Annotated in this window: 108 protein-coding genes, 1 tRNA gene and 1 riboswitch (1 of these 110 running past the window's edge); of the genes, 33 read left to right on the plus strand and 76 right to left on the minus strand. The window is 62.5% G+C overall.

The genetic code is table 11. The features are described 5' to 3' along the window. Positions 1-251, plus strand: a 251-nt coding sequence (locus AC1Q61_RS22520) for a hypothetical protein (protein ID WP_214609024.1), incomplete at its 5' end; no start/stop codon positions are given. Positions 252-373: 122 nt separating this feature from the next. On the opposite strand, the gene tyrS is transcribed toward AC1Q61_RS22520, so the two are convergent. Both tyrS and AC1Q61_RS22530 read right to left on the minus strand, forming a co-directional pair. Next, positions 374-1,651 (minus strand): tyrosine--tRNA ligase, encoded by a 1,278-nt coding sequence (gene tyrS / locus AC1Q61_RS22525; protein WP_007736194.1) that lies wholly within the window; start codon positions 1,649-1,651, stop codon positions 374-376. A 19-nt stretch (positions 1,652-1,670) separates the two neighbouring features. Then, positions 1,671-2,279: a DNA-3-methyladenine glycosylase gene (locus AC1Q61_RS22530; RefSeq protein ID WP_003944023.1), complete on the minus strand. Its 609-nt coding sequence runs from the start codon at positions 2,277-2,279 to the stop codon at positions 1,671-1,673. A gap of 86 nt (positions 2,280-2,365) precedes the next feature. Here AC1Q61_RS22530 and AC1Q61_RS22535 point away from each other — a divergent pair, with 86 nt between their 5' ends. From AC1Q61_RS22535 to AC1Q61_RS22545, 3 genes are read left to right on the plus strand one after another with little or no spacing between them, the layout of a single operon-like run. Continuing rightward, entirely contained in the window at positions 2,366-3,100 is a 735-nt protein-coding gene (locus AC1Q61_RS22535; protein WP_042925860.1) for an ABC transporter ATP-binding protein, read from the plus strand. Next, positions 3,097-3,852 carry an ABC transporter permease gene (locus AC1Q61_RS22540; RefSeq protein ID WP_003944033.1) on the plus strand — a complete coding sequence of 252 codons (756 nt, stop codon included), beginning with the start codon at positions 3,097-3,099 and terminating at the stop codon, positions 3,850-3,852. Before AC1Q61_RS22535 ends, AC1Q61_RS22540 begins: the two co-directional genes overlap by 4 nt. Further along, positions 3,849-4,466, plus strand: a complete 618-nt coding sequence (locus AC1Q61_RS22545; RefSeq protein ID WP_003944108.1) for a TetR/AcrR family transcriptional regulator — start codon at positions 3,849-3,851, stop codon at positions 4,464-4,466. Before AC1Q61_RS22540 ends, AC1Q61_RS22545 begins: the two co-directional genes overlap by 4 nt. Here AC1Q61_RS22545 and AC1Q61_RS22550 read toward each other — a convergent pair. From AC1Q61_RS22550 to AC1Q61_RS22615, 14 genes are all read right to left on the minus strand, one after another. Next, a complete protein-coding gene (locus AC1Q61_RS22550; protein ID WP_003944045.1) occupies positions 4,463-4,669 on the minus strand; it encodes a Trm112 family protein in 207 nt (68 codons plus the stop codon). The two genes, AC1Q61_RS22545 and AC1Q61_RS22550, sit on opposite strands and share 4 nt — an antisense overlap. 39 nt (positions 4,670-4,708) lie before the next feature. Then, entirely contained in the window at positions 4,709-7,690 is a 2,982-nt protein-coding gene (locus tag AC1Q61_RS22555; protein WP_007736206.1) for an acyl-CoA synthetase, read from the minus strand. Positions 7,691-7,860: 170 nt separating this feature from the next. Beyond that, the gene (gene argH, locus AC1Q61_RS22560) at positions 7,861-9,303 is read right to left on the minus strand and encodes an argininosuccinate lyase (protein WP_003944092.1); all 1,443 of its coding nucleotides are present in this window, start codon (positions 9,301-9,303) and stop codon (positions 7,861-7,863) included. A gap of 3 nt (positions 9,304-9,306) precedes the next feature. Continuing rightward, the gene (locus AC1Q61_RS22565) at positions 9,307-10,506 is read right to left on the minus strand and encodes an argininosuccinate synthase (RefSeq protein WP_209447481.1); all 1,200 of its coding nucleotides are present in this window, start codon (positions 10,504-10,506) and stop codon (positions 9,307-9,309) included. 47 nt (positions 10,507-10,553) lie between these two features. After that, positions 10,554-11,033, minus strand: coding sequence for an arginine repressor (locus AC1Q61_RS22570; RefSeq protein WP_007736224.1), 480 nt, complete (start codon positions 11,031-11,033; stop codon positions 10,554-10,556). Beyond that, positions 11,030-11,980: an ornithine carbamoyltransferase gene (argF, locus tag AC1Q61_RS22575; RefSeq protein WP_021334039.1), complete on the minus strand. Its 951-nt coding sequence runs from the start codon at positions 11,978-11,980 to the stop codon at positions 11,030-11,032. The genes AC1Q61_RS22570 and argF overlap by 4 nt, the downstream gene beginning before the upstream one ends. After that, positions 11,977-13,176, minus strand: coding sequence for an acetylornithine transaminase (locus tag AC1Q61_RS22580; RefSeq protein ID WP_007736227.1), 1,200 nt, complete (start codon positions 13,174-13,176; stop codon positions 11,977-11,979). The genes argF and AC1Q61_RS22580 overlap by 4 nt, the downstream gene beginning before the upstream one ends. Then, positions 13,173-14,096: an acetylglutamate kinase gene (gene argB / locus AC1Q61_RS22585; protein WP_007736229.1), complete on the minus strand. Its 924-nt coding sequence runs from the start codon at positions 14,094-14,096 to the stop codon at positions 13,173-13,175. Before argB ends, AC1Q61_RS22580 begins: the two co-directional genes overlap by 4 nt. After that, positions 14,093-15,331, minus strand: coding sequence for a bifunctional glutamate N-acetyltransferase/amino-acid acetyltransferase ArgJ (gene argJ, locus AC1Q61_RS22590; protein WP_050656537.1), 1,239 nt, complete (start codon positions 15,329-15,331; stop codon positions 14,093-14,095). The genes argB and argJ overlap by 4 nt, the downstream gene beginning before the upstream one ends. Before the next feature lie 32 nt (positions 15,332-15,363). Beyond that, positions 15,364-16,434, minus strand: coding sequence for an N-acetyl-gamma-glutamyl-phosphate reductase (gene argC / locus AC1Q61_RS22595; protein WP_019748609.1), 1,071 nt, complete (start codon positions 16,432-16,434; stop codon positions 15,364-15,366). 38 nt (positions 16,435-16,472) lie between these two features. After that, positions 16,473-16,934, minus strand: a complete 462-nt coding sequence (locus tag AC1Q61_RS22600; RefSeq protein WP_042925854.1) for a hypothetical protein — start codon at positions 16,932-16,934, stop codon at positions 16,473-16,475. A 116-nt stretch (positions 16,935-17,050) separates the two neighbouring features. After that, entirely contained in the window at positions 17,051-17,986 is a 936-nt protein-coding gene (locus AC1Q61_RS22605; RefSeq protein ID WP_215515932.1) for an SDR family oxidoreductase, read from the minus strand. Further along, positions 17,983-18,894 carry a bile acid:sodium symporter family protein gene (locus AC1Q61_RS22610; protein WP_042925863.1) on the minus strand — a complete coding sequence of 304 codons (912 nt, stop codon included), beginning with the start codon at positions 18,892-18,894 and terminating at the stop codon, positions 17,983-17,985. The genes AC1Q61_RS22605 and AC1Q61_RS22610 overlap by 4 nt, the downstream gene beginning before the upstream one ends. After that, on the minus strand, positions 18,894-20,213 hold the full coding sequence (locus tag AC1Q61_RS22615; protein WP_007736253.1) for a flavin-containing monooxygenase: 1,320 nt from the start codon (positions 20,211-20,213) through the stop codon (positions 18,894-18,896). Before AC1Q61_RS22615 ends, AC1Q61_RS22610 begins: the two co-directional genes overlap by 1 nt. Before the next feature lie 56 nt (positions 20,214-20,269). Here AC1Q61_RS22615 and AC1Q61_RS22620 point away from each other — a divergent pair, with 56 nt between their 5' ends. Beyond that, positions 20,270-21,331: an Lrp/AsnC family transcriptional regulator gene (locus AC1Q61_RS22620; protein WP_042925852.1), complete on the plus strand. Its 1,062-nt coding sequence runs from the start codon at positions 20,270-20,272 to the stop codon at positions 21,329-21,331. A gap of 58 nt (positions 21,332-21,389) precedes the next feature. Here AC1Q61_RS22620 and pheT read toward each other — a convergent pair whose 3' ends face one another. The 6 genes from pheT to infC all read right to left on the minus strand — a co-directional run bounded on the left by pheT (position 21,390) and on the right by infC (position 27,415). After that, the gene (pheT, locus tag AC1Q61_RS22625) at positions 21,390-23,876 is read right to left on the minus strand and encodes a phenylalanine--tRNA ligase subunit beta (RefSeq protein ID WP_162114717.1); all 2,487 of its coding nucleotides are present in this window, start codon (positions 23,874-23,876) and stop codon (positions 21,390-21,392) included. A 60-nt stretch (positions 23,877-23,936) separates the two neighbouring features. Further along, positions 23,937-25,007 carry a phenylalanine--tRNA ligase subunit alpha gene (pheS, locus tag AC1Q61_RS22630; RefSeq protein ID WP_003944109.1) on the minus strand — a complete coding sequence of 357 codons (1,071 nt, stop codon included), beginning with the start codon at positions 25,005-25,007 and terminating at the stop codon, positions 23,937-23,939. Positions 25,008-25,177: 170 nt separating this feature from the next. After that, the gene (locus AC1Q61_RS22635) at positions 25,178-26,008 is read right to left on the minus strand and encodes a TrmH family RNA methyltransferase (protein ID WP_030536731.1); all 831 of its coding nucleotides are present in this window, start codon (positions 26,006-26,008) and stop codon (positions 25,178-25,180) included. Positions 26,009-26,031: 23 nt separating this feature from the next. Continuing rightward, positions 26,032-26,421, minus strand: a complete 390-nt coding sequence (gene rplT, locus AC1Q61_RS22640; protein WP_003944011.1) for a 50S ribosomal protein L20 — start codon at positions 26,419-26,421, stop codon at positions 26,032-26,034. 63 nt (positions 26,422-26,484) lie between these two features. Beyond that, a complete protein-coding gene (gene rpmI / locus AC1Q61_RS22645; protein WP_003944043.1) occupies positions 26,485-26,679 on the minus strand; it encodes a 50S ribosomal protein L35 in 195 nt (64 codons plus the stop codon). A 43-nt stretch (positions 26,680-26,722) separates the two neighbouring features. Beyond that, entirely contained in the window at positions 26,723-27,415 is a 693-nt protein-coding gene (gene infC, locus AC1Q61_RS22650) for a translation initiation factor IF-3 (protein WP_003944008.1), read from the minus strand. 369 nt (positions 27,416-27,784) lie between these two features. On the opposite strand from infC, the gene AC1Q61_RS22655 reads away from it, so the two are divergent. Together AC1Q61_RS22655 and AC1Q61_RS22660 are read left to right on the plus strand one after the other, a co-directional pair. Next, positions 27,785-28,153: a DUF1844 domain-containing protein gene (locus AC1Q61_RS22655; RefSeq protein ID WP_007736262.1), complete on the plus strand. Its 369-nt coding sequence runs from the start codon at positions 27,785-27,787 to the stop codon at positions 28,151-28,153. 1 nt (position 28,154) lies between these two features. Further along, positions 28,155-28,571 (plus strand): DUF1801 domain-containing protein, encoded by a 417-nt coding sequence (locus AC1Q61_RS22660; protein ID WP_042925847.1) that lies wholly within the window; start codon positions 28,155-28,157, stop codon positions 28,569-28,571. 5 nt (positions 28,572-28,576) lie between these two features. Here AC1Q61_RS22660 and AC1Q61_RS22665 read toward each other — a convergent pair whose 3' ends face one another. Then, a complete protein-coding gene (locus AC1Q61_RS22665; RefSeq protein WP_007736264.1) occupies positions 28,577-29,287 on the minus strand; it encodes a helix-turn-helix transcriptional regulator in 711 nt (236 codons plus the stop codon). Between the two features lie 80 nt (positions 29,288-29,367). Between AC1Q61_RS22665 and AC1Q61_RS22670 the strand changes: the two genes are divergently transcribed. Then, positions 29,368-30,075 (plus strand): alpha/beta fold hydrolase, encoded by a 708-nt coding sequence (locus AC1Q61_RS22670; RefSeq protein WP_007736265.1) that lies wholly within the window; start codon positions 29,368-29,370, stop codon positions 30,073-30,075. 72 nt (positions 30,076-30,147) lie between these two features. Here AC1Q61_RS22670 and uvrA read toward each other — a convergent pair whose 3' ends face one another. Then, positions 30,148-33,108: an excinuclease ABC subunit UvrA gene (gene uvrA, locus AC1Q61_RS22675; protein WP_193595835.1), complete on the minus strand. Its 2,961-nt coding sequence runs from the start codon at positions 33,106-33,108 to the stop codon at positions 30,148-30,150. 174 nt (positions 33,109-33,282) lie between these two features. Here uvrA and AC1Q61_RS22680 point away from each other — a divergent pair, with 174 nt between their 5' ends. Further along, positions 33,283-33,969 carry an MBL fold metallo-hydrolase gene (locus AC1Q61_RS22680; protein WP_007736268.1) on the plus strand — a complete coding sequence of 229 codons (687 nt, stop codon included), beginning with the start codon at positions 33,283-33,285 and terminating at the stop codon, positions 33,967-33,969. A 28-nt stretch (positions 33,970-33,997) separates the two neighbouring features. On the opposite strand, the gene AC1Q61_RS22685 is transcribed toward AC1Q61_RS22680, so the two are convergent. Continuing rightward, entirely contained in the window at positions 33,998-34,564 is a 567-nt protein-coding gene (locus AC1Q61_RS22685) for a DUF2716 domain-containing protein (protein WP_007736270.1), read from the minus strand. A gap of 245 nt (positions 34,565-34,809) precedes the next feature. Here AC1Q61_RS22685 and AC1Q61_RS22690 point away from each other — a divergent pair, with 245 nt between their 5' ends. From AC1Q61_RS22690 to AC1Q61_RS22700, 3 genes are all read left to right on the plus strand, one after another. Beyond that, positions 34,810-35,742: a DoxX family protein gene (locus AC1Q61_RS22690; protein ID WP_003944048.1), complete on the plus strand. Its 933-nt coding sequence runs from the start codon at positions 34,810-34,812 to the stop codon at positions 35,740-35,742. Positions 35,743-35,874: 132 nt separating this feature from the next. Continuing rightward, positions 35,875-38,157, plus strand: coding sequence for a HelD family protein (locus AC1Q61_RS22695; protein WP_050656522.1), 2,283 nt, complete (start codon positions 35,875-35,877; stop codon positions 38,155-38,157). An 83-nt stretch (positions 38,158-38,240) separates the two neighbouring features. Further along, entirely contained in the window at positions 38,241-38,702 is a 462-nt protein-coding gene (locus tag AC1Q61_RS22700; protein ID WP_042923009.1) for a DUF732 domain-containing protein, read from the plus strand. Between the two features lies 1 nt (position 38,703). Here the strand turns inward: AC1Q61_RS22700 and AC1Q61_RS22705 are convergent, their stop codons facing one another. From AC1Q61_RS22705 to uvrB, 3 genes are all read right to left on the minus strand, one after another. Beyond that, complete coding sequence (locus tag AC1Q61_RS22705) at positions 38,704-39,156, minus strand: universal stress protein (protein WP_003944055.1); 453 nt, start codon at positions 39,154-39,156, stop codon at positions 38,704-38,706. A 188-nt stretch (positions 39,157-39,344) separates the two neighbouring features. Continuing rightward, on the minus strand, positions 39,345-40,220 hold the full coding sequence (locus AC1Q61_RS22710) for an SCO6745 family protein (RefSeq protein ID WP_021344388.1): 876 nt from the start codon (positions 40,218-40,220) through the stop codon (positions 39,345-39,347). Positions 40,221-40,265: 45 nt separating this feature from the next. Further along, positions 40,266-42,428: an excinuclease ABC subunit UvrB gene (gene uvrB, locus AC1Q61_RS22715; protein WP_007728743.1), complete on the minus strand. Its 2,163-nt coding sequence runs from the start codon at positions 42,426-42,428 to the stop codon at positions 40,266-40,268. An 86-nt stretch (positions 42,429-42,514) separates the two neighbouring features. Between uvrB and AC1Q61_RS22720 the strand changes: the two genes are divergently transcribed. After that, positions 42,515-43,033, plus strand: a complete 519-nt coding sequence (locus AC1Q61_RS22720; RefSeq protein ID WP_003944071.1) for a ribonuclease FAU-1 family protein — start codon at positions 42,515-42,517, stop codon at positions 43,031-43,033. 4 nt (positions 43,034-43,037) lie between these two features. Here AC1Q61_RS22720 and coaE read toward each other — a convergent pair whose 3' ends face one another. Then, positions 43,038-44,252, minus strand: coding sequence for a dephospho-CoA kinase (gene coaE / locus AC1Q61_RS22725; RefSeq protein WP_047272286.1), 1,215 nt, complete (start codon positions 44,250-44,252; stop codon positions 43,038-43,040). 159 nt (positions 44,253-44,411) lie between these two features. Between coaE and AC1Q61_RS22730 the strand changes: the two genes are divergently transcribed. Next, positions 44,412-44,627, plus strand: a complete 216-nt coding sequence (locus AC1Q61_RS22730; RefSeq protein WP_003944056.1) for a hypothetical protein — start codon at positions 44,412-44,414, stop codon at positions 44,625-44,627. 179 nt (positions 44,628-44,806) lie between these two features. On the opposite strand, the gene rpsA is transcribed toward AC1Q61_RS22730, so the two are convergent. Next, positions 44,807-46,294 carry a 30S ribosomal protein S1 gene (gene rpsA / locus AC1Q61_RS22735; protein ID WP_003944095.1) on the minus strand — a complete coding sequence of 496 codons (1,488 nt, stop codon included), beginning with the start codon at positions 46,292-46,294 and terminating at the stop codon, positions 44,807-44,809. Between the two features lie 337 nt (positions 46,295-46,631). On the opposite strand from rpsA, the gene AC1Q61_RS22740 reads away from it, so the two are divergent. Further along, a complete protein-coding gene (locus AC1Q61_RS22740) occupies positions 46,632-47,477 on the plus strand; it encodes a class I SAM-dependent methyltransferase (RefSeq protein ID WP_007728737.1) in 846 nt (281 codons plus the stop codon). A gap of 3 nt (positions 47,478-47,480) precedes the next feature. Here the strand turns inward: AC1Q61_RS22740 and AC1Q61_RS22745 are convergent, their stop codons facing one another. The 4 genes from AC1Q61_RS22745 to AC1Q61_RS22760 form a co-directional block, all read right to left on the minus strand. After that, positions 47,481-48,242 (minus strand): amino acid ABC transporter ATP-binding protein, encoded by a 762-nt coding sequence (locus tag AC1Q61_RS22745; protein ID WP_003944053.1) that lies wholly within the window; start codon positions 48,240-48,242, stop codon positions 47,481-47,483. Next, on the minus strand, positions 48,239-49,195 hold the full coding sequence (locus tag AC1Q61_RS22750) for an amino acid ABC transporter permease (protein WP_003944035.1): 957 nt from the start codon (positions 49,193-49,195) through the stop codon (positions 48,239-48,241). Before AC1Q61_RS22750 ends, AC1Q61_RS22745 begins: the two co-directional genes overlap by 4 nt. Beyond that, positions 49,195-50,109, minus strand: a complete 915-nt coding sequence (locus AC1Q61_RS22755) for an ABC transporter substrate-binding protein (RefSeq protein WP_371683520.1) — start codon at positions 50,107-50,109, stop codon at positions 49,195-49,197. Before AC1Q61_RS22755 ends, AC1Q61_RS22750 begins: the two co-directional genes overlap by 1 nt. 164 nt (positions 50,110-50,273) lie before the next feature. Next, positions 50,274-51,371, minus strand: coding sequence for an isocitrate/isopropylmalate dehydrogenase family protein (locus AC1Q61_RS22760; RefSeq protein ID WP_042923088.1), 1,098 nt, complete (start codon positions 51,369-51,371; stop codon positions 50,274-50,276). On the opposite strand from AC1Q61_RS22760, the gene AC1Q61_RS22765 reads away from it, so the two are divergent. After that, complete coding sequence (locus tag AC1Q61_RS22765) at positions 51,337-51,912, plus strand: 2'-5' RNA ligase family protein (protein WP_193595251.1); 576 nt, start codon at positions 51,337-51,339, stop codon at positions 51,910-51,912. The two genes, AC1Q61_RS22760 and AC1Q61_RS22765, sit on opposite strands and share 35 nt — an antisense overlap. Here AC1Q61_RS22765 and AC1Q61_RS22770 read toward each other — a convergent pair. Further along, positions 51,857-52,786: a DMT family transporter gene (locus tag AC1Q61_RS22770; protein ID WP_042923016.1), complete on the minus strand. Its 930-nt coding sequence runs from the start codon at positions 52,784-52,786 to the stop codon at positions 51,857-51,859. The two genes, AC1Q61_RS22765 and AC1Q61_RS22770, sit on opposite strands and share 56 nt — an antisense overlap. 213 nt (positions 52,787-52,999) lie before the next feature. Between AC1Q61_RS22770 and AC1Q61_RS22775 the strand changes: the two genes are divergently transcribed. Continuing rightward, a complete protein-coding gene (locus AC1Q61_RS22775) occupies positions 53,000-53,995 on the plus strand; it encodes a helix-turn-helix domain-containing protein (RefSeq protein WP_042923018.1) in 996 nt (331 codons plus the stop codon). 74 nt (positions 53,996-54,069) lie between these two features. Next, on the plus strand, positions 54,070-54,441 hold the full coding sequence (gene trxA, locus AC1Q61_RS22780; RefSeq protein ID WP_003944106.1) for a thioredoxin: 372 nt from the start codon (positions 54,070-54,072) through the stop codon (positions 54,439-54,441). A 58-nt stretch (positions 54,442-54,499) separates the two neighbouring features. On the opposite strand, the gene polA is transcribed toward trxA, so the two are convergent. Then, positions 54,500-57,247: a DNA polymerase I gene (gene polA / locus AC1Q61_RS22785; protein ID WP_042923020.1), complete on the minus strand. Its 2,748-nt coding sequence runs from the start codon at positions 57,245-57,247 to the stop codon at positions 54,500-54,502. A 302-nt stretch (positions 57,248-57,549) separates the two neighbouring features. Here polA and AC1Q61_RS22790 point away from each other — a divergent pair, with 302 nt between their 5' ends. The 4 genes from AC1Q61_RS22790 to AC1Q61_RS22805 are packed head-to-tail and all read left to right on the plus strand — an operon-like array spanning position 57,550 to position 61,679. Beyond that, positions 57,550-58,860 (plus strand): branched-chain amino acid ABC transporter permease, encoded by a 1,311-nt coding sequence (locus AC1Q61_RS22790; RefSeq protein WP_037120375.1) that lies wholly within the window; start codon positions 57,550-57,552, stop codon positions 58,858-58,860. 5 nt (positions 58,861-58,865) lie between these two features. Further along, entirely contained in the window at positions 58,866-59,855 is a 990-nt protein-coding gene (locus AC1Q61_RS22795; protein WP_492651089.1) for a branched-chain amino acid ABC transporter permease, read from the plus strand. After that, positions 59,848-60,876: an ABC transporter ATP-binding protein gene (locus AC1Q61_RS22800; protein ID WP_029255470.1), complete on the plus strand. Its 1,029-nt coding sequence runs from the start codon at positions 59,848-59,850 to the stop codon at positions 60,874-60,876. Before AC1Q61_RS22795 ends, AC1Q61_RS22800 begins: the two co-directional genes overlap by 8 nt. Next, positions 60,873-61,679 carry an ABC transporter ATP-binding protein gene (locus AC1Q61_RS22805; protein WP_007728720.1) on the plus strand — a complete coding sequence of 269 codons (807 nt, stop codon included), beginning with the start codon at positions 60,873-60,875 and terminating at the stop codon, positions 61,677-61,679. The genes AC1Q61_RS22800 and AC1Q61_RS22805 overlap by 4 nt, the downstream gene beginning before the upstream one ends. Before the next feature lie 56 nt (positions 61,680-61,735). Here AC1Q61_RS22805 and AC1Q61_RS22810 read toward each other — a convergent pair whose 3' ends face one another. After that, the gene (locus tag AC1Q61_RS22810) at positions 61,736-63,067 is read right to left on the minus strand and encodes an ABC transporter substrate-binding protein (RefSeq protein WP_003944031.1); all 1,332 of its coding nucleotides are present in this window, start codon (positions 63,065-63,067) and stop codon (positions 61,736-61,738) included. Positions 63,068-63,275: 208 nt separating this feature from the next. Next, the gene (locus tag AC1Q61_RS22815; RefSeq protein ID WP_003944029.1) at positions 63,276-63,893 is read right to left on the minus strand and encodes an ANTAR domain-containing response regulator; all 618 of its coding nucleotides are present in this window, start codon (positions 63,891-63,893) and stop codon (positions 63,276-63,278) included. A gap of 107 nt (positions 63,894-64,000) precedes the next feature. On the opposite strand from AC1Q61_RS22815, the gene AC1Q61_RS22820 reads away from it, so the two are divergent. Both AC1Q61_RS22820 and AC1Q61_RS22825 read left to right on the plus strand, forming a co-directional pair. Next, a tRNA-Leu gene (locus AC1Q61_RS22820) sits at positions 64,001-64,077 on the plus strand. Positions 64,078-64,152: 75 nt separating this feature from the next. Further along, positions 64,153-64,785 carry an AMIN-like domain-containing (lipo)protein gene (locus AC1Q61_RS22825; protein ID WP_042923023.1) on the plus strand — a complete coding sequence of 211 codons (633 nt, stop codon included), beginning with the start codon at positions 64,153-64,155 and terminating at the stop codon, positions 64,783-64,785. 111 nt (positions 64,786-64,896) lie between these two features. Here AC1Q61_RS22825 and AC1Q61_RS22830 read toward each other — a convergent pair whose 3' ends face one another. Then, on the minus strand, positions 64,897-65,853 hold the full coding sequence (locus AC1Q61_RS22830; RefSeq protein WP_492651088.1) for a bifunctional 5,10-methylenetetrahydrofolate dehydrogenase/5,10-methenyltetrahydrofolate cyclohydrolase: 957 nt from the start codon (positions 65,851-65,853) through the stop codon (positions 64,897-64,899). Between the two features lie 23 nt (positions 65,854-65,876). Continuing rightward, positions 65,877-65,957: riboswitch (ZMP/ZTP riboswitch) on the minus strand. 174 nt (positions 65,958-66,131) lie between these two features. On the opposite strand from AC1Q61_RS22830, the gene AC1Q61_RS22835 reads away from it, so the two are divergent. Beyond that, positions 66,132-66,635: an SRPBCC domain-containing protein gene (locus AC1Q61_RS22835; RefSeq protein WP_042923025.1), complete on the plus strand. Its 504-nt coding sequence runs from the start codon at positions 66,132-66,134 to the stop codon at positions 66,633-66,635. 33 nt (positions 66,636-66,668) lie between these two features. Here the strand turns inward: AC1Q61_RS22835 and AC1Q61_RS22840 are convergent, their stop codons facing one another. The 12 genes from AC1Q61_RS22840 to AC1Q61_RS22895 all read right to left on the minus strand — a co-directional run bounded on the left by AC1Q61_RS22840 (position 66,669) and on the right by AC1Q61_RS22895 (position 83,101). Further along, the gene (locus AC1Q61_RS22840; protein WP_019748651.1) at positions 66,669-67,550 is read right to left on the minus strand and encodes an acyl-CoA thioesterase; all 882 of its coding nucleotides are present in this window, start codon (positions 67,548-67,550) and stop codon (positions 66,669-66,671) included. Further along, the gene (gene pyk, locus AC1Q61_RS22845; RefSeq protein ID WP_003944038.1) at positions 67,551-68,969 is read right to left on the minus strand and encodes a pyruvate kinase; all 1,419 of its coding nucleotides are present in this window, start codon (positions 68,967-68,969) and stop codon (positions 67,551-67,553) included. Between the two features lie 82 nt (positions 68,970-69,051). Then, the gene (locus AC1Q61_RS22850) at positions 69,052-70,554 is read right to left on the minus strand and encodes a glutamate synthase subunit beta (RefSeq protein ID WP_492651087.1); all 1,503 of its coding nucleotides are present in this window, start codon (positions 70,552-70,554) and stop codon (positions 69,052-69,054) included. Beyond that, positions 70,547-75,025: a glutamate synthase large subunit gene (gene gltB / locus AC1Q61_RS22855; protein ID WP_492651086.1), complete on the minus strand. Its 4,479-nt coding sequence runs from the start codon at positions 75,023-75,025 to the stop codon at positions 70,547-70,549. The genes AC1Q61_RS22850 and gltB overlap by 8 nt, the downstream gene beginning before the upstream one ends. A 131-nt stretch (positions 75,026-75,156) precedes the next feature. Further along, the gene (locus tag AC1Q61_RS22860) at positions 75,157-76,035 is read right to left on the minus strand and encodes a TM2 domain-containing protein (RefSeq protein ID WP_029538193.1); all 879 of its coding nucleotides are present in this window, start codon (positions 76,033-76,035) and stop codon (positions 75,157-75,159) included. Positions 76,036-76,162: 127 nt separating this feature from the next. Further along, positions 76,163-76,588, minus strand: a complete 426-nt coding sequence (locus tag AC1Q61_RS22865; protein ID WP_020907925.1) for a TM2 domain-containing protein — start codon at positions 76,586-76,588, stop codon at positions 76,163-76,165. Next, entirely contained in the window at positions 76,585-77,658 is a 1,074-nt protein-coding gene (lgt, locus tag AC1Q61_RS22870) for a prolipoprotein diacylglyceryl transferase (RefSeq protein ID WP_019748656.1), read from the minus strand. The genes AC1Q61_RS22865 and lgt overlap by 4 nt, the downstream gene beginning before the upstream one ends. Next, positions 77,655-78,458 carry a tryptophan synthase subunit alpha gene (trpA, locus tag AC1Q61_RS22875; protein WP_003944010.1) on the minus strand — a complete coding sequence of 268 codons (804 nt, stop codon included), beginning with the start codon at positions 78,456-78,458 and terminating at the stop codon, positions 77,655-77,657. The genes lgt and trpA overlap by 4 nt, the downstream gene beginning before the upstream one ends. Beyond that, complete coding sequence (gene trpB, locus AC1Q61_RS22880; protein ID WP_058037527.1) at positions 78,455-79,804, minus strand: tryptophan synthase subunit beta; 1,350 nt, start codon at positions 79,802-79,804, stop codon at positions 78,455-78,457. The genes trpA and trpB overlap by 4 nt, the downstream gene beginning before the upstream one ends. A 74-nt stretch (positions 79,805-79,878) precedes the next feature. Beyond that, positions 79,879-80,688 (minus strand): indole-3-glycerol phosphate synthase TrpC, encoded by an 810-nt coding sequence (gene trpC, locus AC1Q61_RS22885; RefSeq protein ID WP_003944016.1) that lies wholly within the window; start codon positions 80,686-80,688, stop codon positions 79,879-79,881. Between the two features lie 125 nt (positions 80,689-80,813). Beyond that, entirely contained in the window at positions 80,814-81,518 is a 705-nt protein-coding gene (locus AC1Q61_RS22890; protein WP_042923033.1) for a TIGR02234 family membrane protein, read from the minus strand. Beyond that, positions 81,515-83,101: an anthranilate synthase component I gene (locus AC1Q61_RS22895; RefSeq protein ID WP_007728697.1), complete on the minus strand. Its 1,587-nt coding sequence runs from the start codon at positions 83,099-83,101 to the stop codon at positions 81,515-81,517. The genes AC1Q61_RS22890 and AC1Q61_RS22895 overlap by 4 nt, the downstream gene beginning before the upstream one ends. A gap of 57 nt (positions 83,102-83,158) precedes the next feature. Here AC1Q61_RS22895 and AC1Q61_RS22900 point away from each other — a divergent pair, with 57 nt between their 5' ends. Next, positions 83,159-83,617: a peroxiredoxin gene (locus AC1Q61_RS22900; RefSeq protein ID WP_042923036.1), complete on the plus strand. Its 459-nt coding sequence runs from the start codon at positions 83,159-83,161 to the stop codon at positions 83,615-83,617. Positions 83,618-83,657: 40 nt separating this feature from the next. On the opposite strand, the gene AC1Q61_RS22905 is transcribed toward AC1Q61_RS22900, so the two are convergent. Then, positions 83,658-84,440 (minus strand): dioxygenase family protein, encoded by a 783-nt coding sequence (locus AC1Q61_RS22905; RefSeq protein ID WP_003944012.1) that lies wholly within the window; start codon positions 84,438-84,440, stop codon positions 83,658-83,660. A 174-nt stretch (positions 84,441-84,614) separates the two neighbouring features. Between AC1Q61_RS22905 and AC1Q61_RS22910 the strand changes: the two genes are divergently transcribed. Next, complete coding sequence (locus AC1Q61_RS22910; RefSeq protein WP_030536759.1) at positions 84,615-85,124, plus strand: MarR family winged helix-turn-helix transcriptional regulator; 510 nt, start codon at positions 84,615-84,617, stop codon at positions 85,122-85,124. A 28-nt stretch (positions 85,125-85,152) separates the two neighbouring features. Here AC1Q61_RS22910 and AC1Q61_RS22915 read toward each other — a convergent pair whose 3' ends face one another. Further along, on the minus strand, positions 85,153-86,691 hold the full coding sequence (locus AC1Q61_RS22915; RefSeq protein WP_058226999.1) for an FAD-binding protein: 1,539 nt from the start codon (positions 86,689-86,691) through the stop codon (positions 85,153-85,155). Positions 86,692-86,911: 220 nt separating this feature from the next. Between AC1Q61_RS22915 and AC1Q61_RS22920 the strand changes: the two genes are divergently transcribed. Beyond that, complete coding sequence (locus AC1Q61_RS22920; RefSeq protein ID WP_003943994.1) at positions 86,912-87,502, plus strand: TetR/AcrR family transcriptional regulator; 591 nt, start codon at positions 86,912-86,914, stop codon at positions 87,500-87,502. Here the strand turns inward: AC1Q61_RS22920 and AC1Q61_RS22925 are convergent. From AC1Q61_RS22925 to AC1Q61_RS23020, 20 genes are all read right to left on the minus strand, one after another. Further along, the gene (locus tag AC1Q61_RS22925) at positions 87,499-87,966 is read right to left on the minus strand and encodes a hypothetical protein (protein ID WP_042923038.1); all 468 of its coding nucleotides are present in this window, start codon (positions 87,964-87,966) and stop codon (positions 87,499-87,501) included. The two genes, AC1Q61_RS22920 and AC1Q61_RS22925, sit on opposite strands and share 4 nt — an antisense overlap. Further along, complete coding sequence (locus tag AC1Q61_RS22930; protein WP_308251869.1) at positions 87,963-88,499, minus strand: Rv1363c family protein; 537 nt, start codon at positions 88,497-88,499, stop codon at positions 87,963-87,965. Before AC1Q61_RS22930 ends, AC1Q61_RS22925 begins: the two co-directional genes overlap by 4 nt. Beyond that, complete coding sequence (locus AC1Q61_RS22935) at positions 88,466-89,785, minus strand: MCE family protein (protein WP_042923040.1); 1,320 nt, start codon at positions 89,783-89,785, stop codon at positions 88,466-88,468. Before AC1Q61_RS22935 ends, AC1Q61_RS22930 begins: the two co-directional genes overlap by 34 nt. Then, entirely contained in the window at positions 89,782-90,915 is a 1,134-nt protein-coding gene (locus AC1Q61_RS22940; protein ID WP_492651085.1) for an MCE family protein, read from the minus strand. The genes AC1Q61_RS22935 and AC1Q61_RS22940 overlap by 4 nt, the downstream gene beginning before the upstream one ends. Beyond that, on the minus strand, positions 90,912-92,174 hold the full coding sequence (locus AC1Q61_RS22945) for an MCE family protein (protein ID WP_151530881.1): 1,263 nt from the start codon (positions 92,172-92,174) through the stop codon (positions 90,912-90,914). The genes AC1Q61_RS22940 and AC1Q61_RS22945 overlap by 4 nt, the downstream gene beginning before the upstream one ends. Further along, positions 92,174-93,196 (minus strand): MCE family protein, encoded by a 1,023-nt coding sequence (locus AC1Q61_RS22950; protein WP_037134411.1) that lies wholly within the window; start codon positions 93,194-93,196, stop codon positions 92,174-92,176. The genes AC1Q61_RS22945 and AC1Q61_RS22950 overlap by 1 nt, the downstream gene beginning before the upstream one ends. After that, positions 93,193-94,215: an MCE family protein gene (locus AC1Q61_RS22955; protein ID WP_020907939.1), complete on the minus strand. Its 1,023-nt coding sequence runs from the start codon at positions 94,213-94,215 to the stop codon at positions 93,193-93,195. The genes AC1Q61_RS22950 and AC1Q61_RS22955 overlap by 4 nt, the downstream gene beginning before the upstream one ends. Further along, complete coding sequence (locus AC1Q61_RS22960; protein WP_492651084.1) at positions 94,212-95,381, minus strand: MCE family protein; 1,170 nt, start codon at positions 95,379-95,381, stop codon at positions 94,212-94,214. Before AC1Q61_RS22960 ends, AC1Q61_RS22955 begins: the two co-directional genes overlap by 4 nt. Before the next feature lie 9 nt (positions 95,382-95,390). After that, positions 95,391-96,263, minus strand: coding sequence for an MlaE family ABC transporter permease (locus tag AC1Q61_RS22965; RefSeq protein WP_492651083.1), 873 nt, complete (start codon positions 96,261-96,263; stop codon positions 95,391-95,393). Then, complete coding sequence (locus AC1Q61_RS22970; RefSeq protein ID WP_021344419.1) at positions 96,260-97,000, minus strand: MlaE family ABC transporter permease; 741 nt, start codon at positions 96,998-97,000, stop codon at positions 96,260-96,262. The genes AC1Q61_RS22965 and AC1Q61_RS22970 overlap by 4 nt, the downstream gene beginning before the upstream one ends. A gap of 34 nt (positions 97,001-97,034) precedes the next feature. Next, entirely contained in the window at positions 97,035-98,288 is a 1,254-nt protein-coding gene (locus tag AC1Q61_RS22975) for a cytochrome P450 (protein ID WP_042952022.1), read from the minus strand. A gap of 53 nt (positions 98,289-98,341) precedes the next feature. After that, positions 98,342-99,979 carry an acyl-CoA synthetase gene (locus AC1Q61_RS22980; RefSeq protein ID WP_019748676.1) on the minus strand — a complete coding sequence of 546 codons (1,638 nt, stop codon included), beginning with the start codon at positions 99,977-99,979 and terminating at the stop codon, positions 98,342-98,344. A 26-nt stretch (positions 99,980-100,005) separates the two neighbouring features. Beyond that, the gene (locus AC1Q61_RS22985) at positions 100,006-101,253 is read right to left on the minus strand and encodes a hypothetical protein (protein ID WP_069147196.1); all 1,248 of its coding nucleotides are present in this window, start codon (positions 101,251-101,253) and stop codon (positions 100,006-100,008) included. A 5-nt stretch (positions 101,254-101,258) separates the two neighbouring features. Next, positions 101,259-101,810: a Cif family virulence factor gene (locus tag AC1Q61_RS22990; protein ID WP_020907944.1), complete on the minus strand. Its 552-nt coding sequence runs from the start codon at positions 101,808-101,810 to the stop codon at positions 101,259-101,261. A 58-nt stretch (positions 101,811-101,868) separates the two neighbouring features. Next, positions 101,869-102,060 carry a ferredoxin gene (locus tag AC1Q61_RS22995; RefSeq protein WP_029255487.1) on the minus strand — a complete coding sequence of 64 codons (192 nt, stop codon included), beginning with the start codon at positions 102,058-102,060 and terminating at the stop codon, positions 101,869-101,871. A gap of 2 nt (positions 102,061-102,062) precedes the next feature. Continuing rightward, positions 102,063-103,457, minus strand: coding sequence for a cytochrome P450 (locus AC1Q61_RS23000; RefSeq protein WP_492651082.1), 1,395 nt, complete (start codon positions 103,455-103,457; stop codon positions 102,063-102,065). After that, entirely contained in the window at positions 103,454-104,260 is an 807-nt protein-coding gene (locus AC1Q61_RS23005) for an SDR family oxidoreductase (protein WP_019748681.1), read from the minus strand. Before AC1Q61_RS23005 ends, AC1Q61_RS23000 begins: the two co-directional genes overlap by 4 nt. Continuing rightward, positions 104,260-105,465: a cytochrome P450 gene (locus AC1Q61_RS23010; protein ID WP_019748682.1), complete on the minus strand. Its 1,206-nt coding sequence runs from the start codon at positions 105,463-105,465 to the stop codon at positions 104,260-104,262. Before AC1Q61_RS23010 ends, AC1Q61_RS23005 begins: the two co-directional genes overlap by 1 nt. Then, entirely contained in the window at positions 105,462-106,028 is a 567-nt protein-coding gene (locus AC1Q61_RS23015; RefSeq protein ID WP_024487471.1) for a TetR/AcrR family transcriptional regulator, read from the minus strand. Before AC1Q61_RS23015 ends, AC1Q61_RS23010 begins: the two co-directional genes overlap by 4 nt. Positions 106,029-106,164: 136 nt before the next feature. Next, entirely contained in the window at positions 106,165-107,022 is an 858-nt protein-coding gene (locus AC1Q61_RS23020; RefSeq protein ID WP_019748684.1) for a mycofactocin-coupled SDR family oxidoreductase, read from the minus strand. A 243-nt stretch (positions 107,023-107,265) separates the two neighbouring features. Between AC1Q61_RS23020 and AC1Q61_RS23025 the strand changes: the two genes are divergently transcribed. The 5 genes from AC1Q61_RS23025 to AC1Q61_RS23045 all read left to right on the plus strand — a co-directional run bounded on the left by AC1Q61_RS23025 (position 107,266) and on the right by AC1Q61_RS23045 (position 112,495). Then, entirely contained in the window at positions 107,266-108,732 is a 1,467-nt protein-coding gene (locus tag AC1Q61_RS23025) for an aldehyde dehydrogenase (RefSeq protein ID WP_084325648.1), read from the plus strand. A gap of 60 nt (positions 108,733-108,792) precedes the next feature. Beyond that, the gene (locus AC1Q61_RS23030) at positions 108,793-109,542 is read left to right on the plus strand and encodes an SDR family oxidoreductase (protein WP_007728639.1); all 750 of its coding nucleotides are present in this window, start codon (positions 108,793-108,795) and stop codon (positions 109,540-109,542) included. Next, positions 109,539-110,483 (plus strand): NAD(P)-dependent oxidoreductase, encoded by a 945-nt coding sequence (locus AC1Q61_RS23035; RefSeq protein WP_019748686.1) that lies wholly within the window; start codon positions 109,539-109,541, stop codon positions 110,481-110,483. The genes AC1Q61_RS23030 and AC1Q61_RS23035 overlap by 4 nt, the downstream gene beginning before the upstream one ends. Beyond that, positions 110,480-110,941 (plus strand): carboxymuconolactone decarboxylase family protein, encoded by a 462-nt coding sequence (locus AC1Q61_RS23040; RefSeq protein WP_021334001.1) that lies wholly within the window; start codon positions 110,480-110,482, stop codon positions 110,939-110,941. Before AC1Q61_RS23035 ends, AC1Q61_RS23040 begins: the two co-directional genes overlap by 4 nt. A gap of 87 nt (positions 110,942-111,028) precedes the next feature. Beyond that, on the plus strand, positions 111,029-112,495 hold the full coding sequence (locus AC1Q61_RS23045; RefSeq protein WP_092763535.1) for an FAD-dependent oxidoreductase: 1,467 nt from the start codon (positions 111,029-111,031) through the stop codon (positions 112,493-112,495). Positions 112,496-112,505: 10 nt separating this feature from the next. On the opposite strand, the gene AC1Q61_RS23050 is transcribed toward AC1Q61_RS23045, so the two are convergent. From AC1Q61_RS23050 to AC1Q61_RS23060, 3 genes are all read right to left on the minus strand, one after another. After that, positions 112,506-113,342, minus strand: a complete 837-nt coding sequence (locus AC1Q61_RS23050) for a helix-turn-helix domain-containing GNAT family N-acetyltransferase (RefSeq protein WP_021334000.1) — start codon at positions 113,340-113,342, stop codon at positions 112,506-112,508. A gap of 102 nt (positions 113,343-113,444) precedes the next feature. After that, on the minus strand, positions 113,445-114,467 hold the full coding sequence (locus tag AC1Q61_RS23055) for an alpha/beta hydrolase (protein WP_019748690.1): 1,023 nt from the start codon (positions 114,465-114,467) through the stop codon (positions 113,445-113,447). An 86-nt stretch (positions 114,468-114,553) separates the two neighbouring features. Further along, on the minus strand, positions 114,554-115,343 hold part of the coding region annotated (locus AC1Q61_RS23060; protein ID WP_492654904.1) for an amino acid adenylation domain-containing protein (this coding region is incomplete at its 5' end). Its footprint extends 11,511 nt past the window's final position; 790 of 12,301 annotated nt are visible.

Below are 115,343 nucleotides of genomic sequence, written 5' to 3' on the forward strand. Positions count from 1 at the left end.
GAAGTACCAAAAAAATTTTGGCACTGACATTCATCGACACACTGTTGAGTTCTCAAAGAACACGCACACACCATCACTTCAACCAGGTTGAAAGCTCCGGGGCAAGGGTTACAATCTTAGCTTGTTCGCTCCAGGGAAGCAAGTTCCCGCTGAGCGTGATTGTCTCCGACTTCGTCCAACCGCGTTTCCCCGGCCTGTCGGTCGGGGTTGGTGTCCGTGTCGCTCTGACTTGGACAAAGTTACGCGAATGAAAACTGAGCGTCAAACGTGCAGGTCGCAGATGTTCGACAGGTTAAATCCGCTGGTAGCCCGCCCGGAGGCGGGCCACCAGCGGCCACAGGAGCCCCGCTAGACAACTGTGACCCCACACACGTCAGTTTGGAAGGATTCTCACGCCGGCGAAGTTGCGCTTTCCGCGCCGGACGACCAACCAGCTGCCGTGAAGCAGATCGGATGCGGTGGGCTCCCAGTCGTCGGCCGACACCTTCTGGTTGTTCACCGAAGCACCGCCCTCTTTCACGGCGCGTCGAGCAGCTCCCTTGCTCTCACACAAACCGCTCGTCACGAGCAGATCGATGATCGTGCGCGGCTCCCCCGGCGCCAATTCGCTGACCGATGCTTCTTTCAGCGCCGCGGCTAGCGTCGACTCGTCGAGTTCCGCCAGCTCCGCCTTGCCGAACAACGCCTGACTGGCGAGCTCGACAGCACGGGTGTTGTGTTCCCCGTGAACCAAGGTCGTCATCTCCGCGGCAAGTCGCTTCTGCGCTTCTCGCGCATGCGGCCGCTCCGCTGTTGCAGTCTCCAGCTCCGCGAGTTCGTCCGCAGTCAGGAAGGTGAACCAGCGCAGGTACTTGATCACGTCGGCGTCGCCAGTGTTCACGAAGTACTGGTACCAGGCGTACGGGCTGGTCATCTCGGGGTCGAGCCACAAACTTCCGCCACCGGTCGACTTTCCGAACTTTTTGCCATCGGCCGAGGTCACCAGCGGAACCGTCATTGCATGAACGCTCTCACCGTCGACACGACGGTTGAGTTCGACGCCGGCAATGATGTTGCCCCACTGATCGGACCCGCCGACCTGCAGAGTGCAGCCGAGGTCGCGTCGCAGGTGCAGGTAGTCGTTGGCCTGGAGCAGCATGTAGCTGAACTCGGTGTACGACATCCCGTCCGACTCGAGACGACGCTTCACGGTGTCACGCGCAAGCATGACGTTCACGGAGAAGTGTTTGCCGACATCACGCAGGAAGTCGATGGCCGACATCTTGCCGGTCCAGTTCATGTTGTTCTCGATGACCGCGCTCGTCGGCGAATCGTCGAAATCCACGAATCGTTCGAGCTGACCACGGATGCGACCTGCCCAGTCCGCGACGGTATCGGCGGAATTCATCGTCCGTTCCCCGACGTCACGGGGGTCTCCGATCAGGCCCGTTGCACCGCCGGCAAGAACGATCGGGCGGTTGCCGGCGCGCTGAAACCGCTTGAGCGCGAGGAGCGGAACCAGGTGACCTGCGTGCAGGCTCGGTCCGGTCGGGTCGAAGCCCGCATACAACGTGACCGGTCCGGCCTCGAGATCTTTACGCAAAGCGTCGAGATCGGTTGATTGGGCGATCAGCCCGCGCCAGGTCAGTTCGTCGAGAATATTCTCAGTCACGGACTCGATCATCCCATCTTCACGAAATGACCGGCGCTCGCGGGCTTCGGCGATACGCGGACACCGCTCGCGAGTCCGGAATCCACAGGCGCCACGGAACCTCCGCCGCGGTACTGACCCCCACCCGCGGTCCACTGACCCATTCCTTCGACTCCCCCAATTCGAGCCGAATCCGAGAGGCAGGGTTGAACACGTCTGTTCCGTTGTCCGCCAACGTGATTGCGACAGAAGCACCGAGATTACCCGGCCCTCTGGCCCATTGGTGAGATGGTCGATCCGGCGATCTCCGAGCAGACACCACATCGTGACCGGCCTCGATTTCGGCCGCTCGGAGCAGAACACCACCCGCGACACCATCCGGGCCGTACGAGATGTTCATACAAAAGTGCATTCCATAGCTGCGGTAGACGTAGAGACGCCCCGCCCGCCCGAACATCACGCTGTTCCGCGGCGTTCTCCCCCGATACGAATGTGCTGCCGGATCCGGCCATGGCCCGTCCTTCTCCCCTCCGTACGCCTCGACCTCGACGATCCTCAGCGAGATGTCGTCGACGGTCAGGGTCGAGCCGAGAATTGTCAGGCCCGCTTCCAACGGGTTCTCCACATTTTCCAAGGTCTCGATGCTCACCCTTCGATTGTGCCCACGCCGTTGACTCATCGGTCGGCCGAGTCGCATAATTCAACAAGTGATGAATTATTGAAACGAGGCGAACCGTGACCACAACGCCGGCAATAGATATCCGCGGACTACGAGTCATTCGCGGCAAGCACGAAGTTCTTCACTCGCTTGACCTGCAGGTATCAGCAGGATCGATCACCGGACTGCTCGGCCCGTCCGGCTGCGGCAAGACAACCCTGATGCGCGCGATTGTCGGAACACAGATCGTCGAAAGTGGTGAGGTCAGAGTGCTGGGCGACCTCGCCGGTTCCGTTGCTCTTCGCCGCCGGGTCGGATATGTCACCCAATCCCCCAGCGTGTACGGCGACCTGACGGTCACTCGAAACGTCCAGTACTTCGGCGCTCTCTACGGCAAGTCCGGCGCCGACGTCGCAGCGGCGGTCGACGCCGTCGGATTGAGCCGATACGCCGACCAGACCGCCGCCGATCTGTCTGGTGGTCAACGCGGGCGAGTCTCGCTGGCTTGCGCGTTGGTGGCGTCACCTGATGTGTTGATCCTCGACGAACCGACCGTCGGCCTCGATCCGGTGCTTCGCGTCGAATTGTGGGAACGATTCGCTGACCTTGCTCGCAGCGGAACCACCCTGTTGGTCTCGAGCCACGTCATGGATGAGGCCGACCACTGCGCTGAGCTGATCCTGATGCGAGACGGGCACCTCCTCGCTCAACTCACACCCGATGAATTGCGCGCCAAAACCAGATGTGAACGGCTCGAGGACGCCTTTCTCGAGCTGATTCGGACTTCACCCGTCGGAGGTGAAATATCATGAGCATCAGGATCTTCGGCGCTACGACCGTACGCATTCTGCTTCAGCTCCGCCAGGACCATCGCACGGTGGCCATGATCTTGTTGGTCCCGTCGTTGTTGATGATTTTGCTGTATTTCCTCTACCAAGACGTCCCGACGCCACCCGGCCAGGTTTCGCTCTTCCAACGAGTGGCGATCACGATGTTGGGAATCTTGCCGTTTGTCGTCATGTTCCTGGTCACATCCATCGCCATGCAGCGCGAACGCAGTTCAGGAACCCTCGAACGCCTGCTCACCACACCGATGGGCAAACTCGACCTTCTCGCCGGATACGGGGCGGCATTTTCGCTCTCCGCCGCCGCTCAGGCAGCCCTCGCGTGCGCGGTTGCTTTCGGATTCCTCGGACTCACCATCGCCGGCAGTCTTGCCTGGGTCATCGTCATTGCAGTTCTCGGCGCAATACTGGGCGTTGCGCTAGGCCTGTTGGCCAGCGCATTCGCGAAGACCGAGTTCCAAGCGGTGCAGTTCATGCCGGTAGTTGTGGTTCCACAGCTCTTCCTCTGCGGACTCCTGGTACCGCGCGACCAATTGCCGACCTGGCTCGAATGGATCAGCAACGTCCTCCCCTTGAGCTACGCCGTCGACGCACTTCAGCAAGTGTCGATGCATGCCGACGCGACGGGTCAGATGTGGCGTGATCTCGCCGTCATGGCGGGCTTCGCCGCCGCAGCACTCTCGCTGGCCGCGGCAACACTCGATCGCCGCACTCCATGACCGACAAGGACACGAGTCCGGTACCGATTCGTTCGGGGCGACGACCGGGCAAGTCGGAGACTCGCGCGCAGATTCTCGATTCGGCGCGACGAGCGTTCTCCCAGAACGGTTTTCGACGAACAACTGTTCGATCGATAGCTGCGGCCGCTGACGTCGATCCGGCCATGATTCATCATCATTTCGGAAGCAAGGAGCAGTTGTTCACCGCTGCGATCGCGCTACCGATCGATCCAGTCCAGGTATTGGGACCGGTTCACTCCTCTCCGACCGAAAATCTCGGCGAAAATCTACTCAGAGCAGTAATCGGGCTGTGGGAATCAGAACACCAGCCGGCGATTCTGGCGGCTTTTCGATCAGCCATTTCCGGCGACGGATCGCAGTTGATCCAGAGCTTTCTGCTCGATGTCGTATTGCGCGACATCATTCCGCGGGTGGACACACCACCTGGTACCGGCTTGATCAGAGCGGAATTGGTGGCCTCTCAGATGGCCGGACTGCTTGTCACGCGATATGTGCTCGGACTCGAACCACTCGCATCATTGAGCGTTGACGCTTTGGTACCGCTGGTGGCTCCGAACCTCCAGCGGTACCTGACCGGTGAATTACCGATCTAGCCTTCAGCCCGCGCGAGCAACTTCTCGTGCTCGTCGTCCGCCACATCGCGTGCCTCGTCGATCAACAGAACGGGAATGCCGTTCTCGATCGGGTAGGCACGCCGCAGGCGCGGGTTGTAGAGCAACTCGTCCCCGACCAGCAACAGCGGGCCTTTGTCCTGGGGGCAGGCCAAAATGCTGAGCAACGTCGAATCAATAGCCACGTGAGTCCTCTCGAACCGATCAAACAGAATGTCCTCAGGCTACCGTGCTCCGGTGCTCACCCTCGTCGGCATCAACTGCGCGGCAATTGCCTTGGTCAGCCGCTTGTACGACTGCGACTCGGAATCGAGGAACCAGGTCCGTGGCCCCGGCGCCGGCAATCCGGCCGCGGCCAACGCAGTGGAGCTCGGACGGTACGACGAACCCACCGGGATCTCGTCAACCACGTGCACGATATCCGGACGAGCGTCGAAAGCGATGCGCGAGAGGGCCTCTGCAAGCTCGGCAGAACGGAACTGCCGCCCCGGACGCCATGTCACGGCAGCGACCGCGAGCTGATGCGGCGCGTCACCGACTCCGTATGCGACGGCAAGATCCACCCGCGCCACACTCGACAACGCGTCGACGATCGGCTGGGTGAAGACGGGACCGCGGACCGTGGAAATGACCGTGTTCTTGTGGTCGATCAGCCAGTAGTCGCCGTCGGCGTCCCGGCGGAAGAGATTTTCGGTGGGAATCCACGAATCGCCGGCTTGGAAGAGACCTCGCATGGCTCCGCCCGAGAGATCGGCGGTGAATCCCGCGCGCCCGAGCAGCAATCCGACCTCGTCTTCGGCGCACTCACGGACAAATCCGTTTCCGTTCTCGAGGAGCCGACCACTCAGCGGGTCGTATGCCGCCAACCGCACCTGCGCGCTACCCGGCAGCGGGCGCCCCTTGGAACCAACTTTGGAGCCTGCAACATTGGCAAGAATCACGTCGCCTTCGGTCGACGCATAGAACTCGAGTACCTGCGCGGGGTCGAACGCCTCCGTTGTCCGCTTCCACAGACCATGGGGCATGCCCGAACCGATGAACAGGCGGACCGGATGACTACCGTCGATGAGAAGAAGATCCTCGTCGAGTATCTCGCGCATCATCGACCACGTGTAACTCACGACCGTCACGCCGTAGCGGTGGATTTCCTCGACGAACCTCGCGGGGTTCAGTCCACGTGAGAGCGCAATGCGTGAGCCACCGGCCATGGCACCACCGATGGTCGCGAGCAGACTCGACGAATGATGGAGTGGCGCAAGGCAGTACACGGTGTCACCGCGATCGAGATCTGCCGCCGTGGCCGTGCCGAAGGCCGACAATGCCCACCGGTAGTTGGTGATCTGCTTGGCTTCGAGCACACCGCCGGATTCCGCAAAGATGATGAAGGCGAGTTCGCGGGCGACACCGGGATCCGGTCGGTACCACCCGGGCAGATTGACCTTCGTCGGATCGATTTGTTCGAGATCGATCACGTCGTGTGACGGATCCACCTCGAGGCCACGGGCATCGCCGCCGCCGAGCACCAGTACCGGCCGACCGGTAACCACTGCAGCATCGACGTTTTCCGGATCGGTGATGATCCGATCGACCGACCCCAGCTTGACCGCCGCCGTGATGTCGGAGCCTGGCGGAAGCATGACCGCGACGGCACCAAGTCGCGACAGGGCCGCGATGGCCGCGAGTGCGCTGGGGCGGGTCTCCATCAGGACACCGACATGCGCTGCCGGACGCACTCCCACGGAGATCAATCCACGCACGACATTGTCAATACGCGCGTTGACCGCTTCATAGGTGTGCACGCGATTGTCGAAGAGGAAGCACTCGCCGTTCGGCGCCTTTCGACGCTGCTCCGCCAGCAACTGGCTCAGCGAGATTTTGGTGTGCGGCTGAATCTGGTTGAGTCGAGCCAGACGTGGCAACGCTCGTGCCGCTTCTCCCGACAATTCGAAAGTGCCGCGCAACGCACCGGCGGCAAGGTCACTGATTCCCTTGGTGACTCCTGCACCTACTTCAGCGACCGAGGCGACGGTGTGGATGATCCGATTGCTGATCGACACACCGGTCTGGTCTTCGAGGTCGGCGCCGTAGACCATGTTCGCGATACGGTCCGGGAGGGGTCCACCCGTCTCGGTCCACTGTACGAATTCACCGGTGGTCGGCCAGGTGTGATTGGCCGCGGTGGAACCGACAACCAAACCGAAATGGCCTGCACGCAAGGTAGATTCGTAGACCTTCGCCCGCGGAGCGGCTTGACTGATGCCTCGAACCGCTTGCGGCTGGCCGATGTCGTCGACCTCACCGACGAATGCCAGGATGGGGCAGGTGATCTCGGCGAGCGAGACCAATTGATCCTTGATGACGAACCCACCTGTCATCATTCGGTTGTGCACGATGAACTGCTTGAGCAGTTCGGCTACCGCGGGCCCCGACCACGCGACCCAACCCTCGGTCGCGAGGAAGCGGCGTTGCTGCTCCCGCGGAAGCAACGCCTCACGGTCGTGCAGTTGAAGCAGAAAGTCGACGCGCATCTTCAGCGTCTTCACGGGATCGAGCAACTGGAACCCGGTACGGGCCATCCACCCGGTGACCGCCAGGCGATTGAAGACGTGATCGGCGAGGAAATCTGCACCCTTGGTTGCCAATCCCGCCGGGATGCCGAAGGGTAGCGCGGCGAGTGTGTCGACCGGACTGCCGAAGGTGATGACGCTGGCGATGTTTCGACTACGCCGATACGCGGCAGCCTGATAGGCGAACATGCCACCCTGCGAATAACCGGAGATGTGAACATCTTTTCCGGTGTGACGGTGGATGTGATCGACGATGTCGCTGAGAGCGATGATGTGATCGGCGAGGTTACGATCCCAACCGCCCTCTTCGGAGTCGGGCGAACCGAAATCGACGACCCAGGGATCAAGGCCCATCTCGTGCAGAATTCCCACAGCGCCCTGGTCACGGGTCACGTCGTACACGTTCGCCGACATCATCATCGGCGGGATCAGCAAGATCGGTGCGCCGACGGTTTCCGGGTCACTGTCCGGGAAGTAGCGCCGTAGCCGATACATCGCTGCGCGTTCGACGATCTCGAACGGCGACGTGGTCGCATCCGTTTCCAGCCCACCCAACCGGACGACCTCGAGGCCGTTTTGTGCTGTCGCAACCACCCGACGAATCGGGCCCAGCACAGACTTGGAATTCAATCCCACCATTTCACTCCCAAGTTACTCACCATGTGACGTCAGTCTCATTTTTCCCGCGCGCGACAAGCCTACTGACGGCGAATACGCGTACGCGGTCAGGGAGCAAATTCTGCTACCTGACCGCGTACGACCGAAGGACTACTGCCGAAAAGAGAGCGACAACACTCGTGACCGCGAGGTCACAGGGTCCATTCCCGCAGTGACTGCGCCACTGCTTTGACTCCGTCCAGCTGCTCGGCAACCCGCACCCCCGCAGTGCCGCCTCGCGCGTTGCGCGAAGCAATGGAACCCTCGACTGTCAGCACCTCACGAACAGCGGGTGTCAGCGCGCTGTCGACGCCGGCCAGTTCCTCGTCCGTGAGATCTTCGAGTCCGACGCCTCGCGCTTCGGCGACACGCACACACGCTCCAGCAGCCTCGTGTGCAACCCGGAACGGCACGCCCTGGCGCACCATCCACTCCGCGATGTCGGTGGCCAACGTGAACCCTGCCGGAGCAAGTTCCGCCATGCGCTCGGTGTGGAACTCGAGCGTCTGCACCAGACCGGTGATGGCCGGGAGCAGCATCTCGAGCTGCGCAACCGAGTCGAAAACCGGTTCCTTGTCCTCTTGCAGATCGCGGTTGTACGCCAGCGGCTGAGCCTTGAGCGTCGCCAGCAGGCCGGTGAGGTTACCGATCAAACGACCAGACTTACCGCGCGTGAGTTCCGAGACATCCGGATTCTTCTTCTGCGGCATGATCGACGAACCTGTCGACCACGCGTCGGCAAGCGTGATGTAGCCGAATTCCGGTGTGCTCCAGATAATGATCTCTTCCGCCATGCGTGAGAGATCGACACCGATCATCGCAAGCACGAACGCTGCCTCGGCCGCAAAATCACGCGAAGCGGTTGCGTCGATCGAGTTCTCGGCCGAGCTGTCGAACTTCAATTCCGCTGCAATGGCTTCGGGGTCGAGACCGAGCGAGGAACCGGCGAGTGCACCGGAACCGTACGGGGACACCGCAGCTCGCACGTCGAAGTCGCGAAGGCGCTGCACGTCCCGCAACAGTGGATGTGCGTGAGCGAGCAGGTGATGCGCCAACAGGACCGGCTGAGCCGCCTGCAGGTGCGTCTTGCCCGGCATCACGGCATCCGGATGCGCCCCGGCCTGAGTCGCCAATGCGTCGACCACGTCGAGAACTCCGGTGGAGATGCGGCGGACTGCATCGCGAAGCCACATGCGGAACAGCGTGGCCACCTGGTCGTTTCGCGAACGTCCAGCACGCAGGCGCCCACCGACCTCAGGCCCGACACGCTCGATCAGACCGCGCTCGAGTGCGCCGTGTACGTCCTCGTCCGACTCGCTGGGCCCGAAGGCGCCACTGGCAACATCTGCCGCCAGGCGGTCGAGACCGTCGAGCATTGTCACGAGGTCGGCTTCGCTGAGCAGGCCTGCCTTGTTCAGCACACGCGCATGCGCCTGCGACGCCCGCACGTCGTACGGAGCGAGGACCCAGTCGAAGTGAGTCGACTTGCTCAGCGCCGCCATGGCAGCGGCCGGTCCGGACTCGAACCGCCCGCCCCACAGCGCACCTTCGTTGGTGCCGTGTTTTTGAGCGTCTCCGTCACCGTGAGCCGTCATGGCTCAGAGTCCCAGATCGCGCTTCGCGGCGACCTTCGACGACAGACCGTGGATCTCGACGAAGCCCTTCGATGCGGACTGGTCGAAGCTGTCGCCCTCGTCGTACGTCGCGAGGTTGAAGTCGTAGAGCGACTCCGGGCTGCGACGACCGTTGACGGTGATGGCTCCACCGTGCAGGAAGAGACGGATGTCGCCGGTAACGCGTTCCTGCGTCTTGTTGACGAACGTGTCCAGTGCGTCCTTGAGGGGCGAGAACCAGAGGCCGTCGTAGACCAGCTCGGACCAACGCTGCTCCATCTGACGCTTGTAGCGACCGAGTTCGCGTTCGAGGGTGACGTGCTCGAGTTCCTGGTGTGCGGTGATGAGAACCATCGCGCCGGGAGCTTCGTAGATCTCACGGCTCTTGATGCCCACGAGACGGTCCTCGACGACGTCGAGACGGCCGACGCCCTGAGCGCCTGCGCGCTTGTTCAGTTCCTGAATGGCTTCGAGAACCGACACCGGGCGGCCGTCGATGGCGACCGGGCGGCCCTTGTCGAAGCTGATGATGAGCTCGTCGGGTGCGTTCCAGTTGACCGTCGGGTCCTGGGTGTAGTCGTAGACGTCCTTCGTCGGCGCGTTCCACAGATCCTCGAGGAATCCGGTCTCGACGGCGCGGCCCCAGACGTTCTGGTCGATCGAGAACGGCGACTTCTTGGAGACGTTGATCGGGATGTTGTTCTCTTCGGCGAAGGCGATGGCCTTCTCGCGGGTCCAGGCGTAGTCGCGGACCGGTGCGATGACCTGCAGGTCGGGTGCGAGGGTGCCGAATCCGACCTCGAAGCGAACCTGGTCGTTGCCCTTACCGGTGCAACCGTGCGAGACGATGGTGCCGCCGTGCGAGCGTGCAGCTTCGACGATGTGCTTGACGATCAGCGGACGGCTGATGGCCGAGACGAGCGGGTAGCGGTCCATGTACAGGGCGTTGGCCGCGATGGTCGGCAGGCAGTATTCGTCCGCGAACTCGTCGCGGGCGTCGACGACAACGGATTCGACTGCGCCGCAGTCGATCGCGCGCTGACGCACGACCTCCATGTCCTCGCCACCCTGCCCCAGATCGATGGCGACGGCGACAACTTCAGCGCCCGTCTCCTTACCGATCCAACTGATGGCAACAGAAGTGTCCAGCCCGCCCGAGTAGGCGAGTACGACGCGATCGGCCATGGTTTTTGTGCTCCTTCGGTTGAAAATCTCTATCAAAGAATAAGGGGTCAGGCGAGCGATTCGATCATGGCCGCGAGTTCCGCTCCGGAAAGCGGTTCCCGGGCCACTACGAAGATGGTGTCATCTCCGGCGATCGTGCCCACGATGTCCGGCATCGAGGACCGATCCAGTGCGCTCGCGAGGTAGTGCGCGGCTCCCGGCGGTGTCCGGAGGATCGCCATGTTGCCGCTGAAATCGGTGGAGACCAACAACTCACCCAACAGCCGTGAGAGGCGGTCGGTACCGCCGGCCACACCGCGTACCGGGTTCCCGTCCTCCGGCACCACGTAAACACCGGCGCCGCCGTCGGCGGCACGCAGTTTCACCGCTCCCAGCTCTTCGAGGTCACGCGAGAGCGTCGCCTGCGTTGCTTCGATGCCCTCGGCACCGAGCAAGGCCGCCAGCTCCGTCTGACTTCGGACAGGGTGAGCCGCCAGAAGCGCGATGATGCGCGACTGGCGACCAGCCCGAGTGGGAGCGACGCTCACGCCGGGTCCAGTTGGGTTCGCTGTTCCAGCAGCCACACGAGCAATGCCTTCTGGGCGTGCAGACGGTTCTCCGCCTCGTCCCAGACAACACTCTGCGGCCCGTCGAGAACCTCGTCGGTGACTTCTTCGCCGCGATGCGCGGGCAGGCAGTGCAGGACGACGGCCTTCGGATCTGCCTTTGCGAGCAGCTCCTTGTTGATCTGGAACGGACGGAAAGGTCCGACCCGATCGAGCCCGTCGTTCTCCTGACCCATCGAGGTCCAGGTGTCGGTGACCAACGCGTCGGCGCCGACGACGCCGGCCTGTGGGTCCTGCGTCAGGGTGATGGTCGCGCCGGTTTCCTCGGCGCGTTTGCGTGCTGCTGCCACGACCCAGTCCGCCGGTTCGAAGCCGGCGGGGCTTGCGATGGTGACGTCGATGCCTGCGGTCACTCCGCCGAGCATCAGCGAGTGAGCCATGTTGTTGGCGCCGTCGCCCAGGTAGGTCAGCTTCAGCCCCTTGAGCTCACCCTTCTGTTCGATCAGCGTTTGCAGATCGGCCAGAACCTGACAGGGATGAAATTCGTCGGACAATGCATTGACGATGGGAATCGTTGCGCCCGTAGCCATTTGCTCCAGGCGCTTCTGGCCGAACGTGCGCCACACGACGGCGTCGACGTAGCGGGAGAGAACGCGTCCGGTGTCCGCCAAGGTCTCTTCACGACCGAGTTGAGTGCTGCGCCCGTCGACGACGACAGCGTGACCGCCCATCTGTGCGATGCCCATCTCGAACGAGAAACGTGTACGCGTCGAGTTCTTCTCGAAGATGACACCGACTCCGCGGGGACCCTCGAGCGGACGCCGAGCGAACGGGTCCTTCTTGAGAATCGCAGCGAGTTCCAGAACTTCGGCCTGCTGCGCCGGAGTCAGATCGTCGTCCCTGAGAAAGTGTTTCACCACGGTAGTCACTTCTCCCCCGGCTGGTCAGCCGATAGTGCACTGTCGAAGATGGCAGGTAGTGCTGCCACGAAGGTTTCGGCCTGCTCGTCCGTGAGGATGAGCGGCGGCGCCAACCGGATCACTCCGGGTTGCGCTGCATTCACAAGGTACCCGGCTTCGCGCGCTGCGTTTTCCACCGCCGGCGCGACGTCCTCGGTCAGCACGACACCCAGCAACAGTCCTGATCCCCGTACGTAGTCGACCAACGGATGGCCCAGATCTTCGATGCCCGCCGAGATCGACTTACCCAAGCTGTCGGCGCGTGAGATCAGGTCTTCCGCTGCAATGGTTTTCAGCACGGCAAGTGCCGCCGCAGCACACACCGGATTGCCACCGAACGTCGTACCGTGCTTACCCGGTCCGAACAACTCGGCCGTTGCCCCGGTCGCGATGCAGGCGCCGATCGGCATTCCGCCACCGAGTCCCTTCGCGAGGGTGATGACGTCCGGAACGATGCCGACTGCCTGATGGGCGTAGAACCAGCCGGTCCGGCCGATGCCGGTCTGCACTTCGTCGAGCACGAGAAGTGCACCGCGCTCGGCGGTGATCCGCCGAGCCTCGACGAGGTATCCCTCGGGTGGCACCACGACGCCGCCCTCACCCATTATCGGTTCGAGGAACACAGCGGCGGTGTCGGAATCGACGGCCTGCTCGAGTGCCTCGACGTCGCCGTACGGCACGAACTCGACACCGGCGGGCATCGGTTCGAACGGCGCCCGCTTGGCCGGCTGACCCGTCAGAGCGAGTGCCCCCATCGTGCGACCGTGGAAGGAGCCTTCGGCTGCGATGATCTTCTTCCGGCCGGTGGCGCGAGCGAGCTTGAAGGCAGCCTCGTTCGCCTCGGTACCGGAGTTGCAGAAGAACGCGCGCCCGGTGACGTTGCCGAGATGAGCGAGCAACTGCTCCGCCAACTCGACGACCGGCTCGCTGGCGTACAGGTTGGAAACATGGCCGAGTGTCGACAACTGAGTAGTGACGGCTTCGACGACGGCCGGATGTCCGTGTCCGAGGATGTTGACCGCGATTCCTGCCAGGAAGTCGACGTACTGCTTGCCGTCGGCGTCGGTGAGTACGGCGCCGTCACCGCGGACGAGAGCAACCCGGGGTACGCCGTAATTGTTCATCAGCGAAGCGGACCACCGCTGCTGCAGATCGATCGTGCTCATGAGATAGCTCCCTGCTGGGGACCGGCGACCGAGGAACCCGGCACGACCATCGTGCCGATTCCTTCACCGGTGAAAAGTTCGAGTAGGACTGAATGTTCGAGCCGACCGTCGATCACGTGCGCCGACGGCACACCTCCGCGCACCGCGCGAAGGCAGGCCTCCATCTTGGGCACCATGCCGGCGTCGAGACTCGGCAACAACTGGGCCAGGGCGTCGGTGTCGATTTCGGTGGCCAGTGAGGCTCGGTCCGGCCAATCGGTGTACAGGCCCTCGACGTCGGTGAGGACAACGAGCTTCTCGGCACCGATCGCCTCGGCCAGTGCTGCAGCAGCGGTATCGGCGTTGATGTTGTGGACGACACCGTCGGCGTCGGGTGCGATGGTCGAGACGACCGGAATACGTCCTGCCGCAATGAGATCGAGTACCGCGTCTGGGTTCACGGTGGTGACGTCCCCGACCAGCCCGATGTCGGTCTGCTCCCCCTCGACCGCAACAGTGCGTCGAGTAGCGGTGAACAGGTGCGCATCTTCACCGGAGATACCGACCGCGTAAGGACCGTGCGCGTTGATCAAGCCGACGAGTTCACGGCCGACCTGACCGAAAAGCACCATCCGCACGACGTCCATCACCTCGGGCGTCGTGACCCGGAAACCACCGCGGAACTCACCCTTCATGCCAAGGCGTGCCAGCATCGCGTTGATCTGCGGGCCACCGCCGTGCACGACGACGGGATGGATGCCGACAGTCCGCAGGAACGCCATGTCGGCGGCAAATGCCGTTTTGAGCGTCTCGTCGATCATGGCGTTTCCGCCGTACTTGACCACGACCACCTTGTCGCGGAATCGCTGCAGCCACGGCAGCGCGTCGGCAAGGACATGCGCTTTCTGATGCTCGCTGATCACGGGATACGTCTCGGTCATGACGAATACGCCGAGTTCTCTTCGACGTAAGCATGCGAGAGGTCCGTGGTGCGAATGCTCACGGACTCGTTGCCGATTCCCAGATCGATGTCGAGTTCGATGTCGATCCCACTCAGGTCCACCTCACGCGCCCCCGGAGCACCGACGCCGTCGATGCAGACGGGACTCCCGTTGAAGGACACACTGATTCGATCGGGATCGAGCTCGATGGGAGCGATACCCACTGCGGCGAGAACGCGGCCCCAATTGGGATCGGAACCGAAAAGCGCTGTCTTGACCAGGCTGTCGCGGGCGATCGTCCGGGCGCCGATCAACGCATCCGACTCGGACGCTGCGCCGCGAACCGTCACCTTGACCCGCTTGGTGACGCCCTCGGCGTCTGCCATCAACTGATCCGCGAGATCATCACACACGGCCAGCACTGCGGCGTTCAGTTCGTCCTGCGTCGGCGTGACACCGCTGGCGCCGGAGGCCAACAGGAGCACTGTGTCGTTGGTGGACGTGGCGCCGTCGACGTCGAGGCGATCGAAGCTCAGGTGGGTGGCGGCGCGCAGAGCGGTATCGAGCTGATCCGCCGTTGCGACAGCATCGGTCGTGACGACGCACAGCATGGTGGCCAGCGCAGGCGCGAGCATGCCTGCGCCCTTGGCCATTCCGCCGACGTTCCATTTGTTCGCGTGGTGCAGCGACGCCTGCTTCGGCACGGTATCGGTGGTCATGATCGCGTATGCCGCGTCGGTGCCGCCGGAGATTCCGCCGGCCAGTTCGTGCACCACCTCGGTGACACCGGGGATCAGCTTGTCCATGGGCAAGCGGTCACCGATAAGTCCGGTCGAACAGACAGCGACCTCGATCGCGCCCGTCTCGGTGCCCCAATTACTCAGTGCCGAAGCAACTTCCTCGGCAGTCTTGTGTGCATCCTGGAATCCACCCGCGCCCGTGCAGGCGTTCGCGCCGCCCGAGTTGAGCACCACCGCGCGCAGCTTGCCCGTCGTCAGGACCTGCTGAGACCAGAGCACCGGAGCTGCCTTGACCTTGTTCAGGGTGAAGACGCCGGCAGCGGCCAGATCGGGTCCCTCGTTGAGCACCAATGCGAGGTCCGACTTGCCACTCTTCTTGATACCGGCAGCAATTCCGGCACCGCGGAATCCGGCAGGTGCGGTGACGCCCTGCGTGCGGAGCAGACGTCCCCCGGCGACGTGAACCACGTCTGCAACGGTCGCGTCAGGCTCGATTGCGTTGTCGATCTGCTGCGGATTGTCGGTGCTCACGGAGCTACTCCCACGGTAGAGAGACCTGCGGTCTCGGGTAGGCCAAGGGCGAGATTCATCGATTGCACCGCGCCACCGGCGGTGCCCTTGGTGAGATTGTCGATTGCCGAGATGACAACGAGCTGACCGGCGTCGGCGTCAACGGTGACCCCGATCTGCACGGCATTGGATCCGATCACGGCACCGGTCTGCGGGAAGACTCCGGCAGGCAGCACGTGGATGAACGGCTCGTCGTTGTATGCCTTTTCGTAGATTTCGCGCGCTTGCTCTTCGGTGGCCGTGGTGGCTGCCGTGCAGGTCGCGAGGATGCCGCGCGGCATGGGCGCGAGGACCGGAGTGAAGGAGACACTGATGTCCTTGCCGCCTGCGGCCGAGAGATTCTGAATGATCTCGGGGGTGTGGCGATGGACGCCGCCGACGCCGTACGCACGGACGGAGCCCATGACCTCGGAACCCAGCAGATCAGCCTTCGGTGCCCGGCCGGCGCCCGAAGTGCCACTGACCGCAACCACGTTCACGTGTGAGTCCACGATCCCCGCGGCAACGGCGGGGGCCAGCGCGAGGCTCGCTGCCGTCGGGTAGCAGCCCGGAACAGCGATGCGGGTTGCGCCTACCAATTTCTCACGGGCACCGGGCAATTCAGGAAGACCGTATGGCCAGGTACCGGCATGAGTGCTCTTGTAGTACTTCTCCCAGGCTGCGGGATCCTGCAGCCGGAAGTCCGCGCCGCAGTCGATGATGACCGTCGACTCGGGCAGCAACTTGGCGTACTGAGCCGAATTTCCGTGTGGGAGACCGAGGAAGACGACGTCGTGACCCGAGAGGATTTCGACAGTGGTCTCTTCGAGTACCCGCGAAGAGAGTGGAAGCAAGTGCGGATGATGCTCACCGAGCGTCGAACCGGCGTTGCCACCGGCGGTCAGCGAACCGATCACCAGACTGCCGTCGGCGTAGGACGGGTGCCCGAGGAGCAGACGCAGAACCTCACCACCGGCGTACCCACTGGCGCCGGCAACGGCGACTCTGATCGGCTTGCGTGCGTTCTCGGTCGTACCACCTTCAGTCATGTCACACAGTATGCATCATTGTGCATCGGTATGCATAATTACTTACCCATGGATCGCCGGATCTCCTCGAGCTTGGCCTTTGCGGCCTTCTGGCGCTCGTCCCACTGCTCGTCGACGGACTTTCCGGCAGGACTCTCGTGCGCCAGTTCGGACGAACCTATTGAAGTACCGAAGCGCCCCTCTATCTTCTCCCGAACGCGGTCGAAAGTGGGCACTCCCCCTTCGGTGTAGTCGGGTTCGGGAATTCTCGGATCGGTCGCAAGTACCACCGGGACGTCGATGATCTCGTCGACCTCCACAACGGTGTCGGGCAGTTCGACTTCTTCGGCGTCGGTGATCGTGTTGTCGTCCTCTACACGGTGCGGCTCGAGGCTCGCGGCAGCGGTGTCCACCACGGAAAGAAGGACCGACAAGCTCGGACGACGCTCGACCACTGCGCGAACGACCGCGAGGAAGTCCTTGTCGTCGAGTGCACTGGCGGCCTCGACTACCTGGCGCACGGAACCATCGTGCTCGGACCCATCATGTTCGGGCCCATCATTTCGTGACACTGTGAGTCCCTTCTCGAAACGCCGACGGACAACTCCGATCCTTCCACGACTGTCTGCCGAAGGGGTCAGCGTGAGGCGAGGTACGCGGCAAACGCGTCCTCGCTCGAGTATTCGGGGACGTACCCGAACTGTTCCTTGAGCCGCCGATTGTCGAGAACCGGTCGGTACTGGAGAAATCCGACGCGCTCCGGACCGTGTTCCGTTACGCCCAATCGCCGTCCGACGCGTAGAACGCCTCGCAACAACCATGCAGGAAGCGTCACCGTGCTCTTGCCCATCCGGGAAGCCAACTCGTCGACGGTCAGCGCGCCGTCGCCCGCGACATTGAAGATGCCCACTTGGTTTCCGGTCACGGCCTCCGCAAAAGCGCCCGCGACATCGGTGTGCCAGACGAAGACGAAGGGGCTGTCGCTCCCGGCAACCTTGAGCAGCTTGCGGCGATCGAACAACGCGGTGATCTGATTGTCGACGCTCTCACCCAAGATCGTGCCGATCCGGAAGACAACCTGTTCCAACTCCGGGTGTTCGACGCGATATTCGACGAGCATCTCTTCGACCAGGCGTTTGTGGCGACTGTATGTGAATTCGTCGTTGCCTCGGACAGGTACGTCCTCGGTGATCCACGGTGGGCTGTCGGAGTGGTAGCCGTACGCCGCTCCGGACGAAGACACGACGATCCGTCCAACCCCGTGTTCGACGCAGGCCGCGAGCACGTTTCGTGTCCCGTCGACGTCGACGCGGTACTCCTGCTCTGCTGTCGTGTTCTTGCCGGGATTCACGATGGACGCAAGGTGGATCACGACGTTCGGTCGGTACTGACCGAACACCCGCCCCAATTCTGTGGGGTCGCAGACGTCCGCCCTGACGCGGCGGATGCGATCGTCCGGCGTGTCCTTGACCGTGAGGTCGACACAGACGACGGTGATGCCCTGCGCGATCAGTGCGTCGATGACAGCGGTACCCAGGAACCCGTTTCCGCCCGTGACGAGTGCGACGGTCATGCCGGTACCGCCTTTCGGGCGCGTCGCTTGGACCAGATCGTCGCCAGAGCCAACCCGGCGATGATGTCCCAGATCCCCCACCAGCCGGCCACGACGGCCATGCCACCGAGACCGTCGAAGAACGTGAACACCAGGCCAAGCCCCAGCCCGGCATTGCGGATGCCGACCTCGAAAGAGACGGCGCGACGGCTGTATTCGTTCAACCCGGTGACGGCGCCGCAGAAGTATCCCAGTGCGAGGGCAACCGTGTCGTGCAGGAAGACCGCGAGCAGTACCACCCCGATGTAGTCGACGAAGTACGACGCATTCCCCGACACCCCCGCGACGATGAAGATCAACAACGCCACCAACGAACCGTTTTTCACCCAAGGCTGCGCTTTCGCGGCGATCTCCGGAAACCTTCGTGCCGCCCAGATGCCGAGAACGAACGGCACACCGATGATCAGGGTGATTTGCGCGACCATCTCGAGCGCATTCAGGTTCACGGACTGCAACAGAGCGTCGGTCTCCGGGCGTCGGCTCCCCCAGAACGCAAGATTGAGCGGCATGAGGAAGATCGCGAGGACGTTCGACACCGCCGTCATGGACACCGAGAGTGCGACGTCGCCGCCCGCCCGGTGAGTCAGGACGTTCGAGATGTTCCCTGGCGGGCAGCACGCCACCAGGATCATGCCGAGTGCTACCGACGGAGCCGGCGAGAGAATCAGCGTCAGGAGAAAAGTCACTGCCGGCAACAACACGAACTGCGCAGCAATACCCACCGCCATCGCCTTGGGTTTGGTGAGCGCACGACGAAAGTCGTCGACCGAAGTGTCGAGGGCGATCCCCAGCATGATCGCGGCCAGCACCACGTTGAGGATAATCAACGATCCCGGGTTGAAGTTGAGCACCACGTCGTCGATCGGCATCACTGTCCTCCCTTCGTCAGAGCGGCATCAAGCAGTCCGATGTGTCGCTTGATCGCCGATCGGTAGGCGTCCTTGTTCACGTAGTAGGCCATTCGTCCCAACTTCAGGTACTTGTATCCCCCGGACAGATCGGGAGGAGGACCGGCCGCCGCCGCCGAGAATTCCCGCGCCGCGGCGGGGGCTTCGGTACGTGCGGTGATCAATTTGGCCACCAACTCGGCCTGCTCGAAACGGCCCTGCCACCCGAGACCGGATGCTTCGACCATGCCGAGAACAAAGAGATTGTCGTGGCGGCGACTCGCGACGTTGAGGAACAGGTCCGGGGCAGCGCCCGACCAGTCCAAGTCCTCGCGCGCGATGAAGGGATAGTCGAGATGATACCCCGTGGCGCAGAGAACGAGGTCGTAGTCGGCAGACGATCCGTCGACAAACCGCACCGTCTTCCCCTCGAACCGGTCGACGTCGGCGCGCACGTGCACATCACCGTGCCCGATGTGGTGCAGGATCAACGAGTTCACGACCGGATGCGATTCGTAGATCTTGTAGTCCGGTGCCGGAAATCCGAACCGCACCGGATCACCCGTGAACTGCTTGAGTACCAAGGTGTCGACGCGTTGTTTGATCCACGGCGGCAATGGCTTTCCCTGATTCAAGGTGTCCGAGGGTCGGCCGAACAGATACTTGGGAACGAAGTAGTAGCCTCGCCGAACGCTCAAGTCGACGCACTCGGCCTGGTGGACGGCATCGACGGCGATGTCGCATCCACTGTTGCCCGCTCCGATGACCAGTACCTTCTTCCCACGGAAGATCTCGGCGCTGCGGTACTGGCTCGTGTGCATCAACGTGCCGGTGAAGTCGCCCCGGAAAGTCGGCATGTTCGGCTTCGACAGCGTTCCGTTCGCGATGATCACGCCTCGATACCGCGCGACTGTTGTCTCACCGCTGCGACTGCGCGTGGTGACCTGCCACAGCGAATCGACCGGCGAAACGTCGACGACGGTAATGCCGAAGGCAAAGTGCCTGCGAAGATCGTGAGTATCGGCGTAGTCGCGGAAATAATCGGCAAGTTCGACGTGGCTCGGGTAGTCGGCCACCGAATCCGCCATCGGGAACTCCGCGAATGCGGTGGTGCCCTTCGAAGAGATGAGGTGCGCCGACTCGTAGACGGTGCTGTGCGGGTTGTCGATGTCCCAGAGCCCACCGACGTCGTCGTGGCTCTCGAAGCCGTCGAACGCTATCCCGGCCCGATCGAGGTTTCGCGCGCCGGCCAATCCAGACGGGCCCGCTCCGATCAGCGCGTACTTCTCCTCTGTGATCATCCGTCGAGCGTCGCAGATAGTCCGAATCTTGCAGCAATATGCCGGATAATGACGCTATGAGCGCACCAGATGCCGGCAACGGTCGCAGGATAGATGAAATCGATCTGAGGATAATCAATGCGCTCCAGCTCGCACCGCGATCGAAGTGGCTTTCGTTGGCCGGACCACTCGAACTCGACGCCGCGACTCTCGCCCGTCGTTGGAATCGACTCTCCGAATCGTCGTTGGCCTGGGTCACGGTCACTCCAGGGCCACAGGTGCTGGGCAGCATCGTCACAGCGATCATCGAAATCGATTGCTCACCTGCTCTTCTCGACACCATCGCGGCACGGCTGACTCGCTCGGCCCACGCCGTGACCATCGAAGCATCAACGGGCAGAGCAGATCTGCTCGTCACAGCCGGTACCGCGGATCTGGCGTCGATGTCGCGCTTCATCTCGGAAGACGTCGCAACGATCGACGGTGTACTGGCGACACGAACCTCGATCATCACACGCTGGTTCACCGAAGGTGGGCGATGGAGACTCAATGCGCTGGCACCGTCCGAGAAGGGTGTGCTGACCACCAGCGAAAACCGTACTGCCGTGCGCGCTCGGTCGACCGGCATTTCCGAACAGGATCGCAAGGTTCTGACGAAGCTCGCTTACGACGGGCGCACTCCCATGAAGGAACTGGCCGACGCGATCGGTGTCAGTCCCGCTGCGTGCAAACGCCAGATCGACCGGCTCACGTCTTCGGGGTTGGTGGCGCTGCGGTGTGAATTTGCCCGGCCGCTGGCCGGCCTTCCCGTGCTCGCCACACTGTGGTGCCGCGTCGAACCCGAGCTTCTCGATACGGCAGGACGAGTGCTGAGCCGAGCGCCGGAAGTCCGAAACTGCTTCGCTGTGGTCGGCGCCGACAACCTGGTGGTTCAGTTGTGGCTGCATTCTCCTGCAGAACTCGATGCATTCGAAACTCGTCTGCGCAAGGAGATTCCGGGTCTTTGCGTCACGGAACGATCCATCGTGCTGTATTTGCGCAAACTGCTCGGCCACGTGCTCGACCAGCAAGGGCGACGGACGGACACCGTTGCGCCAGATGTGTGGCTTTCCGATTCACCTCAGTCGAAAAGCCGATAACACGACAGAGCCCACGACCACCGGCAACGGTCGTGGGCTCTGTGATCAGTTGAGGAAATCAGCCACGCATCTGCGCACCGACAGCCTTGGAAGCCGCCTCCACTGCTGCATCGCGCGCGGCACTGGCCTCGTCCTCGGTCAGCGTCCGGTCGACACCACGGAATCGCAATGCGAACGCGAGCGACTTGCGGCCTTCACCGACCTGCTCGCCCTCGAAGACGTCGAAGAGGCGAATGTCTTCGAGAAGTTCGCCGCCGCCGGAACGCAGAGCTTCCTGGACCTTCGCCGCAGGAATATCGCGATCGACAACAACCGCCACGTCCTGGAGCACTGCGGGGAAGGGCGAAATGCGCGGCGCCGGCAGGTTCTCGACCAACGGCAAAGCGTCGAGGTCGATCTCCAGTGCACAAGTGCGCGCAGGCAATCCCGCACGCTCGAGAACAGCCGGATGCAGTTCGCCCGCATGACCGACTACGTGGCCGTCAACGACAACCTCGGCGCAACGGCCGGGATGCCACGGCAGGTACTGCGCCGCACGCAGTTCCACCTCGACGCCTGCTGCAGCTGCAATGACCCGCACTGCTGCAAAAGTGTCCGAAGCCTCGGCCTGACGGCCCGGGCCCCAGGGGCCGCTCGGCTCACGCAAACCACTCAACACTGCAGCGATGTGCACGGGCTGAGCCGGCAACGACGCGATCAGGTTCGCGATCTGCTCGTCCGTCGGACGACGATCCACCGGCAATGCATCCACCGGCTTGGTGTCGGGGCCCGGCAGGACGACCTGCGCGATGCCGTACAGCGACAGATCACGCTGACCGCGAGAAGCGTTGCGAGCCAGGATCTCCAGCAGACCCGGGAGCAGCGTGGTCGCCAACTCCGGACGATCGGCTTCGAGCGGATTGAGGACCTTGCTGGTGTTGCGGCGCGGATCATCCGCGTCGAGGCCCCAGACGTCGAAGACGTTCGTCGGCAGGAAGACCGGAGGAAGGACCTCGACGTAACCGGCGTGAGCCACGGCCTTCGAGACCGTGCGCTTTCGCCGCTGCGACGGAGTCAACCCACGTCCGGCCGGAGCGGCGGGAAGCACAGACGGGATCTGCTCGAGACCTTCGAGGCGAAGAACTTCCTCGACGAGGTCCGCAGGCTGCACCAGGTCCGGACGCCACGACGGCGGCGTCGCGACCAACTGGCCATGTCCTTCTTCGCTGACGCCGACCTCGACGTTGCAGCCAACCTGGGTGAGGCGGCGAGCTGCGGTGCCGTTGGGGTACGTGACTCCGGCGACACGGTCGGGCAGGTCGATATCCATGCGAATGGCAGCGCGAGGGGCGACATCGCCCACGTCGGTCAGGACCGGTTCGATCCGTCCGCCGGCAATCTCGACCAGCAGAGCGGCTGCGCGGTCGACGGCCGCGAGCGGAATTGCCGGATCGACGACGCGCTCGAAACGCTTGCTCGCCTCACTCGGCAGCTTGTGCCGGCGCGCCGTCTTGAAGACTGCGAGCGGATCCCAGGTAGCTCCTTCGAGGAGGATGTCCGTCGTTGCCGTTCCCACCTCGGTGGTTGCGCCGCCCATGACGGCAGCCAGCGAGATGACTCCGGAATCGTCGGCGATGACAACGTCTTCGGGATCGAGCGTGCGTTCGACGTCGTCGAGCGTCGTCAGCTTCTCCCCCGCCTTGGCGCGACGGACCACCAGGTCGCCCTGCACTGCGGTCGCATCGAACGCGTGCAGAGGCTGACCGAGTTCGAGCATCACGTAGTTGGTGACGTCGACTGCCGGCGAGATCGGGCGAACACCCGAGAGCAGCAGTCGACGCTGCAGCCACCACGGGCTCACTGCCTGCGGATCGATACCCGTGATCTTCCGCATCACGAAACGCGAAGCCTTGGACTCCGGTTCGAGGCGCACCGGCCAGGCTTCACCCTCAGCCGGGTGAGCGGGAACCGAAGCGGGATCGGCGTATTCGAGATCGAAGCCGCACGCGAGTTCTCGCGTGAGACCGCGGACCGAGAAGCAGTAGCCACGGTCCGGGGTGATGTTCAGTTCGATGATCGTGTCACCGAGACCGAGCAACTCGTTGCCGTCCGCGCCGGGTTCGGCGGTACCGGGCTCGAGCACCAAGATGCCCGAATGGTCTTTGCCGATACCGAGTTCCGAGACGGAGCAGATCATGCCGTCGGACACCTGGCCGTACGTCTTGCGAGTGGCGATTTCGAATCCGCCGGGCAGCACCGCGCCGGGCAACGCAACGACGACGAGGTCACCCTCGTTGAAATTACGCGCGCCACAGACGATGCCGCGAGGCTCGGGTTCGCCGACCTCGACCTGGCAGAAGCGGATCGGCTTCTTGAACTCGGTCAGTTCGGTGATGGAGACGACCTTGCCGACGACCAACGGGCCGTCGATCGCCTCGAGTGTGTCGAGTTCCTCGACTTCGAGTCCCACCCGGACGAACCCGGCGTCCAGCTCTTCCGGGGTCACCTCCCAGTCCGGAGTTGCCCGCTGCAGGATCTCGGTCAGCCAGGATTGCGCTACTCGCACGTCTGCTCAGCTCTCTCGTTTGTCGATAAGTCTTTGTGAAGGTTCCGCGGACCGGATCGGTCAGCCTGCGACACCGAAGGGCAGCGTGAAACGCACGTCACCCTCGACGATGTCGCGCATGTCCGGGATACCGTTGCGGAACTGCAGGGTCCGCTCGAGGCCCATGCCGAATGCGAAACCCGAGTACTCGTCGGGATCGATACCGCTGGCGCGCAGAACGTTCGGGTTGACCATGCCGCAGCCGCCCCACTCGACCCAGCCTGCGCCGCCCTTCTTGTTCGCGAACCAGACATCGACCTCGGCCGACGGTTCCGTGAACGGGAAGTAGTTGGGGCGCATACGGGTACGCGTCTCGGGGCCGAAAAGGGCACGAGCGAACGCGTCGAGAGTCCCGCGCAGGTTGGCCATGGTCAGGCCCTTGTCGACGGCCAGGCCTTCGACCTGCGAGAAGACAGGCGTGTGGGTCGCATCGAGTTCATCGGTGCGGAACGTGCGGCCCGGGCACACCACGTAGATCGGTACCTCACGCGAGAGCATGGTGCGGACCTGCACCGGCGAGGTGTGGGTACGCAGCACCTGGCGCGAGTTCTCGGGTGCCAGGTGGAAGGTGTCCTGCATCGTGCGGGCAGGGTGATCCGGCAAGAAGTTGAGCGCGTCGAAGTTGAAGTGCTCGGTCTCCACCTCCGGACCCTCGGCAACTTCCCAACCCATCGCGACGAATACGTCGGCGACCTGCTCGGAAATCAGGCTGATCGGGTGACGCGCCCCGACGGGGTGACGATCGGAAGGCAGAGTGACGTCGATTGCCTCGGCAACCAACACCGCGGCGTCACGCTCGGCGAGGAGGACCTCACGACGAGCGTCGTACGCGTTGTTGATCCGAGTGCGGAAGATGTTGACGCGCTTACCGGCGTCCGCCTTTTCCTTGCCCGGAAGGCTGCCGAGTCCCCGGCGAGCGAGGGCGATCGGGGACTTGTCCCCCAGGTGCTCCACCTTGACGTGCGCCAGCGCATCCAGGTCAGCGGCGTCCGCCAGCGCCTTCTCGGCGTTCTCAGCCGCAGCGGTCAACGCCTCTTCGGTGAGTACACTCGCGTCGACCTCCGGCGGTGTCGCGCCCTCATTTTTGGCCACGGCTGTGACGCTCCTGTCGCTTCTCGGTTTACTTCTCGTACTGCGTGCTTCTTGTACTGCTTACTTCTTGTACTGCGAGCGAGCTTTCGAACTCGCTCGAGCATTGTCTCTGCTCTTGTATTGTCTCAGGCTTCCGCAAATGGGATTCCGTGAGGTCTTCGCGTGCGTTTTCAGCCGTGATCGGTGGCGCGATTTTGCACCCGCGCGCTTGCGTACAGGCAAATTGCCGCCGCTGTCGCGAGGTTCAAGCTTTCGGCGCGGCCATGGATCGGAATCCTGACCCGATGATCAGCCTGCGCGGCGATCGCCGGATCGAGACCGTGCGCTTCGTTACCGAACAGCCAGGCCGTCGGCTTGCTCAGCAACTCGTCGGCCTCGTCGAGATCGACCTCGCCGTCAGCTGCAGTCGCGAGAATCTGAATGCCGGCTGCGCGAATCTGCTCGATCACCGACACTGTGTCTCGATCGCGGACGACTGGCAGGTGAAACAGGCTGCCCGCCGACGAACGAACGACCTTGCCGTTATGCGGATCGACGCTGTCGCCGGCGAGGATTGCCGCATCGGCACCCACTGCGTCGGCGATGCGAATGACGGTGCCCGCGTTACCTGGTTCGTTGACCTCGACCGGCACTGCGAGCAGGCGGGTCTCCTGATGGACGGCTGCGCTCAGCGGTACGTCCAGTAGATCGCTGACGGCAACGAGTCCGGGCGGCGTGACGGTATCGCTGAGAGCTTTGATTGCTCGATCGGTCACACGAGCAACACGAACTCCAGCGGTCAGCGCCCGATCGATGACGTGCTGATAGCGCTCGGCTGCGTCCTCGGTGTAGAAGAGGTCGTGTACCGGGCGGGCCTCGCCATTCGAGAGTGCACCGTTCAACAGTTCGGTGACCGAGTTCTCGCCCTCGACGAGGAAACGTCCTGCTTTGCGTCGTTCTGCTGTGCGCAGGAGCTTGACAGCAGAAACGACCCGCGGAGTCCGCTCGGTGAGCGGGTCCACGGGCCGTTGCTGTGATGCGTGAATCAGGCTGCTTCTCCGGCAGGAGCGTTCACGTCAGCCGGCAGAGCGGCCTTCGCGAGTGCGACCAGGCCGGCAAAGGCCTCGGCATCGGAGACAGCGAGCTCGGCCAGGATCTTGCGGTCGACGTCGACCTCTGCCAGACGCAGGCCCTGGATGAGGCGGTTGTACGTGATGTCGTTTGCACGAGCTGCAGCGTTGATACGCGTGATCCACAGCTTGCGGAACTCGCCCTTGCGCGCACGACGGTCGCGGTACGCGTAGGTGAGCGAGTGGAGCTGCTGCTCCTTGGCCTTGGTGTACAGACGCGAACGCTGTCCACGGTAGCCGCTGGATGCAGCAAGAATTGAACGACGCTTCTTCTGGGCGTTGACCGCCCTCTTTACGCGTGCCACTTGAAAAATCCTGTCAATCTAGGGGCTGAAAGTACGGCCCCGGGTGGTCAGTAAGGGGGCGACTCAGATGCCGAGCATGCGCTTGATGCGCGGAGCGTCGTCAGGGCTGACAACAGCGACACCGTCGAGACGACGGGTAACCCTGCTGGACTTGTGCTCGAGAAGGTGGCGACGGCCGGCCTTCTGGCGCATGAGCTTTCCGCTGCCGGACACCTTGAATCGCTTCGAGGCGCCGCTGTGGCTCTTCATCTTGGGCATGGAGTCCTCAGTTCTTGTTACGTGGTGGATCTTGGGAAATCGACTAGCTGGCCGGAGCCTCGGGAGCGGCATCGCCGGTCGCCGGTGCTTCCGGAGCTGCTTCACTGGAAGCCGGTGCGGCCGGAGCCGGACGCGGAGCAGCCTGAGCCACTGGCGCCTGAGCGCTCTCCTGCGCCTTGACACGAGTCTTGGCGCCCTTGTGCGGTGCCAGGACCATCGTCATGTTTCGGCCGTCCTGCTTTGCCGAGGTTTCGACGAATCCGAGATCTGCGACGTCTGCTCCCAGACGCTGCAGAAGGCGGTAGCCGAGTTCGGGGCGTGACTGCTCACGTCCGCGGAACATGATCGTGACCTTGACCTTGGAACCGGCTTCGAGGAAGCGAACGACGTTGCGCTTCTTGGTCTCGTAGTCGTGGTCGTCGATCTTGGGTCGGAGCTTCTGCTCCTTGATGACCGTCAGCTGCTGGTTCTTACGTGACTCACGTGCCTTCTGTGCAGCCTCGTACTTGAACTTGCCGTAGTCCATGATCTTGCAGACCGGTGGACGGGCGTCAGGAGCTACCTCGACCAGGTCGAGGTCGGCCTCAAGGGCCAAGCGGAGTGCATCTTCAACACGCACGATGCCTACCTGTTCGCCGCCAGGTCCGACCAAACGAACCTCGGGAACGCGGATACGATCGTTGATGCGGGTCTCAGTGCTGATGGGGCCTCCTAGGTTGAACGGTGCGGTCTTCATGACCGCACGCAGCCCGTACCGCCCGCACCCCAACAAAAAAGCCCCGCTGTGATGATTGCTCATCCGCGGGGCCCGATGTCGACCGATCACATAAGATCCAGCTCACGCCGAAACCTATCTCCTCGACTGAGCGAGGAACCTGACGAAGAATGATCTCCGATAACAGGTGACCGGAACCACTGAACTGCAGTTTCACCTGCCGCGCAGAGGTGGGAGTCGGACTCCACTTGCTGCCCCCGAACAAGTCGGAGGCGGTCGTTGCAACAAGAGTAACAGGTCGCCACAGATGAAAGAAATCGGTGCCGCTCCCAGTACTGCCGGGAGAGGCCCGATTCAACACCGTCACGGCCTGATGGAATCCTTACATCCATGAGTGAGAACTTCGAGGCAGAACAGAACACCGACGGCGCGAACCCCGACGTCCGCGAACTCTCCGAAGTTCCCGCGGTCGAGGTCATCAGCCGTGCTGCAGTGATGCTGATGAGTTCGGCTGCCGAAAAACTCGGCCTCTCCGACGCCGATCCGTCTTCCAGCCCCTACCTGGACCTCGACGAAGCGCGTCGAGTCATCACGGCACTTGCCGGACTCGTGACTGCGTCGGTCGAATACCTCGGCCCTCATGCCGGACCCATCCGTGAAGGCCTCCAAGCCCTGCAGCGCGCATTCCGTGAGGCCTCCTCGCACCCGGACGAGCCAGGAAAGGGACCGGGCGAGAAGTTCACCGGTCCGGTCTACTGAATTGGCAACCGCCAACAAGACTCAACCGACGCCCGAGGACGTCGACGCATTCATTTCACGCGTCGACGACCGCAAACGCGCCGACGCCGTGGAGCTGATCTCCCTGCTGTCGGCCGCAACCGGCGAGCCTGCTGTCATGTGGGGCGCGAGCATCATCGGATTCGGGGCACGGCACTACCGATATGCGAGTGGCCACGAAGGTGACACCCCACTGATCGGGTTCTCCCCCAGGGCCACCGCGCTCACGTTGTACTTGTCGCTGAACTTCGACGACTACACCGACACGCTCGCTCGCCTCGGCAAGCACAAAATCGGCAAGGGCTGCCTGTACGTCAAACGGCTGAGCGACGTCGATATGACGACCCTGACCGAACTGATCACGGATTCCGTTGCCGCAGCCCGCAACATGATCGACTGAGTCACTCACCTACGGGGAGAAACAGGCCGAGCGTCTTCGGGCGGTTGCCCGAAGACGGTCGAATCGCGTGGTGTGAAGTGATCGTTCGTCAGCGTGGCCCGACGCATTCGATCGAGTCGAAACCACCGCACCGCGTCGCGCTGGCGACACCAGCCGATAAGAAACCACCGCCCACGGTCCTGCGCCAGAATGTGCGGCTCAACTGCCCGCACCGTCTCCGCACCGTCCCCATCCACGTAGTGCAACGACACGACGCGACTCTGCTCGAGACCCTGCTCGACGGCCTGCCGGTTCGCGCGCGAATCCGTCAGAGCCCCGCCGTCACCGCGAATCCACACGCGGCCGCCGAGCTCCGCGACCTTGCGACGACTCTCCTCGTCCATCACATCGAGCAGTTTCGCCAGCGCTGCTCGCCCATCCGGCGCAAACGGAGCATCACCCATCGCCGTCAAGGCCAACGCGATCGAAACTGCTTGCGGAACAGTGAAATTCACCGGCGGTAGCGTGGCGCGACCTACGAGTCGGTAACCACCCCCGGGGCCTGAGCGCGCTTCGATCGCCGCACCTGACATCATCAGCGTCTCGATATCCCTCTTGATCGTCCGGGTGGTGACACCGAATTCCTCGGACAATCGGGAGCACGTAGTCCCTCGATCGCCCTGTCGCCGAAGTTCCTCGACGAGAGCATGCAATCTCGCAGCTCGATTCACGTTCACCAGTGTCTCAGATTCCGATACCAAACGGTGACATAATTGGTGACACTCTGTTGTCACCAACCCGGGTGCACTGTGAGTACATGAAAACTCACATCGTTCTTGTTCCCGGATTCTGGCTCGGTTCATGGGCTTGGGACGCAGTCCTCCCCCACCTCGAACGTTCCGACACCCGCGTGACCAGCCTGACACTGCCCGGGCTCGACTCAGTAGACACAGATCGATCAGCGGTCACCTTCGACGCTCACGTCCGTGCAGTCGTCGACGCCGTATCGGACTCCGACGAGCGCACGGTCTTGGTCGTACACAGCGGCGCCGGCCCGGTGGGGTACGCCGTCACCGATCGCATCCCGGATCGCGTCGCTCGGATCGTCTACGTCGACTCGGGCCCCATGCCCGACGGCGCAGCGCTGCGACCGGATCTGGCTTCCGATGTCATCGAGATTCCGCTCCCCACGTGGGCAGAGCTCGAAGCGGACGGCAGCAGCCTCGAAGGACTCGACGAGAAAGCTCTGGAGACGTTCCGCGCCAACGCGGTACCCGAACCGGCTGGGCCCGCGCGTGAGCCGATTGTCCTGACGAACGAAAAGCGCTACCAGGTGCCGTCAACCGTCGTTTGCAGCACGTTCCCCTCCGCGGTGATCGCCCAGATGGCCGACGGAGGTCATCCGATGGCCGCCGAACTAGCGAAACTCCCCGTGACGTACGTCGACCTCCCGACCGGCCATTGGCCGATGTGGTCGCGCCCCGAAGACGTCGCCCAGGTGATCCTCGAGGCCGCCGCTTCCTGATCGACAAAGCAGTGATGCCGGATCGGATTCCGACCCGGCATCACTGACCGACTTCTACTTGCTCACGTTCTACTAGCTCACGGAAGCAGCTTTCTTCCGTGTCGCCGCCTTCTTTGCGGCAACTGCCTTCGTCGCACGCTTCTTGGTGATCGGCTTGGCCTTGACCGGCGCGTGCTGTGCGGTGAGAACCTCACTGAGGAACTTGCCCGTGTAGCTCTCGGGGACCGCGGCAACGTCCTCCGGAGTACCTTGCGCCACAACGGTTCCGCCGCCGGATCCACCCTCGGGCCCCATGTCGACGACCCAGTCCGACGTCTTGATCACGTCGAGATTGTGCTCGATCACGATCACGCTGTTGCCCTTGTCCACCAGACCGTTGATCACGATCAGGAGCTTTCGGATGTCCTCGAAATGCAGACCCGTGGTGGGCTCGTCGAGGATGTACACCGTGCGACCGGTGGACCGCTTCTGCAATTCGGCGGCGAGCTTGACGCGCTGCGCTTCACCACCGGACAGAGTCGGAGCCGGCTGACCCAGTCGGACATAGCCCAGGCCGACGTCGACCAGCGTCTTGAGGTACCGGTGAATTGAGGTGACCGGCTGGAAGAACTCGGCTGCTTCCTCGATAGGCATGTCGAGTACCTCGGCGATCGACTTGCCCTTGTAGTGGACCTCGAGCGTTTCGCGGTTGTACCGGGCGCCGTGGCACACCTCGCAGGGCACGTACACATCCGGCAGGAAGTTCATCTCGATCTTCAGCGTTCCGTCGCCGGAGCACGCCTCGCAGCGTCCGCCCTTGACGTTGAACGAGAATCGGCCGGGCTGGTAACCGCGGACTTTCGCTTCCGTGGTGGCCGCGAACAGGGTTCGGATCTTGTCGAACACGCCGGTGTACGTCGCCGCGTTCGATCGTGGAGTCCGGCCGATCGGAGACTGATCGACCTGCACGAGCTTGTCCAGCTGATCGAGACCGTTGATTCGTGTGTGACGCCCAGGTACCTGGCGTGCACCGTTGAGCTTGTTCGCCATGACGGTCGCGAGAATGTCGTTGACCAACGTCGACTTGCCCGAACCGGAGACACCGGTGACAGCGGTGAGAACACCCAGCGGGAAACTCACGTCGATGCCGTCGAGATTGTGCTCGCGAGCTCCGACGACCGTGACCTGGCGTTTGCGGTCCACCGGTCGACGAATGGCCGGAACCTCGATGAAGCTACGACCTGACAGGTAGGCGCCGGTCAGAGATTCTTCACACGTCAGCAGTTCTTCGTATGGCCCGCTGTGGACGACCTTGCCGCCGTGCTCGCCGGCGTACGGTCCGATGTCGACTACCCAGTCGGACGTGCGGATCGTGTCTTCGTCGTGCTCGACGACGATCAGCGTGTTGCCGAGGTCGCGCAAGCGCGTCAGGGTTTCGATCAGTCGTCGATTGTCACGCTGATGCAGGCCGATGGACGGCTCGTCGAGTACATACAGCACGCCGACGAGTCCGGAACCGATCTGCGTTGCCAAGCGGATTCGCTGGGCCTCGCCACCGGACAACGTGCCAGCGGCACGCGAGAGGGAAAGGTATTCCAAGCCGACGTCGAGCAGGAACCCGAGTCGTGCCTGAACTTCCTTGAGGACCTGACCCGCAATCGCCTCTTCGCGCGAGCCGAGAGTGAGGCTGTTCAAGAAGTCCGCGCAATCGGAGATCGACAGTTCACAGACCTCGGCGATGGACTTACTGCCGAAGTCCCCAGCCGCGATAGTTACCGACAGGATTTCCGGGCGCAGGCGAGCACCACCACACGCCGGGCACGGGGTGTCGCGCATGTACCCGTCGTACCGTTCCTTCATCTGATCCGATTCGGTCTGCTCGAGCCGGCGATGCAGGAACGGCATCACACCTTCGAACTCCGCGTAGTAAGAACGGGTACGGCCGTACCGGTTCTTGTACCGGACGTGAACCTGCTCCTCGCTGCCTTCGAGGATTGCTTTACGGGCCTTCGCCGGCAACTTGTTCCACGGCGTCTTCATGTCGAATCCGAGAATGTCGCCGAGGCCGGACAGCAAACGTCCGAAGTACTCCGAACTCTGGCCCATCGACCACGGCGCGATTGCTCCGTCTTCGAGACTCAGGTCGGGATCGGGAACCACCAGATCCGGGTCGACCTCCTTGCGGATACCGAGGCCGGTGCATTCCGGGCAGGCGCCGTAGGGCGAGTTGAAGGAGAACGAGCGCGGTTCGAGATCGTCGATCGCGAGTGCGTGGCCATTCGGGCAGGCCAACTTCTCGGAGAAACGACGCTCACGATCAGGTGCATTTTCTTCACGGTCGACGAAGTCGAGGACCACGATGCCTTCAGCCAAGCGAAGTGCGGTCTCGACCGAGTCGGTCAGGCGCTGCTTCGAACTCGCCTTGACCTGCAATCGGTCGACCACTACTTCGATGTCGTGCTTTTCCTGCTTCTTGAGCTTCGGCGGATCGGCCAGCGAATGGACGACACCGTCGACGCGCACTCGCGAGTAGCCCTGGGTGTTGAGCTGATCGAAGAGATCGACGAACTCGCCCTTACGAGTACGGACCACTGGTGCGAGGACCTGGAACTTGATGCCCTCCTCCATCTCGAGCACCTGGTCGACGATCTGCTGGGGCGTCTGACGTGCGATCTTCTCACCACACACCGGGCAGTGCGCCGAACCTGCGCGGGCATAGAGAAGTCGGAGGTAGTCGTAGACCTCGGTAATGGTGCCCACCGTCGAACGGGGGTTGCGGTTGGTCGACTTCTGGTCGATCGACACCGCAGGAGACAATCCCTCGATGAAGTCCACATCCGGCTTGTCCATCTGACCGAGGAACTGACGCGCGTATGCCGAGAGCGACTCGACGTAGCGGCGCTGACCTTCGGCGAAGATCGTGTCGAACGCGAGGCTGGACTTGCCGGAGCCGGACAACCCGGTGAAGACGATCAGGCTGTCTCGCGGGAGGTCGAGATCGACTCCTCGCAGATTGTGCTCACGCGCACCCCGCACGATCAGGCGATCCGCCACACCAATTCCCTTCATTGTCAATCGTCCGGGGCCGTCCCCCCGGAGAAGTCTCGAGTGGCCTCGCAAACGCGAGTCCTCGAGCGATCGTCATCGTAGGCCGAGCCACCGACACGTTTTTCTCACCAGGCGAGCCCATCGCTCTACCTGCCCCTATTCGAAGGTAGCCTGCGTTTCATGACGAATCAGCCCATCGTGATCGACGACTCCTACACCGGTCAGGTCTCCCCCGATTCTGCCCCTCAGCGGCGCACAGTCGAAGGCGCCGTCATCACGAAGATGTCGGTCGGCCCCATGGACAACAACACTTACCTCGTCGTCTGTTCCACGACCGGGAAATCTCTCCTGATCGATGCGGCCAACGAAGCCGAGAAGATCATCGCGCTTATCGCACAGGAAGCACCTGTTTTCGATTCCATCGTCACCACCCATCAACACGGCGATCACTGGTTGGCTTTGCAGGACGTCCACGCTGCCACCAAGGTGCCGACCGCCGCTCACCCCCTCGACGCAGAGGTCCTTCCCGTCACCCCGGACGTGCTCCTCGAAGACGGCGACAAGGTGACCGTTGGCAACTTGAGCCTCGATGTCATTCACCTGTCCGGCCACACGCCCGGCTCCATCGCGCTGGCTCTCACCGAACCGAGCGGACAGGTTCACCTCTTCACCGGCGACTCACTCTTCCCCGGCGGAGTAGGCAAGACCGCTGACCCCGAGAAGTTCACTTCTCTGCTCGACGACGTGGAAAACAAGCTGTTCGGAAGGTACGACGACGCGACCGTCGTCTACCCCGGGCATGGCAAGGACACGACGCTCGGCGCCGAGCGCCCGCACCTGGCGGAGTGGCGCGAACGCGGTTGGTGACGTTTCACCTGTTCCGTACTGGACCCCGCTAACCGACTTGGCTGTCGACCTGTTCACCGTTGACGCGAAGTCGCGGAAGCCAGGTCGACAGAGTCCGGCCGAGTCCTTCGACCATCCGTTCCCCGAACACACACAGCGTGCGTTCCCACGGATGGCCGAAGGTCCCTTCCGTGAAGTCGTCCCGACTGAATATGTAGTAGTCACCGTTCGGATAGACCGGGACACGCCACTCCGCAAGCTCCTTCGCAGCAGCGTGTGCCTCCGCGTCGAAGGTGTAGCCCGGATGCTGCCAATCCAGAACGACGAAGTTGGGATCGTCGTTCCAATCGGTGACAAAACAGCGCAACGCTTCGGCGTTGATCGCATCCACGCGAGCGGCCCACGCCCCTGGAGTCGCAGCTGGCGCCGCACCCAAATCGAAGACCACGGACGGGATGGGCTCGGCGATAGCGGGCCGAGATCGTGCGTCGATTCCGGGCGTGAACCCAAAGCGGTCACGAAAGACCGCCCAGTTTCTCTCGTTCTCCTCGTCCGACAGCTGTCCCCAGCCGGTGGGAAGGGTCGAGCCGAAATTCTGAGTCATCTTGGTGGTCACAACACCATCGTGCTCGAACGGTGAGCATACTGTGACACCTTCGAACACGCCGTATGCGGATACGCGGTAACGGATACTTCAGAACGGTGCGTCCGGATCAGTGGAGAAGTCATCGTCGCAGTACAGCGCGCTTCGGCGACCAGGAATCCGTCGACCGGGTCAGGCGTGCCGGGATCGCCGAACCGGACCAATTCCTTGTGAGATCGCTAGGGTGGAAAACGAACCTACATCGGGAGGCTTGAAACATGCTGGTACGTCGAATTGCTCGTCCACTGCTTTCCACGATCTTCATCGCCGGGGGAATCGATGCTTTGCGCAACCCTGCTCAGCGAGCAGCCAAAGCGTCACCGCTGATCGACAAATCCGTCGAGACGCTGCCAGGAGCAGTGACGCAGAAGGTGCCTGCTGATCCGGAAACACTCGTCAAGATCAACGCCGCCGTCCAGATCGGCGGCGGTGCCCTGCTGGCCACCGGCAAGGCGCCGCGGCTCGCGTCGTTGGTGCTCGCGGGGAGCCTGGTACCGACCACGCTTGCCGGTCACGACTTCTGGAACGAAACCGATCCGTCACTGCGAGCGATGCAGCGCACCAACTTCATCAAGAACGTCAGCTTGCTCGGCGGACTGATGATCGCCTCCGTCGACACCGAGGGCAAGCCGTCGCTCGGCTGGCGCGGCCGTCGCGCCGCGAAGAAAGCCCAGGCGTCTATCGCCGCGGCACTTCCGTTGGTCGCATCGCAGACCGATCACACGAGCGATCGCGTCGAGCATGCTCTGTCGGTGGCGTCCGAACGCGGTTCCGAACTTGCCGAAACCGCGAAGGCGCACGGCACGGATTGGCTCGAACTTGCGAAGGAGCGCAGCTCCGAGTTCGCGGAGATCGCGAGCAAGCGTGCCGCGGAATTCGGAGAGGTCGCCAAAGAACGCGGCCCGGACATCCTCGAAGTCGCGCAGAAGCGCGGCTCCGAACTGGCCGAGACCGCACGTGAGCGCAGCGCCGAACTGGCAGAGCTGGCGAGCAAGCGCAGCTCCGAGTTCGCCGAACTCGCGCTCGAAAAGAGCAACGAGTGGGCCGAAACGGCGTCGGAGCAAACCGAGGTGCTGGGTAAGCGTGCCCGCAAGCGCGCAGAGAAGGCGCTCGAAAAGGCTCGCGCCAAGAAGGACGAATTGACGCACTGAGTGCACTGAAAGACACGGTCAGGCCACCTTCGGGTGGCCTGACCTGTATCTATGCGGCAGTTCATCTGGGGGAACTAGACTGTCTTGGCGCTTTTGCAGCGCGTGAATTTCTCATCAAGCCTAGGAGATCCTTTGCCCGACGCGGACCCGTCACTGAACGAGCAAGAGCTCGAGCAGCAGTACGTGACGATGTTGTACTCCCGTCTCGACGATCTTCGAAAGTATGCCCAAACTCGCTTGAGCACGGTCCTCCTCGAGACCGGCGGAACCCCGCAAGCACGCAGTGAACGCGAATCCTTCAACGCCATGTACACCGAGGATCTCGCCAAGTACGACGCAGCCGAGAACGGAATGTGTTTCGGACGCATCGACTTCGACGACGAGCGACGCTACGTCGGCCGACTCGGAATTCTGGACACCGACAACGACTACGAAACGCTACTGCTCGACTGGCGAGCTCCGATGGCACGCCCGTTCTATCTGGCGACGCCCGCGGCACCTGAGGGCGTGAAGCGGCGACGCCATATTCGCAGTCGGAGCCGCACCGTCACCGGCATCAACGACGAATATCTGGACCTCGACGCAGCCCGCGCCGCGGGCGTGGTGACCGAAGCCGGCGGCGTCGCCGGTGAGAGCGCTCTCCTGGACGCTCTGAACGCAGCGCGTACGGGTCAGATGAACGACATCGTCGAGACCATTCAGAGTGAGCAAGATGCCATCATCCGCTCCGAGCACAAAAGCGTTCTGGTGGTCCAGGGCGGTCCGGGTACCGGCAAAACCGCAGTCGCCCTTCACCGTGCCGCCTTCTTGCTCTACACCTACCGCCAGCAACTGGCCAAGGCCGGTGTTCTCATCATCGGGCCGAACGCGACGTTCCTCGACTACATCAGCCAGGTCCTTCCTTCACTCGGTGAGACCGGAGTTCTACTCTCGACGATCGGGGACCTGTACCCCGGAGTGCGTGCGACTCGTACGGATTCCCTCGCCGCCGGTGAGATCAAGGGTTCCCTCGCGATCCTCGACGTACTCAAGAACGCCGTCCGGGATCGGCAGGAAGTTCCGTCGAAGCCGATAACCCTTCGATTCGACACGTACGACTTGAAACTGGATCGCAAGACTGTCACGAAGGCGCGCGGGCGTGCTCGGTCGTCGCGTCGCCCACACAACCTGGCGCGCCCGATCTTCGTGGCAGCAGTCATCGAGGCGTTGGCACTGCAGATGGCCGAACTCATCGGCGGAAACCTCGTCGACGGTGGGTCACTCCTCAGTCGGGACGACATCGCCGACATTCGCGACGAGATGCGTGAGGACCCGGACATCATGTCCGCCATCGCGAAGCTGTGGCCCGAATTGTCGCCGCAGCAAATCCTCGCGGAACTGTGGACGTCGCCGGCGCGGTTGGCCAAGGCAGCACCGCAACTCGACGACGCCCAACGCGACGAGCTTCTGCAGAGCGTCGGACCGGGTTTCAGTGCGGCCGATGCTCCCCTGCTCGACGAACTGGCCGAGATTCTCGGCGTCGACGACGCCGCCGAACGCGAACGCGCACAACGTGAATGGCGCGCGCAGATCGCCGACGCCCAGGGCGCCCTCGACATCCTCACCGGGTCTGCACCACAGGATCTCGAAGACGAGATGGATCCCGAGATCTTGATGGCGTACGACTTGATCGACGCCAGCCAACTCGCCCAACGCCACGATCAGGGCCAGCGCCAGACCACGGCGGAACGCGCTGCCGGCGACCGGACGTGGACCTACGGTCACGTGATCGTCGACGAAGCCCAAGAGCTCTCCGAAATGGCGTGGCGAATGCTGATGCGGCGCATACCGAATCGCTGGATGACGTTGGTCGGCGATACAGCCCAGACCGGGGATCCGGCGGGAACCTCGTCCTGGCAGAAGATTCTCGAGCCTTACGTCGCCAAGCGCTGGAAGCTCACCGAACTGACCGTCAACTACCGAACTCCTTCGGAGATCATGGATGTCGCGCACCGTGTACTCGAAGAGATCGACCCGGAGCAATCCGTGCCCCGGTCGGTACGCGACAGCGGATTCGCGCCGTGGGCGCTCAAGACCACGGCCGAAGAATTGGAATCGACCGTGCGCCGTTGCATCGAGTCCGAGTCGCATCCCGGTATCACCGCAGTGATCGCCGGTTCCGAGGTCGTTGCCGATCTGGCGGGCATTGCGAGTGACACCGTAAGCGTCCTGTCCGTCAAGGACGTCAAGGGACTCGAGTTCGACACAGTGTTGATCGTCGAACCTGCCGACATTCTCGACGAGTCACCACGCGGAATGAACGACCTCTACGTCGCATTGACCCGCGCTACCCAGAGGCTCGGCATCATTCACGTCGAGTCGCTCCCCTCGGTTCTCGACGGCGTCGAAGCAGCAGAGTTGGCCTTCGATTCGTGAGCATCACGGAGTAGGTTCGTGCGTGACACCACGAATGGTGGTGTCACTCCAATTTGTGTCGACGACTGAAGGAATGACCCCTCGTGCTTGGCCTGCCCGCAAGTTCCGCCGCACCCATCCGCAAGATCGCTCGCGTGGTGATCGGCGTCGGGATGCTTGCGGCGGTGACAGCCGGTTGCTCAGAGGATGATTCGAGTTCGACGGCTGCTGCAGGCAGCGACGACATCGCTGCTGTTGCTGCCGCACCGACCGAAACACCGGTAGACGAGGCAGAAAGGCTGCGGGCGGCGCTTGCGTCTACCGGGGTCACGCCCACCTTTTCCGACGACATGTTGCAGGCGCTCGGTGACGGCGTCTGCCAGCAGCTCGCGGCCGGAACGGATCGAGCGATGATCATCGCGAATCTGCGGGCGGTATCGCTGAACGGAGCAAGCGAACCAATGGTCACCTCCGGAAACGGCTCGGCCGCATCGACAACACCCCCCAGCGCCGATCAGCTGGCTGAGGTGTTCGTCGATGCGGCCGAGGCCGACTACTGCCGGTAGTTCAGCGAACGGTGTGCACGATCAGGACATCGGACGTCGCCTTGCGAGCGGCATCGGAAGGCACCGATCCGAGTAGACGCCCGGTCAACGTGTTCAATCCGCGATTTCCGACGACCAGCAAGTCGCCCTTCACCTCGTCGAGCAAAGCGAGAAGCGATTCGACGGGAGCGCCGACGACGGCGCGCTCGACAACATCCTTTGCCCCCTGGGCATGTGCGCGCTCACGAGCGGTGCGAAGGATCTCGTAGGTCGGAGCGGAACCGGTGACCTGGTAGGCCTCGTTACCCAACGCATCAGCGGCAGCGCTCACGTCCTTGGGATCAGCCGGGTAGTACGCACACGCGATGACGAGCTGAGCGTCCGAGCCACTGGCAATGGCGGCAGCTCTGTCGACTGCCTTCAGTGACGACTCGGAGCCATCGGTTCCTACGACAACGGTCCGGTAGGCACTCATTCATTCCTCCATGGTTACGGGACGGACGGTACGGCCGGCACCGGGCGCAACGCTGTTGCGCCCGCTCGACAACCGCTGCGCTGACATTAGCGGGATTGTGCCGCGGATAGTGTTATTTGCAGTACACGCCACAAGCCCACAGTGAATGTGATTCTTCGTCACAGACACATTTGTTCGGTGGTGACCACTCAGCGAAGTTTGCCGAAGCGGGGCCCGAACAGCGCCGCCGGAAATACTTCCTGCTCGACCAGGGCGGTACGCCACGGCGTCGCCAATTCCAGCAACCGCTTGGCACCCTCCTCACCCAGCGCATCCCACGGAGCCAAAGCGAGGTCGTCCGTCAGGTCTTCGACGACGTCACGCAAGTCCTGCCCGTCCTCGGTCAGCGCACCGGACGAACGATGCAGCAGTTCGCGGTCCTTCAAACTCTCGACGGCCTCGTCCCACTGTTCCTGCGACCATCCGCGACGAGTCTGCGCGAATTTGCGCTGAAACCCGATTCCCGTCGCGGTGTGCGTGATCAACGCGTCCAGGCCGTTCAATCCCGCGGTCTGAAGGGCCGCAATGTGGCCGTCACCGCGATACTCACGCAGCAGTGTCAGCGCGTGCCAGAAACGCAGGTGCGGCTCGGCCGGCCAGTCGAGCGACGCCCAACCCGCGTACAGAGGGCGGCCGTCCACTCCAGGAATGTTCTGGGCAGCGATCGACACGAGTTCGGCGGCCTCGGCCATGTCCGCCGATCCTGTCACGTCTGCACCGAACAGGCGGACGTACGCCGCGTCGATTGCCCGATACCGCGCGGCGACAACCTCTGTGGGCCTTGCCAATTCCCAGGCACGTGGGATGACACTGGCGATCAATTCAGGATTGAAGTTGAAGAAGGTGGCCGTGACGACAGTCGCGGGTGGAGCGCCGAGCGGAGCTGATCGCCCGGCAAAGTACACCATTCGGCCAGGCTCCAACCCGACGCCGACAAGTTCCTTCTCCGTCTCCGGGACGAAGTACGCCAAGGAATGGAGAAGTTCGAGAGTCCGCGCGGTCTTGCCTGCAGTCTGTGCATCCATACCTGAAACCGTAGCGGTCGAAAGCACGAACGCACGCGAGGCGACCTACTTGAGACCCGCGGCGTCCATTCCTCGAAGCTCCTTCTTCAAATCCGAGATTTCGTCTCGCAATCGCCCAGCCAACTCGAACTGAAGGTCACGTGCAGCGTTCATCATCTGATCGGTGAGTTCCTTGACCAGATCTGCCAATTCGGCCCGAGGCATCGATTTGGTGTCGCGCCCCTCGTACACACCCGCACTGACCGCACGACCGGCCTCACCCTGCGCACGCCGACCACGCGTCGCATTGCGACCCGAACCACCGACGTCCACGGACGCCGCAGTGTCCTCTGCCTCCTCGTACACCTGATCGAGAATGTCCGCGATCTTCTTGCGTAGAGGTTGTGGGTCGACGCCCATCTTCTCGTTGTAGGCGACCTGCTTCTCGCGTCGTCGCTCGGTTTCCTCGATGGCCTGCGCCATGGAAGCGGTGATCTTGTCCGCATACATGTGCACTTGACCGGATACATTTCGAGCCGCTCGGCCGATCGTCTGAATGAGGCTGGTGGAGCTACGTAGGAAACCTTCTTTGTCGGCATCGAGAATCGCGACCAGCGACACCTCGGGAAGGTCGAGTCCCTCACGCAGGAGGTTGATGCCGACCAGCACGTCGTACTCCCCCAGGCGGAGCTGACGGAGCAACTCGACTCGCCGGAGCGTATCGATATCCGAGTGCAGGTAGCGGACGCGAATACCGAGTTCGAGCAGGTAATCGGTCAGATCTTCCGACATCTTCTTGGTCAACGTCGTGACCAGCACACGCTCGTCACGTTCCGCTCGCTCGCGGATTTCGTGAACGAGATCGTCGATCTGTCCCTTGGTGGGTTTGACGATGACCTCGGGATCGATCAATCCGGTCGGGCGGATCACCTGCTCGACGAACTCACCGCCGGACTGACCCAACTCGTACTTACCTGGTGTCGCCGACAAGTAGACGGTCTGACCGATCCGCTGACTGAATTCTTCCCAAGTCAGAGGGCGGTTGTCTGTTGCCGACGGTAGCCGGAATCCGAACTCGACCAGGTTTCGCTTGCGCGACATATCGCCCTCGTACATGGCGCCGATCTGAGGAACCGTCACGTGCGACTCGTCGATGACCAGAAGGAAATCTTCCGGGAAGTAGTCGATCAAGGTTGCGGGGGCAGTTCCAGGGCCACGGCCGTCGATGTGGCGCGAGTAGTTCTCGATGCCGGAGCAGAATCCGACCTGTTTGATCATCTCGAGGTCGTACTGCGTACGCATGCGCAGACGCTGAGCCTCGAGGAGCTTGCCCTTGCCTTCGAGCTCGGCGAGTCGCTCTTCGAGTTCCGCCTCGATGTCCTTGGCGGCACGCTCCATGCGTTCAGGGCCGGCGACGTAGTGCGTCGCCGGGAAGATACGAACCGTGTCGACCTGGCGAACGATGTCACCAGTCAGTGGATGGAGGTAGTACAGTGCCTCGATCTCGTCACCGAAGAATTCGATGCGGACCGCCAGCTCTTCGTACGACGGAATGATCTCGACCGTGTCGCCGCGCACGCGGAACGAACCTCGCGTGAACGCCATGTCGTTGCGGTTGTACTGAACGTCGACGAGCAGACGCAGGAACGCATCCCGCGGCACCTCCACACCGACGTCCAGCTGAATCGAGCGATCGAGGTACGACTGCGGTGTACCGAGGCCGTAGATGCACGACACCGATGCCACCACGACCACGTCCCGTCGTGACAGAAGGCTGGACGTCGCCGAGTGGCGCAGCCGCTCGACATCGTCGTTGACGGACGAATCCTTCTCGATGTAGGTGTCCGTCTGGGCGATGTACGCCTCGGGTTGGTAGTAGTCGTAGTACGAGACGAAGTACTCGACCGCGTTGTTGGGTAGCATTTCCCGAAGCTCGTTCGCGAGCTGAGCCGCCAAAGTCTTGTTCGGAGCCATCACCAGAGCCGGGCGCTGCAGCTTCTCGATCAACCACGCAGTCGTGGCCGACTTGCCGGTACCGGTCGCACCGAGGAGGACTACGTCCTTCTCCCCCTCGTTGATCCGTTTCTCCAGCTCGGCGATAGCTGCCGGCTGATCGCCTGCCGGTTCGTACGGGCTGACGACCTCGAAGCGCGCGTCTGAGCGCTCGATGTCACCAACCGGCCGAAACTCGGAATGCGCGACCACGGGATGTTCGGAAGCAAACGCCATGAAACCAGGGTAAGCGCACCTACCGACACAATGCCCGCTCGTCCGCGTTCAGCCGAAAATGCAGTTCGGCGGTAGGTTCTTCGACCATGAGCGAGGAACGTCCCCACATTCACCGGCCGAAGGTCGAAACCTTCGACATCGCAGCTCGCACCAACGTCGATCCCAAGGGCTTCGTTCGCCCGGTCGAGCACTACCGCGAAGAACCGTGGGGGCTGTACATGGCGCGCCACGCCGACCATCCCCGGTTTCACTACCTGGAGTCCTGGATCATTCCCGAACTCGGAATTCGGGCGTCGATCCTGCACTTCACCCCGGAACACATCCGAGACTGGGATTTCTATGTCGACATCGGCGACTTCATCCGCGGCGACCAGGTCTGGACGTCCGAGGACCACTACCTCGACCTGATCGTGCAGACCGGACGCAGCGTCGAATTGCTCGACGTCGACGAATTGCTCGAGGCGAACACCGCCGGGATTCTCGACCCGAAGACGTCAGAGCGTGCGATGCTGAACGCGGCCCGCGCTATCGAGGGCATCGCCGCCCACGGTCACGATCTCGACGCCTGGCTCACCTCGGTGGGCATGCCGGTCACGTGGCGCTGAGTGGTTAGAGGGACCAGCCTGATTTCTCGGCCCACTCCCATGCCCGGTGGAAAGCGGCGTCGAACCACGGCGTCTTGACTCCCAGGTAGGCATCGATCGCAGCGGCGTAGTCGTCGATGCCGGCGGCACTCTCGGCTGCCTTGACCTTGAGTTCGGCATATTCGGCACGCGCCGCTGCGTCGGCGCGAAGCCAGTCGCGGAACAGGATCGCGAACTGCTGACCTGGCCAACCGTCCACCCGAATGTGAATGTTCGCGCGGCGCCCTGGATCGGCACTCCCGTGGATCCGCTTCGCCCACACTGCCGGATCGGTCTCGCCACCGAGGTACGACGGTTTCGGGTCGTCGGCGACGATGTGCTCGATCCGGGGGAACCCGGCAGCGGCCAGATCTTCCGCGAGGTCGTCGGCAACGCCGAGGTGCTCGACAGTGATCTGAATGTCGATCACGTCCTTGGCATCGAGACCAGGCACTGCGGTCGATCCGATGTGATCGATACGGCGCGCACGGTCACCGGACGCCAACGACAACCGGCCGATGATTCGTTCGGCCTGCGCCGGCCACGACGGGTCGGCTGGAGTCAGCTCGGGCAGTGCGCGCACTACCGTGCCCTCGCGGAGGTTCTTCTCGAAGGGAACAAGTCGATTCGCCCACAAGTCGCGGACCACGTCGTCGAGTGAACCCGGCTCTCCGCTGTTGTCGAGCCACACGTCGGCAACAGCACGACGCTGATCGTCATTTGCCTGCGCTGCGATGCGCGCACGAGCGTCGGATTCAGGCATGCCGCGCGAGCCCACCAAGCGCCGAACTCGTTCCTCCTCGTCGACGTAAACGATGACGACCAGATTGAATGCCGGCGCCATCGAACCCTCGACCAACAGCGGAATATCTTGAACGAGCACTGCATCCGACGGCGCAGACGAAATCTGCTCCATCGTCCGCGCACCGATCAGTGGGTGGAGGATGCCGTTGAGAGTTCCGCGTGACGTGTCGTCGGCAAACGCCAACGACGCCAGCGCGGGTCGGTTGAGGCTGCCGTCCTCGGACAGAATCCCGTCGCCGAATGCATCGACCAGAGCGGCAAGTCCCGGAGTACCGGGCTCGACCACTTCTCGGGCGATCAGGTCGGCGTCGACGATGACGGCTCCCAGTTCGCTGAGGATTTTCGACACTGTCGACTTACCGGCTCCGATGCCTCCAGTGAGGCCAACTCTCAACACACTCGACAGTCTCTCATCTCCGCGCCCGAGAGATTCAGACACGCCTACTGATCGAACACGCCGGGGCGTTCGAGGCTCAAATACCACAATTTCGGTGACCGTGCGGTTATGTTCTAGCGAACGCACCTGTACCTGCACCTTCTCGAGAAAGTGGACGCCATGCGAGCAGATCGCGACCATCACGGTCAGCACCGCCTCGGAATGCCGAACGGCGTGCACTGCATAGAGTTTCCCGAAGTTGCTTTTGCCCTGGCAGAGCACCGTCGTACGTGGTTCACGATGCTCGTGAGCCAAGGCCGACACAGCTTCGCGTCGATGCGTAAGCGCACAGCCGAAGCGACCGCCACCTACTGGGTGCCTGCTCCCGCAAACTGAGTTCTCTTCACAAAGTACAAAATGACCGGCAACCCTTCGGTGCCGGTCATTTTTGTGTTCACCCACTGAATTGATTCTTCGCTCGCAAGTGACACCTGGCAGAGAGAAGAACCCCGCCCCTGCACGTGCAGGGGCGGGGTTCTTCACAGATCTCGCCTGATCAGATCAAGCGGTAATCCTTATGCGTTGCCCGACAGCTTCTCGCGAAGTGCGGCGAGCTGTGCATCGCTGGCAAGCGATCCGCCAGCGGACTCGGCCGGAGCGGAGCCGGCAGCAGCCGGAGCCTCGGCGTCGTCTGCAGCAGCCGTCTCCGAGGAGTAGCCGGCAGCAGCGGTGGCAGCCTCAGCGGCCTCGTCTGCAGCGGTCTTCTCCATCTGAGCGGTGTGCATCTTGTGGCGACGCTCAGCCTCGGCGTAGCGGTTCTCCCACTCTTCACGCTGCTTGTCGAAGCCCTCGAGCCATTCGTTGGTCTCGGGATCGAAGCCCTCGGGGAAGATGTAGTTGCCCTGCTCGTCGTACGAGTCGGCCATGCCGTACTTGGACGGATCGAACTCGGCGTTGTAATCCTCGTTGGCCTGCTTCAGCGACAGCGAGATACGACGACGCTCGAGGTCGATGTCGATGACCTTGACGAGTGCATCGTCGCCGACGCCGACAACCTGGTCCGGAACCTCGACGTGGCGCTCAGCGAGCTCCGAGATGTGAACGAGGCCTTCGATTCCCTCTTCGACGCGCACGAATGCACCGAACGGAACCAGCTTCGTGACCTTGCCGGGCACGATCTGGCCGATGGCGTGCGTGCGGGCGAACTGACGCCACGGATCTTCCTGCGTTGCCTTGAGCGACAGGGAGACGCGCTCGCGGTCCAGGTCGACGTCGAGAACCTCGACGGTGACCTCGGTGCCGACCTCGACAACCTCGGACGGGTGATCGATGTGCTTCCAAGACAGCTCGGAAACGTGAACCAGACCGTCTACGCCGCCCAGGTCCACGAATGCACCGAAGTTGACGATGGAGGACACGACGCCCTTGCGGACCTGGCCCTTCTGGAGCTGGTGCAGGAATTCGCTGCGAACCTCGGACTGAGTCTGCTCGAGCCATGCGCGGCGCGACAGGACCACGTTGTTGCGGTTCTTGTCGAGCTCGATGATCTTGGCCTCGATCTCCTTGCCGACGTACGGCTGGAGGTCGCGGACGCGACGCATTTCGACGAGCGAAGCGGGGAGGAAGCCACGAAGACCGATGTCAAGGATGAGGCCGCCCTTGACGACCTCGATGACGGTGCCCTTGACGGCCTCGTCCTTCTCCTTGAGCTCCTCGATGGTGCCCCAGGCACGCTCGTACTGAGCGCGCTTCTTCGACAGGATCAGTCGACCTTCTTTGTCCTCCTTGGTGAGGACGAGAGCCTCGACCGCATCTCCCACGGAGACGACCTCATTGGGGTCGACGTCGTGCTTGATGGAGAGCTCACGAGAAGGGATGACGCCTTCGGTCTTGTAACCGATGTCGAGCAGAACCTCGTCGCGGTCGACCTTGACGATGGTTCCTTCGACGATGTCGCCATCGTTGAAGTACTTGATCGTGGCATCGATGGCGGCGAGGAAGTCCTCGGCGGAGCCAATGTCGTTAATGGCAACCTGCGGCGAGGTGACGGTTGTGGAGGGCATATGTTGAATTGCTCCGGACGAGTTGTGGTCGGTTGATGGATTTTGTCGGACGAGATGCGCAACTGTGGCGTACAAATGTTGGAAGTACTTTGTGAAGTACTAGATCGAAGTACCCAGCTGCATCAATAACGAACAACCGAATACCGGATCACATTCCACACCGCGGAAGCGCACCGCGAGCTCCCTCGGTCCGACTGATTCCGAGACCTTGGTAAAGATCTCGTATAGACAATCGGTCGGATGACAGACACTCGCGTGAGTAAGACTACGCGTCGGCTATCTTGCCGGGCAAACCCGGGTACCCTGCGCCCGCATCACCCGTTCTACTGTGTTGTTCATGTCTGACGAGCGCCATGCCGCTGCCAATTCCATTCTCGGTACCAGCGGCGTCGGCCGAGTCCGTGTCGATTCGAGTGCCAGCGACCGCGCCAGCCGTGCGTGGTGGGACGCCGACGCCGACGATTACCACCGAACCCACGGCGAGTTTCTGGGCGTGAACAGCGCGGAAGGTGAATTCGTCTGGTGCCCCGAAGGGCTGCACGAGGGCGATCACCACTTGCTCGGCGACATAGTCGACAAAGACATATTGGAAGTGGGTTGCGGCTCGGCACCGTGTGCCCGATGGCTCGCCGGACATGGTGCTCGGGCCGTCGGTCTCGACATCTCGATGGGGATGCTCGCCCGCGGGCAGGACGCGATGAATGCCGGCGGACCGGCAGTCCCGTTGATTCAGGCAAGTGCGGAACTCCTGCCGTTTGCCGACGAGAGTTTCGACATCGTCTGTTCCGCGTTCGGCGCCGTCCCGTTCGTTGCCGATTCGCAGCGAGTGATGAACGAAGTCGCCCGGGTTCTGCGTCCCGGCGGATCGTGGGTCTTTGCCGTCAACCATCCGATTCGATGGATCTTCCCCGACGATCCCGGGCCGAAGGGCTTGACCGCGACCCTCCCCTACTTCGACCGCACCCCGTATGTCGAGGTCGATGACAACGGAGTCCCCACCTACGTCGAGCATCACCGCACCATCGGCGACCGGGTTCGTGAGATCGTCGCCGCCGGACTTCAGGTGCGCGACATCATCGAGCCCGAATGGCCGGAGTGGTTGGACCGCGAATGGGGACAGTGGAGTCCCCTGCGCGGCCAACTCTTTCCGGGCACTGCAATTTTCAGCGCCGTCAAACCCTGACGGCTACAGCAGCTTCGACAGGAAAGCCTTGGTCCGGTCGTGCTGAGGATTGGCCAGGAGTTCCCGCGGCTCGCCTGCCTCGACCACAACTCCCCCGTCCATGAACACCAACTGGTCGGCGACCTCGCGGGCGAATCCCATCTCGTGGGTGACGACCACCATCGTCATACCTTCTTTGGCCAACTGCTTCATCACGGTGAGAACCTCACCGACCAGTTCGGGGTCGAGCGCGGACGTCGGCTCGTCGAACAGCATGAGCTTCGGGTCCATCGCGAGAGCGCGGGCGATGGCAACTCTTTGCTGCTGACCACCCGACAACTGGGCCGGGTAGGCGTTGGCTTTGGCGCTCAACCCGACCTGATCGAGGAGGTCCTTCGCTCGTTCGACAGCCTTCTTCTTACTGACGCGCTTCACCTGCGTCGGCGCTTCGATGATGTTCTCGAGAGCGGTGCGGTGCGGGAACAGATTGAAGTGCTGAAACACCATCCCGATGTCGCGGCGCTGTTTGGCCGCTGCTCGCGGGTGAAGTTCGTACAGTTTTCCGTTCTTCTCCGAGTAGCCCACCAGGTCGCCGTCGACGTACAGTCGGCCGGCGTTGACCTGCTCGAGGTGATTGATGCAGCGCAAGAACGTCGACTTGCCCGACCCGGACGGCCCGACGAGGCACAGAACTTGGCCGGGATCGATTTCGAGTGAGACCCCTTTGAGAACCTCGAGCGCGCCGAAGTTCTTACAGACCCGGTCTGCCTTGACCATCGGTGTCATCTGCGTTCTCCTCCTGGAATATCCGGGAGTGTCTCCACTACCGTTTCTTTGCCCTGTGCGTCGGCGAGTGCCTGAAGCTGGCGAGTGGTGAGCGTCCTCGTCGACCCTTTCGAATAGTGGCGTTCGACGTAGTACTGGCCGACCATGAGAACACTGGTCATTGCGAGGTACCACGTAACCGCGACCATCAAGAGTGGGATCGGCTCGAAATTTGCACCGGATATGTCTCTCGCTCGTCCGTAGAGTTCGGTACTCAACGGCACTGCGGTCACCAGCGAAGTCGTCTTGAGCAAGCTGATCAATTCGTTGCCGGTCGGTGGGATGATCACCCGCATCGCCTGGGGAAGGACCGTTCGCCGCATCGTCTGGCCCCACGTCATTCCCAAAGCCACTGACGCTTCGGTCTGACCTTCGTTGACCGAGGCGATACCTGCACGGACGATTTCGGCCATGTACGCCGCCTCGTTCAATGCGAGTCCGATGACTGCGAAGAGAAACGCCGCCTGGAGATCCTGCATGTCGAAATGCACGAACTGATGGACGAACGGAACGCCGAGATCGATGCTCTTGTATATGGAGGGGAAGAGACCCCAGAAGACGAGCTGGACGTAAACGGGCGTGCCGCGGAAGACCCACAAATACACCCAGGCAGCGGACTTCAGCACCGGGTTCGGCGACAGCCGCATTACCGCGAGGACGATGCCCAGAACGATCGCGGCTGCCATCGACAGAATTGTCAATTGAATGGTGACCCAGGCGGCCTTCGAAATTCGAGCGTCGAAGAGGTACTGGCGGTAAGTCGCCCAGCCGAACTGTTCATTGGTCGCCGAACCGTAGATAAAGAGCCCTACCAGGACCACCACCACGACTGCTGCGACCCATCGGCCCGGTCTGCGCAGTGGGATCGCCTTGATCGGCGCCGGATCGCCAGTCTCAGTTGTTGTCATGTTCATCAGCTTTCCGCGCCGTTGATCTTGGATACTTCGATGACGCCGGCCTCGACACTCCAGGTCTGCGCGATCTGTTGATAGACACCGTTGTCGATCAGGTACTGCATTGCCTGCTGCAGGGCGGGACCGAGGGCGGAACCCTTCACGATCGGCCAGCCGTACGGCGCGGAATCAAAGGGCTGACCCGCAGCTTCCATCCGCCCCTTACTCCGTTTGATCGCGTAGCCGGTCACCGGTGAATCAGCGGACAACGCGTCGACTCGACCCAGGATGAGTGCGTTGGCCGCGTCGTCCTGACTGTCGTACTTGATCTTCTCGATGGGCGGCTTGCCCGCAGCAACGCATGCCTCGCTCTTGGCGGGTACTTCGTCGATGTCCTCGGTAGTTGTGGTCTGTACCGCCACTCGCAACCCACACGCATTGTTCGGGTCCACGGGATTGTCCGGCCGCTGAGCCCACTGGATACCTGCGCTGTAGTACGTGACGAAGTCGACCGACTTCTCCCGCTCCTTGGAGTCGGTGAACGAAGACATGCCGAGGTCGTAGCTTCCCGACTGGATAGCGGGGATGATCTTGTCGAAGTCGGCCTGGTTATAGACAGCTTCGACCCCGAGCACAGTCGCCACTGCGTTCATGATGTCGACGTCGAAGCCGACAATTTTGCCATTCTCATCTTTGAATTCGTTTGGTGCGTAAGGAATGTTGACCCCGACCTGCAGCTTGCCCGACTCCCTGACGTTCGGGGGCAACAGGGCGGCGATCTCGGGCACCTTCTGGATGTCAAGTGGCGGCCCCTCCGGAACGAGGCCCTCGTTGTTGGTCACACACCCGCCGCACAGTGCGACGATCAAGCCCACCAACAAGACTCGCACCACGTTGGCGCGGATACGCCCGCCACTGCTCGAGCCATAACTCACGCCACGTGGCCTTGGTGCCCGTGCGTTTTCATCGACCACGACTCTGCTCTCCACTCGTCGATCGCCGCACTTGCAACGTCCATCCGAAATTCAGTCGAACGGTAGGTTACGGCAGGAGTTCCACCGTCGCCGACTTCGCAAGATTCCGGCCTGTCGTACAAGAATCAGCGACGCAGAGAGTGTGCGTACACGACTTCGGAAAATTCGCTGGTCGATGCCAAACCGCCGAGGTCGGCGGTCGCGATGCCCGACGCGATGGTCGTGCGAACGGCATCTGAAATCCGGCGTGCTGCCGCAGACAACCACCGATCGCCACGCGCATCACCGAGCCAGTCGAGCATCATTGCACTCGAGAGGAACAGTGCCGTCGGGTTCGCCCGATTCTTCCCGGCGATGTCGGGTGCGGCACCATGCGCAGCCTGAGCCATGACCTGCGTCTCGGAAGCGTTGATCGACGGCGCGGTTCCGAGTGAACCGGACAGCTCGCCCGCCAGATCCGACAAGATGTCGCCGAACATGTTTTCGGTCACCACGACATCGAAGTCGCCGCCGCGTCGAACCAGGTGCGCCGCCATCGCGTCGACGTGCTCGTCGTCGACGACTACGTGTGGGTACTCCGCAGCGACTGTTCGGCAGGCGTCACGGAACAGGCCGGTGGTCAGTGTGAGGACGTTGGCTTTGTGGACGATCGTGACGTGATTGCGCCGTCGCGACGCCAACGCGAAGGCAGTGCGTGCGATCCGTTCACACGCAGCGCGGGTGAACACACCGACGGCCAGCGCGATGTCGGGCGTCGGCATGAACTCGCCGCTGCCGACTGCCATGTTCCGATCCGCGTACAACCCCTCGGTGTTCTCGCGGACGATCACCAGATCCATGTCGGGGACCATTGCCTTGACACCGGGGAACGCCGCTGCCGGCCGAATGTTCGCGAACAGCTCGAACTTCTTCCGGATGACGCCGCCGGGTGTGAGTTGTCCGCGAAACCTCTCCGGATAGGACGCACTGTCGTGGGGTCCGAGAATCCAACCCTGCAGCTGCCCCAACGAATCGATGGTCTCGTCGGGAATCGGTGTGCCGTGGCTGTCGATGGCCGTGTTCCCGAGCGGAAGCTCGACCCACTCGACGGGCGGAGCATGAACCGCTGACAACGCCGCATCCACGATCTGCCGTGTCGCCGGGACGATTTCGTGGCCGATTCCGTCGCCGTGCATGAGTCCCAGCCGCATGGCCGAAGTACCGATTGCGCTCGCACCTGTCATCAGGCAATCATTGCTCACCATGGTCCAGTCGGTGGAATTGCTCCTCGATCCAGTGAGTGAGTCGGCAGTCCGAGCACAGTGGCAGCTTCTCGCCGACGCCGGTTTACCAAGTCAGGCCTCTCATCACAGCCCGTCCAACCGTCCGCACATCACACTGTTCGTCGCCCGTGAGATCCCCGCGGAGGTCGACGGACTGTTGAAGCGGCGCTTCTCGGCCCCGGACTTCGAGGTCCGACTCGGTGGCTACATCGTGTTCGGCGGCAAGCAGATGGTCTTGGCGCGCTCGGTCATTCCTTCGCGCGCACTCCTTCACCTGCACCGAGAAATAGCCGAGGCAACCGTTGGTTCGACGGCGCTTCCCGCCCACGTCGAGCCCGGCGGGTGGACTCCTCATGTGACGCTCGCCCGACGCGTCGAACCTGCACGTCTGGGTGAAGCCATTGCCCTGGTCGGTAACGACGTGATTCACGGGCGCAGCGGCGCGATCAGGCGCTGGGACGGCGAACAGAAGACGGAGTGGTTACTGACGCCGCCGCTGTGACAGATCGGGTTGCACGTCGGGTCACCAGGATTCCCGCGATCACCGCGAGTGCACCAACCGGCTGATTCCAGCCAACGCTTTCGTTCAAGACTATTGCGCCGAGAGCGACGCCCACCACTGGACTGAGGTAAGTGACGGTGGACGCCGCAGTCGGCCCCCACCCCTGAACGACATTGGTGTTCCAGATGAATGCGAGCCCGGTCCCCAGTGCGCCCAGAGCGATCATCGACAGGACAACTGCCGGCGTCAGGTGCATCGGTGTATTCGCGATGACCGGTGAGGCCAGAACCATCACGAATGCACCGATACTGATCTGCAATAACGCGACCGTGCGGGTGTCGACGCCGAGAGGAAGCACGAAACGTCTGAGGTAGACAAACGAAATCCCGTACGAGGCAGTCGCTCCCAGGCAAGCGGCCTGAGAACTGACACTTCCGCCGACGCCGAGATTCCACGGCGCCAATACGATCAGCACCCCACCGAATCCGAGAAGCAACCCCAGCGATTTGTATCGCGTCAGCGTCTCCCCCGGCAGAAAGGCAAGGGAGACAGCCATAGTCATCAGTGGCGTGGTGGCGTTGTAGATGCTCGCGAGTCCCGAGGACATGTTTTGCTCGGCCCAACTGAACAGCAGCCACGGCACGATGCATTGTGTCGCTGCGAGAAAAGCCATGTGTTTCCAGACGCGAAAGTCCCTCGGTAGGCCGATCCGGCTGACCGCTGACACGAGAACCAGCGCGAGCGCACCGAAGACCAAGCGCCACAGAACTACCTGCGTGAAGGACAGACCTTCGAGCCCGATCTTCATGAAGAGGAAACTGGCTCCCCACACCACCGCAGCTGCGGTGTATTGAAAGGCCAGACTTGCCCTCAAAGGGTGAAGTCTCCGTGCGGACTGACGTCGTGACGAGTGTCGGGCGTTCGGCCGGCAAGAGCTAGTACGTTCAGGACCAGTAGGACCAAGACGCTGACGACGATGATTGCCATGTGTCCAGCCTGACGGAATGTCCCACGTGGCAGTAGTGGCAGAAAAGCCAGACTTGGACGATTTTCTGCCACTTTCCTGTTTTTCTGTCACACTCGAAAGATGCTCGCGAAAGTGGTGGTCCCACTGATGCCGATGACCGAGGCTTTCGAACTCGGCGTGGCATGTGAAGTCTTCGGCTTCGACCGATCCGACGACGGCCTCCCCACGTACGACTTCTCTCTGATCGCCGCAGTTCCGGGTCCGATCCGAACGCGGTTCGGGTACAACATCGATGTTCCGTACAACCTCGATTCTCTCGACGACGCCGATCTCATCGTCGTGTCCGCCGGCGGAACCTACGACGCCGGCGACGCGTACATGTGCTCACCGAGTCCCGACTCGAGTGTCGATCCCCTGTTGGTCAAACTCAACGAGGCCGTAGCCCGGGGCGCCAAGGTGGCGAGTCTGTGCACCGGAGCGTTCGTCCTCGGGGCGGCTGGACTACTGGACGGAAGGCGATGCACGACCCATTGGCGGCATGCAGAGAGGCTTGCCCAGACGTATCCGGAAGCCAAGGTCGATCCGGACGTGTTGTACGTGGACGAAGATCCGGTGTTCACCAGCGCAGGCACCGCGGCAGGAATCGACCTGTGCCTGCACATCGTCCGAAAAGAACAGGGTTCTCGCGTTGCCAATGGCATCGCGAGAAGGATGGTGGTGCCGCCCCATCGTGACGGTGGGCAAGCCCAGTACGTTGCCACTCCCCTCGCCTCGACGCCGAGTGCAACCCTTGCCCCGCTCCTCGACTGGATGACGGAGAACCTCGCCCTCGACCTCACTGTGGGCATGGTCGCAGCCCGCGCGAACATGTCCGCGCGCACGTTCGCGCGCCGTTTCCAAGCGGAAACGGGAACAACCCCCGCCCGCTGGCTCAGCGATCAGCGAGTACTGGCCGCCCAACACCTCCTCGAGAATTCCGACCTCTCCGTCGACGTCATCGCAGAACGCGTCGGATTCGGCGGCGGTGCCGTGCTTCGCCAGCACTTCATTCGTCTGCGTTGCACCACGCCGCAGGCCTACCGCCGGACGTTTCGGGCGACCGAGGACGCAAGCTGAAATCGGCTCAGGGAAGAATCAGCGGTTCCGGGGCGTTGCACACACCAACAGCCCGCACAATGGAAAGGACCCCTGTGGCCACCCAGACACTCACCCAGCAGAACTTCGACGAAACGATCAACGGCAGCGACGTCGTCCTCGTGGACTTCTGGGCCTCCTGGTGCGGCCCGTGCCGCCAGTTCGCACCGACGTTCGAAGCCTCTTCGGAGAAGCATGCCGACGTCGTTCACGCCAAGGTCGACACCGAGGCCGAGCAGGGAATCGCAGCGGCCGCCAACATCCGCTCCATCCCCACGATCATGGCCTTCCGCGAAGGCGTACTCGTGTTCAACCAGGCCGGCGCGCTTCCCGCCGCTCAGCTCGAAGAGCTCGTCACTCAGGTCAAGGCACTCGACATGGACGAGGTCCGCAAGCAGATCGCAGAGCAGACCGCATCTGCTGAATAGCGTGAAATGGCTGGGCCGGAATCGAAGTCGATTCCGGCCCAGCCTTTTTCGTTGTTGCCTAGTGAGCCGCGCTGTCCCAGCTTCGACCGGTTCCCACCGAAACATCCAGAGGTACCGACAGCTCGATGGCTGTGGCCATCTTGTCCTTGACCAGCGCGGTGACCTCCTCCAACTCGGAGGCAACCACTTCGAGCACCAATTCGTCGTGCACCTGCAACAGCATGCGCGACTTCAATCCGGCGTCGGCGAGAGCCTTCTGCACGTTGATCATCGCGACCTTGATGATGTCGGCCGCAGTGCCCTGGATCGGCGCATTGAGGGCAGCACGTTCGGCAACCTCACGACGCTGACGGTTGTCGCTGTTGAGGTCCGGCAGGTAGCGACGACGACCGTAGAGCGTCGAGGTGTAGCCGTCCTTACGTGCCTGCTCGACCACCGCGTGGAGGTAATCTCGCACGCCGCCGAAACGAGCGAAGTACGCATCCATCTGCTGCTTCGCTTCTTCGGTCGAAATCTTCAGCTGCGACGCCAATCCGTAGGCACTGAGCCCGTAGGCCAGACCGTACGACATCGCCTTGACCCGGCGCCGCAGTTCTGGAGTCACCTCTTCGATCGGTACACCGAATGCGCGCGAGCCGACAAAGCTGTGCAGGTCCTCACCGGTGTTGAATGCCTCGATCAGCCCCTCGTCGCCTGACACGTGCGCCATGATGCGCATTTCGATCTGGCTGTAGTCGGCAGTGAGCAGAACGTCGAACCCCTGCCCGACTACGAATCCGTCGCGAATCTCGCGCCCCGCGTCGTTTCGCACCGGGATGTTCTGCAAGTTCGGATCGGTCGACGACAGGCGTCCGGTCGCGGCAACCGTCTGATTGAACGTCGTGTGAATGCGTCCGTCTTCGGCTACGGCCTTGAGAAGACCGTCGACGGTCACCTTCATACGCGTCGCATCACGGTGCGCGAGAAGGTGTTCGAGGAACGGGTGTCCTGTCTTGTCGAACAGACCCTGCAACGCCTCGGCGTCGGTGGTGTAGCCCGTCTTCGTCTTCTTCGTCTTGGGCATGTCGAGTTCTTCGAACAAGACCACCTGCAGCTGCTTCGGCGAACCCAGGTTGATCTGCTTGTCGATCACCTCGTAGGCCGAGTTTGCGGCGTCGGCGACCTGGGAGGCGAAACGGCTCTGAAGATCGTGCAGATGCGCGCTGTCGACGGCGATGCCGGTGGCCTCGATCTGAGCGAGCTCGATCGTCAACGGCAGTTCCATGTCGGAGAGGAGCGACTTGGATTCGATCGACTCCAACTCGGTGTCCAGTGCAGCCGCCAAGTCGAGAACGGCCTGAGCGCTGAGCATCGCGGTCTCGGCCGCTTCGGCATCGAGCTGTTCGGTGTCGTCGAGCAGTGAAAGCTGTTCCTGGCCGGATGTTTCGGCGCGCAGTTCACGCTTGAGGTAGCGGAGCGAGAGGTCGTCGAGATTGAAGCTGCGCTGGCCCGGCCGGACGAGGTACGCGGCCAGAGCAGTGTCGCTGGTCAGTCCCCCGAGCGTCCAACCACGCCCACGCAGAGCATGGATCGCCCACTTGGCTTCGTGCAGCGCCTTCGGCTGCGATGCGTCGGCGAGCCAATCACCGAGAGCTGCTTCGTCTTCCGGTGTTGCCGTCGACGCCGCGATGTATGCACATTCACCGTCGGAGGCCGCGATCGCGAGTGCAGTGACGTCGCCGGCGAACGGAGTTCTGGTTCCGAGCACCGTCACGCCGTGACGCTCACCGGTTCGTGCGTGGGCGTCGAGCCACGCGGCAACCGCACCCGGGGCGAGTGCGTCGCCGCTGACCTCGAACCCTTCCTCTGCTTCGGGCTCGGACGACGACAGGGTCGCGAACAGTCGATCGCGGAGAACCTTGAACTCGAGATCGTCGAACAACGCATGAATCTTCTCGCGGTCCCACGGGGCCAACACCAACTGCTCGGGCGTGTACGGCAAGGGAACGTCGCGAACCATTTCGGTGAGCTGACGATTGAGCAGGACGTTCGCGAGGTTCTCCCGCAGTGAGTCGCCCACCTTGCCGCGGACCTTGTCCACGTTGTCTACCAGTCCCTGCAGGTCGCCGTACTCACGGATCCACTTGGTGGCGGTCTTCTCGCCGACGCCGGGGATGCCGGGGAGGTTGTCACTCGGGTCGCCGCGCAGTGCAGCAAAATCGGGATACTGCGCCGGGCTGAGGCTGTACTTCTCCTCTACGGCCGTCGGCGTGAATCGGGTGAGCTCCGAGACACCCTTCTTCGGGTAGAGCACAGTGACGTTGTCGGTCACCAGTTGCAGCGAGTCACGGTCACCGGTCACGACGAGAACCCGGTATCCGAGTGCCTCCGCCTGCGTGGTCAAGGTGGCGATCACGTCGTCGGCTTCGAAACCTTCCTCGGCCATGACCGGGATGCCCAGCGCGCCGAGAACGTCCTTGGTGATGTCGATCTGGCCCTTGAATTCGTCCGGAGCCTTCGCGCGCTGCGCCTTGTATTCGGGGAACAGGTCGGCGCGAAACGTCTGACGCGACACGTCGAAGGCCGCGGCCAGGTGGGTGGGCCGCTCGTCACGAAGAAGGTTGATCAACATCGACGTGAAGCCGTACACCGCGTTGGTGGCCTGCCCACTGTGTGTCTTGAAGTTCTCTGCAGGCAGCGCGTAGAAGGCGCGAAACGCCAACGAATGCCCGTCGAGAAGCATCAGAAGAGGGCGATCGTCCGCCTTGCCGGTGGTGCCGGCTGGAGCGGTGGACGTGCTGGACCGAGTTGTGGTTGCGGGGCTCACGGTTCATCAGTCTAGGGATCGCGACCGACATCGACGCCTTCGCCGTTGTTTACGCAGGAACAGACACAAGAATCGGACAATTGATGCAGCCTTCGGCCTTCGATACGGAACCGAAACATCCCGGAAATCTCAGAACCCCATCTGAAGCGAACGGAGCCGTTAGAGTCCGGAAATCGCAGCAGCGAAACAATCCCTCTGCTGCGCGGCACTTTGTCCAGACGCGCTATTCCCGACCCGCTCGGAGGACGTACGTGGCCCCACCCGTAGTGAAACGGCAGACCCTCGCGACACTCAGCCGACTACTGGCCTTTGCATTACTGACGTTCTTCGCATTACTCAGCCTGGCCGGAACTGCTTCGGCTCAGGAACCGACCACTTCCCCTACACCGCCGACCCCGACAGCATCCGCAACACCGACAGCACCGGTTCCCGACAACGCTGTCCCCGTCAGCGGCAATCTCAACAACGGCGGCACACGCCTCGAGGGCGTCACCGTCCGTGCGCTCGATTCTTCCGGCACGGAAGTCGCCACCGGAGAATCGGCATCGAACGGCCGTTGGGAACTGGCCGTGGCACCGGGCACCTACACCTTCGAGATCGTTGCCGACACACTTCCCGACGGGGTCAGTGTGCAAGCCGCTGTCGAACGCGAGGTGGTGGCCGGCCGCGCGAACACCGTGATCTTCTCGTTCGGCGAGGTACGTACCGCCTCGAATGTCAGCTTCGGCGAGAAGCTGATCCGCACGACGGTCGACGGTCTGCGGTTCGGCCTCGTGATCGCGATCGCCGGTGTGGGTTTGAGCCTGATCTACGGCACCACTGGCCTGACCAACTTCGCTCACGGCGAGATGGTGACGTTGGGAGCCGTTGCTGCCTGGGTGATCAACACGTCCTTCGGCGTTCCGCTGATTCCCGCCACGATCCTCGCGATCTTCGTCGGCATCGGCATCGGCCTGCTGACCAACGGAATCGTCTGGAAACCACTGCGTAAGCGCAAGACCGGGTTGATCGCGCAATTGGTGGTCTCGATCGGTCTCGCGATTTCATTGCGCTACTTGATCCTGATCTTCTTCTCCGACCGCGCCGAACCGTTCGACGACTACCAGGGCCAGGTCGAGAAGAACTGGGGCCCGATCGCACTGACCGACGCCAACGCGATAGTCATGATCGTCAGTCTGGTCGTCCTGGTCGGCGTCGCACTGCTTCTGCAGAAGACTCGCATCGGAAAGGCCATGCGTGCCGTCTCCGACAATCGTGACCTCGCCGCTTCGTCCGGTATCAACGTCGAGCGCGTGATCATGTTCGTCTGGGGTCTCGGCGGCGGATTGGCCGCCCTCGGCGGTGTGCTGTTCGGTATCTCCGAGCTCGGCGGACGCGTCCAGTGGGAAATGGGCTTCAAACTGTTGCTGCTCATGTTCGCCGGAATCACCCTCGGTGGTCTGGGAACCGCGTACGGGGCGCTACTCGGCTGCGTCATCGTGGGACTTCTGGTCCAACTCTCGACGCTCATCATCAACCCAGACCTCAAATACATCGGCGGACTTCTCGTCTTGATCGTGATCCTCGTGGTTCGCCCCCAGGGCATCCTCGGATCCAGACAAAGGATCGGGTGACGAACATGGACATCATGGGAGCTTTCCAGGTTTCTTTCGCCCAGCTGATCGGGCCGTCGGCAATCTTCTACGCACTGTTGGCAATCGGGTTGAACCTGCACTTCGGCTACGCCGGACTGCTCAATTTCGGTCAGATCGGTTTTGCCCTTCTCGGCGGCTACGGCGTCGGCATCATGACCGTGACCTACGACCAGCCGCTCTGGCTCGGCATCCTCGTCGGACTCACCGCAGCCGGCCTCCTCGCGCTCGTGCTCGGTATCCCGACGCTGCGTCTGCGCGCCGACTATCTCGCCATCGTGACCATCGCCGCTTCGGAGATCCTGCGTCTGATCTTCCGCTCGACCGCGTCGGATTCGGTGACCGGTTCCACCAATGGCCTGTTCGGTTTCGCAGACCCGTTCACCGCACCGAGCCCCTTCGACTCGGCCAAGCAGTACTCATTTCTCGGCGTGAAGTTCTACGGAGACGACCTCTGGTCGATGGTCGTGGGGTGGACGCTGGTCTTGATCTTGTGCGGATTCGTCTACCTGTTGACGCACAGTCCGTGGGGGCGCGTCCTCAAGGCGGTTCGCGAAGACGAGGACGCAGCGCGATCGTTGGGCAAGAACGTGTTCGTGTACAAGATGCAGGCGCTGGTTCTCGGCGGCGTGATCGGTGGTCTGGCCGGGGTGTTCAACGCTTTGCAGACCAAGTCCATCAACCCGGACTTCTACTCGACCGCGCAGACGTTCTTCGCGTTCGGCGCACTGATTCTGGGCGGGGCGGCAACGGTATTCGGCCCGGTGGTCGGCGCAATGTTGTTCTGGTTCCTCCTCGCCATCCCTGATGCCTTGCTGCGTCAGGCGATCTCCGGCGAGAATCCGCTGCTCTCGCTGACCGAACAACAGGTCGGGGCCACCAGGTACGTCCTGCTCGGATTGATGATTGCTCTCCTGATGGTCTTCAGACCGCAGGGAATACTGGGTAACAAGCGGGAGGTGCAACTCAATGCTTGACGCCGATACCAGAGCACAGATCTTTGCCGACGTTCCTCACCTTCCCGGATCGGCGAAACCCGACCCGGTGTTGGTCGCTGACAACGTCTCGCGGACGTTCGGCGGTCTCAAGGCCGTCGACGTCGATCACCTCGAGATTCAACGAGGGTGCATCACGGGTCTGATCGGTCCAAACGGTGCCGGAAAAACGACGCTCTTCAACCTCCTTACCGGATTCGACCGGCCGGACACCGGTACGTGGTCGATGGACGGTCAATCGCTGGGCCGCATGTATCCCCACCAGGTAGCCAGGAAAGGAGTGGTACGGACGTTCCAGTTGACCAAGGCGCTCTCCAAACTCACCGTGCTGGACAACGTACGTCTCGGTGCCACCGGCCAACGTGGTGAACGCATTTTTGCATCTCTCGTCCCGTGGATCTGGAAAGGCCAGGAACGCGAGATCACCGAACGCGCCAACGAACTCCTCGCACGATTCAAACTCGACACCAAGGCAGACGACCTCGCCGGTTCACTCTCCGGTGGGCAGCGCAAACTGCTCGAAATGGCTCGCGCACTCATGACCTCGCCCTCGGTGGTGATGCTCGACGAACCGATGGCTGGGGTCAATCCTGCTCTGACGCAAAGCCTGCTCGGACACATCAAGTCATTGCGCGACGACGGAATGACCGTCGTGTTCGTCGAGCACGACATGGACGTGATCCGAGACATCAGCGATTGGGTGGTGGTCATGGCGCAGGGCAGCGTCATCGCCGAATCCACCCCGGACGAACTCTCGTCCAACACAGCCGTCGTCGACGCATATCTGGGCAGCCACCATGACCAGGCCCTCGAGTTCGACGACAACGGAAATCCGGTGGGCGAGACGGCCGTTCTGGCCGCCGCCCTGGCTGAAGCCGAGGTCGAAACCCTCGAGTCGGGCGGGGACCTGTCGGAACCCGACGTCGACAACCTTCCGGCCGATCTCGCCGCGACGCTGGAATCGAGTCCCGAGGAACCGCGCGGAAGGCACGAGAAGCCATGAGCGAGAACCACGCACGTTCACTCACGCCTGCAGAGTTCGCCGCGACGGCCGAGGAGCATCAGCGACTGTCGGCAGGTGCCCTGCTCCGCGCCGACAGCCTCGTCGCGGGCTACATTCCCGGCGTCAACATCCTGCGTGAATGCAACTTCTTCCTGAAGGAAGGGGAAATCGTCGGGATCATCGGACCGAACGGCGCAGGCAAATCGACACTCCTGAAATCACTGTTCGGACTGATACCGGTACGCGAAGGGTCGGTCACCCTACGCGAGGACAACATCACGTCTGCGCCCGCTCACGTCCTCGTTCAGAAGGGAGTCGGGTACGTCCCTCAAACGCAGAACGTCTTTCAGACTCTGACCATCGAAGAAAACCTCGAAATGGGCATTTATCTGCGTCCCAAGGCATTCGCGGAACGATTCGCCTTCGTGAGTGAACTGTTCCCTCTTCTGAGTGAACGACGAAAGGTGAAGGCCGGCGCACTCTCGGGTGGCGAACGCCAGATGGTCGCGATGGGCCGGGCCCTGATGATGGATCCGTCGGTGCTGCTGCTCGACGAACCGTCCGCGGGCCTGTCCCCCATGTTCCAGGACGAGGTGTTCATCCGCTGCAAGAAGATCAATGCTGCCGGTGTCTCGGTCATCATGGTCGAGCAGAACGCGCGCCGCTGCCTTCAGATCTGCGACCGCGGTTACGTACTCGATCAGGGTAAGAACGCGTACACCGACACCGGCGCCAATCTGATGAACGACCCCAAAGTGATCGAGCTGTACTTGGGAACGCTTGCCGGAAGCAAAGAGAAGTAGGACAGACACGAGAATGGGCCAGGGTCGCGAGACCCTGGCCCATTCTCCTTGGCTGCTTACTTGCCCACCACCACGAATCCTTCTGTGGTCAGGGTGTTCTCAGGGCCGAACTTGAGCTTTCCGTACGAACCGATGGACGGCTCCCCCGAATCGTTGAAGTCCAACTCACCGGTGATGCCGTCGTAGTCGATGTCGGTTCCCGCCTTCACCAACGGCAGGCACTCGACGTAGGACGTGCACTTGGTGCCGCCTTCGGTGACGCTGTTGATGTTGGCTGCGATGTCGGTACCGGCCGTCGACTTCGCCTGCTCGGCAGCGAGCGCTGAGATCACCACCGCGTCGTATGACTCTCCGGCGTAGTTGAAGTCGATCAGAGAGGGGTTCACAGCCTTCAGACGATCCTGGAAGGCAGCTCCGACGTCCGTCAGGGGCGTCGTTCCCTGCATGGTGTCGAGCAACGGCTTCGCCACGGATTCGCCGAGAGCGTTGCCCATGTTGCCGTCGACGCCGTACATCGCCATTCCGTCCGACGGGCCGATGCCCACTTCGTGCATGCGCGTGATGATCTTCGCCGACTCTTCGAAGCCCACCAGTGCCACTGCATCCGGATTGAAGTTCTTGACTTGATCGACTTCGGAGTTGAACGACTGCGCGTTCGGGTCGTAGATGATCTTCTCGATCTGATCGGAGGGGACACCCGAATCGATCAGATTCTTTTCGATGTTGTCCGCCAGACCCGTCCCGTATGGGTCGTTGAGGGCCATGATCGCTACGCGCTGACCACCGTCGTCCGAAATGAGCTGTGCGACGGCCTGAGCCTGCAGTACGTCCGTCGGAGCGGTGCGGAAGTACATGCCCTTGTCGGGGTAGCAGACGAATTGGTCCGAGGTGTTGGCAGGCGAGAACATCACGACGCCTGCGCTGGCGATCTTGTCGATCACCTTGAGCGAAACCGAAGACGACGCGGCGCCGACGATGACCTGAGTGCCTGCAGCCAATTCGCGGTCGACGGTGGTGTTGGCGGTGTCCGTTGTGGTGTCACCCGAATCGCCGGGAATCAGCTGGACCGGTTGGCCGAGAACGCCTCCGGCTGCATTGACGTCGTTGACTCCCAGCTGGGTGCCCGCGACCATCGGCGGCCCGAGGAACGACAAGCTGCCTGTATCGGGAAGAAGCGTGCCGATGCGCAGCGCTTCCGTGGACGGGGTGGCGCCGGCCTTGGCCTGCTCCGGGGTGCAATCAGTCGTGACGGATGTCGTCGCGGCAGAAGCGCCGGACGTAGAGCCACTCGAAGACGAGTCATCCGACTTGTCCGAGCTACAGCCTGCAAGTGCCAGTGATGCCGCGCCGAGAACTGCAGCAGTACGCACAAGTGTTCGTCTAGCCATCCCACGCTCCTAAGATCAGCCGGTGCTCGCGCCACCCGAACTGGCGCTCGCTGTGGGATCAGACGCTAGACCTTGGAACCGTTTCGCGATCCTTCAAGAAAGCCCTGTGACCTGACTGTTATCTGAAGGTGCACAGTGTTTACACGGCTGTAGCGCTGCGCGACGTTTCGACGGTCGACGCAGCAACCGGGTAACCCGGACACTTTGCTCAAGCGTCCGGTTCACCGCCCAGAGTTTCCAGTACGACCTGTGCGACCGCCTTCATCGTGGAGCGCCGATCCATCGCGGCGCGCTGAATCCACTTGAACGCCTCAGGTTCGGTGAGCGCTTGGCGAACCATCAGAACACTCTTGGCTCGCTCGATCAGCTTGCGTGCTTCGAGCCGGTCCGAAAGATCAGCGACCTCACGCTCGAGCGCCGTCACCTCGCGGAAACGACTGACCGCCAATTCGACAGCGGGAACGAGGTCACTGATCGAGAACGGCTTGACCAAGTAAGCCATGGCGCCGGCATCGCGTGCGCGCTCGACCAACTCGCGCTGACTGAACGCTGTGAGAATGACAACAGGAGCGATGCGTTTGGCGGCAATCTCCGAAGCGGCGTCGATGCCGTCTCTCCTGGGCATTTTCACGTCCATGATGACCAGATCAGGCTTGAGCGACTCGGCCAACTCCACCGCGACCTGCCCGTCACCCGCCTCACCGACGACGTCGTAGCCCTCTTCGCGGAGCATCTCGACCAGATCCATGCGGATCAACGCCTCGTCTTCAGCGACGACAACACGACGGGGTGCGAGCTGATTGCCTTGCGGCTGCGGCGAATTCATGGCCACCATCCTCCTCCATCGAACCGCCCCGACACGAGACGCGAACGATTAGAGGGTACCGGTGTTTGACATTGAAATCGCATCTTCTAATGTAGTCATCGCAACAAGCCCTCGTATCCCAATTGGCAGAGGAAACGGATTCAAAACCCGTCCAGTGTGAGTTCGAGTCTCACCGAGGGCACCACCTGCCGCAGCTGGCCGCACTGCAAGGTTTCGGCATTCGGCTGTACCCCAGATCGACCGCCGTTAGATTCGATCCATGAACGGTCACCGGCTGATTGCTCTGCTCGGAGCCATATCGATTCTCGCGCTGCTCACCGGGTGTCAAACAGACGGCCAACCCAATACTGCCGGCGAATCCAGCGCTGCCGGCGAATCTTCCACCCAGGCCGCGCTCGATGCTGCAACACAGACCGGCACCCTTCAGGTCGGCTCTCCCCCGATCGATGCCCCATCCACCGAGATCTCCACGCTTGCTCCGCTCCCGAACGACACGGAGGTCCCTTCACCGACTCCGCGCGTCGACGTGACCGAGATCGACGTGATCGATCACGATGGTTTCACCCGCATCACCTATCGCTTCGACGGAAGCGGATCTGTGTTCTGGAAAACCGAATACGTCAGTGAAGCAATCCGAGCGGGTGACAGCACAGTCGTGGACGTCGGAAGTCGATCGATACTTCAAGTCGACCTGATGGGAGTCCAATCGGATTCGTCGCTCAACTCCGTATCTCACGAGGGCGAAAACATCACGCGCATAGACAGTGCAGCCAGGAACAGTGCGATCCTGCAGTCGTTTGTCGGCACGGTCGACATCCGTCCGGCATACACCGTATCGACATCCGATTCACCGTCCCAGTTGACGATCGACATCCCCAAGGCAGACAGCTGACTGTCGAATACCCAATTGCGCGCTCAGCTCAGCCATTCCAGCGCAGCGGTGCTCGACGCGGTAATTCGGTTATCGCGGGGCGGATGAATACTCCGTCTCGAAACCGAGGTCTCACAATCGATCCGAGGCGATTGCGGTATCCGGTTCAACACGACTGTCATGATTCTCACTGCATGCCCGAACGTCCGCTGCTCGAACTGCTGCTGCCAGTGTTTGTTCCAGCAGGACTGCCACCGTCATGGGGCCGACGCCACCCGGCACTGGTGTGATCGCACCGGCATGTGGGAGCGCAGCGGCGTACTCCACATCTCCGACGTTGCCCTCGTTGTACCCCGCATCGATCACCACTGCCCCAGGCTTGATCCACGCCCCTTTGATCAGTTCCGGAACACCGACGGCCGCGATGACGACGTCTGCCGAGGCGACGTGTGCGGCCAGGTCGACGGTGCGCGAATGGCAGTACGTCACCGTTGCGCCTCGACGCAGGAGGAGCATTCCCATCGGCAATCCGAGTATCGGGCTTCGGCCGACCACGACAGCATGCTTCCCGGAGAGTTCGACGCCTGTGGCGTCGAGGAGGCGCAGGATGCCACTCGGTGTACATGATTCGAATCCCCCACCGGTCAACGCCATTGCCGCGAACGCTGCCGAGGTAACGCCGTCAACGTCTTTGTCGGCCGAGATGGCATCGAACGCAGCCCGTTCGTCGATGTGGCCTGGCACCGGGTGTTGCAGCAGTATGCCGTCGATCGAAGGGTCCGCCGACAACGCTCTCAGCACGTCGACCAGTTCTTCGGTGGTTGTACTCACCGGGAGTTCGACCGTCCGCGACGTCATTCCGACGGCGACAGATCGTTTGGCCTTCATCTGTACATACGCCTTCGAGGCCGGGTCCGCTCCCACGATGACGGCGGCCAGGCATGGAACGTGCCCCGCCTCATCACGAAACTGCCTGGTGCGCACTGACAGGTCCGCTAGCGCAGCATCGGCAATTGCGCGTCCGTCGATTATTCGAGCGGCCACGTTCTGGCTGGGCAGATTTTCGGTAGGCAGATTTTCGGTAGACATGAATCCCCCTTCACACAAGATGTGTGAAGCACCCAGGCGGTCGATGCCTCGCGATGTGCACTCCCCGGTGGTAATTCCCACCCGCGCCAGTCGTGCGTGGTCAGCGTACCGCGCGTTTGTCTCACTGCCACGAAACACATCCGGAACGCCGCTCTCAAAACGAGACAAATCGACATAACCTATCAATAGGTAACGATCTGACCTGCAGTTATTCCATCCTGTGCAATTAGATGGCACGATGGGGGCAACCGCACGGGCACCAAGCATTGGAGGCACCGATGGACAACGGCAAGATAAACCTGACCTATGACGGTCGGGTGTCACTGAGCTTCCAACTGGCGATTCCGCACGCACCGGACAAGGTCTGGAAAGTGATAACGGAACGCGAGTACCTCGACGCCTGGTTCCCGGCGGACGTCGATTTCGATCTCACTCCCGGCGCGGATCTACTGTTCAAGGTGACACCGGAACAAGTCGAGCGTTTCGGACTGCCCGCAGATCACGTGACGCGCGGGACGGTCATCAGCGTCCACCCGCACCGAATTCTCGAATTCCTCTGGGACGCAGATACTCTGCATTGGGAACTGGCACCGGACGGCACCGGCGGCTGTTGGCTGACTCTCACCCACACGATGGAAGACGAAGAGTCCGCGTACGCGCACGCCGCCGGCTGGCACGCGGGCTTGGAAGTTGTTGCGGCCCAACTCGATGGACGCGAAGTCGACTGGTCTCCGTGGGACCGCGCCGACGAACTCTCACCGCAATATCGCAAGTCTGCTTGATTCTGGGCCCGAGTTCAGTCTCGGGCCCGCATCTCATTCCCCTTTACGCGGGAAATGCCTGATCATTCCTTCTTGGACCACCGTCGCCAACAGCAGTCCTTCCACCGAGAAGTACCGTCCGGTTGCCAGACCGCGCGAACCTGCGGCGACCGGCGATTCGGTGGCGTACAGAACCCAGTCGGTGAACCGGAACGGGCGATGGAACCAGATCGAATGATTGACCGTCGCCGCGACGATACGATCATGACCCCAGGACAAACCATGAGTGGTCAGAATCGAATCGAGCACGGTGGTGTCGGACGAATATGCCAGCGTCGCAGCGTGAATGAGCGAATCGTCCGGCAGATCACCGTCGGGGCGCATCCACACCCGATTGTGGTTGAGTTTCTCGCCGGTGCCCTTGAGGATCCACGCCGGATCGTTGGCGTACCGCATGTCGATCGGCTTGAGCGCCGCGCTGAAATGCGGCAGTTTTTCCTCGTACCCCACCAGATGATCGCCGATGGGAGGCAACGACTCCGGAAGTGGAACATCCGGGATCTCGACAGCATGGTCGAGCCCCTTGCCGGAGTCCTGGAACGCCGCGAGCATCACGAACAATTCGTTCTCACCCTGATAGGCAGTCACCTGACGGTTGGCGAATGCCCTCCCGTCACGATGACGCTCCACCCGGTACTCGATAGGCGCCTTCACATCTCCGCCCCGAATGAAATGGGCGTTCACGGCATGGATGGGGCGATCACCGTCGACAGTCCGTCCGGCGGCCATCAGTGCCTGAGACACCAATTGACCGCCGAACGTCCGCGAACCTACCTGTTTCGGGTGGTATCCACGGAACGCGTCGTCACCGATCTGCTCCAGATCCAACAGACCGAGAAGAGTACCGAGGTCGGTGGACGCGTTCGCGTGGGTCACTCAGTGGTCCTCTTCGCCGATACGGTGGACGTGAATGAGGTTGGTGGAACCGACAGTTCCCGGAGGGGATCCGGCAACGATGACCACGAGGTCACCCTTGACGTACCGCCCGAGGGAGAGCAACGCACTGTCCACCTGACGCACCATCTCGTCGGTGGTGGCCACCGCATCGACCAGGAACGTCTCGGTTCCCCACGTCAGCGTCAACTGACTGCGCACCGCGGGCAGCGGTGTGAAGGCGAGCAACGGCAGCGGCGTGTGCAGACGAGCCAGTCGACGCACCGTGTCACCGGACTGAGTGAACGCAACCAAGGCCTTGGCGTCGAGACGTTCGCCGATGTCGCGTGCTGCGTACGAGATGACTCCGCGCTTGGTGCGCGGGACGTGGGTCAACGGTGGGACACGGGTTGATTCGTTCTCGACGGCCTCGACGATGCGGGCCATGGTGCGAACGGTTTCCATGACGTACTTGCCCACCGAAGTCTCGCCCGAGAGCATGACTGCGTCGGCGCCGTCGAGAACGGCGTTGGCGACATCGGATGCCTCTGCGCGAGTGGGACGTGAGTTCTCGATCATCGACTCGAGCATCTGCGTCGCGACGATGACCGGCTTCGCGTTCTCACGAGCAATCTGGATTGCGCGCTTCTGAACGAGCGGGACCTGCTCGAGCGGCAACTCGACACCGAGGTCACCGCGGGCGACCATGACGGCGTCGAACGCGAGCACGATGGCTTCGAGATTGTCGATGGCCTCGGGCTTCTCGAGCTTCGCGATGACGGGAACGCGGCGCCCGACTCGATCCATGATGGCGTGAACCAATTCGACGTCCGCCGGTGAGCGAACGAAGGACAGTGCAATGAAGTCGACACCCAGCTTGAGAGCGAACTCGAGGTCGGCGATGTCCTTGCCCGACAGGGCTGGAACGGAGACGTTCATACCGGGCAGTGAGAGGCCCTTGTTGTTGCTGACCGGACCGCCTTCGGTGACCCGACAGACGACGTCGTTGCCGTCGATGGACGTGACGACCAGGCCGACCTTTCCGTCGTCGACCAGCAGTCGATCGCCGGCCTTGGCGTCGCGCGCCAATTCCTTGTACGTGGTCCCGACGCGATCGTGCGTTCCCTCGACGTCGTCGACGGTGATACGAACCTCTTCACCGTTGGCCCAGGTGGTCCGCTCGTCCTTGAATCGGCCGAGGCGAATCTTGGGCCCCTGAAGGTCGGCGAGAACACCGACGGCCTTTCCGGTGGCGTCCGACGCGGCGCGGACGCGAATGTAGTTTTCTTCGTGATCGGCATGCTCGCCGTGGCTGAAGTTGAGGCGCGCCACGTCCATGCCGCTCTCCACGAGCTCACGGATGCGGTCGCCAGAAGCTGTCGCAGGTCCAAGTGTGCATACAATTTTTGTCCGTCGGTTCACGGCTCGAGCCTAGTCGCTACCCCACCGCACTTCTATCCGGCATTTGCGACCTGCACTTTCTGTACTTACTCGATTCAGTTGGTCAGCTCACGAACAGCGGAAATGCCTTTGGATGAACCGGAGCCGGAAGCGCCGACTCGCCTGTGAGAAACACGTCGACGGCACGTGCGGCCGACCGTCCCTCGGCAATCGCCCAAACGACCAGCGACGCCCCGCGATGCGCGTCGCCGCAGACGAATACGCCGGGTGTCCGGGTCTGCCACCCGACATCACACTCGATTCTGCCGAGTGGATCGGTGCCGACATCAAGGTCGGTGAGCAGTGGGGCGGTCTCGACGCCGTCGAAACCCAGAGCGAGCAGGACCATCTCGCACACCAGATCCGTCGTGTCGCCGGTCTCCACCAGGGTCCGTTGTCCGTCCTTCGCTCGTGACACGGCTACCGGAACCATCCGGATTGCGCGGACCGCACCCCCACCGTCGTCGAGAAATTCCTGCGCCGCCCATCGGAATCGTTTGTCACTGCCCTCCTCGTCTGCCGGCGAGCTGCGTAGGACCCGCGGCCACAACGGCCATGGGTCGCGATCTCGATCGCGGCGTGCCGGAGGTGGGACGTGGTAATCCAATTCCGTCACCGAGAGGGCGCCTTGGCGATGCACCGTGCCGAGGCAGTCGGCGGCCGTGTCGCCGCCACCGATGATCACGACGTTCTTACCTCGCGCCGAGATACTCGACGCACCGTCACCCTCGCATTCGCGGTTGGCCGCACGCAGGTACGTCATCGCACGATGGATTCCGCGAAGACTACGACCCGGTACTTCGGTGTCTCTGGCACGATCAGCCCCGACCGCCAGGACTACCGCCTCGAATTCCGTCGAGAGGTCGTGCGCGCTCACGTTCACTCCGACGGCGCAGTCGGTGACGAATCTGGTCCCCTCGGCGGTCAGTTGGTCCAGCCGCCGGTTGATGAGGGCCTTGGGCAACTTGAATTCCGGAATTCCGTAGCGAAGCAGTCCCCCGATCCGATCGCTCCGCTCGAACACCGTGACACTGTGTCCGGCTCGTGTCAGTTGTTGAGCCGCAGCCAGTCCCGCCGGTCCCGACCCGACAACCGCAACACGGTTTCCGCTGTGAACTACCGGTGCCTGCGGCCCCAACCAACCCGACTCCCAGGCGTTGTCGACGATTGCCTGTTCGATGCGCTTGATGGTGACACCCCCCGACGTGTGCTCGCCGTCGAGTGCGAGAACGCACGCCGTTTCGCACGGTGCGGGGCACAGATGTCCGGTGAACTCGGGGAAATTGTTGGTGGAATGCAGATTCTCCGAGGCTTCGGACCACCGTCCACGCCGAACCAGGTCGTTCCATTCCGGAATGAGATTGCCGAGCGGACACCCCACGTCGGCCGAATGGCAGTACGGCACAGCGCAGTCCATGCAACGCGAGGCCTGTGCAGATACGTCTCGATTTCGCACGACGGGATCCAGCGACTCGTATACCGACGCCCAGTCCCCGACACGCACATCGGGCGATCTGGTCGGTGAGCCGGATCGTTTCACGTTGAGGAACCCGCGTGTGTCAGGCATGAGCCGGCACCACCAGTTCGTTCTCTTCCACGACCTTCCGGTAGTCGACAGGCAAAACTTTGGTGAATCTCGGACTCTGGCCAACCCAGTCGTCGAGAAGTTTTGCCGCCACCGGCGAGCCGGTCGCAGCCAAATGCTCGCCGAGAAGTTCGACCAGCTGACTGCAGTCTTCCGCCGAAGGTCGTTCCAGAACGACCATGTCGCCGTTGACCTTCTCTGCCTTCACGTCGAGTACGAAGGCAATTCCGCCGGACATTCCCGCAGCAAGGTTCCTACCAGTTGGACCGATGATGACGACGCGACCCCCGGTCATGTACTCACACGCATGGTCTCCGACGCCTTCCACCACAGCGACCGCGCCCGAGTTGCGCACCGCGAATCGTTCCCCGACACGCCCCCTGGCATAGAGCGCACCGCTCGTAGCGCCGTACAGCAGCGTATTGCCGGCAATCACCTGATCCTCCGCCACGAAGGGCGCGTCCTCACTCGGCCGAAGCGCGATTCGTCCACCGGAGAGCCCCTTCCCCACGTAATCGTTTGCATCGCCGACGACGACCAGCGAGATGCCGGGCGGCAGGAACACACCGAGTGACTGGCCTGCCGTTCCACTGAGCACGACGTCGATGGTGCCTTCAGGTAGCCCGACGGCGCCGTAGCGTCTGGTCACCTCTGCGCCCAGCCTCGTTCCCACCGCCCGATCCGTATTGTGTACTGGCAGTTCGATATGCACGGGTCGAGCGTCCTCGAGTGAGTTCGCGGCGCACTCGATCAGGGTGCGTTCGAGTTCGCTCGAAACAGGTACACACGGCGGGTAGGCCGCGCCGGTCGGCGCGGCCGGAACGTCGAAGAGTGGTGAGAGGTCCAACGTGCGACTCTTCCAATGCGCCACCGCCGGAGACATTTCCAATACGTCTGCGTGGCCCAGAGCGTCGTCGATACTTCGAAACCCCAGTTCTGCCAACAAACGTCGTACGTCGTCGGCGATGAAGCGGAAGAAGTTCTCGACGTACTCCGGCCGGCCGGTGAATCGCTCGCGCAGTTCGGGATTCTGCGTTGCTACTCCGACGGGGCAGGTGTCGAGGTGACATACCCGCATCATGACGCAGCCGGCCGCGATGAGTGGCGCCGTGGAAAACCCGTACTCCTGCGCCCCCAGCAACGCGGCGACGACGACGTCCCGCGCCGTGCGCAGACCCCCGTCACACTGGACGACGATCCGATCGCGTAACCCGTTGAGCACCAAGGTCTGCTGAGTTTCGGCCAGCCCGATCTCCCAGGGCGTACCAGCGTGGTGGATGGACGAGAGTGCCGCCGCGCCCGTCCCGCCGTCGTGACCGGAGATCAGCACCACGTCGGCGTGCGCTTTGGCCACACCTGCCGCAACTGTCCCGACTCCGACTGCGCTGACCAACTTCACGTGTATCCGCGCACGATCGTTTGCGCATGTGAGGTCGTAGATCAATTGGGCGAGATCCTCGATCGAATAGATGTCGTGGTGCGGGGGCGGAGAGATGAGGCCGACTCCAGGTGTCGAGTACCGGGTTTCCGCGATCCACGGGTACACCTTGGACCCCGGAAGCTGCCCTCCTTCACCGGGCTTGGCGCCCTGGGCCATCTTGATCTGAATGTCAGTGGCATTGACCAGGTAATCGCTGGTCACCCCGAAGCGACCACTCGCGACCTGCTTGACTGCGCTTCGACGCTTGTTGTCACGCAACCGCTCCGGTGACTCTCCGCCCTCACCGGTGTTCGAACGTCCGCCGAGAGCATTCATCGCAACCGCCATCGTCTCGTGCGCCTCGGCAGAGAGGGAGCCGTAGCTCATCGCACCGGTGTTGAATCGAGCGAGAATCAACTCGACGGGTTCGACCTGACGGAGCGGAATCGGCGGACGAAGCCCACGCCGAAATCGAAACAGCCCCCGAAGTGTTCCGCCCTGCGCACTCAGTCGATCGACTTCATCGCTGTAGCGACGAAATATCTCACTTCGCCCCGTCCGGGTCGCATGCTGAAGGAAGAACACGGACTCGGGTGTGAACACATGCAATTCACCACCGCGGCGATACCGGAACTCTCCACTGCTGCTCAACTGACGATGCTGCACCGTACTATACGTGGCCGCGTGACGCATCAGAACCTCTCGCGCGACTTCGGTGATACCGATCCCGCCGATCCGGCTCCGTGTGTTGCAGAAGTATTCGTCGACCAATTCGCGGCCCAAGCCCACTGCCTCGAATACCTGTGCGCCCGTGTAGGAGTGAACCGTAGCGATTCCCATCTTCGACATCACTTTGAGCACACCGGAATTTGCCGCTCTCAGATAGTTGTCCGATGCCATTTTCGAATCTATCCCGGGAAGCTCGTCTTGCTCGCTGAGTGCTTCTACCGATTCAAGAGCAAGATAGGGGTGGACAGCCGCCGCACCGTAGCCGATCAGCAGCGCGATGTGATGAACTTCGCGCGCGTCACCCGACTCGACGACGAGGGAAACCTTGGTTCGCAGGCCATGCCGAACCAGATCGTGGTGCACGGCAGATACTGCGAGCAATGACGGAATGGGAGCCTGCTCAGGGCCCGATCCACGGTCGGAGATCACCAGAATCTCGATTCCGGCTGCGGCGGCCGTTCGGGCGGACTCACGAAGCCTCTCGACGCCTTCGCCGAGACTGCCTCTCGGATCGAAACCTCCCCGTAGGACAGCGCTTCTCGGAGTTCTTGCGCCGCATAGTTCGGCGACCTTCGCCATCTTCCCCGGTCCGATCACCGGTTTATCGAGAACAATCCTTCGGCACGACAGCGCCGACGCTTCGAACAAGTTCTGCTCAGCGCCGAGGGTGACACCAAGCGTAGTGACGACTTCCTCGCGAATCGCGTCCAAAGGCGGGTTCGTCACCTGAGCAAAGAGCTGGACGAAGTAGTCGTACAACAGCTTCGGCCGATCCGAGAGAACGGCGAGAGGTGTGTCGACTCCCATCGATCCCAACGGCTCCGATCCTGTGCGAGCCATTGGAAGGAGAACTTCCTGCAAGTCCTCTGCCTGGTATCCGAAGAGCAGCTGCCTGTGCAACAGCGGAGCCGGATCGCCTCGGGCAGGCGCCGACTCGGGGATTTCCTCGAGATCGACCAATCCCCCCTCGACCCATTCCCGGTAGGGGGCTGTGCTCGCGAGTTCGGATTTGATCTCCGCATCGGAAACGATGCCACGGCGAGCGGTGTCGACGAGGAACATTCGACCCGGTTCGAGGCGCCCCTTCTCCAACACCTCGGACGTCGGAGCGTCGAACACACCGCTCTCACTCGCCAACACGATACGGCCGTTCCTCATCCGCCACCATCGCCCGGGGCGAAGACCGTTACGATCCAACACCGCCCCGACAACAGTGCCGTCGCTGAACGTCACGGACGCCGGACCGTCCCATGGTTCCATCAGGCAAGCGTGAAATTGGTAGAAGGCCCTCATCTCGTCTGGCATCGAAGAATCGTTCTCCCAAGCACCGGGAATCATCATCGCGATGGCGTGCTGCACACTGCGGCCCCCGAGCGTCAGAAACTCGAGCACTTCGTCGAACGACGAAGAGTCGGATCCACCCGGGGTACAGATCGGAAACATGCGATCGATGTCCCCACCCAAAAGTGCGCTCCGCAACATCGGCTCGCGAGCGCGCATCCAATTCCTGTTTCCCACAATCGTATTGATCTCGCCGTTGTGAGCGATGCAGCGATACGGCTGAGCAAGTGACCACGACGGAAAAGTGTTCGTGGAGTACCGACTGTGCACGACCGCCAAGGCAGTTCGCATTCGGGCGTCGCATAGGTCGGTGAAGTAACCGGGTAACTGCGTCGGCGTGAGCATGCCCTTGTACACGATGGTTCGGGCGGACAACGAGGGGAAATACACCGCATCATCGGCCGAATGAATTCGCTCGACTTGTCTCCTGAGCGCGAACACTCGTCGGTCCAAGGCAATTCCGCCCACACTGCGATCTCTTGGCTCGGCGCACGTCACAAAACATTGACTGATGTACGGAGCGCACTGCGCGGCAACGGTTCCGACGCAGTCACGGTCGACTGGGACCTCCCGCCACCCGATAATCCGCAGTCCTTCTGCCGCTGCGTACCGGTGTATCCGAACTACCGCGCGCCCACGTGCTTCCTGATCCACCGGGAGAAAGCAGTTTCCGGCTGCGTAGGTGTTCTCACCCATCGCGTTGGGTGGTGGAAGCTCGAACGCGGTCACCGCGTCGAAGAATTCCGTCGGCAGCTGAAGAAGGATGCCCGCGCCGTCACCACTGTTGCACTCGCGCCCGACCGCGCCACGGTGGGTGAGATTGGCCAGGACCGCGAGCGCCTCGTCGACAATGGAATGCAGGTGACGTCCAGAGGTGTCTGCTACTACGGCTACACCACATGAATCGGTTTCCTGATCGGGGTCGTACAGGCCTCGAGGATCAGGTATTCGAGAAAACGGCACTCGGCGACCTCCACACGGTCATGCAGCCGACGTTCGTTAGTTTATCAGCACATAACCGCAGGTCGCGAGAGAAAAGTGTGGCCCCCTGACGACGAGCGTCAGGGGGCCACAGTTCCGAACATCGTTTTCGATCAGCTACGCAAAGGTCGGTTGTACTGATCGCGCACACTGCCGGTCAACATCATGATTCCGTCGATGAGCGGCCAGATGCCACCGATTCCACACGTCAACCAAGTGACCGCGATCTGTGCGACAGCCATGCCGGGCTGGTTGAGGTAAAAACGTCCTGCTCCGAAACCGCCGAGCAGAATGCCCAGCAATCCGGCGGTCGTCTTCGACTTGTCCGAATATGGTTCGCCGGTCATCGGGTCACGTCCGTAGGGTGCGGACGGATCGACAAGGCCGAAACCAGGCTGAGGATAACCCTGACCTTGCGGGTACCCCTGAGGCTGACCGTAACCGGGCTGCGAATATCCAGGCTGGGGGTAGCCCTGCTGCTGACCGTAATTCTGGCTTCCCTGCGGCGGAGCGGCGGGGTAGCCCTGCGGCGGAGCCGCGTAGGGATTCGGAGTTTGATCTGCCGGCGCACCGTAGACGGGACCGTCCGTCGGGGTTTGGGTCGGCCTCGAGTAGTCCGGCGCCGGATGGTCGGTCGCCGGATAGTTCTGGGCGGCGTAGCTTTCCTGCGACGTGTAAGGCGCCGTGGGCTGACTCGGGGTGGAATCAGAATCGGCAGTGGGGAACGCTGTAGTCGATTCGGTTCCGGTCGGCGGCGGGTAGATGGGGTGGTTTCCCCAGCCCGGGCCGTTCCCGACTCCCGAATACGTGTCCCAGCCTGGACCGGTGCCGGTGGTCTCCGTCGACGGAGTCTTTTCCGTTGGCGCCGAGGTTTCCGTCAACGACGCATCTGCCGTCGCGTCGTAGTCGAACGGCGACCCGAACTGGGGTGGAACCGGCGGCTGCGATCCTGACGAGTCCCCCGACTCGGACGGTTCCGGATTCTTGTTCAAGTTAGGCAACGTACTTTCCTTCGATTCGACGACGGTACGTAATAGCTTTTGTTATCGGGCCACGAGACGGGTTCGGCCTTCGCGTGGCCGGTCCCCCACAGATCTTTCCTCGGTTCGTGCTCCCGGATCATCCTCGTAACGGCCGGCGAACACCGTCCCGCGCATTGCCCGAAAGTATCACGATGCCGTCGACGAACGCCCAGATCCAAATTCCGATGGCAAATGGAATTCCGATGAGGAACGCGGACATGAACAGCGCGAAGAACATGCCGAGCAGTTGGCACAGTCCAATGCCGACGCTCCCGATGTAAAGACGACCGACTCCACAGATTCCGAAGAAGCCCAGCAAGATCTGCAACAGTCCAGCTGTAGCTTTCGACTTGTCGGAATACGGTTCCCCCGTTACCGGGTGCCGACCGTACGGCGCATAGGGATCTCCGAACCCGTACATCGATTGAGCGGGCAGTGGCTGCTGATATCCGTACGGATTGGGCGCGCCGTAGACCGGTCCCTGATCCTCGGGGAATCCCCCTTGCGAATAGGGACCTGTCACGGCTTGTCTTTCTTCGACAGCTTCACCGCGTCCGACGACTCATCCGACGCTGCCGTGGAGGCGCTTGCCTCACTGGAAGCGGATTCAGCAGCATCGGATTCAGAATCTTCAGCGTCGGCGCCTTTCGCGTCGGCCTTCGCCGAATCAGTTTCGGTAACTGGCGCCGCGACTCCTGCTTCGCCGGCAGCTACCGCAGCGACGTAGTCCTTCGACTTCAAATCAGCCGGATCCTCACGACCCTTCTTCGCCAGGAAGAAGTAGGCCAGTGCGGCGAAGAACACGATCCCCGAAGTGAATGTGTTGACTCGAATGCCGGCGATCTCGTATGCGAAATCGTCGCGCATCAGTTCGACGACAAACCGGCCCAGGCAATAACCCGCGACGTACAGAGCAAACAGGCGTCCGTGACCGATCTTGAATCGGCGGTCGACGAGGACCAGCAGGATCACGATCAGGACGTTCCACACAGCTTCGTAGAGGAACGTCGGGTGAACGACCCGAATGACTTCTCCGTTGGAGACACCTGCCAGTTGATCGAGCTGGCCGGAGGAGTTCACACGCTCGAAGATCTCGAGGCCCCATGGGACGGTGGTCTCGCGACCGTACAACTCCTGGTTGAAGTAGTTGCCGATACGACCGATGGCCTGCGCGAGCAGGATTCCGGGCGCAATCGCATCACCGAGCGCGGAAACCGGAATGCCGCGTCGACGGCAGCCGATCCACGCACCGATGCCGCCGAGGAACACAGCTCCCCAGATTCCGAGGCCTCCCTGCCACACCTTGAGTGCATCGAGAGGCTGACCGTTCTCGCCGAAATAGGCGGGCCAGTCGGTCAATACGTGATAGAGCCTGCCACCGATCAGACCGAACGGAACAGCCCAGATCGCGATGTCGAGAACGGTCCCCTTCTCGCCGCCGCGGGCGACCCAACGACGATCTCCCCACACGATCGCGACGATGATGCCGAGGATGATGAAGAGCGCGTAGGCGCGCAGCGCTACCGGTCCGACGTACCAGACGCCTTGGGGCGGGCTGGGGATATAGGCCAGTAGGTCCACAGTTGAGGTCACGACGCCACGGTAGCCGAGCGGACGCCCTCGGCGAGTTCTTCGGTGAGCGAGCGAACCGCTCCCAAGCCGTTCTCGACCGCGGAGACCAGAGCCGAGCCGACAATGACGGCATCGGCGTACGCCGCGATTTCGGCAGCTTGTGCGCCGGACCGAACACCCAATCCGACGCCGACGGGAATGTCGGAATGCGCGCGGATTCGTGCGGTCAGTTCCGGAGCCATCGAAGACACGGCGTCTCGAGCGCCGGTGACACCCATTGTCGAGGCCGCGTAGATGAATCCACTACTCGCGTCGAGTGTCATCGCGAGCCGTTCTTCCGTCGAGGACGGGGCGACAAGGAAGATCCGGTCGAGGTGGTGCTCCTCGGATGCTTCCATCCAGGCGCCTGCTTCTTCCGGAATGAGGTTGGGGGTGATGAGTCCGAGCCCGCCGGCGGAAGCGAGGTCTCGTGCGAACTTGTCGACGCCGTACTGCAGTACCGGGTTCCAGTAGGTCATCACGACGGCCTTGCCGCCGACCGAACTGATCTGCTCGATCACGGTGAAGATGTCGCGAAGGCGAACGCCGTTGGTGAGTGCGGTTTCGGCTGCACGCTGGATGGTCGGACCGTCCATGACCGGATCGGAATACGCGACACCGACTTCGATGATGTCGCAGCCACCGTCGACCATCGCCTTGAACACGTCGATCGATTCGGGAACGGTCGGATAACCGGCAGGCAGGTAACCGACGAGGGCGGCACGCTTGTCAGCCTTGCACGCTGCAAAGGTGGGTGCGAGGCGTGATGGTCGTTCGCTCACTTGTCCGAGCCTTCCGTGTTGTCGTTCTCGTCTGCTGCATCATCCGGAGCGGCTGCCTGACCTGAGGCGCCGTCGAAAAGACCGAACCAGCTTGCGGCGGTGTCCATGTCCTTGTCACCGCGACCGGAGAGATTGACGACGATGATCGCGCCCTCACCGAGTTCTTTGCCCAGTCGGAGTGCGCCGGCGACGGCGTGGGCCGATTCGATGGCCGGGATGATGCCCTCGCGGCGCGAGAGCAGCAGCAGCGCATCCATGGCTTCACTGTCGGTGACGGGTTCGTAGGTCGCGCGCCCGATATCGCTCAGGTAAGCGTGCTCGGGTCCGACGCCCGGGTAGTCCAGACCAGCAGAGATCGAGTGCGATTCGATGGTCTGACCGTCTTGGTCCTGGAGGAGGTAGGAGTAGGCACCCTGGAATGCGCCAGGGGTACCGCCGGCGAACGTTGCTGCATGCCTTCCGGTTTCGACACCGTCGCCGGCTGCTTCGTAGCCAACCAGCCGTACCGACAGATCGTCGATGAACGGGTGGAAGATTCCGATTGCGTTGGAGCCGCCTCCGACGCAGGCTGTGACTGCATCGGGCAGGCGGCCGGTCAATGCCTGAACCTGGACGCGTGTTTCGAGGCCGACCACTCGCTGGAAGTCCCGAACGATGGTGGGGAACGGGTGCGGGCCTGCCGCGGTACCGAAGCAGTAATAGGTGTTGTCCGCGTGGGAAACCCAGTCGCGCAAGGCTTCGTTGATCGCGTCCTTGAGCGTGCGCGAACCGGTCTCGACCGAAACGACCTCCGCGCCGAGAAGTCGCATGCGCGCGACGTTGAGTGCTTGCCGTTCGGTGTCGACAGCACCCATGTAGATGACGCACTCGAGACCGAGCAGTGCACAGGCGGTGGCCGATGCCACACCGTGCTGGCCCGCTCCGGTCTCGGCGATGATGCGGGTCTTGCCCATACGCTTTGCCAGCAGAACCTGACCGAGAACGTTGTTGATCTTGTGAGAACCGGTGTGGTTCAGATCTTCACGCTTGAGAAGGATGCGCGCACCGCCGGCGAACTCGCTCATTCGCGTTGCCTCGAAAATCGGCGACGGACGTCCGGTGTAATCGCGCTGCAAGCGATCGAGTTCGTTCAAGAACGTGTCGTCCGCGCGAGCCTTTTCGTACTCCGCAGTGACTTCCTCGATAACCGCCATGAGAGCTTCCGGCACATGCCGTCCGCCGTAGACGCCGAAATGGCCTCCGGCGTCGGGATCGTGGGAGCGCTCGGTGAGTCCCGCGCTGGCCGGCGGCAGATTGCCGCCCTTGAATATTGCACCGGAGCCTGGTTCCTGAGTACGTGAAGTCACCCCACCAGTCTGCCCCAACGGTGTCGCTGGTCACCGCCCGGGTGCATCAAAGCACGCCGGGCGGGTGAAGCGATTTATCGAGACGGTTTGGGGCAGGACGGGTGCGCACCTGCATTGACCAGATCTGCGACGGCCTTGCGAGGGTCGCCGCTGGTCACGAGGCCTTCACCGACGAGCACTGCGTCGGCGCCCGCCCCGGCGTACGCCAACAGATCGGCAGTTCCGCGAACACCGGACTCGGCAATCTTGATCGTCTCGGTCGGAAGACCGGGAGCGATGCGACCGAAGGTGTTCTTGTCCACCTCGAGAGTCTTGAGATTGCGGGCGTTCACACCGATCACCTTGGCGCCGGCTTCGAGCGCGCGGTTGGCTTCTTCCTCCGTGTGCACCTCGACGAGGGCAGTCATTCCCAGAGATTCGGTGCGATCGATCAACGAGGCGAGCGCCTGCTGCTCGAGTGCCGCGACGATCAGCAAGATGACGTCGGCGCCGTGAGCGCGAGCCTCGTGAATCTGGTACGGCCCCACGATGAAGTCCTTGCGGAGCACCGGAATGGTGACCGCTTTACGGACTGCGTCCAGGTCGGCCAACGAGCCGTGAAAACGGCGCTCTTCGGTGAGAACACTGATGATGCGTGCGCCACCGGCTTGGTACGCCGCGGCAAGCTCAGCGGGATCGGCAATGTCGGCCAACGCACCCTTTGACGGGCTCGCTCGCTTGACCTCGGCGATGACGCCGATGCTCGATTCCAGAAGTGCTGCTGCAGCATCGAGTGCAGGCGGTGCAGCGGCCGCAGCAGCCTTGACTGCAGCGAAGTCGAGTACGGCTTCGCGGGCGGCGACATCAGCGCGCACCCCGTCGAGAATCGAGTCGAGTACGGTCATCGTGGCCCGAATCCTTTCTGGGCAAGAGCCCGATGTGAGATACGTCATCAGGGTGGTCTCAGCCTAGTGGGACGAAATTTTGCTACTCCGTCGGGGTACCCACGCAGGTGAGGGTTCAGTCTTACTCAGTGGGACGACCCCGGTTTCGCGCCGTTGTCTCCCCCAACTCCGTCGTCCCCGTCAGTCGCTGTCGGGTCCTCTCCGGCGTCGAGCGCATCCCACAACATCCGTTGTGTCACAGGCTCGTCCGATGCGGGTTTGTCTCCCTGACCGAGCTTGGCTGCGGCCTCGCGGCGCGCGGCAGGGTTGTCGTATTTCGACGACAACCCGCCTCGCACTGGAGGTTTGCGCATCAGAAGTACCGCCGCGCCGAGCGCCGCCACCGCTCCGACCAACGCAAGCAAGGCAGGCAATACCGAAACAGTCGTCGAGAGATCTTCCGGGTGACCGGACAACTCGGCCAAGTCCACCGCTCGGTCCGCAGAGGCTCCGGACACCAACAACTGCACTGCCGGAACCGCTACCGCGACGGCGACGAGGGCAACCAACAGTCCGACTACCCGAAGTGCCCAACCTCGCACCGCAAACGACGCCGCGATCGCCGCCAGAAGCGCGAGCGCGAGCGGAGTCATCGCCGCCGCCCAGGTGCTGCCGTCGAGATCCGTCGTCCTCTCCAGCGTCTTGCCGTCGCTCGAGGTCAGATGAACCCACGTCATTCGTGAGCTGCCCCACAGAGCTGCTGCCGACAACGCCAGCAGAAGCGTTCTCGGCACGGCGGTGCCACGAGAAACGCTTGTAGGCTCCGCTGCACTCGACTCGTTCTCACTCACTGATCGTCACCTCCGATGGTGCGCAGGGTGTGCGCCGACGCAATCGCGCTCAGCACTGCCATCGCCTTGTTGCGGGCCTCGGTGTCCTCGTAGACCGGATCCGAGTCGGCGACGACGCCGGCGCCCGCCTGGACGTATCCGATCCCGTCCTTGATCAATGCCGTTCGGATCGCGATCGCGGTGTCGGCGTCGCCGGCGAAGTCGAGGTAGCCGACGATGCCGCCGTAGATACCGCGCCTGGTCGGTTCCAGTTCTTCGATCAGCTGCATCGCTCGGACCTTGGGTGCCCCCGAGAGGGTTCCAGCGGGGAAGCATGCGGTGACGGCGTCGAGAGCGTGCTTTCCCTCGGCCAGATGTCCGGTGACCGTCGATACGAGATGCATCACGTGGCTGTACCGCTCGATGTGCCGGTAGTCGTGCACCTTCACCGTGCCCGGGCGACAGACACGACCCAGATCGTTTCGCCCCAGATCGACGAGCATGAGGTGCTCGGAGTTTTCCTTCTCGTCGGCGAGGAGATCTTTCTCGAGCAGGATGTCGTCCTCCTCTGTGGCACCGCGCCATCTGGTTCCAGCGATCGGGTGTGTTGTCGCGACGCCCTCGGCGACGGTTACCAGTGCCTCAGGGCTCGAACCGACGATCGAAAACGCCGTCTCTCCATCACCGTTCGGCACGTTGAGCAGATACATGTACGGGCTGGGGTTCGACGCTCGCAGCATCCGGTACACGTCGATCGGTGCTGCAGTGCAATCGATCTCGAATCGCTGCGAGAGAACTACCTGGAATGCCTCGCCCGCTTCGATGTCGCCGATCAACTTTTCGACATCGACACCGAAGCTCTCGGTGGTGCGCTGACGACGGTAGTTCGGAGTCGCTTTCGAAAATGTCGACACCGTCGATTTCGCCGGCGCCGCGAGAGCACGAGTCATCGCGTCCAACCTGGCGACTGCGTCGTCGTACGCCGTGTCGACGCGCTCGTCCGTGCCGTCCCAGTTGACGGCATTGGCGATAAGGGTGATCGCCCCTTCGTGGTGATCGACTGCGGCGATGTCGGCGGCAAGCAGCATGACCATTTCGGGGATCTGCAGGTCGTCGACCGCGGAGTCACCCAATCTCTCGAGGCGCCGCACCGCGTCGTAGCCGAGGAATCCGACCATTCCGCCGGTCAGCGGGGGCAGGTCGGGCAGCCGCTCCGAACGAAGCAGCTCGAGGGTGGCACCGAGCGCGTCGATCGGGTCGCCGCCGGCCGGAGCGCCGGCCGGAACGTTGCCGTACCAGGCCGCCTCTCCGTCCACGACGGTCAGTGCAGCCGGACTCCCGACGCCGATGAACGACCACCGCGACCACGAACGACCGTTCTCGGCCGACTCGAGCAAGAAGGTGCCGGGACGATTGCCGGCCAACTTCTCGTACGCCGAGAGCGGAGTTTCGGAGTCCGCCAACACTTTCCGAGTGACCGGAACGACCCGGTGCTCAGCTGCGAGAGCTCGGAACTGCTCCCGGGTCGTGGTGGAATCGGACGCGTCACCGACGATCGCGGTGTCGGATGACCGTGCGGACATGGAGGTGGGCTCGCCGTGCATGGCTCCATCATCCCAGGCTCCCCCATGTGGCCGTCGTGCGCGGGTAACCTCGGCCGAATGAAACCAGGCCAACTCGCTCCCGATTTCTCACTGCCCGACCAGGACGGGACTCCGCGCTCGCTGACGAGCCTGCTCGAGAACGGACCCCTGGTCCTCTTCTTCTACCCGGCAGCCTCGACGCCGGTGTGCACCGCCGAGGCGTGCCACTTCCGTGACCTCGGCAGCGAATTCGCCGCGGTGGGCGCTTCGCGAGCGGGCATCAGCACCGATACGGTCGAAGCTCAGTCCACCTTTGCCACCGCACAATCCTTCGACTACCCCCTACTCGCCGACACCGACGGCAAGGTAGCCGAACAGTTCGGCGTCAAGCGCGGACTCCTGGGCAAGTTGGCTCCGGTCAAACGCTCGACCTTCGTGATCGACACCCACCGCACCGTCCTCAAAGTCATCTCGAGTGAACTACGCGCCAACACCCACGGCGACCAGGCGCTCGAGTTCCTTCGCAATCGAAGCTGACCCACCTGGGCGACCTGATTCTCTGCGCGATTTGAAATCTCTAGGCGACCTGAATCGAGCGCTTCGCAAGCCCCATCCAGAATCCGTCGATCACCTGGGTGGGCACCTGTTCCGGATCGGATGACGCACCGAGCGTGACGAACAACGGGGCGAAGTGCTCGATGGTCGGATGCGCGTACGGCATCCCGGGAGCTTGAGCGCGGAAGTCGATCAAGGAATCGACGTCACCGGCAGCGAACCTCTCCCCTGCCCACGCGTCGAATTCCGCCGACCATCCCGGGGCCTGCGCCTCCGGTGACGGATCGCGCAGGAACGGTAGCCCGTGCGTGGTGAATCCGGATCCGACGATCAGTACACCTTGCTCACGGAGTGGCCGTAGGCGCTGTCCGAGATGGAGCAAACGCTCGGGATCGAGGGTGGGCAGCGAAATTTGCAGTACCGGGATGTCTGCGTCCGGGTACATCACCGTGAGCGGCACGTAGGCACCGTGATCCAGGCCTCGATTCGGCTGCTGAACCACGCGTTCGTTGTCCGGCATCAACGCGGCAACCTGGGCGGCGAGTTCCGGAGCGCCGGGAGAGTTGTACTTCGCACGGTAGAACCTCTCGGGAAAACCACCGAAGTCGTAGATGAGCGGGGTGCCCGTGGTCGTCGATCCGATCGTCAGCGGTGCTGATTCCCAGTGCGCCGATACGACGAGGATTGCCGTCGGCCGCGGAAGATCGCCGGCCCACGCCCCCAACTGGTCGACCCACAACGCGCTGTCCACCAGCGGCGGAGCACCGTGGCTGAGATACAGCGCAGGCATGGTTGTGGTGGACATACGGACTCCTCGGGATAGACATTCGTCGTAGGTTGAAGGTTCAACCTAATATAGAACTCAACACTTGCGTCCCGCAACTATTCCCCGCAGGATTCTTCTGGACATGCGTCTGAGACGCTGTACACAAGCACGCTCCGTGCACGAAGAATGCTCGACCCGAAGGAGAAGTCACCGATGAGTGAACCGACCGCGCAGCCCGACGCGCAGTCTCAGACGAAGTGGCTCACAGCCGAGCAGCAAGAAGCATGGCTGACACTGATCGCTCTCGTGACACGGTTGCCTGCCGCACTCGACACTCAACTACAACGCGATTCGGCACTCACACACTTCGAATACTTCGTACTCGCGGCACTCTCGGACGCCCCCGACCACAAGCTCCAGTTGTCGGTACTGGCCCAGCGCGCGAACGCGTCCCTGTCCCGCCTCTCGCACGTGATCACGAAGATGGAGAAGGCCGGCTGGGTGAAACGGGAAGTCATTCGTGGCAGCCGCGGCTCCAACGCAGTGCTCACCGACGAGGGAATGGCAAAGGTGGTCGCGGCCGCACCGCCGCACGTCGCCTCAGTTCAAGGTCTCCTCTTCGAGGGCCTCGACGATCGCCAGGTCGCCCAGCTTTCGTCGTTGGGTACAGCAATGCTCACCCAACTGGACAAGGGAATCGCCGCCGGACTCGGCAAGGCCTGACCACATCCCCGAGACGAGCGACTGATGATCAAGACGGCAGCTTCGCGAGGTCGAGAGCAGCCAAGTGACTGAACAGCATGCTCGCTCCGATCGGGTTTCCACCGCCGGGGTACGTAGTCCCGCTGGCCGCTGCCATCGTGTTCCCCGCCGCGTACAACCCGGCAATCGCCGTACCGTCGGCTTTGAGCACCCTCCCGGTCGCGTCGGTCCGTAGACCACCTTTGGTCCCGAGGTCGGAGATGCCGAAAGCGGCAGCGTGAAACGGCCCTTGATCGATCGGTACGAGCGGCGAAGCCCCCTCGGAGAAGGCGCGGTCGTACGCAGTGTCTCCTCGACCGAAGTCCGTGTCGACGCCAGTCGCCGCAAACGCGTTGAATCGCTTCACGGTCTCCACCAGTTCCGCTGCGGGAACATCGATCTGGGCAGCGAGGTCTTCGAGTGTCTGTGCACTCTTCCACAACCCCGCAGCCACATACTGCTCCGTCTGGGCCATGGGTACGTTGGGTGCCTTCACCGGCGGCACTGCGCCTTCTCTGTTGTCGTAGATCATCCAGTACGGCGTGGTTACTTTCCCTGCCCGCATGTGTTCGATGACGGCGCGACCCAAGCGGTCGTACGGCGCTGATTCGTTGACGAATCGACGACCGTCGTCGTCCACGAAGATTCCGCCGGTGAACCACAGCGCAAACGCGGAGCGCCCATCTGGATGGGTGAGTCCCGGCGACCACCAGGCCTCGCCCATCAGGTCGGTGTCGACACCCGCGGCGACCGCCGCCTGGTGCGCCTTCCCGAGGTTGCCGGGGCAGCCCATCGTGTCGAGAGCGGATCCGGGGACACCGAATTCGGCACGCATGGTCTCGTTCTGCTCGAATCCACCGGCGGCGAGGATCACTCCTCTGCGTGCCTGAATGGTTCGACGCCGACCATCTCGGTCGACGACGGCTCCGACCACCACTCCGTCCTCGACAACCAGTTCCTCGAGAGTGGTCTTCAGGTGCATGGTGGCGTTCGGGAGTTCCGCAAGAGCCAACAGGAATCGACCGATCAACGACTGGCCGCCGACGAGGTACTTCGGCAACTCCTCCCCCAGCCGTTCCGTCGCCAGCGGCGGACGAAGCGAATCACGAAGCGCACCCAGCTTGTTCGCGTTCATCGGCTTGGGAACAATGTGCCGTCCGCTCGCTCGAGCCTTGGGCTCCTCACCGAAGTAGTCGGGCCACGGCAGTATCTGGAACTCGAAGTTCGAGTCCTCTTCGAGGTAGTCGATCAACCCGGCGCCACCTCGAACGTAGGCTTCCTGAACGTCGGCGGGCGTACGATCACCCACCACTGATCGGTAGTACTCCAGCGCATCCTCGATGGTGTCGACGTCCCCGCCCCGACGAAGAACGGCGTTGCACGGGAACCACATTCCGCCGCCGCCCGAGTACGCCGTTGTTCCGCCGTACTTGTCGGTTGCTTCGATCGCAATGACGTCGAGGCCTTCGCGGGCTGCCGTGTACGCGCCGGTGAGTCCACCACCTGATCCCACAGCGAGTACGTCGCACGTCTCGTCCCACTTCGTCATCGTCAGCCTCTCTGATTCTGGGCACAGTTTCCGAACATGTTCTAGAAATCGTTCTAACACATGAACTTAGCGATCGCGGGGGTTCGAAATTCTGTCCCACCGAGCGGGAGCGAGACATGACGCCGAGCGGGAGCGAGACATGACGCCGAGCGGGAGCGAGAACGAGCAGCGATAGCGCACACTTTGCTCGCACGGGTCTGATCCCGTAGTGTCTGGACACATGTCTGGTAAGACCAAGTTCGAGTCCACTCGCCGCAGACTGACCCAGCAGCAAGCCGAAACCGTCGATCGATTGACCGCGGCAGCGATCACGGTCCTGCGCGACAAAGGGTTTGCCGATCTGACCGTGCGGATGGTGGCAGCAGAAGCCGGTGTCGCCGCGGCTACGGCATACACCTATTTCTCGTCCAAGAGTCACCTTGTGGCAGAACTGTTCTGGCGTCGCCTCGACGCGGTACCCCACGAGCCCTCCCCGGAGGCGGAACGGGAAGCGCAGGTCTGTTCGGTCCTGCGCAGCGTCGCACTGCTCGTCTCCGACGAACCGGAGCTGGCGGCGGCAGTGACCACGGCGATGATGGGCAACGATCCCGACGTCGAACACCTTCGGGGACGTATCGGCAAGAACATCCGCGAGCGGCTCATCGAGGCGCTGGGGCCGTCATACGATCCCGACGTACTCGAAGCACTCGAAATCTCCTGGTCCGGAGCGCTTGTCCGAGCCGGCATGGGTTACGAGTCCTATTCGCAGATCGCAGACCGGCTCGAAGTCACTGCCAGGCTGATCATGGCGGGCCGCGACAACCTTCACTAGACGGGGGTCATGGCACTCACCAGCCATGTGCCGTCGACTCGATCGAGTGTCACCTCGACTCGGCTCGACGTCGACGCTGGTGCCGGCCGCGCGATACTCGTCGTGATCTGATCGACGAACAGGAGCAATTCCGCTCGGTCTGCAGCAGCGGAGAGCACTCCCACGTCGAATACTCGCGCCTTCGTGCTGATTCCTTGCTCCTTCGACTGGGGTGCAACGGTTTTCGATCCGAATTCAGCGAAGCGGTCCTGAAATGTTCCACTTGCGCCCTCGGCAGCATGTGCAAGATCCTCGTCCACCGTGTCGCTGTTGTAGCTCAAGAGATTCTCGACGAGCATCGGCGCCACACCGATCACCTCGACACGTGCGGTTTCAGCGGCTGCCGAACGGTGGTGACTCCAGAGCAGAGTCCCGCCGACTCCCACCAAGATCAGCGCTGCAAACGCCAAGACCGCGCGCTTCACGGGACGAACTCCACACTCGACATCAGTACCCGACCGTCGACCTCTTCGACACCGACGCGCAGACGGTAGGTTCGCGCCGAAGACTCTCCCGCTGAATTAGCGACCTGAGCCGATGCCGCGATCAGTACCACCCCCGAGGTTCCGGATTCCGATGCCAGGGCTGCGGTGTCGACACGACCGTCGGAATCGACGGCGAAATCACGGATCGATGCGACGAACGCAGATTCACCGGACTTCAGTTCGTCTGCAAAAGTCCCCGTAGTCAGCGACTTCAGCGCCGCGAGATCCTCGTCGAGCGTGGCAGAGTGAACGTCGATCAGAGCAAGGGTTCCTGCGACAGCACCGTCGACGAAGTCTTGACGCTGGGTCTCGCGCGCCCGGTCGGATTGAACTGCCAGAGCACCGAAGACCACAACGACGCTCAGAGCCGCGAGTGCGATCCATGCCAAGGCAGTGAGAACACCGCGTTTCCCTAGGACCGGCTCGAGCACCTCGCCTCTCAACGATTCGTCGGCGTCAGCAACTGTTGCCACGGCTCACCCTCCCCCGAATCGGAAGCAGCAGGAGCTAATTCCGTGTGTTGATAGTCGACACCGTCAGGCCCGGTGTACAACTCGCCGGGAGCATTGGTCCCCGACGGCACGTACGCTTCGGGGCTCCGACAGATCTCCGGGCTCGGTGCTCGTTTGCCCGGTACCTCCATACAGGGAATGTTCCGGGATCCACGAACTGCGAAGACCGAGTTCTGCGGAACTTTGCAGTACAGATCAGCCGGGGTGTCCGGCACACTCATCTGGGTCGGGTCCCGTCGCTGATCGGCCGGAAGGTAACCGGTCGAGCACGCCGCGGGGTCCTGCGCTTGAAGGTGGAAGTTGACGTTCGCGGCGCCGTCCACCTGCCCGCGTTGGACAACGGTTTCCTGTGCCGCGACCAGTGGCGGCAAGATGACGAGCACCTGCTCCAACCCGGCGTTGTACGTCAAAGCCACCTGAGCGGTGCTGGTGAAATTGGCAAGCAGCACAGGCAAAGTGGGCTTGAGGCCTTGAAACAGCAGGTCGGCTTCAGTCGCGAAGCCCGGTCCGGTCTCGAGGATATTGCGCACGGACCCGTCGGCGACCGCCAACTGTCCACTGAGTTGAGCGACACTGGACGCCCACTGGCGAATCTGATCGCCCGTCACCACCTGTGTCTGCAGGAGCGGATCCAACTGCTGTACGAGCGTCGTAGCCGGCGTTGTGGCAGCAGACATCTGATCGACGAACGAAGTGGTCGAATCCAGCAGACGAGCCAGATCCTCTCCCCTGCCTCCGAAAGCTGCCGCGGACTCGTCGATCACCGATCGCAACTTGTCCTGCGGTACGGATGCGAGCATCGCCTGCGCCTGATCGAGGACCGGTCCGATCTCGGTCGGGATCGTGACAGCGTCGGGGCCGATCACGTCTCCGTCGGCCAGAAAGGGTCCGTCCGCGGTTCTCGGTTGCATGTCGACGTATTGCTCGCCGATGGCCGACACACTTCGCACCGCTACTGCGAGCCCGCTGGAGGGAACGGGAACCGCACTCTCCAAAGATAATTCGGCGCGTACCACTCCCGGAGACAGACGCACCGATCTGACCTGACCGATGGTGTCGCCGCGATAGGTCACGTTCGCGTTCCGATACAGGCCACCGGCGTCGGGCAGTTCGACTGTCACCGAATAGCGCCCGATTCCGAGCATGGTCGGAACTCTCAGGTACGAGATAGCCGCTGCGCTCATGCCTATCACCGCCAGGATCGCGAAGATCGTCAATTGCCTTCGCACCAACTTCGTGAGAATCATCGTCCACCTCCCTGGGCGGGCTGCGCTGTGCCAAGTGGGCCGGGCTGCCCTGTGCCGAGTGGGGCGGTCAAGGGATCGACCAGTACTCCGTTCTCCACGGGGGTTTGCGGCGCCCCGAACGGCGTACCGAAGCCGAGACCTGACTGGAGGCGATTACTCGTGAGGTCGATCAGCGCCCACAGATTGGTGTAATCGCCGCGCATTCCGTCGTCGATGGTCGTCTGGGGGAAGGGGAAGGTACTCAGGTTGCCCAAATTGTTGATCAGGTCCGGTCCTGTTTCGACCACCTTCTGCAGCGTCGATTCCAAGGCGCTCAAATTGGCTTTCAAATCGTCGCGGGTCCGGTCGACCAGATCGGTCCCGACGTCCCCGAACCTGCCGACCGCATCGAGGGCGGTGGTCAGGTCGACGCGTTGGGCGCTCAGTTCCGCCAAGGCCGGATCAAGGGTCTCCAACGCCTCACCGAGAACGTCTCGCTGAGCCGTGATCTCGCCGGCGAACACGTCGAGATTCTCCATGGTCGTGACTATCGCCTCGCGTTGACGGTCGAGTGTCTCGGTCACGGTGTCCATCTGGCTCAGCAGGTCGCGCGCCGCATCGGTCCGTCCGCCGAGAGCAGTGTTCAGTTCCGTGGTGATGCTGTGAATCTGGGCCAGCCCACCGCCGTTGAGCACCAAGGACAGTGCCGTCAACGCTTCCTCGGTGGTGGGATAGACACTGGCCGATGCAAGGGGAATCACGGATCCCTCCGACAACCGCCCTTCCGGCGCCACCTCGGTGGGCGGCGCGAGCGCGACGTGTTTGGATCCGAGCAGACTGGTTTGGCCGATCTTGGCAGTCGCGTTGGCGGGCAGCGACACCGAACCGTCGAGCGCAACCGTCACCCGTGCGTGCCAGTTGTCGGTCTCGATCGCACTGATACTTCCGACTGTCACATCGTTGACCATGACCGGAGAGTTGGGACTGATCGACGTGACGTCCGGCATCTCGATCACGACCGAGAAACTTCCCTCACCGCGGCCGGCCGCGCCCGGCAGCGACACCGAATTCAGCCCGCTCCATTGACAACCCGTCAGAACGAGCACGGCGCTCGCCGCCACACACACTGTTCCCCACCGACGGCCAGTCATCGTGATCCTGTCGACGGCATGAGCAAGCCGGTCAGATCAGACGCCACCGGTACCGTCGGAAAACTCAAGGCGCCAGTCGGTTCCAGATCAGGCTCGCTGTACACCAGTTGGTCCGGAAGAGCGCCGAGCGCCCGGGTCGGATTGATGCTCAGGTCCGGGTAGTTCGCCTTGATCGTGTTGAGCAACGGGCCGAGGTATTCGATGCACAAATCCGCGCCCTTCTTCGAGGTGTCATTGGCCAGGCCGGCGATTCCGCCGCAGATCAAGTCGATCGGGTTGCCGACGTTCTGGAATGCGGGCACACCCACCATCGCTCCTTGGGCCGGCCGATAGACGTTGTAGTAGTTCGACAACGCTGTCGGAGCCAGATGCAGTACCTTCTCGAGGCCTGCGCGTTTGTCGACCAATACCTGGGACACGTCGGCCAACTTCGCGATCTGCTCCGTCAAGCCGGTTCGGTTCTGTTCGACAAACCGCTGTACGTCGACGACGGCGGCGTCCAGATCGGCGAGAGCCGGAGCCAATTGCGTCCGGCTCTCGGCGAGCACACTCGAGACATTTGCCAGCCGTCCTTGGAACTGAACGATCTGTTCGTCGCTTGCGGCGAGTGCGGTCGTGAAGGTCTGCAGGCCGCGGATGGTGCCGAACAGATCGGCTCCGCCTTCGTCGAGTGTGCTCATAGCCTCCGAGAGTTCGGTCACCGAGCGCCCCAGCGCTTCCCCGTTGCCGGCCAGTGCGGATCCGGCACCGTCGAGGAAGTTGGCGGCGGGACCACGATCGTCCCCGTCGGGACCCAAAGCATCGGCAGCCCGGCCCAGCTGTTCCTTGATCTGGTCCCACTCGACCGGGACCGCCGTTCGGTCGAGCCCGATCTCCGCACCGTCATTCAGTGCGTCGGCGCCGTCCGTCACCGCCGGCGTCAACTGCACGAAGCGGGCCGAGACCAGTGACTGGGCAACGATCACCGCTTTCGCGTCCTCGGCGACGGGAACCTCGCGCGCCAATTTCAGTTCGACGCGCATTCGATCTCCCTGTGGGGCGATCTCGGTGACGCGGCCGACGTCGACCCCCACGACACGAACGTCGTCACCGACATACAGGCCGGTCGTCGAGGTGAAGTAGGCGGTCACGTTGTAGTAGCGCAGATGTTGCACCGCAAGGTATCCCGACGCGACGACGATCGCCGCGCCGACGACGCTTCCACCGACGACGGCGATTCGACGCCAGTTCACCGGTTTGCGAACACGTAAGGCACCCATCATCGAACCTCCGGAATCGGTAGCGGCGCAGGTGGTAGCCCGAACATCGCGTTGATCAACGGTTGGGTGTATTGCGCCGGTACCAGGTTCTGGACGTAGGCGTAATAGAAGGGACCGCTGGCCACGGTGTCGCCGAGCGTGCCCACGTACGTACCGAGACCGTCGATTCCCTGAGAAAGGTTGTCCTTGTTGTTCTGCAGAATGCCGACAACCGTGTCGAGTTTGCCGAGGACCGGTTGCAATTGCGCCTCGTTGTCGTGGACGAGTCCGCTCAGCTGGGTCGACAACGCCGAGATGTTCGTGATCACTTCCCCCAGCGCCGCCTGTCGCCGATCCAGTTCTCCCAACAAGGCGTTGCCGTCGACGAGTAGCGCGTTGACCTGTGGTCCACGCTCGGCCAGCGTCCCGGCGACGTCGTTTGCATCGGACAGCAAGGTGCGCAACATGTCGTCGCGTCTATTGACGCTGTCGGAGATCCGTGCGACACCGTCCAGCGCCGGCCTCAGGTTCGGCGCACTGTCGGACATCACCTGCCCCACTGCGTCGAGTGATTCGGAGAGTTGGTCGAGATCGATGTCCTCGACCGTCGTGGTGAGGTCACCGAGCACGTCGGGCAGCGAGTACGCCGATCTTGTTCGCTCGACCGGGATCTCGCCGCCGACCGCGATCCTTCCCGTACCGTCCAGATCGAGCGATACCGCTCGCTTGCCGAGCAACGACATCGTGGTGACGGCTGCCGACGTGCTTTCTCCCAAACCGATCGAGCCTTCCAGTGTGAAATCCACGCGCGCGAGTCCGTGCTCGACCTCGATCCGATCCACCGTTCCGATCTTCACTCCGGCGGCGTTGACTTCGTCTCCCGGCGCGAGACCGCTGGCGTCGGCGAACACCGCGCTGTACCCGACACCCGATTTCAGGAACTGCAGATTCTGATACTGGAGCGATGCCAATACGACGGCGGCCGTGACGACCAATCCCACGACCCCCACGCGTACGGCCTGGCTCTGTGCCATCTCTCTCATCGTGGTGCGCACCTTCCGGTCGTCTGATCCACCAGGTCGACAGTGAGCGGCGTACCGTCGGCACCGTCGACCTTCAATGCGATTCCGCACAGATAGAAGTTGAAGAACGACCCGTACGAGCCGACTCGGATCAGCTGCTTGTAGTTCGAGGGCATGGACGCGAGAATCCGATCGAGCTCACTTTGTTGCTCGATCAGCGGATTCAGGCTTGCGTCCAGCTTCGACAGGTTTCCCGCGATGTCCGGGCGAACTCCGGCGAGGAGATCGGCGAAGGTGCCTGATGCGGTGTTCACACTCTCGACGGCAGTCCCGATCATCTCCCTGTCCGCCGCGAGCCCGCTGACCAGCTGTTGTAGGTGATCGAGAGTGTCACTGAACTGACCACCGCGGCTGCGCAATTCACTGAGCACACCGTCGAGGTTGCCGATCACTCGACCGATCAGTTGGTCGCGGTCTGCGAGAGTGTTCGTGATCGATCCGGTGTGCGCCAGCACCGATGCCACAGTTCCGGACTGGCCTTGAAACACCTCGAGCAAGGACATCGACAACGCGTTGACCTGCTCCGGGTCCAGGGCTTGAAACAGCGGCTTGAAACCACCGAGTAGCGCATCGAGGTCGAGTGCCGGCGCGGTGCGATCGACGGGAATGCTCTCGCCCTGTGGCTGCGGTTCCGCGATCCCCGGATCGTCGAGCAGTTCGAGGTATCGATTACCCACCAGATCCTGATATCGAACAGCGGCTCTGGTCGATACAGTCACGGTGTCACCCGTATCCACACTGAAACTCACGTGGGCACGGTGATTCCCACCGAATTCGACGGAGCCGACAGAACCGACCGGCACACCCGCGATGCGCACCTTGTCGCCGGCTCTGAGCCCGGAGGCGTTGACGAACTCCGCCGAGTACGACCTCGCGTCGCCACCTCGCATCTGGCCGAACACGAGGATCAGCCCGGCGTTGACGAGGATCATCACCAGAACAAAAATTCCGAACTTGACGGTGTACCCACGAACTTTCATCGGATCTCCGTCCCGAACAGGTAGCTCATCAGATCCTGGACCGTGTTCATCGGTTGCCCACCATTCGGCTGACGCTCGGGCGCAAACGGATTCACCCCGGTATCGGTCACCAGGTACGGAGCATTGACGTTCGGGTCGCGCAGTGGAAGACCCATACACTGCGGGCCACCTGTTGCCGCGACCTTCGGAAGGTCGTCGGGATATCGGTACGGTTCGGTTCCGGCGATCAGACCGATCGACATCTTGATTCCTGGTTGTCCGTTGTAGGCGCCGTCGCCGATCTTCTTGCTCTCCTGCAGTCCGTGGAACATGCAGGGAATCACCGGGGAGTATTCATCGAGCAGTGCGGTGGTCGGCCGCAGTAACGACAGAACGGTGTCGATACCGTCGGCGTTGGCTCCCAGTACATCTTCTCCGGTGCGGGCGACCCCGATCACGTTGAGCAAGAGGAGATCAAGATTCTGCTGCTCGTCGAGAACAGTGGTTCCCGTCGTCGTGAGCGAGTCGAGGGTGTCCATCAAGTCGAGAACAGCGTCGCGGTAGGTCTGTGTGACGGCTGGTAAATCAGTCAACACATGATCGAGAGCCTCACGTGCAGTGTTGAATTCGAGCAACGAGGAATCTGCTTGTTCGAGTGCGACCCCGAGCCGTTCGCCGCGTCCTTGCAGAGCAGTCGAGAGGGCACCCAATGTCGAATCGAGTTTGCCCGGGTCCACCGTCCGGAGCACGGTGGTGAGTTTCTCGAATACCGTGTTCAGCTCGACAGTCACCCGGGATGCGTCGATCGTCGCCCCAGCGGCAAGTCGCGCGCTGCTCGGCTGCTCCGGCGAGGACAGGCTGACGAACTTCGCGCCGAAGGCCGTGTTCGACGTGATCGCCACATCCACGTTTGACGGAATCGATTCGAGCGCTTCGGGATCGATCGACAACGACAGTTGTGCGGTGGCGTCGTCAGTCGGCGTGATGGACTCCACCGAGCCCACGGTCACCCCGGCCATCTTCACCCGTGCGCCCGGATCCATCACGAGCCCCGCGCGCTCCGCGATCACCGTGATCGGGACGCGAGCGACAAACACCTGGTTGAAAGACGCGACCGACAAAGCGATGACCCCGACGATCGCCGCAGCCAAGCCCAGAGCAGCCAACTTGTAGCCGTATCTGTGCACGCAGTCCCCCTAACCGGACAGATTGAAGTTGCCGGAACCGCCGTAGAGCGCGAGTGAGACGAGCAGGGTCACCGCCACGACGCAGATCAGCGAGAGCCGAACCCCGCGGCCCACTGCAGTTCCCACGCCCGACGGTCCCCCGGACGCGTTGTATCCGTAGTACGTGTGGATCAGCATCACCAGTAGTGCCATCACGAGCACTTGAACGAAGGACCATGCGACGTCGACCGGATCGAGGAACGTCGTGAAGTAGTGGTCGTAAAGACCCGAGGACTGACCGAACAGCACGACCGTGGTGAATCGTCCGGCCAGAAATGATCCTACGAGCGCCAGTGAGTACAGCGGCAAGATCGCGATCATCCCTGCGGTGACGCGGGTGCTGACGACGTACGGGACCGAACTGATCGCCATCGATTCGAGGGCGTCGATTTCCTCGCTGATTCGCATGGCACCGATCTGCGCGGTCGAACCTGCTCCGATCGTGGCCGACAGGCCGATTCCCGCGATGACCGGCGCAGCGATACGAACGTTGATGAAGGCGGAGAAGAATCCGGTGAGCGCTTCGACTCCGATATTTCCCAGCGAGCTGAAACCTTGGATCGCAATGGTGCCGCCCGAGGCGAGAGTCAAAAATCCTACGACCGCAACCGTGCCGCCGATCACTGCCAAACTTCCGGTGCCCATGCTGATCTCGGCTACCAGCCTCAACACTTCTTTCGGGTGTTTGCGAATTGCCCACGGGATGTGAGCGATGGCGCGCGCGAAGAAGACAGCTTGTCGCCCGACGTCGTCGATCGAGCGTGACGTTCGAGCCACCCGCGCCCGCGTGCGTCCGAACTTGCCGATTTGTGCCAGTGAATCCGACAGCGTCACCTCGATCACCCCGCCGTCAATCGGATGCCGACCGCGGTGACGATGGTGTTGACGACGAACAACGCCATGAATGCGTACACCACCGTTTCGTTGACGGCCTCCCCCACGCCTTTCGGCCCACCCCGTACCGACAGTCCGCGATAGCAGGCCACCAATCCCGCCAGCATCCCGAACAGTGCAGCTTTGACCATCGACAACGCCACCTCGGGCAGGCCGGTCAGCAACGTGATTCCCTCGACGAAGGCGCCAGGGTTCACGCCCTGGAGAAACACCGAGAAGGCGTAACCGCCGGCGATGCCGATGACGCAGACGAGTCCGTTGAGCAGCAAAGCCACCACGGTCGACGCGACCACACGCGGAATCACCAACCGATTGATCGGATCGATCCCGAGCACCTCCATGGCGTCGATCTCTTCACGAATCGTTCTCGATCCCAGATCGGCGGCGATGGCTGTCGCGCCCGCACCTGCCACGATCAGCACCGTCACCACCGGACCGACCTGAGTCACGGCACCGAGCGCGGCCCCGGCGCCGCTGAGGTCGGCGGCACCGATCTCGCGGAGAAGGATGTTGAGGGTGAAACTCACCAGGACCGTGAACGGCACGGCTACCAACACGGTCGGCACGATCGACACCCGGGCGATCATCCAACTCTGCTCGAGAAACTCCTGCACCTGAAAGCGGGTGCGGAACAAGCCCACTGCGACATCGGCGCCCATCCGGTAGAACTGGCCGAGTTCGCGCATCGGGCCCGCAAGTGCAACTCTTCCGCTGTACACGTCAATGCCCCGAAGGACATGACGTGGAGTTGCCGTAGTCGACCTTGAATTCCTTGATCCCGTTGAGCCAACCGGACGAGAGCCTGCTCGGATCGCCGAGCTTGCTGATGTCGGGCATGTGATCGGCGATCTTGCCGAAGATCAGATCGACCTCCATTCTGGCCAGGTTGGCGCCGACGCAGTAGTGCGGTCCGGTTCCTCCGAACGCGAGGTGCGGGTTCGGGTCTCGGGTGATGTCGAAGACGTCGGGGTTCTCGAAGACGGTTTCGTCGAAGTTCGCCGAGCCGTAGAGCAGTACGACACGCTGCCCCTTCGCAATCGCAGTGCCGGCAATCTGTGTGTCCACCACTGCTGTTCGTTGCATGGACGTCAGTGGCGAAGCCCAGCGGATGATCTCGTCCGCGGCGGTGCGCGGACGCTCACGCTTGTACAGTTCCCACTGATCCGGATGCTCGAGAAATGCCATCATGCCGAGTGTCGTTGCGTTGCGCGTCGTTTCGTTGCCCGCGACAGCCAACATGATGACGAAGAAACCGAACTGTTCCGGGGTGAGTTTCTGCCCGTCGATGTCGGCATGCACCAAGCGCGAGATGATGTCGTCGAGCGGTTCCTCCCGTCTCGCCTCGGCCAGTTGATAGGCGTAGCCCAGGATCTGCGCCGACGCCATCCGCGACTCGCCGGCGAGCGACTCGTCGTCGTATCCCGTCATCTGATTCGACCATTCGTACAGCTGACGGCGCCCGTCCTGCGGTACACCGATCAGCTCCGAGATCGCCTGCATCGGTAACTCGCTGGCGACCTGGCTGACAAAATCACCGCTACCTTCCGCCACGGCAGCCGACGCTATGTCTTCTGCCCGCGCTTCCAGCCCGGCCCGCATCGCTTCCACCGACCGCGGAGTGAACAAGCGCGCCACCAACTTGCGCAGCTGTGTGTGCTCAGGGGCGTCCTTGTTGATGAGGACGTGTTTTGTCGCCTCCAACTCCTCCGCCGAGATGTTGTCTTCATGCCGCGGAATGCAGCCGTTGACGTTGCTCGAGAACTCCTCGCTGCGCAACGAGACGTCGCGGACGTCTGCGTGGCGGGAGACAACCCAACAACCACCGTCGTGAAATCCGCCGGTACCCGGTTCCTGGGCGTTCCACCAGACCGGAGCGCATCGTCGTAGTTCGGCGAACTCGGCAAGCGGGACGCGCTCGCCGTACAGATGCGGGTCGGTCACGTCGAACCCGTCGGGAAGGTCGATCTCAGGCATTGCAGATGCTCCTTTACGGATGGGTGCCGGGTGCCGGGTGTTGCGTGTGAGCGCTAGTCGATCCGGTGGACCGGGTCGCTGTTCTGTGAGAACTCCTTGGCCCAGCGGTAGTCCGGCTTGCCGCTCGGCGCTCGAACGACCTCGTCGGCGATCCAGAAGGAACGCGGAATCTTGTAGCCGGCAAGCTGAGTGCGGGTGTGTTTTTCGATGGAATCGAAATCCGGTTCCACACCATCGCGGACGCGGAGCACCGCCGCCACCCGATTGCCCCACCGCTCGTCGGCAATGCCGATCACTGTTGCGTCGTAGATGTCGGGATGGGCCTTCACCACTGCTTCGACCTCTTCCACGAAGACTTTCTCACCGCCGGTGTTGACCACCATGTTTCCCCGGCCGAGGAGAGTGACCGAGCCGTCGTCCTCGATCCGCGCTCGGTCTCCGGTCACCACTGCCCGCGCGCCGTTCACCTCTCGGAATATCTCGGCCGACTTCACCGGATCGTTGTAGTAGCCCAGTGGGACGTTGCCGAGTTTCGCCAACCATCCTTCGGCCCCCGAACCCGGCTCCAACACACGGTTGTCGTCGTCGACGACGACCGTGAATCTGTTGGCGCCCACTTTGGGTCCGCCACGCTGCTCGAGCCCTTTGGTTGCGAATCCGATTCCGCCGAAGCCTGTTTCGGACGATCCAACCGAATCGGAGATCATCAGATTCGGAAAGACGTCGAAGAACGCGTCTTTGACCGATCCGGAGAAGAGCGCAGCGCCGGAGGCGAGCACGGCCAGGCTCGACGCATCCGGTTGCAATTCGTGATGGGCTTCGACCAGTGGACGGCCCATGGCGTCGCCGGTGATGACCATGACCTGCGGGCGATATTCGGCGACGACTTTCCAGACCTGCGCCGCATCGAACTTCGGTTCGAAGATGACGGTGTTTCCGGAGAACAGAGCGTTGAACGTCGGCATCAGTGCCGAGGTGTGGATCAGCGGTGGAAGCATGCACCACCGCATCGGTTCGGCTGCCGCGGCGCCACCGCGCGACTGCTGGTACTCGTCGGCGATCGGCTCACCCGAATAGAAGTCGTAACCGCCGGCCAACACGCGCCAGATGTCTTCCTGCCGCCAGACGACGCCTTTCGGTCGTCCGGTTGTTCCGCCGGTGTAGAGAACGTAGACGTCGTCGCCGGAACGCTCGGGAAAAGCATGTTCACCTACGCGCAGCGGGGATTGGTTGCCGAGAGCATCCTCGTACGCCACTGCCCCCGGAATCGACGGTTCGTTCCCGAGAGCGAGTTCGTCCGCCACCTCGATCACGTACTTGACCCGCGGCGCGGACACCAACGCCTCGGCGACCCGCTCAGCGAAACCACGATGGAATACCAACGCCGTGAGATCCGCATTCTCGTACAGATAAACCAATTCGTCGCTCGTGTAGCGGTAGTTCACCGTGATGGGAACGCCGCGGATCTTGAAGGCCGCGAGGACAGCAACCATCGCCTCGATCGAGTTGTGCAGTTGTATACCGATGTGCGAACCGACACCCAACCCGACGGACTGGAAGTAATGCGCCAATCGGTTGGCCCGCTCGTCGAGCTCACGGTATGTCACCTCCTCGCCGGAAACGATCAGCGCGAGGCGATCGGGCATCACATCGACGGAATGCTCGAACAGGTCTGCAAACGTGTACGCCATAGGTTGAGTCCTTCGGGTTCGGCCGGTCAGACGACGAAGAGAGGCAAAGGGATTCCGCGATCTTCGAATACGAATGCCGCGCCGGTACTGACCTTCGTAATGGCAACTTCGACGCATTCCGGTGCGGGAGCTTCGGTGATGTCGACGGCCAGAAGGAGCCCCGCGGCATCTTCGGCCACCACTCTCACGGTGAAGTGCGGATTCACGCCGCGGACCAAAGCCTGGAGGGGATCGAGGTGCTCGCTGCCGAGCAAGGTCGGCCAACCGCCGTCACGGTCGACAAGAGCGTCTCGCGAGATCCACAGCTCCAGAGCACCGCCGTCCGGTCGGATCTCGCTCTCCACATACTGCTTCGGATTCAGCAAGGGATGCACGGACAGGACCAATGCCAACGATTCCAGAGTCGAAGGAAGCCCGAGCGCATCTCGAATACGCTGTGCCGCAACTCCCGCGATTCCGGTCAATTGCTTTCGCGTGATCTCGCGCGCCTTGTCTTCGTCGGCACGGCGGCGAACCGCTGCCAGAAAGCCCAACGCCAACAGATGATGCTGCACGCAGATCTCCTCTGCGATACGAACCAAGGCTGATCGTGAGAAGTCGGAAAATCTCAGGTCGGACAACAACGGACCCGAGTAGTCCGCCTTACCGTCCCCACCGTGATCGATCGGGCTCAGCTCGACCGTCACCGCGGCGGTGCGTCCGATCTGCTCGGTGTGCGCGGTCATCACGGGAGGCGTGTGCGACGGGTCGATGGAAACGGTCCAGGCACAGTGCGGATGTCGGTCCGCGGGCCTGCGCGGTGGTCGGTGAATCGGACGGATCTGGGCGTGCGGGTTGGTCGCTATGGCCGTCGCATCGAAAGTCGGATCCTCGATGTCGTGACACATCGAGGTCACGAACTCATCGCCCAACGGCTCGACGTCCATGAGTGCTCCACAATGATCGAGCCAGAATTCACCGTGCAGCGCATCGTCGACCCGGTATCGAAAGTCCATGAACTGTGGCGGAGCGCCGATGTCGAGTTGTAGCCCTTTGAAGATCGTCACGACGTCGTCGCCCTCGTATCCGAGGGCCTTCTGCATGCGGCGGGTGTACCAGGGGCTGGCCGATTCCCACTCCTCGACGGCCACCTGCGCCATACCCTCGCGTCCGAATTCGACGATCAGATGCGCCATGCCCGAGCGATCGATCAGCTGCCCGCACAGGAGCAACTCGGGCACCAACACGGCAAGGTCGCGCTGCGAGAGTGTCTCGAAGGAATCGCGCACCGTCATCGGACTCACCACAGCGGGACCGGCGCGGTGCCCACCGGATACCAGCCCGGTAGCGGGTCGCCCGAGATCGATCGCTGGATCCGGCCCTGCATCCCCTTCGAGAGAGCGTTGTTGCCGATCATCTCCATGAACAGTGCCGACACGTTCCCGAAGTCGAAGAAGTCACGCTGCCAGGACCATTGGAAGTCCCCGCCGTAGCGGAACCAACTACCGCCGATACCGTAGACGGAGTAGTTGCTCCCGTCCTCACGCTTGGCATCGGAAATCTGCTTCCACAAGCCGATCACGTTTCCGCTACGTTCGTCGATCACAAAGTCTTGATACGGGTACTCCCAGCCTTCGAGGCCCTTCATCTCGAGGCCGAGCGCGACTTCGCGAATCTCCTCGCGCCCCACCGCCATGAAATCCTGCTTGGGACCGTAGTTCCACCCGTACGTGGCGTCCTCGGTGTACATGTCCGCCAACGGTTTCCAATCACCGGCGGCTTCGGCCTTCTTGTTCGCCTCGATCCAGCGTTGGACCATCTCGTCGAGCTCTGCGCGGTCGAAACCCGTCATCTGAACTTCCTCCCTCGAGTACTTGAATTCGCTGCAATCAATCGACAATCCGCTGTAATCAGTCGACAATTCTCAGGGCGCCGGTCGGGCAGTACCTGACCGCCAGCTCGGCTTCACCGCGGAGCGACTCGGGTGGGTCCGAGTCCAGAAGACTGACCTTCCCCCGCTTCGGGACGACAAAGATCTCCGGTGCCTCGAGCTCACACGCCGCATGGCCTTGGCACAGGTCGAGGTCGACTTCGACGTGCATGATCACCCCTCACGCCCGGGACGTGTTCTGCGCCGGTACCTCACCGTGCACGGCTGCTGCAACTGGACGACCATCTTGCTGTGGTCGTTTCGGTAGGACTCCGACGGCTGCGCCATCTCGAACTCGAAGTCCCGCAGCAGGATCGAGAAGATCGCTTTGAGCTGCATCTGGGCGAATGCAGCACCGACGCAGCGATGCCGGCCGGCTCCGAACGGAATCCACGTCCAGCGGTTGACGATGTCCTCTTGATTCGGGTCGATGTACCTCCCGGGATCGAAGGTGTCCGGTCGGGGGAAGTCCTCGGCGATTCGATTGGAGATCGCGGGCGTCGCAGCGACAAGATGGCCCTCTCGGATCTCGAAGCCGCCCACTTCGAAATCTCCACGTGCCACCCGCAACAGGATGATCAACGGCGGATGCAGTCGAAGGGTTTCCTTGACCACGGCCTCGAGAACCGGAATCTGGCGCAGGGCATGAAAACTGATGTCGGCGCCGTCGGAGTACAGATTGTCGAGTTCGTCGACGACGTCCGTCATGGTGTCGGGATGCCGCAACATCTCGATCAGCGACCACGCTGCCGTGCCGGAAGTCGTGTGGTGGCCGGCGAACATCATCGAGATGAAGATGCCGGTGATCTCGTCGGCACTGAACCGGAGGTCGCCGTTCTCGTCCTTGACCGAGACCAACACGTCCAACATGTCGCGGTCCTCCTTGCCCTTCGGAGGATTCGCGATGCGCCCGTTCATGATGTCCTGTACCAGAGCGACCAACGCCAACCGGGCCTCGTCGCGGCGGCGGAAACTCTCGATCGGCGCGTACGGATCCACGAAAGCCAATGCATCAGTTCCCTGTTCGAGCTCGTGATACAGCTTGGCGAAGCTATCGTCCAGTTCGTCGCGGAACTTCTTGCCGATCAGGCACGCCGACGAGGTGTAGATGGTCAGCTCGGCGAAGAAGTCGAGCAGATCGATCTCGCCTTCGTCTCCCCACTGCGCGACCATCGCCTCGACCTCGCGGCCGATCGTGGCGGCGTGCCCACGCATCTGTTCGCCGCGCAGAGCCGAGTTGTGCAGCATCTCCTTACGCCGCTCCGGGCTGGCATCGAAGACGACGCCTTCACCGAATATCGGCTTCATGAAGGGGTAAGCCGCTTGTTGGTCGAGATCCTCGTCGGTGGAGCGGAAGAAGAACTCGTTTGCCTCAGCTCCGGACAGCAGGATCACTGTGCGGTCGGCAAGTTGAAAGGCGCCGACGTCACCACATTCCTCACGCACCCGGCGCATGAGCGCTATCGGGTCGGTTCGCAGTTCCTCGAGATGCCCGTGCGGGAGATCCCCGCCGGACACCCGCGGCGGCTCGGGCAGTGTTCGCGACGTCTCCTGCACTCCGTGCGTCATGTCGTCTCCTGTGAGTTCGCAGTGGGAAGTTTGTCCAGTGGTGCCTCGGGCTGAACTTCGACGAGCACGATGTGTGCTCCTCGCGGCGCCGACACAACGGCGACAATGGCATTGGCGATGTCCGAGGCGCGCAGAAAGTAACCATGGCGGGCGAACCCCCACTTACTCCACGATTCCCCAACCGGTCCGATGATCTCCGGCGTCGTGTCCATCCCCATGCCGGTCAGTGTCGGCCCGGGTCGCACGATCGACGCGCGAATGCCTGTTCCTTCGAGCTCCATTCGCATCTGGCGCCCCATTGCTTCGAGCCCGGCCTTGGCCGCGTCGTAAGCACCCATGAGTGGACGCTGGCGCTCGGCACAATCCGAGCCGATCAGTACGAAGTCACCGCGCTGTCGTTGCCTCATGCCGGGGAGTACGCGATGCGCCAATCGCTGCGCACCAACGAGGTGGACTTGGATCTGCCGTGAAAACGCCTCTGGATCCATCTCGTCCGCAGCCCCGAATTCGAGGTCACCGGCACCGGAGACGACCATTTCGGTGGGACCGTGGACTGCCTCTGCGGCCGAGACGAATCCGTCGACCGAATCACCGTCCGTGACGTCGAGGAAGTGGGCAAACGCTTCGCCACCATTGCTGCGGATCTTCTCGGCGATGGCTTCGCATTCGGTGACTCGACGCGCACCGAGCGCAACCGGATGGCCGAGTTCGGCCAGGGCATACGCAGTAGCGGTGCCGATTCCCGAGGATGCACCACTGATCAATGCCGGCCGGCGAAGTGGATTGGGTTCGAAACGAGGCATCAGCGCACCTGCACTTTCACCGGCAGGGCCGCAAAGCCCCGGACGTTTGTCGAATGAACACGCTCGATTCCGGACTCGTCGACTTCGTAGTCGCTGACCCGACGCCCGAACTCTGCGAGGGCGATCTTGGCTTCGAGCTTGGCAAGGTGGGCACCGAGACAGAAGTGCACGCCACCACCGAAACTCGCGAGTTTTCCCGACGAACTCCGGCCGATCTGGAAGCTGTCGGCATCCTCGAAGACGTCGGCGTCTCGGTTGGCCGATCCGATCAGGAGCAGGACCTTCTCCCCCGCCGGAATGGTGCGTCCGTGATACTCGAGGTCGACAACCGAAGTCCGAGCCACGATCTGGCTCGACGTGTCGTAGCGAAGAGTCTCTTCCACCCACTCCGAGGCTCGTTCGGGATCGTCGAGAACCGGTGTGATCTGCTCCCGGTGGTGCGAACCCCAGTACAGAGCGTTTCCGAGAAGCTTGGTCGTGGTCTCGTTTCCGGCCACGACCATCAGAAACATGAATCCGAGGATCTCCTGGTCCGAGAGTTTGTCTCCGTCGATCTCGGCATCGAGCAAGGCCGAGGTCAGATCGTCCGTCCGCGATCGGCGACGCTGCGCGATCATCTCCTTGTAGTAGCCCATCAAACTGATCGAAGCCTCCACCGCAGGTTGCGGCACGTCGAGAACACCCGCCTCTCGATGCACCACCAGATCCGCCTTTCGCCGCAGTTCGGCTCTGTCGGGTTCGGGAACCCCCATGAGTTCGGAGATGACGTCCATCGGCAGCTTTCCCGCCACCTCCGTAATCCAGTCGAACTCCCCCGCGCCCAACGCAGGTACCAGATGTTGCTTCGTGAGTTCGAGTATCCGGCCGTCGAGCTCCGCAACCCGTCGCGGCGTGAATCCGCGAGAAACCAACTGGCGCAACCGCATATGGCGGGGATCGTCCATCGCGAGAAACGACATCACATAATGTGCGTGTGGACCGTAGGCTGCGGGGTCGAGCGATACCCCGTTGGCGCTCGAGAGACGCTTGTTGTCCTTGAATCCGTCGACCACGTCCGCATATCGCGACAACGCCCAAAAGCCAACGTCCGGATTGTGATACAACGGTGATTCTTCGCGCAGACGCTTGTACGTCGGATACGGATCGTCGTGAAAGTGGTAGTCGTACGGATTGAAGACCACCGGATCGATCAAAGCTTCTGTCATGATTTCTCCAGGATCAGTAGAGCTGAGGCCTCGAGGCGTCCAGCGATTTGCGCGTAGGTTCCGTAGCCGATCCCTGCTCGCAGAAGCGCCCCGGCATAAAGCATTTCGAGCGCTTCCAACACTTCGGGTTCGCCATTCGGATCCAGCGCCGAAGCGAGTCGTTGATGGATCTCGAGTCCGATCCGCCCGCGAAGATGTTCCACTTCAGGATCGGATCCGAGCAGTGCATTGGTCACGGCGGCCGATACCTCCGGTTCGTCCGCGAGAAGCAGCGCGATGTTTCGAAGTACAGACAGCACGTGCGCGGTGCGATCCAACCCTGAGCCATCAGGCGCCGACGAGTTCTGAAGTCTTCGCCAGAAAACCTCTGCGACCAGATGCTCCTTGGACGCGAAATACGTGTAGGCGGTCGCAGTTCCTACACCCGCTTCGGCCGCAACCGAACGGACAGTCAGTCCGGAAAACTCTTGTTTGCGTAGAACTTTCACTGTTGCTTCGGCAAGCCTGGCCACAGTTTCCGCCTGTTTGCCCGTGAGGCGCCTGCGAGTGGATTCATAGACAATCGATCCCCCGCCACTTGAATCGCCCCGTTTGCTGGACACGTGTCTGGACGTTACTACAGCGCCCTGTCCAGGGCAACGAAATGGGGAAACTTCGAAAATTCACCACTCACAGGCAGCCACGAAGCGAAAAGTTCTACTACAGACCGATCTTCATCCCGGCACCAGCGTCCACGCGCAGTTGCTGGCCGGTGACGAATCGCGACTCGTCCGAGGACAGGTACACGACCGCATGCGAGATGTCCGCGGGCTCGACCCACGGGGTCGGCATCGCCTGCATGAACGGGAACGTCACTGCCGCATCCTCGGCGGTCGGATTCTCGAGGTCGGGACGGAACGTCCGGTACATCGGCATGCTCTGCAACATGTCGGTGTTCACGTTGGTCGGATGAATCGCGTTGACGCGAATGGAACTCGGCCCGAGAGTCAGTGCCAACGAACTGGTATATGCCTGAATCAGCTTCTTGGCCAGTCCGTATCCGTCGCCACCCGGACCCTGGAGCGCCTGCTGCCCGTTGAATCCGGTCTGTGGCACCAGACCGGCAACAGAGCCGATCGCGATGATCGAACCCCCTTCGCCGAGGTATTCCATCGACGCGTGCACTGTATTGACGACACCGAGAAAGTTCACATCGAACGCGTCGACGAAACCGGCAGTCGACACGTGCTTGCCGAGCGGACAGATACCGGCGTTCGCCACGACGACATGCAATCCGCCCAACTGACCTACCGCCTCGGCAAGTGCCGTTTCGAGTCCGGCGCGATCGCGGACGTCGACACGGGCCGTCACCACCTGCTGTCCGGTCTCTTTCACCAGTCGAGCCGTTTCCTCGAGATCGGCAGGACTGGCGAGCGGGTATTCGTTGCTGGCGATGTCTGCGCACAGATCGAAGGCGATGATGTGCGCGCCCTCCCGTGCGAGATGAACGGCATGACTGCGCCCCTGACCTCGAGCAGCACCGGTCACCAGCACCACTTTTCCGTCAACTCTGTTCATTTCGACCTCTCTCCCGTGAATGTGAAGGCGTGCATGTGAAAGCGTGGATGTGAAGGCGTGCATGTGAAGGCGTGGATGTGAATGTGCGGTGAACCGTAGCCGCGCCGCCCCGGACACGAGGCGCTTTTCACCGAAGCAGATCCCGAGACGCTCTCGAAATCTCTTATGCCCCAGAAACCATTGCCTCAACCACGAGTGTGAACTAGAGTCCAGACACATGTCCAGAAAGAGAGGGTTCGCGTTATGACGCTTCGACCCGCAGACAGTTCTGCACTTCTCGTCGACGGAAAGCTGGTTCCCGGATCGGGTGGAACCTTCGAAGTTTTCAACCCGGCCACCGAGGAACTGATCGGCCGTGCGGCCGAAGGCACCACCGCGGACATGGACGCGGCCATTGCCGCTGCGCGCCGTGCGTTCGACGAGACCGAATGGGCACGCGATCACGGGTTTCGCGCTCGCTGCCTGCGCCAACTGTGCGACGCACTCCAGTCTCACATCGAGGAGTTGCGTGAGATCACCGTCGCCGAGGTCGGCGCACCCGTCATGCTGACGAGCGGTCCGCAACTCGAAGGCCCGATCGAAGATCTTCGATACTGGGCCGATCTGATCGAAACCTATTCGTGGGAACAAGATCTCGGGCACGCGTCACCCATGGGGATTCCGACCCATCGCCGACTGCTCAAGGAAGCGGTCGGCGTCGTCGGCGCAATCACACCGTGGAACTTCCCGCACCAGATCAATTTCGCCAAACTCGGCCCCGCCCTCGCGGCCGGCAACACCATCGTTCTCAAACCCGCGCCGGACACGCCCTGGTGCGCCGCGCTTGTCGCCAAGGTGATTGCAGAAGAAACCGAGATCCCGGCGGGCGTCGTCAACGTGGTGACGTCGACAGACCACTCTCTCGGCGCGCAGCTGTGCAGCGATCCGCGCGTCGATCTCGTGTCCTTCACCGGTTCCACCGCCACCGGACGCACGGTGATGGCCACGGCCGCGCAAACCCTCAAGAAGGTCTTCCTCGAACTCGGGGGCAAGTCCGCATTCATCGTCCTCGACGACGCTGACATCAAGGGTGCATGCTCGGTTGCCGCGTTCTCCGTGTGCGTTCATGCCGGTCAGGGATGCGCACTCAGTACCAGACTTCTCGTGCCGCGCGCTCGGTACGAAGATGCTCTGGCCGCGGCCTCCGCCGCGATGGCGGGTATCCGAGCCGGTGACCCCAGCGCGCGCGGAACGGTGTGTGGTCCGGTCATCTCCGCGCGCCAGCGCGCCAGGGTGGAGAGCTACCTCGCCCTCGCGGTCGAAGAGGGCGGCACGATCGTGACGGGTGGAGGCCGACCCGACGATCACCAGAGCGGCTTCTTCGTCGAACCCACTCTCATTGCCGGGCTGGACAACTCGTCTCGCGTAGCGCAGGAGGAGATTTTCGGGCCCGTTCTCGTGATCATTCCGTACGACAACGACGACGACGCTATCCGGATTGCCAACGATTCCCCCTACGGCCTGTCCGGGTCGGTGTGGGGCGCCGATCCCGATCGCGTCGCGCACGTCGTTGCCGGTGTCAGAACCGGAACGCTGAGCGTCAACGGCGGCGTCTGGTATTCGGCCGACGCACCGTTCGGCGGCTACAAACAATCCGGGATCGGCCGCGAAATGGGCCTCGCCGGTTTCGAGGAATACCTCGAAACCAAGCTCGTCGCTTCACCTTCCTGACATTCCACACCCTCACCCCACACCCTCACCACAGAATCATCACCACGAAAGTAGGTCGACATGGGACGTTTCGACGGTCGCACCGCGATAGTCACCGGAGCAGCGCAGGGTATCGGAGAGGCGTATGCCCGCGCTCTGGCCGCGGAGGGGGCCAACGTGGTCGTGGCGGACCTCAATCGCGAACTCGGTGAAGCTGTCGCCAAGCAGATCACGGCGGACGGTGGAAGTGCCGTGTTCAAGGACGTCGACGTCGCCGACGGGGAGTCGACTGCGGCACTTGCCGACTTCACGATCGAGCAGTTCGGTAGCATCGAGCATCTGGTGAACAACGCTGCCATCTACGGCGGAATGAAGATCGATTCCCTGTTGACGGTGGACTGGGACTACTACCGAAAGTTCATGAGCGTCAACATGGACGGCGCCTTGCACGTGTGCCGGGCGGTCGTACCTCATATGCGCGCGAAGGGCGGTTCGATCGTCAACCAGTCCTCCACAGCAGCCTGGCTGTACTCGAATTACTACGGACTCGCGAAAGCCGGCGTCAACAGCCTGACACAACAACTCGCGACCGAACTCGGCTGGTCGAACATCCGGATCAACGCCATCGCTCCCGGTCCCATCGACACGGAGGCGACTCGAACCGTCACCCCCGGCAACATCGTCAAGGACATGGTGAAGCGAATCCCGTTGCAGCGCATGGGAACGCCGGAGGATCTCGTCGGCATGTGCCTGTTCCTTCTCTCCGACGACGCAGGCTGGGTGACCGGGCAGATCTTCAACGTCGACGGAGGCCAGGTGTACCGGTCATGACGGAATCGGCGCCGAAAGCCAGCGCTTCGAAAACCAGACTGGGATACATCGGCCTAGGCAACATGGGCGCGCCGATGGCGCAGCGCCTCCTGGACTGGCCGGGCGGACTGGTGGTGTGTGATGCCCGCGCAGAAGCGCTCGAGCCGTTCACCACTGCGGGCGCGAGCGCAGCATCGACGCCCGCCGACGTTGCAGCGCAGGCGAGCATCATCTCCGTCACGGTGCTCGACGACGCGCAGGTACGCGAGGTTGTGTGCGGGCCGCACGGGATCCTGTCGACCGCACAGCCAGGCACTGTCGTCGCGATTCACTCCACTATCTCGGACACCACGGCGGTGGAACTCGCTGACATCTGTCAACAGCGTGGTGTTCTGCTGGTCGACGCGCCGATCAGTGGCGGTGCCGGCGGCGCAGCGCAGGGCAGGCTGGCAGTGATGATCGGCGGCTCCGACGAGGCGTTCCAAGCCGTCCGCGAGCCCTTCGGATCCTGGGCCGAGCTGGTGGTTCACGCCGGTGACGTCGGCGCGGGAACGCGAATGAAGCTCGCACGCAACCTTCTTCACTTCGTCTCGTTCACCGCCACGACCGAGGCCGCGCGACTCGCCGAAGCAGCAGGACTCGATCTCCGCACGCTCGGAAAGGTCGTCAGGCACACCGATGCGATCACTGGTGGCGCGGGCGCGATCATGCTCCGCGACACCACCGCACCGGTCTCGGAGGACGACCCGTGGTTCTCGATACTGCGGCATGTTCGCAATCTCGGGGAGAAGGACTTGGCCTTGGCCATCGACCTCGGAGATCGGCTGAATCTCGACCTGCCGCTCGCGCACCTTGCGCTCGCCGGACTCGGTGCCGGTCTGGGCGTCGGGAATGACAGCGAAGACAGGCCGGCCGAACCTTCAACGGCATCTTCGGCATCTACTACTCGGGAGCACGCATGACCGACACCACTCACATGACCGATGCCGGTGGAACCGACGAAAGCCGCATCTCCGAGACCCGCGCTCGTGGCGTCGCGAAGATGAACGAGGTGTACGGCTGGGAGCTTCCCGCCGACGTTCCCGGCGACTTCTTCGCGGTCACCGCGGACCACCTCTTTGCCGACATCTGGACGCGACCGGGACTGTCGGTGCGTGACCGACGACTACTCCTGATCGGTGCCATCACCGCCCAGGGGCAGAACGATGTGGCAAAGATCCAGATCAACGCTGCTCTCCACAACGAGGAGTTGACCGAGCAGCAGTTCGAAGAGGCCGCGATTTTCCTGTGCCACTACGTCGGCTGGCCGCTGGCCACCGGACTCAACAATGCGCTGATCGCTGTGAAGGCCGACAGACGTAAAGCCGCGCGCGCCAAGGAGAAGGCCGCGGCCGATTCCGCGAAAACGGACACCGACTGACTTTCGGTCGAGATACTGCCATCAGGGCATCAATCACACCCACCGATTCCCCCACCAACCAACCAGAAGAACGAAGGATCCGAATCCATGGCCGAGGCCAGCTCAATCCGTCCGCAGTCCGCCGCAAGCATCGAGCAGTGGGACTTCGAGGCTGACGTCGTCGTCGCCGGCTACGGCATTGCCGGAGTGAGTGCTTCGATCGAGGCCGCGCGAGCGGGCGCCGACGTGTTGGTGCTCGAGCGCACGAGCGGCTGGGGCGGCGCTGCCGCGCTGGCAGGGGGATTCATCTATCTGGGCGGCGGGACCCCGTTGCAGCAGGCACTCGGGTTCGAGGACTCCCCCGCCAACATGAAATCGTTCATGATGGCCGCACTCGGTCCCGGCGCCGACGAGGAGAAGATCACCGACTACTGCGAAGGCAGTGTCGAGCACTACAACTGGCTCGTCGACAACGGTGTGCCGTTCAAGGAGAGTTTCTACGGCCAACCCGGCTGGGAAACACCCTTCGACGACGGACTCATGTATTCCGGCGGCGAGAACTCGGCACCGTTCAACACGATCGCGACACCGGCCCCTCGCGGGCACGTGCCGCAGATGAGCGGCAAGCGCACCGGGGAGAAGGGCGGTGGTTTCATGTTGATGAAGCCACTGATCGAGACGGCCGAAAGCCTCGGTGTACGAGCCGAATACGACATGCGAGTCCAGCGTCTGGTCGTCGACGGCGATCGAGTAGTCGGCATCATCGCCAAGCAGTACGGCAAGGAAGTGGCAGTTCGAGCACGCACGGGTGTCGTACTGGCGACGGGAAGCTTCGCCTACAACGAAGCGATGATCCAGTCGTACGCCCCACGGCTGATCGGGCGCCCCGGTGCGGCTATCGAAGAGCACGACGGCAAGGCCATCCAGATGGCGCAGGCACTCGGGGCCGACCTCGCACACATGGACGCAACCGAGGTCGCATTCTTCGGCGACCCCCAGTTGATGATCCGCGGCATTCTGGTCAACGGACGCGGCCAGCGCTACGTCAACGAAGACACGTATCCGGGAAGAATCGGCCAGGAGACGCTGCTGCGCAACGAGAATCAGGCCTACCTGATCATCGACGAAGCTTCCTACGAAGAGGGCTGCGCCGCCGACAGTTCCACACCGTTCTTCAGATTCCAGCCCAAGTGGGTGGCCGAGACCGTCGAGGAACTCGAATCCGACATGGGCCTGCCGGAAGGCGCCCTTCAGTCGACCGTCGAGGTCTACAACCGGCACGCCGCCCGTGGTGAAGACCCGGTACTCGGTAAGAAGAAGGAGTGGGTCAAGCCGATCGGCTCACCCGTCGCTGCGCTCGATCTTCGCAATTTCACCGCCGGATTCACGCTCGGCGGCCTGCGCACGTCGATCAACTCGGAGGTCATCCACGTCTCCGGCGAACCGATCCCGGGTTTGTTTGCCGCTGGACGCTGCACCGCCGGCGTCTGCGCCGGTGGATACGCCTCCGGAACGTCCCTCGGTGACGGCAGCTTCTACGGGCGACGCGCGGGAATCAGCGCTGCCAAGGGTTGAGTGTCTCTTCTCAAATGTCAGCGTCCTCAATGTCAGCGTCCTCGCTGCGACGTTCGAGGAACAATGTGTCACGCCACCTGCCACCGAGTTGAGCGATACGCGAGCGAGTGCCGACGATTCGGAATCCGACGGCCTGATGCAAGGCGACACTCGCCCGGTTCTCCGGGAAGATCGACGACTGCACCGTCCAGATCTCGCTGGCGTCGGCGGCTTGCACCTGTCGGCGAAGCAGCAGCTTGCCCACGCCGCGCCCGCGAGCGCCGCTACCGATGTAGATGGAGTTCTCGGCGACCCCGCGGTAGCAATCACGCGAGGACACCGGGCTCAGGCTCGCCCAGCCTTCGACTCGGCCGTCGATCTCGGCGACCCATCGATGATCGGGCAACCATTGCGCTTCGAGCTTCTCGGCTGACGGCACCGACGTGGTGAACGTCGCGGTTCCGGTGTCGATTCCTTCGCGGTAGATCGAGCGCACGGCATCCCAGTCGCCGGATTCCATGCGGCGCAGCACCACATCGTCGGGAAGAACTCCCAGTGTGTCTTCGACCGGGCCACGCGCAGCCACGACGGCGGCCGCTGCCATCAGATCGGAGTATGCCGTTCCGGCAACACTGACAACCGAAGTGCCTTCACGCACCGAAGCCTCGACAAAACCGACCTCGATCAAGGCCTCGAGGTGAGCACTCAGCGCCGACGGCGCGAGTGATGCGGCGTGTGCAATCGTGTCGACGTCGATCGGACCGCCGGCAGCGAGTCGGAGCACTCGCAGCCGCGTCGGATCACCAAGGCACGCAAACCTGCGCGCAAGTACATCGGTGTCGAGGGGCGCGAGTGTTTCTGAACTCATGTGGCGACTATAACGCCGCTGACCTGCAGTTCGGTCGGCTAGGTGGGGCGAGCGGGCCCCGAAGTGAGAAACAACTCAGCCGCCGATCCTCGGGTTCACCGGCTAACGCGCACCGATCGACTCGGCAATCATCGACCACGAGTTGTGAAGATCGTCCTGCCAATAACCCCAGGAGTGAGTGCCGGTTGCCCGGAAATCATAGGTGGCCGGGATGCCCAGGGAGTCGAGCCGCTCGGCCAAACGCTGGGTGCACTGGTTCGTCCCGGCCTCGATGACTCCACCCACGATCACCTGGTTCGCCAGAACGCCGAGGTCGCCGTTGACCATCGGTCCGCCCAGATTCTCGTGTGGGCCGGGCAGGCCCGATCCATTGCTGATGTAGAGGTCGACGCCCCGCAATCTCTCGGCGTTGACCACAGGATCGTTGGCTACCCAGCCCGGACCGCCGGGAGGACCCCACATGTTGTCCACGTTGCCGCCGCGGAATCCGACCACGAATCTCACGTAGTCCTGACCGGGTTGAGTACTCGTCTCGGCGCACCCGCTGAAAGCACCGACGGCACGGTAAACGGATGGCGCCGCCTCGGCCAGGCTCAGAACCGAGGTACCTGCCATCGACAATCCGGCAACGGCATTCACACCCGTCGTCCCGAGCGTGGCATCGACGATCGGTGGCAACTCCTCGGTGAGGAACGTGGTCCACTTGTTCAGCCCGAGAACAGGATCGGGCTTCTCCCAGTCGGTGTAGTAGCTGTAGGCACCGCCGATCGGGTTGACGACGTTGACGTTCTTGTCGCCGAAGAAGTCGACGACGTCTGTGCGTGTCTGCCACGTCGCCGTGTCCTCGCCTCCGCCCGCGCCGTTGAGCAGGTAGAGAGTCGGCCGGGGCGCACTCGTGTCTGCCGGCCGAATCACCTCGAGTGGGATCACCTTGTCCATTGCAGCGGAGTAGACATACATCGTCAGCTGACGGGCGTTGATTTCCTCGACGTGATCGAGAGCTGAACCACCTGGAGGGGATGTTCGCGCCTGATCAGCCGAGGCAAGCGCCGCTTCACCGAACAATCCCGTCCATGCGACGAGGGCGACGACCAGTATCGCCCGAGTACGTCCGATCCTTCTCATTGCCGCTCCTCGTGCTCGATTGCGGTGCCCGGCAACAGCTCGGTGGCGCTCGCTTCACGGGCGTGCGGCTCGGTGGCTTCAAGTTGTCATGCCCGTTCGGAGTATCCGGAAAACATCGAGAGCACCCGAGCCATCTCCGGTCCGATGACCGCCATGGCCGGTGCCTCGATCATCTCGTTGTGTCCGCATCGCACCGGTACCTCCACGATCCGGCCCGTCACGAGCGGACGCCATTCCTGTGGCGACCTTTCCCGCGGAATCGTGTCGTCTTTTCCGTCAGCCGGGAAGATCAGCAGGTCTCCCTCGTATATCTGGGGAACGAACTGGTGCGTAATTCTCTGCGAAGTCTCGTACCCTCTGGCAATCCGCTCGAGGTCCCGACCGTCGACTCCCGTCTCGGGCCCGAGCCTCCGGGCCAGCACGACCGCCGCCTCGTCGAAGGTCAGATCTCGGTCGGTCTCGATCTCGAGGCCGAGTCCTCGCAGTAGGTCTCGGACGTCGAGTGCGGCTGACGCAGAGGCATCGCCGTTGTCGGGGTAGCTGTCCATCATCGTCAGTGTGGCAACTTCGCGGCCGGACGATTGCAGTTCGACGGCCATGGCGTGCGCGATGACTCCGCCGAGGGACCAACCGAGCAAGTCGTACGGCCCGTCCGGCGAAACGGCTTCCATCTCTTCGACGTAGCGATGCGCCAACTGTTCGATCGACTGATAGTCACCGTCGTCGCTGAGTGCGGGTAGCTGAAGTCCGTACACCGGTCGGTCCTCGGGCAGATACCGCACCAAGCCGGCGTACCCCCAGGACAGGCCGATACCAGGGTGCACACAAAACAGCGGTCGCCCACTTCCTTCTGTCCGCAGCGGAACAACCACGGCG

The organism is Rhodococcus sp. MPR-R1B (genome assembly GCF_058793255.1).

Excerpts from the sequence above, each read along its gene's own strand:
- rpmI (WP_003944043.1), bottom strand. The coding sequence starts at position 26,679 with ATGCCCAAGATGAAGAGCCACAGCGGCGCCTCGAAGCGATTCAAGGTG.
- AC1Q61_RS22760 (WP_042923088.1), bottom strand. The coding sequence starts at position 51,371 with ATGACAGGTGCGAGCGCAATCGGTACTTCGGCCATGCGGCTGGGACTC.
- AC1Q61_RS22975 (WP_042952022.1), bottom strand. The coding sequence starts at position 98,288 with ATGCCTGAGATCGACCTTCCCGACGGGTTCGACGTGACCGACCCGCAT.
- AC1Q61_RS22980 (WP_019748676.1), bottom strand. The coding sequence starts at position 99,979 with ATGGCGTACACGTTTGCAGACCTGTTCGAGCATTCCGTCGATGTGATG.
- AC1Q61_RS22680 (WP_007736268.1), top strand. The coding sequence starts at position 33,283 with ATGACGAATCAGCCCATCGTGATCGACGACTCCTACACCGGTCAGGTC.
- AC1Q61_RS23000 (WP_492651082.1), bottom strand. The coding sequence starts at position 103,457 with ATGACGCACGGAGTGCAGGAGACGTCGCGAACACTGCCCGAGCCGCCG.
- AC1Q61_RS22745 (WP_003944053.1), bottom strand. The coding sequence starts at position 48,242 with ATGACACCGATGGTCAAGGCAGACCGGGTCTGTAAGAACTTCGGCGCG.
- uvrB (WP_007728743.1), bottom strand. The coding sequence starts at position 42,428 with ATGGCGTTTGCTTCCGAACATCCCGTGGTCGCGCATTCCGAGTTTCGG.
- AC1Q61_RS22915 (WP_058226999.1), bottom strand. The coding sequence starts at position 86,691 with ATGACGAAGTGGGACGAGACGTGCGACGTACTCGCTGTGGGATCAGGT.
- AC1Q61_RS22555 (WP_007736206.1), bottom strand. The coding sequence starts at position 7,690 with ATGGTGGGATTGAATTCCAAGTCTGTGCTGGGCCCGATTCGTCGGGTG.
- AC1Q61_RS22670 (WP_007736265.1), top strand. The coding sequence starts at position 29,368 with ATGAAAACTCACATCGTTCTTGTTCCCGGATTCTGGCTCGGTTCATGG.
- AC1Q61_RS23010 (WP_019748682.1), bottom strand. The coding sequence starts at position 105,465 with ATGACAGAAGCTTTGATCGATCCGGTGGTCTTCAATCCGTACGACTAC.
- AC1Q61_RS22765 (WP_193595251.1), top strand. The coding sequence starts at position 51,337 with ATGGCCGAAGTACCGATTGCGCTCGCACCTGTCATCAGGCAATCATTG.
- AC1Q61_RS22605 (WP_215515932.1), bottom strand. The coding sequence starts at position 17,986 with ATGACCGTCGCACTCGTCACGGGCGGAAACGGGTTCCTGGGTACCGCT.
- AC1Q61_RS22810 (WP_003944031.1), bottom strand. The coding sequence starts at position 63,067 with ATGGCTAGACGAACACTTGTGCGTACTGCTGCAGTTCTCGGCGCGGCA.
- AC1Q61_RS22920 (WP_003943994.1), top strand. The coding sequence starts at position 86,912 with ATGTCTGGTAAGACCAAGTTCGAGTCCACTCGCCGCAGACTGACCCAG.
- AC1Q61_RS22850 (WP_492651087.1), bottom strand. The coding sequence starts at position 70,554 with ATGCCTGACACACGCGGGTTCCTCAACGTGAAACGATCCGGCTCACCG.
- AC1Q61_RS22620 (WP_042925852.1), top strand. The coding sequence starts at position 20,270 with ATGAGCGCACCAGATGCCGGCAACGGTCGCAGGATAGATGAAATCGAT.
- AC1Q61_RS23030 (WP_007728639.1), top strand. The coding sequence starts at position 108,793 with ATGGGACGTTTCGACGGTCGCACCGCGATAGTCACCGGAGCAGCGCAG.
- AC1Q61_RS22815 (WP_003944029.1), bottom strand. The coding sequence starts at position 63,893 with ATGAATTCGCCGCAGCCGCAAGGCAATCAGCTCGCACCCCGTCGTGTT.
- AC1Q61_RS22970 (WP_021344419.1), bottom strand. The coding sequence starts at position 97,000 with ATGCGCGAACTCGGCCAGTTCTACCGGATGGGCGCCGATGTCGCAGTG.
- AC1Q61_RS22710 (WP_021344388.1), bottom strand. The coding sequence starts at position 40,220 with ATGGATGCACAGACTGCAGGCAAGACCGCGCGGACTCTCGAACTTCTC.
- AC1Q61_RS22565 (WP_209447481.1), bottom strand. The coding sequence starts at position 10,506 with ATGGCCGATCGCGTCGTACTCGCCTACTCGGGCGGGCTGGACACTTCT.
- AC1Q61_RS22835 (WP_042923025.1), top strand. The coding sequence starts at position 66,132 with ATGGACAACGGCAAGATAAACCTGACCTATGACGGTCGGGTGTCACTG.
- AC1Q61_RS23050 (WP_021334000.1), bottom strand. The coding sequence starts at position 113,342 with ATGAGTTCAGAAACACTCGCGCCCCTCGACACCGATGTACTTGCGCGC.
- argC (WP_019748609.1), bottom strand. The coding sequence starts at position 16,434 with ATGACTGAAGGTGGTACGACCGAGAACGCACGCAAGCCGATCAGAGTC.
- AC1Q61_RS22950 (WP_037134411.1), bottom strand. The coding sequence starts at position 93,196 with ATGAGAGAGATGGCACAGAGCCAGGCCGTACGCGTGGGGGTCGTGGGA.
- AC1Q61_RS23020 (WP_019748684.1), bottom strand. The coding sequence starts at position 107,022 with ATGAACAGAGTTGACGGAAAAGTGGTGCTGGTGACCGGTGCTGCTCGA.
- argH (WP_003944092.1), bottom strand. The coding sequence starts at position 9,303 with ATGACGGCTCACGGTGACGGAGACGCTCAAAAACACGGCACCAACGAA.
- AC1Q61_RS22705 (WP_003944055.1), bottom strand. The coding sequence starts at position 39,156 with ATGAGTGCCTACCGGACCGTTGTCGTAGGAACCGATGGCTCCGAGTCG.
- AC1Q61_RS22775 (WP_042923018.1), top strand. The coding sequence starts at position 53,000 with ATGCTCGCGAAAGTGGTGGTCCCACTGATGCCGATGACCGAGGCTTTC.
- AC1Q61_RS22990 (WP_020907944.1), bottom strand. The coding sequence starts at position 101,810 with ATGACGGGTTTCGACCGCGCAGAGCTCGACGAGATGGTCCAACGCTGG.
- AC1Q61_RS22910 (WP_030536759.1), top strand. The coding sequence starts at position 84,615 with ATGAGTGAACCGACCGCGCAGCCCGACGCGCAGTCTCAGACGAAGTGG.
- AC1Q61_RS23045 (WP_092763535.1), top strand. The coding sequence starts at position 111,029 with ATGGCCGAGGCCAGCTCAATCCGTCCGCAGTCCGCCGCAAGCATCGAG.
- AC1Q61_RS22720 (WP_003944071.1), top strand. The coding sequence starts at position 42,515 with ATGAGCGAGGAACGTCCCCACATTCACCGGCCGAAGGTCGAAACCTTC.
- AC1Q61_RS22615 (WP_007736253.1), bottom strand. The coding sequence starts at position 20,213 with ATGATCACAGAGGAGAAGTACGCGCTGATCGGAGCGGGCCCGTCTGGA.
- AC1Q61_RS22825 (WP_042923023.1), top strand. The coding sequence starts at position 64,153 with ATGAACGGTCACCGGCTGATTGCTCTGCTCGGAGCCATATCGATTCTC.
- AC1Q61_RS22900 (WP_042923036.1), top strand. The coding sequence starts at position 83,159 with ATGAAACCAGGCCAACTCGCTCCCGATTTCTCACTGCCCGACCAGGAC.
- AC1Q61_RS22945 (WP_151530881.1), bottom strand. The coding sequence starts at position 92,174 with ATGGGTGCCTTACGTGTTCGCAAACCGGTGAACTGGCGTCGAATCGCC.
- AC1Q61_RS22985 (WP_069147196.1), bottom strand. The coding sequence starts at position 101,253 with ATGACGGTGCGCGATTCCTTCGAGACACTCTCGCAGCGCGACCTTGCC.
- AC1Q61_RS22545 (WP_003944108.1), top strand. The coding sequence starts at position 3,849 with ATGACCGACAAGGACACGAGTCCGGTACCGATTCGTTCGGGGCGACGA.
- AC1Q61_RS22905 (WP_003944012.1), bottom strand. The coding sequence starts at position 84,440 with ATGTCCACCACAACCATGCCTGCGCTGTATCTCAGCCACGGTGCTCCG.
- AC1Q61_RS22800 (WP_029255470.1), top strand. The coding sequence starts at position 59,848 with ATGCTTGACGCCGATACCAGAGCACAGATCTTTGCCGACGTTCCTCAC.
- AC1Q61_RS22795 (WP_492651089.1), top strand. The coding sequence starts at position 58,866 with ATGGACATCATGGGAGCTTTCCAGGTTTCTTTCGCCCAGCTGATCGGG.
- AC1Q61_RS22730 (WP_003944056.1), top strand. The coding sequence starts at position 44,412 with ATGCGAGCAGATCGCGACCATCACGGTCAGCACCGCCTCGGAATGCCG.
- AC1Q61_RS22580 (WP_007736227.1), bottom strand. The coding sequence starts at position 13,176 with ATGAGCACGATCGATCTGCAGCAGCGGTGGTCCGCTTCGCTGATGAAC.
- AC1Q61_RS22740 (WP_007728737.1), top strand. The coding sequence starts at position 46,632 with ATGTCTGACGAGCGCCATGCCGCTGCCAATTCCATTCTCGGTACCAGC.
- AC1Q61_RS22955 (WP_020907939.1), bottom strand. The coding sequence starts at position 94,215 with ATGAAAGTTCGTGGGTACACCGTCAAGTTCGGAATTTTTGTTCTGGTG.
- trpC (WP_003944016.1), bottom strand. The coding sequence starts at position 80,688 with ATGACCGTACTCGACTCGATTCTCGACGGGGTGCGCGCTGATGTCGCC.
- AC1Q61_RS22805 (WP_007728720.1), top strand. The coding sequence starts at position 60,873 with ATGAGCGAGAACCACGCACGTTCACTCACGCCTGCAGAGTTCGCCGCG.
- AC1Q61_RS23035 (WP_019748686.1), top strand. The coding sequence starts at position 109,539 with ATGACGGAATCGGCGCCGAAAGCCAGCGCTTCGAAAACCAGACTGGGA.
- AC1Q61_RS23025 (WP_084325648.1), top strand. The coding sequence starts at position 107,266 with ATGACGCTTCGACCCGCAGACAGTTCTGCACTTCTCGTCGACGGAAAG.
- AC1Q61_RS22940 (WP_492651085.1), bottom strand. The coding sequence starts at position 90,915 with ATGACTGGCCGTCGGTGGGGAACAGTGTGTGTGGCGGCGAGCGCCGTG.
- AC1Q61_RS22895 (WP_007728697.1), bottom strand. The coding sequence starts at position 83,101 with ATGCACGGCGAGCCCACCTCCATGTCCGCACGGTCATCCGACACCGCG.
- AC1Q61_RS22830 (WP_492651088.1), bottom strand. The coding sequence starts at position 65,853 with ATGTCTACCGAAAATCTGCCTACCGAAAATCTGCCCAGCCAGAACGTG.
- AC1Q61_RS22935 (WP_042923040.1), bottom strand. The coding sequence starts at position 89,785 with ATGATTCTCACGAAGTTGGTGCGAAGGCAATTGACGATCTTCGCGATC.
- rpsA (WP_003944095.1), bottom strand. The coding sequence starts at position 46,294 with ATGCCCTCCACAACCGTCACCTCGCCGCAGGTTGCCATTAACGACATT.
- AC1Q61_RS22750 (WP_003944035.1), bottom strand. The coding sequence starts at position 49,195 with ATGAACATGACAACAACTGAGACTGGCGATCCGGCGCCGATCAAGGCG.
- AC1Q61_RS22655 (WP_007736262.1), top strand. The coding sequence starts at position 27,785 with ATGAGTGAGAACTTCGAGGCAGAACAGAACACCGACGGCGCGAACCCC.
- AC1Q61_RS22690 (WP_003944048.1), top strand. The coding sequence starts at position 34,810 with ATGCTGGTACGTCGAATTGCTCGTCCACTGCTTTCCACGATCTTCATC.
- argB (WP_007736229.1), bottom strand. The coding sequence starts at position 14,096 with ATGACCGAGACGTATCCCGTGATCAGCGAGCATCAGAAAGCGCATGTC.
- AC1Q61_RS22540 (WP_003944033.1), top strand. The coding sequence starts at position 3,097 with ATGAGCATCAGGATCTTCGGCGCTACGACCGTACGCATTCTGCTTCAG.
- AC1Q61_RS22995 (WP_029255487.1), bottom strand. The coding sequence starts at position 102,060 with ATGCACGTCGAAGTCGACCTCGACCTGTGCCAAGGCCATGCGGCGTGT.
- AC1Q61_RS23055 (WP_019748690.1), bottom strand. The coding sequence starts at position 114,467 with ATGAGAAGGATCGGACGTACTCGGGCGATACTGGTCGTCGCCCTCGTC.
- AC1Q61_RS23005 (WP_019748681.1), bottom strand. The coding sequence starts at position 104,260 with ATGCCTCGTTTCGAACCCAATCCACTTCGCCGGCCGGCATTGATCAGT.
- infC (WP_003944008.1), bottom strand. The coding sequence starts at position 27,415 with ATGAAGACCGCACCGTTCAACCTAGGAGGCCCCATCAGCACTGAGACC.
- AC1Q61_RS22610 (WP_042925863.1), bottom strand. The coding sequence starts at position 18,894 with ATGCCGATCGACGACGTGGTGCTCAACTTCAACCCGGGATCGTTGATT.
- AC1Q61_RS23040 (WP_021334001.1), top strand. The coding sequence starts at position 110,480 with ATGACCGACACCACTCACATGACCGATGCCGGTGGAACCGACGAAAGC.